Here is a 115,343-nt window from a genome sequence, read left to right as displayed (position 1 = left end):
TCTTCGGAACCCACGATCCGCGAACGATCGAGCTACGTCGCCAGATCGGCCTATTGCAGCTGGGCGCCGGCCAGCGAGAGGCTGCACAGGGCACGCTGCGCGAGCTGCTCGACGAATTGCTGGAACAGCACGGCGAGGACCATCCCGCCGTGCCGAAAGTGCGGGACCTGCTCGCCGGGATCGGCGGCGAATCGTAGGGAGGAAGCGAGGCCGTGCCACATCTGGCCATCGACAGGGATTTCCTCCGCGAGTACGCCAAGCTGGAAAGTCCGTGCAGCAGCGCGTGGACGAGGCATTCGGCCGGAAGTAGCGACGTCGCGGCGCTCCAGTGACACGCCGCCGAACAGCAGCTGCATCGGCTCGATGAGCTTCTCGCCGAGTACGGCGAGCAGCACCCCGCGCTCGCCCAGTTCCGTGACCTGCTATCGGAGCGCCCCGACGGTTCGACCTGACGCACCGAGCTGCTGAACCGCGCTGCCGGTCGCGGCGTGCGCACGACGTGGCGGGACACCACGAAGCCCGGTGAGCCCTCCTCGTGTACCTCTCTGCCCTGTATTTGTATGTTGACTACGTTCACAGTATCTGTTTAACTAGCGGTTGTTCACGCGTTGCACGAGTTATCCATCGCCGCAGAAGGTCCCCATGTCGCTGACCGTCGACGCCGACCGCATCACCGCAGGCCGCCGCGCCGATACCTATCTCGCTGTGCGCAGCGTGCAGGGTGGCCGCACCGTGTACAGCGCCCGCGTCCCGCTGCTCGACCTGGACAAGATCCTCCCGGTGCCCGACCCCGCCCAGACCGACCCGGACAACCGCCGGGTGGACGCCCGGCACGCGAAGTCGTTCGGCGAGTACCTCACCGCGCACGAGGCGTGGGTCGCCCCCACGCTGCTGGCCCGCGACAACGGCGGATGCGTGTTCCACCCGCTCGACGGCAGCGACGGCACGGTCGGATACCTGGACATCCCCTGGTCGGCAGGAACGGTAGGCGCGCTGTCCACGATCGACGGCCAGCACAGGGTTCTCGGCGTGCGCATGGAAATGCACCGGATCACCGAGGAGATCGACAAGACCGAACGCGACCTCGGCCGGGCCCGTGCCGAGCACCGCGTCCGCGCGCTCGGCGAGAAGCGCGACGCGCTGAAGGTGGCTCTGCAGCGCATCCAGCGGGAAGCGATCGGGCTGGACATCTACGTCGAGCCCGACCCGGTGCGCGCCCGGCAGATGTTCGTCGACGTCGCCGACAACGCCAAGGGCATCTCCACGGCCCTGCGCGCCCGCTTCGACGGTTCGAAGATCGCCAACCGTACGCTCGACCGGGTCATCGACCACGCGCTGCTGCGCGACAAGGTCGATCTCGAGCAGGACCGCATGAGCCGCACCAACGCGCACTTCATCGGCGCCAAGCACGTCGCCGACCTCACCCGCGCCGTCGCCGTCGGCGTCAGCGGCCGCATCAGTCGCAAGCGTGAGGCCTCCCTGTCGGACGAGGCGGTGGTCGAGGCGATGCACTGCTTCCTCGACTGCATCACCACGGCCTTCGACGAGCTCGGGGCACTGGCCGACGGCTCACTGCGCCCCGGCGAGCTACGCGGGCGGTCGCTGCTCGCCGCCGTCGGGATGTTGCGCGTGCTGGCCGGCACGTACCACGAGCTGCGCGCCAAGGACATCGCCGACGGCGACATCACCGCGTACTTCGCCACGCTCGCGCCGCACATGGCCGCCCCGGTCTCCGACGAGGCGATCTGGCGCCGCACGGAAGCCGGCCGCGACTTCGAACCCGACGCGTCCGCTCCGGTGATGCGCACGCAGAACCTGCAGCACCTGGTGTCCGTGATCACCGCCTGGTACCCGGCGGCCCCGCAATGACCGCCGCGACGAGTACCGCACCTGCCACCCCTGTGGCCGCCCCGTCCCGCCGAAAGGTCACCGGTATGTCCGACACCGCGCCGGAGCCCGCATCACCGGACCCGCTCGACGAGCTCGCCGATGCCGCCGCGTCCGGCGATCCCGACGCGTTGGGTGAGCTTCTGGCACGGCTGCGCCCCGTCATCGTGCGTTACTGCCGGGCACGACTCGGTACGGTCTCCCACCGCCACGCCTCCGCCGACGATGTCGCCCAGGAGGTGATGCTCGCCGTACTCGGCTCGCTGAGCCGCTACCGCGCCACCGGGGCAGGCTTTCTCGCCTTCGCCTACGGCATCGCCGCGAACAAGGTCGCCGACGCCCACCGCAGGCGAGCGAGCGACCGCAGCCACCCGGTGGCCGAGCTTCCGGACGTTCCCGGCCGGCACGGCCCCGACCCCGAGCAGCACGCCGAGCGCGTGGAGCTGCATCACCAGATGCGCCGGATGCTGGGCCTGCTCACCGCACAGCAGCGGGACGTGCTGGTGCTGCGCGTGGCGACGGGCCTGAGCGTGGCGGAGACCGCCACCGCCCTGTCCACCACTCCCGGCGCGGTGCGGATCGCGCAGCACCGGGGGTTGAACCGGCTACGTGCCGAACTGTCCAGCGGATCCGGCACGAACTCCTTCCCAGCTGCGCGACTCGACTGACCGAGCACCACGGAGGACACCATGATCGACAACGACCCTGGCAGCACGGGCAGCACCGGTGAAGCCGCACAGCCCGACGAGCCCGAACCTCCGCCCCGGCGACGCCGCCGGACCTGGATCCTCGCCGTACCGGTTACCGCCGCTGTCGCCTTCGGTGCGGGAGTCGGTGCCGCAGCCACCACGAGCATCTTGGATCTCGACGCCACACCTGCCGTGCAACAGCGACTGTCCGAGCTCGACGAGCGCGAGGAAAGCCTCGCCGACCGCGAGTCCCGCCTCGACGACCGGGGAAACGACCTGACGCGCCGGGAGGACAAGCTCGACCGGCGCGACACCGATCTGGACGAGCAAGCCGACCGGCTCGATGCTCGCGAGGCGGAGCTGGACGAACGTGAGGAAGCCGTCGCCGCCGACGAACGCGAGATCGAGGACGGCACGATCCCCGGCGACGGCGTCTGGGTGGTCGGGGACGAGGTCGACCCAGGAACCTACCGCGCCACCGGGGAGGGCAGCGGCTGCTACTGGGCGCGGCTGTCCGACCTCAGCGGCACCGGTCTCCTGGCCAACCACTACGGCTCGGCCAGCGTCACCGTCACCATCCGGGCCGGCGACGCGGCATTCGAGACCACCGGCTGCGGGAAGTGGCGCCGCCAGTAGCCACGACCCGGCCGAGGGGGAGCACCGGGTCGCAGCCTCCTCAGTCGTCCACCCGGTGCTCGGTGCGCCCCACGAGCAACCGCACGTTCTCCACCCGCCCGCAGTTCGTCTCCAGCTGGGCGTCTCGTGCCGTACGGAAGGCCACACCCAATCGGTCCCGCTCCTCCTGGGCCAGTTCGGTCCGCGCGTCGTTGAGCAGGGTCAGCTCTTCCTCGTTGGTGTGGTGATTGACCGTCTCGACCAGCTCTTCGAGCGTGTCGGCGTAGCGGTCACCGTCCAGGTCCTCCAGTTCCAGGAATGCCAGGAGCGCCTTGTTGATCTCGGCGTGTTCCTCCTCGCCGTGCTCGATCTCGTCGTCGCTCGCGGCGCGCCGCTTGCGGAGCTTCGGGTAGACCTCCTGCTCCTCGGCGACAGCGTGCGCGACCAGCAGCGCCGACAGTTCGGCACGCCGTTCCGCCCGGTCCGCCCCTGCGTCACGCAGCCCGCGCATCAGCTCCTCGAACTTGCGGTGATCGGCGAGGATCAGCTCAACGACATCCGACACGGCGACCTCCTCACAGGACCTGACTACGCACCTCAGGCTATCCGTGTCAGGACCCCGGCGCCCACTGCCACGCAGCGAGCGGGTCCGGTACCACCCGGCCGGCCGCCTCCCCTACCCTCCGCCGCGGGTACCGGGCGGGCACACGCGGTCCGGCTCCGGCCAGACCGGGAAGCAGCGCCCGATACGACGTGTCGCAACGCTCAACATCGAATGCCGGAGGGGCCGACACGGTGTGTCGCAATGCCCGACACACTGGGTTGCAGGGGCCGACACGACGTGCTGGAGGCCCCGCCACGGGGTGTCGGGGCCTCCGTTCGTCCAGTCTGTCCTCGGAATCGAGGGGTCAGAAGGTCGAGGCTCGTTCGTAGACCTCCTGGGCCTCGTCCCCGAAGTACGGACCGAACATGGTGCCGGGCAGGAACGCGTAGCCGAAGCTGTTCACCGAGCTCTGCAGGCCGGTGCCGGACTGCTCGTCGAAGTCGAGGAACCACGGACCGCCGCTGGAACCGCCGGTCATATCGCAGTCCATCCCCATGGCGTCGGAGAACAACGGGTCGTCGAACGTGTCGCCGCTGCAGTGGATCAGCTCGCTGCCGTCGTACGGGGAGGCCGCAGGATAGCCGAACGAGTACATGGGCTGACCGCGCTCCTGGTTGAACGCGATGCCCTGACCACCGACGACCTCGGTGAGGCTCTGGCCGTCCTGCTCGTGCACCACGGCAGCGCCGACGTCGTAGTTGATGTCCTCGGACTCGACCCATTCCTGTGTGGCCATGGTCGTCTCGGCAGGCCACTCACCGTACGGGGCGTCGCCGTTGTCGTACCCGGGCACGAAGACCCAGTCGTCGTGCCACTCGCCGCCCATCCGCACGCAGTGTCCCGCCGTGATGACGGTGCTGTTGTTCTCGCTGGTCACCGCGTTGCCACTGCAGGAGGCGTCCTGCCCGTCGACGGTGAAGAACACGCGGCCAGCGGTGCTGGCGACCTCGCCGCCACCTGTCCACGGCTCGCCCGAGGCGGAGCCGAGAACGCCACCGAGACCGGAACCCAGGTCGAGCCGCTTTGTGGCGGGAATCGACACCGGGTCGCCGCCGGTGAGCGAGCCGACGACCTCTCCGAGGCTGATCACATCCCCGCTCTCGGAGACCAGCTGTTCCATGGGTACGGCCTGGCGCATCCTCTCCGCGCTCCAGGACCCGGTGACCTCCTGCGCGGCCGAAACCGTGTCCGCCACGATGTTGATGGCCGCGCCGCCCGCATCGTCGGCTCCGTAGCCGGACGCCGATGCCGGTGCCGCGAACGCGAACGTCGCCAGCGCACCGGATGCGAGCACGGCGACGACCCTCCGGGAAACAAGCCTCATCGCTCACCTCGTCACTGGCCTGCGGCGAAGCCGCGGGCCACATTGCAGGGTATTCGTTAACGGGACCTTATGTACGGTGAACCCGACGGCCCTATGCTCGTGAACCAACTTGCCCCGAATGGAGCAGCGCGTTACTCCACCCGGTCTAGCACTAACGAGGGTAGCCAGCGCGATGTTACGGTTCGCACGCACAACGCTGCCCTCGACCGTAGCTAGACCACCGACAGTGGTAGGGCGGTGGGGTGTACCGGATCCGGCAGCCGCGACTCCCCCGTCAGGTAGCGATCCACCCAGTGCGCGGCCGACCGGCCCTCCGCGATGGCCCACACGATGAGTGAGGCACCACGGTGCGCGTCGCCGCAGACGAACACGCCTTCCGCATCGGTGTGCCAGTCGATCCCGCAGTGCACCGTCCCGCGCGGGGTCCGCTCCATGCCGAGGTCGTCCAGCAGCCGCATCGGCTCCACCCCGGTGAACCCGATCGCCAGCAGCACCAGGTCGGCCGGTAGCCGGATCACCTCGTCGGTGGCCGGGAGCACCTCGCGGTGCCCGGTGTCGGGGTCACGGCGTACCTCCACCTCGCGCAGCTCGATCTCGCGCACGTGCCCGTGCTCGTCCCCGTGGAAGCGGCTGATCCCGACACCGAACCTGCGCTCGCCCCCTTCCTGGTGTGCGGGGTAGGTGCGCAGTATGTACGGCGACGTCGGCCACGGCGACAGTTCTTCGTTCCGCTCGTCGGGCGGGCGCGGGTACTGGTCGAGCTGCGTGACCGAACGCGCGCCCTGCCGTGTGGCCGTGCCGTAGCAGTCCGCTCCCGTGTCGCCGCCACCCACGATCACCACGTGCCTGTCCCGCGCGGTGATCGGGCTCGGGCCGTCGCCCTCACACTCGTGGTTGGCAGGCACGAGGTGCTCCATGGCGAGGTGGATGCCGTCCAGCCCGCGCCCCGGGATGGTCGGGTCGTCCCGCCCGTCGAGCGCTCCCACGGCGAGCACGACGGCGTCGAACCGCGCGCGCAGCTCGGGCACGTCGACGTCGACGCCGACCTCGCAGCCGGTGACGAACTCCGTGCCTTCCGCGCGCAGCTGCTCGAGCCTGCGGTCGATGCGGTGCTTCTCCATCTTGAACTCGGGGATGCCGTAGCGCAGCAGGCCGCCGATCCGGTCGTCGCGCTCGAACACGGTGACGGCATGCCCGGCGCGGGTCAGCTGCTGCGCAGCGGCCAGGCCGGCAGGCCCCGAACCCGCAACGGCGACCCGCTTACCCGTGTGCGTGCCCGGCCGCAGCGGCCGGATGTACCCGCGCTCCCACGCGGTATCCACAATGGTCTGTTCGATCCGCTTGATCGTGACGGGGCCACCGACCTCCGTGGGGATCGCCAGCACGCACCCCGACTCGCACGGCGCGGGGCACAGCATGCCGGTGAACTCGGGAAAGTTGTTGGTCGCGTGCAGCCGCTGGCTTGCCTGCTCCCACTCGCCGCGACGGACGAGGTCGTTCCACTCCGGGATGAGGTTGCCCAGCGGGCACCCCGCGCTGTCCGAGTGGCAGAACGGGATGCCGCAGTCCATGCACCGGGTCGCCTGGGTGGAGACCTCGGCGTTGCGCGTGGCGGGTTCGGGCTCGGCATAGACCTCGCGCCAGTCACGGACCCGCTCGGCGACGTCCCGCTTCGGCGCGTCGGCGCGCGCGTAGCGCAGGAAGCCGGTCGCGTCAGCCACGAGCCGCCTCCATGATCGCCTCATCGACGTCGCGGCCCTGCTCGCGCGCGCGGCGCGCCGCCTCGAGCACCCGCTGGTAGTCACGCGGCATCACCTTGGTGACGGCCGCCGAGCGGCGGGTCCAGTCGGCGAGCACCGCGGCGGCGACCGGGGAGCCCGTCAGGTCCCTGTGCCGCGTGATGATCTCCCGCAGCCACGTGAGGTCCTCCGGTCCCGGCCGCTGCAGGTCGACCATCGCGGTGTTGACCTGCTCCGGGTCGAGGTCGAGCACGTACCCCGCTCCCCCGGACATCCCTGCGGCGAGGTTGCGCCCGCACGGGCCGAGCACCACCGCTCGCCCGCCGGTCATGTACTCGAAGGCGTGGTCCCCGGCTCCCTCGGCGACCACGCTCGCACCGGAGTTGCGCACGCAGAACCGCTCCCCGACCTGGCCCCGCAGGAACACCTCACCCGCGGTGGCGCCGTAGGCGATCACGTTGCCCGCGACCACGTGGTCCTGCGCGCCCGCGCCGGTGAACCGGGTCCCCTCCGGTGGGCGAACGATGATCCTGCCGCCGGACAGTCCCTTGGCGACGTAGTCGTTGGCGTCACCGACGAGGTCAAGCGTGACCCCGGTCGGCAGGAACGCGCCCAGCGACTGACCTGCCGAGCCGGTGAGCGTCACGTGGACGGTCCCCTCCGGCAGTCCGGCCGCCCCGTACCGTCGTGTGATCTCGGCGCCGAGCAGCGTGCCGACCGTGCGGTTGACGTTGCGTACCGGCACGTCGAGCCGGACCGGGTGAGCGTCCTCCAGCGCTGCCTCGCAGAGCTGGATCAGCGTGCGGTCCAGCGCGTGGTCCAGGCCGTGGTCCTGCTCGCGGGTCTTGCGCCGCGATCCGCCGTACGGCCCACGGGCGGGGATCTGGAAGATCGGTGTCAGGTCCAGGCCGTCTGCCTTCCAGTGCGACACCGCATCGTCGGTGTCGAGCATCTCGGCGCGCCCGATCGCCTCGTCCAGGCTGCGCAGGCCGAGCCCGGCCAGCGTCTCGCGCACCTCCTGGGCGACGAATCGGAAGAAGTTCACCACGTGCTCGGCCTGTCCCCGGTACCGGGCGCGCAGGTCAGGGTTCTGCGTAGCCACCCCGACCGGGCAGGTGTCCAGATGGCAGACCCGCATCATCACGCAGCCTTCCACCACAAGCGGAGCCGTCGCGAAGCCGTACTCCTCGGCACCGAGCAGGGCGGCCACCACGACGTCGCGCCCGGTCTTGAGTCCCCCGTCGACCTGCACGGTGATGCGGTCCCGCAGCCCGTTGAGCAGCAACGTCTGCTGGGTCTCAGCGAGCCCGATCTCCCACGGAGTGCCCGCGTGCTTCAACGAGGTCAGCGGCGCCGCACCGGTCCCCCCGTCGTGCCCGGAGATCAGCACGACATCGGCGTGCGCCTTGGACACCCCGGCTGCGACGGTGCCGACACCGACGGAGCTGACCAGCTTCACGTGCACGCGAGCGAGCTCGTTCGCGTTCTTCAGGTCGTGGATCAGCTGGGCCAGGTCCTCGATGGAGTAGATGTCGTGGTGCGGCGGCGGGGAGATCAACCCCACCCCCGGTGTCGAGTGCCGCGTGCGGGCGATCCACGGGTACACCTTGTTCGGCGGGAGCTGCCCCCCTTCGCCCGGTTTGGCCCCCTGCGCCATCTTGATCTGGATGTCGCTGCCGTTGACCAGGTACTCGCTTGTCACGCCGAAGCGCCCGCTGGCCACCTGCTTGATCGCGCTGCGCCGCTCCGGGTCGTACAGGCGGTCGGCGTCCTCACCACCCTCACCGCAGTTGGAGCGCCCCCCGATGCGGTTCATCGCGATGGCCAGCGTCTCGTGCGACTCCGCCGAGATCGCGCCGTAGGACATCCCTCCGGTGCCGAACCGCCGGCAGATCGACTCGACCGGCTCCACCTCCTCGACAGGGATGGGCTCGCGGTCGCTGCGCAGGCTGAACAGCCCGCGGAGCGTGCCGCCCTGCCGCTCGAGCCTGCGCACTTCCTCGGTGTAGGCGCGGTAGGCGCGTTCCCGTCCCGTGCTGCTCGCGTGCTGCAGCAGGAAGACCGTCTCCGGGGTGAACAGGTGCAGCTCCCCGTCCCGCCGGAGGGTGTACTCCCCGCCGCTGTCGAGACCGCGGTGCGCCTGCGTGGCGGGGTCGTCGTGATGGGCGCGCCGGTGACGCGCGGCCACCTCGGCGGCGAGGACGTCGAACCCGACACCGCCCAGTGTGGACCGGGTCCCTGTGAAGTGCTCGTCGAGCACGCCCTGATCCAGCCCGAAGGACTCGAAGACCTGGGCGGCGGTGTAGGCGCCCACCGTGGAGATCCCCATCTTGGACATCACCTTGCGCACGCCCTTGACCAGCGCCTCCATGTAGTTGGCGAGCGCGGTGGCCGTATCCACCTCGGTGATCGCGCCCGAGGCCGCGAGGTCCTCGATCGACTCCAGCGCGAGGTAGGGGTTCACCGCGGCGGCGCCGTAACCGAGCAGCAGCGCGACATGATGCACCTCGCGGGCGTCGCCTGACTCGGCCACCAGCGCCACGCGCAGCCGCTCCTTGGTGCGGATCAGGTGATGGTGCACGGCCGAGACGAGCAGCAGCGACGGGATCGGGGCCTGCGTGCCGGTCGACCCGCGGTCCGAGAGCACGAGGGTCCTGGCCCCGCCTGCGATGGCCTCGGAGGCCTCGGCACAGACCCCGGCCAGCGCCTCCTCCAGCGCCGCTCCCCCGCCGTCGGGATCGTAGTGTCCGTACAGCACGCGGCAGGCGACTCCCGGCAGGTCACCGTCGTCGTTGATGTGCACGAGCTTGGCGAGCTCGTCGTTGTCGATCACCGGGTAGGGCAGCCGGATGTGCCTGCACGACACGGGGCCGGGGGCGAGCAGGTTCTGCTCCGGGCCCATGATGCGGGCCATCGACGTGACGAGCTCCTCCCGGATTGCGTCCAGCGGCGGGTTGGTGACCTGCGCGAAGTGCTGCACGAAGTAGTCGTAGAGCAACCTCGGCCGCTGCGAGAGCACGGCCTGCGGGGTGTCCGTGCCCATCGACCCCACCGGTTCCGCCCCGCTGCTTGCCATGGGGGCGACCAGCATCTTCAGCTCCTCTGTGGTGTAGCCGAAGGTGAGCTGGCGCCGCAGCACCGACTCGTGGCTCGGTACCGCGTGCGGGCGCTGCGGAAGGTCGGCCAGGTGGAGCAGGCCCGCGTGTACCCACTCGCCGTAGGGATGCTGCGCGGCGAGCTCGCCCTTGACCTCGTCGTCGTCGATCAACCGGCCCGCACCGGTGTCGACGAGGAACATCCGGCCAGGGCGCACCCGCCCCTTGGCCACGACGTTCTCCGGGGCGATGTCGAGCACCCCGGACTCGCTGGCCAGCACCACCCGGTCGTCGGCGGTGCGCCACCAGCGCACCGGCCGCAGGCCGTTGCGGTCCAGCACCGACCCGACGACGGTGCCGTCGGTGAACGTCACGCATGCCGGCCCGTCCCACGGCTCGGTGAGGCTGGAATGGAACTGGTAGAACGACCGGCGAGCGGGGTCCATGCCGTCGTCGTTCTCCCACGCCTCGGGGATCATCATCAGCACCGCGTGCGGCAGGCTCCTGCCACCGAGGTGCAGCAGCTCGAGCACCTCGTCGAAGGATGCCGAGTCGGAGCCCTCCTCCGAGCAGATCGGGTAGAGCCGGGAGAGGTCCCCGGGGATGAGGTCCGACTCCAGCAGCGCCTCCCTCGCGCGCATCCGGTTGCGGTTGCCACGGATCGTGTTGATCTCTCCGTTGTGCGCCACGTACCGGAACGGGTGCGCCAGCGGCCAGGAGGGAAAGGTGTTGGTGGAGAACCGGCTGTGCACCAGGGCGATCGCCGAGGCGAACCGAGGGTCGGTGAGGTCGCCGAAGAAGACCGGGAGCTGCTCGGTCGTGAGCATCCCCTTGTAGACCAGGGTCCGCGCGGACAGGGAGGCGAAGTACGTGCCACAGCCGGCGGCCACGCTGTCGTGCTCGACGCGCTTGCGCAGGCAGAACGCCATCCTGTCCAGCTCGATCCCGCTCGCGGGCCGAGCATCGCGCGCAGGGTCGGCAGGGTCGGCAGTCACGAACAGCATCGCGAGGTGCGGCATCACCGAGCGCGCCGTCGGCCCGATGCCCGCGCGGTCCGGCGCCACCGGCACGTCCCGCCAGCCGAGCACCGTGAGCCCCTCGTCGGCCGCCAGGTGCTCGACGAGGGCGACAGCCTCGGCACGCCGCCCGGGATCGGTGGGCAGGAACGCGATACCGGCGGCGTAGCGGTGTGCGCCCCGCCCATCCGGTTCCGGCAGCGCGAAGCCGGCCGTGGCCCGCAAGAACGCGTCCGGGAGCTGGACCAGGATGCCCGCGCCGTCCCCGCTGGCGGGCTCGGCCCCCGCCGCTCCGCGGTGGTCGAGGTTTCTCAGCGCGGTCAACCCGTCGACGACGATCCCGTGATCGGCACGACCGGCGATGTCGGCGACCATCGCCACGCCGCACGAGTCCTGCTCGGCCGCCGGGTCGTAGAGCGCCTGGCGGTCGGGCAGCGCGGAGAAGATCATCTGCCGACCTCCCTCGGCGAGGGTGCCATCGATGTACGAACAGCATGCGGTGACCAGCACGGCCGCGCAAGGCCGCCGGTCGATGTACCCGCACCCACCAGGGCGTCGTGTCAGCCGTCCCGCCCTGCGGGATTGCCCGCACCGTCACCGTCCAGCGGCGCCCCGGAACGGGACACGGCGAACAACCATCCGGCGAGCACGAGCAGCAACACCAGCTCACCGGCGAACAGCAGGCGCTGCAACAGCCCGCCGAGGGCGAGGTTACCGATGGCCGAGACGAGCGACCAGTCCGGCGCGATGTCCGGCAGCCGGGCTGTCAGGTAGGCGAGCGCGAACGCCAGCGTGGTGATCGCTGCCCAGCGCAGTGTGGTCGCCACGCGACGCGGCTGCGGCCCGCCGGACGGCTCGCGCAGGGTCAGCAGCACCGCGAAGGGCAGTGTCACGAACAGCGACGCTCCGGCGACCTGGTGAATCACCCCGGACGCCGACAGGATGCGCGGATCGTCGTCGGTGGGGAACAGCGCAACCAGCACCACCCCGGCGCACCAGGTGTTCATCAGCACCAGCGCCGAGGTGCGGCGCAGCGCGCCCGCTTTGAGCAGGGCCAGCGTCAGTGCCGCGCCTGCGAGCGCCATCTCCAGCAACGCGACCGTGAAACGCACCCGAGCGCCGTCGACGTATGCGTAGTAGCTGATGGCCTCGGCAACGGGATCGAGCTCGGCGGGGAACCGGAACGCGAGATACAGGATCGTCCCGGCGCCGTGCACCGAAGCGAAGATCACCAGCGAGGTCAGCAGCACCATCCCGGTCGAACCGCTGAGTACCCAGCCGCGATCCGGGACGGCGCGCTCCTGCCCGCTCGTGCCCCGATCCTGCCTACTCATCGCTCTGTCGCTCCCCCGAGTGTCGGGCACACGCCCACCAGGGACGTGCACGACAACCCCTCCAGTACCGAAACCCCTCCAGTACCGGCCACCAGCCGCAGCGGCGCTGCGCAGCCCGGCGACGTCCGGGTCACGCACGCCATACGCGAGTACCCGCCCGGCTGTCCGGGCAAGATTACCGCGAACCCCTGACAGGACGCGCGCGAATAAACCGGCCCCAGTCGTTCCGGCGACACGTGAACTAGAACATGTTACAGTCCCTCGGTATGATGATCGATCGCTTCCGCGTCCAGGACCGTGCCGCCGTCGTCACGGGTGCCGGTAGGGGTATCGGCGCCGCGACCGCGGTCGCCCTCGCCGAGGCAGGCGCCGACGTCCTGATCGCCTCCCGCACCGAGTCCGACCTCTCCACGGTGGCCGAGCGCGTCGAGCAGGCAGGCCGCAAGGCACACGTGGTACCCACCGACCTGTCCGACCCCGAGGCAGCAGGAGCGCTCGCCGACGCCGCGCACGAGCGGTTCGGCAGGCTCGACATCGTGGTCAACAACGTCGGCGGCACCTACCCCAAACCACTGCTGGAGACCAGCACCGACTTCCTCGAGGAGGCGTTCCGGTTCAACGTCTCCACCGCGCACGCGCTCACCCGCGCCGCCGTACCGGCCATGCTCGAGACCGGAGGCGGCACGATCGTGAACATCTCCTCGGTCATGGGCCGCGTCAGCGGGCGCGGCTTCCTCGCCTACGGAACCGCGAAAGCCGCGCTGTCCCACTTCACCAGGATGGCCGCCTATGACCTGGCGCCCCGCATCCGGGTGAACGGTCTCGCGGTCGGCTCGGTAGCGACCTCGGCGCTCGATGTCGTGGCGCAGGACGACAACCTCCGCCAGCAGCTGGAGAGCAACACCCCACTGGAACGGATCGGCGAGCCGGAGGAGGTGGCCGCCTCCGCGCTGTTCCTCGCCTCGGACGCGGGCAGCTACATCACGGGCAAGGTGCTCGAGGTCGACGGCGGGCTGCAACGTCCCAACCTCGAGCTCGGGCTGCCCGACCTCTGAGGCGCACACCCACCGGTCCCACGACACCAAGGAGGCAGCATGAGCTATCGCGTCGTGCAGTGGAGCACGGGAAACGTCGGACGGAACACCATCGCGGGGATCGACGCTCATCCCGAGCTCGAGCTCGCAGGCGTGTGGGTCTCCGACCCGGCCAAGGACGGCAAGGACGCAGGCGACCTCGCGGGTCTGCCCCACTCGCTCGGGGTGCCTGCCAGCACGGACGCCGAGACCGTACTCGGCACCGCGCCCGACTGCGTCGTCTACACCGCCATGGCCGACGACCGCATCTCGGAGGCCATCGAGGACCTCACCGGGTTCCTGCGCGCCGGCATCAACGTGGTCTCCAGCTGCCCGGTGTTCCTGCAGTACCCGGACGGTGTCGTCCCGGACGAGATGTCCGGCCCGGTCCGTGAGGCGGCGGCCGAAGGCGGCGCGTCGCTGTGGGTCAACGGGATCGACCCCGGCTTCGCCAACGACTGGCTTCCCCTGGCACTGACGGGCGTGAGCGAGCGGATCCAGCAGGTACGGTGCGCGGAGATCCTCGACTACAGCACCTACGACAACGGCACCGTGCTGTTCGACATCATGGGCTTCGGCAAGCCGCTCGACGACACGCCCATGCTGCTGCAACCGGGCGTGCTGTCGATGGCATGGGGCAGCGTGGTGCGCCAGCTCGCTGCCGGGCTCGACGTCCGGCTCGACAGCGTCGACGAGACCTACGAGCGCCTACCGGCGCCGGAGACATTCACCGTCGACTCGGGAACGATCGAGAAGGGCACCGCTGCCGCGCTCCGTTTCGAGGTGCGCGGCTGGAGTGGCGGCGCACCCGTCTGCGTGCTCGAACACGTCACGCGCCTGCGCTCCGACCTCGGTCCGGACTGGCCCCAGCCCGCAGGCGCAGGCTGCTACCGCGTGGAGGTCACCGGCGAGCCGAACTACACGCTCGACCTCCAGCTGCTCGGCTCGGACGGGGACCACAACACGGCAGGCCTGAAGGCCACCGCCATGCGCCTGGTCAACGCCATCCCCGCCGTGGTGGGGGCGCAGCCCGGCCTGCTGAGTGCGCTGGACCTACCGCTGGTCCCCGGGCGCGGGCTCGTCCGGACCTGACGCCGACTCCGGCTCCCCGGCAGGCTCACCCCGCGCGGAGCCGTCCTGCTCCTCGCCACCAGCGGCGCCGGCGCCCGTGCCCGTCTCCGCGGCCGCGGCGTCCTGCGCCGCGGTGTCTGCCGGGGCAGCTGCCGGGATCCCGGCCGGCGCGAGTAGCGCCGGGTCCTCCCGCGGGCCACGACCGCGGGCCAGGATCATGTACAGCACCGCGCCGAGGAAGACCGCCGTCGCCGTCCACACGTTGATCCGCACATCCAGCACCGGCCGCCACGCCTCGTCCACACGCAACAGCTCGATCCAGAACCGGCCTGCCGTGTAGCCCGCGACGTAGAGAGCGAACGCCCGCCCGTGCCCGAGGCGGAACCGCCGGTCCGCCCAGACCACAAGCACCGCGACACCGAGGCACCACAGCAGCTCGTACAGGAACGTCGGGTGGACAACGGCCAGCGGCGTGGTGTCCACGGCTACACCGTCCACACCGGCCGGTCGCGACGGGTTGTCCGGGTCGACACGCTGGTAGATCTCCAGCCCCCACGGCAGCGAGGTCTCCTTGCCGTAGAGCTCCTGGTTGAAGTAGTTACCGAGCCTGCCGATGCCCTGCGCGACGACGATGCCGGGAGCGACGGCATCCGCCACGGCCGGCAGCGGGATCCCGCGGCGTCGGCAGGCGATCCACGCGCCGACCGCACCGAGCGTGATCGCGCCCCAGATGCCGAGCCCACCATCCCAGATACGCACGATGTCCAGCGGGTCGTTCCCCGCGCCGAAGTAGCGCTGCCAGTCGGTCATCACGTGGTACAGGCGGCCACCGACCAGCCCGAACGGCACGGCGAACACCGCGATGTCGGTGATCAGCCCGCGCTCGCCACCGCGAGCGGCCCACCGCCGCTCACCCCACAGGATGGCGATGACGATCCCGGCGATGATGCACAGCGCGTACGCGCGGATGGGGACCGGACCGATCTCCCATACGCCGCGAACAGGGCTGGGGATGTTCGTATGGAACAGCTGGGCGGCGTACGTCACGGCGTCACCGTAACCCGGAAGGCCGGGCCTCCCCAGCTGAGGGGGCACGTACCCCGTCCGCCAACTCGGCGGCCAGGTCGCGCACCGCGCGCGTGCCGCTGTCGGCCCGGCTCACGAAGGCGGAACCGACGATGACCGCGTCGGCGAACGACGCGACCTCGGCGGCCTGCCCGGCCGACCGGACGCCCAGCCCCACACCGACCGGCAGGTCGGTCACCTCGCGCGCCCTGCCGACCAGCTCGGCCGCACCGGCCCCGACCTGGTCCCGCGCCCCGGTCACGCCCATCACGGCCGTGGCGTAGAGGAAGCCGGTACTGGCCCCTGCCGCACGCTCGATCCGCGCCCGCGACGAGGACGGCGAGATCAGGAATGTCCGGCTGAGCTCGTGCGCGGCCGAGGCGGCGAGCCACTCCTCGGCTTCATCGGGTATCAGGTCCGGGGTGATCAACCCGTGGCCGCCCGCGGCAGCCAGGTCCCTGGCGAACGCGTCGACGCCGTAGCGGTGCACGGGGTTCCAGTAGGTCATGACCACCGCGTGCCCGCCGCGCGCGGCGACGGACTCCACGACCGTGAACACGTCACGGAGCCGGAAGCCGTTACGCAGCGCGGTGCCCGCGGCCGCCTGGATGGTCGGGCCGTCCATCACCGGGTCCGAGTAGGGCACACCGACCTCGACGAGGTCCACACCGCCGTCGATCATCGCGCCGATCAGCTCGATCGAGCCCTCCAGCGTCGGGTAACCCGCGGGAAGGTAGCCGATCAGGCTTCCCCTCTGCTCGGAACGCGCCGCGGCGAACACCGCATCGAGGCCGCTCACGATCGCCCTCCCGTGCCGTGGTCATCGACGTAGCCGAAGTACTTGGCCGCGGTGTCCATGTCCTTGTCGCCCCGGCCGGAGAGGTTGACCACGATCAGCGACCCGGCACCGAGCTCCTGCCCGAGCCGCAGCGCCCCGGCAAGGGCGTGCGCCGACTCGATGGCCGGGATGATGCCCTCGGTACGCGACAGAAGCTGGAACGCGTCCATGGCCTCGGCGTCGGTGGCGTAACGGTACTCGGCTCGACCGGTGTCCTTGAGCCAGGCGTGCTCGGGGCCGACCCCCGGGTAGTCGAGCCCGGCCGAGATCGAGTAGGCCTCGATCGTCTGCCCGTCGTCGTCCTGCAGCAGGTAGGACCGCGCGCCGTGCAGCATGCCGGGTGAACCGCTCGTCAGCGTGGCGCCGTGCGCGCCGGAGTCGATGCCGTGACCACCCGCCTCGACACCGACCAGCCGCACACCGGGGTCGTCCCGGAACCCCTGGAAGATCCCGATCGCGTTGGAGCCACCTCCCACGCACGCGGCCACGGCGTCCGGCAGCCTGCCGGTCGCGTCCAGGATCTGCCGCCGCGCCTCCTCGCCGATCACGGCATGGAAGTTGCGCACCATGACCGGGAACGGGTGCCCCCCGGCCACCGTGCCGAGCAGGTAGTGCGTGGTGTCCACGTTGGTGACCCAGTCGCGCAACGCCTCGTTGATCGCGTCTTTGAGGGTTCGCGACCCCGTGTTCACCGGTACGACCTCGGCGCCGAGCAGCCGCATCCGCGCGACGTTGAGCGCCTGCCGCTCGGTGTCCACCTCCCCCATGTAGATCACGCAGTCGAGGTCCAGCAGCGCGCAGGCGGTGGCGGTCGCGACACCGTGCTGGCCGGCCCCGGTCTCGGCGATCACCCGCGTCTTGCCCATCCGCTTGGTCAGCAGCGCCTGGCCGAGCACGTTATTGATCTTGTGCGAGCCGGTGTGGTTGAGGTCCTCGCGCTTGAGGAAGATCCGCGCCCCGCCCGCGTGCTCGGCGAACCTCGGAGCCTCGGTCAGCAGCGAGGGGCGGCCGGCGTAGTTGGCCAGCAGGTCGTCGAACCGCTCGCCGAACTCCGGGTCCTGGCGCGCCTTGTCGTACTCCGCGGCCAGCTCGTCGAGCGCGCCGATCAACGCTTCCGGCAGGAAACGCCCACCGTACGGGCCGAAATGCCCCCGGTCCGTCGGATCGTGCTGCTGGCCGGTGCCCTCGCCGGAGGGCGCGCTCGCTCTCCCGGTGCCGCCGTCCCGCTCGGTCACCGGCTCGGCCTCGGGCATGCCGGATGGGATCCGGCTGTCACCAGCTGCACCAACGCGCCCTTCGGATCCTCTGCGGTGACCAGCCCTTCCCCCACGAGCACGGCATCCGCGCCGTGCCCTGCGTAGGTCATCAGGTCGCGCGGGCCGCGCACACCGGACTCGGCGATCTTGAGGACCTCGGCGGGCAGGCCGGGAGCCAACCTGCTGAACGCGTCCCGGTCCACTTCGAGCGTGTGCAGGTTACGCGCGTTGATGCCGATCACCTTGGCGCCTGCCTCCAGCGCCCTGTCGGCCTCCTCGGCGTTGTGCACCTCGACGAGCGCGGTCATACCGAGCGACTCCACCCGGTCCAGCAATGCCGCCAGCGCGTTCTGCTCCAGTGCGGCCACGATCAGTAGCACCATGTCCGCACCGTGCAGGCGCGCCTCGTGCACCTGGTACGGGCTGACGATGAAGTCCTTGCGCAGCAGCGGGACATCCACCGCGTCGCGCACGGCTGCCAGGTCCGACAGCGACCCGCCGAACCGGCGCTGCTCGGTGAGAACGCTGATCACTCGCGCGCCCGCGTCCGCGTAGTCCGCGGCGAGCGCGGCGGGATCGGTGATCGCGGCGAGCTCACCCTTCGACGGGCTGTTGCGCTTGACCTCGGCGATGACGCCGATACCTGGCTCGCGCAGCGCGACCATCGCGTCGCGAGGCTCGGCAACGTTGGCCGCCTTCTGCTTGAGCTCGTCGAACGGCAGCGCGGCCTCTCGCTCGGCGAGGTCCTGCCGCACGCCGGCGACGATGTCATCGAGAACGCTCACGGCACCTCATCCACGGAAAGTTGCACACGGCCCGGCCGTGCTGGCAACGCGACCTTCGTATCAGCGTCACTGCCGCCTGCACCACTGCTGATAGCTCACAAAAACTGTCCTTCCCGCCCACAAGATGCTAACCCGCGCGCCCACACCGGCAGAGTGCGGGGTCGGGCGGCGTCACCGCGTGTCCGTGGTCGGATCGTCACCTGCGGACAGGGCATCCCACAGCTCGGCGTCGGGGTCGGAAGCGGCGGCGCGCTCGGGCGCACGGGAGTACCGGGTCCCCATCGCAGGCATCCGGTCGGCGGCGACGGCACCGGCGACGCCTGCCGTGGTGACCAGCAGCCCTCCCGCCAGTGCCAGGCCGTGCCCGAGCAGCACGGTGGATATGTCCAGTGCCCCTGCCACACCGAGCGCGCAGGTGGCCAGCCCCGCCAGCACGAGCACGCCGCTGAGCACCCGGCGCGCCCAGCCGGACGTCGCGAGCACGCCCGCGACGCCGGCGAGCGCGAGGACCGCCAGCGGCAGCAGCGCCGGTACCGCATCGGCCCCCGTCTCGGTCTGCTCGACCATCGCCGCGGGACCGTGGCCTGCTCGCTCCTCGCCCCACCGCTGCCGCGTGGACAGCCAGATCGCGCCCGACCCGACGACGAGCCCGAGCACGACCAGCCAGAGCGCACGTGCCGACCGTGCCGGACGCCCCCGGGGGTCGTTGCCTCGCTCAGGCACGGCTGCCTCCGCGCGCCGTGTCGGCCACGGCAGGCTCGGCAGGCGCGGCCGCATCTGCCGGCTCGCCGTGTCCGCCCTGCCCGTACGGCCGGGGCGGGGACATCGTCTCCGCGGCAGCGACCGCGGCCAGCACGGTGCGGGCCTTGTTCAGCGACTCGTTGTCCTCGTACTCCGGGCTGGAGTCGGCGACGACCCCTCCCCCTGCCTGCACGTACGCGACCCCGTCCCGCATCAGCGCGGTACGGATCGCGATCGCCGTGTCGGCGTCACCGGCGAAATCCAGGTAGCCGACCACGCCGCCGTACAGGCCCCTGCGCGTCGGTTCCAGCTCATCGATCAGCTCCATGGCCCGCACCTTCGGGGCTCCGGTCAGCGTGCCTGCCGGGAAGCACGCGGCCACCGCGTCGACGGCGGTCGCACCGGCATCCAGCTCCCCGGTGACCGTGGAGACGATGTGCATCACGTGGCTGTAGCGCTCGATGGAGAAGGAGTCGACCACGTGCACCGTGCCCGGCTTGCACACCCGGCCGAGATCGTTACGGCCGAGGTCGACCAGCATGAGGTGCTCCGCACGCTCCTTGTCGTCGGCGAGCAGGTCCTTGGCCAGCATCGCGTCCTCGTCCGGGTCCTCGGCCCGCCAGCGGGTACCCGCGATCGGATGCGTCGTGGCGCGCCCGTCCCGGACGGTCACGAGGGATTCCGGGCTCGAACCGACGATGTCGAAGGCGATCTGGTCGCCGTTGGAGTCGAAACCGTCCAGCCGGAGCAGGTACATGTACGGGCTGGGGTTCGACGTGCGCAGCACCCGGTACACGTCCAGCGCGTCGGCCCCGGTGGCCATCTCGAAGCGCTGGGACGGCACGATCTGGAAGGCCTCACCCGCGTGCACGGCCTCCACCGCCCTGCGGATGGCGTCGTGGTAGTCCTCGGGCGTGCGGCGGCGGTGGAACTGCGGCGCGGGCCGGTCGAAGGTGGCCGCTGTGGGCGGGGTCGGCTGGGCCAACGCCGCGCTCATCTCGTCGAGCCGTGCGACCGAGTCGTCGTAGGCCGCGTCCACCCGCTCGGGCGAGGCATCCCAGTTCACCGCGTTCGCGATCAGGGTGACCGTACCCTCGTGATGGTCGTACGCGGCCAGATCGGTGGCGAGCAGCATGATCAGCTCGGGGATGCGCAGGTCGTCGCGGGCGTGCTCGGGCAACCGTTCCAGCCACCGCACCGCGTCGTAGCCGATGTAGCCCACCATTCCCCCGGTCAGCGGCGGCATGTCCGGAAGCGGTTCGCTGTGCAGCTCCTCCACCGCCTCGCGCAACGCGCTCAGCGGGTTGCCACCCGACGGCAGGCCGACAGGGGGGTGGCCCAGCCATGTGGCCTCGCCGTCGTGCACCGTCAGCGCCGCGGGACTGCGCACCCCGACGAACGACCACCTGGACCAGGACTCGCCGTGCTCGGCGGACTCGAACAGGAACGTACCCGGCCGGTCGGCCGCGAGCTTGCGGTAGAGCCCGATCGGCGTCTCGGCGTCGGCAAGCACCGTGCGCACCACGGGGATGACCCTGCGCTCGCGCGCCAGCGCGCGGAACTCCTCCCTGCTCGGCCTGACCGAACCCAGGCCTGCCCTGCCGGAATGCACCATGCGCGCAATTGTGCCCGGCAGCGCGCGGTACGTGACGGCCGGGATCGGCCCGACGCGACGGCCCGGCGCGGCGGATACCGCGGTGTGCCCGGGCGGGTCACGGCCCGTCGTCGGCGAGCAGCAGGCGGTCGGCACCGTCGAAGCAGGTGCGCTCGCCGGTGTGGCACGCCGGCCCGGTCTGCTCGACACGTACCAGGACCGTGTCGCCGTCGCAGTCGACACGCACCTCGCGGACGGTCTGGGTGTGCCCCGAGGTCTCTCCCTTGACCCACAGCTCACCCCTGCTGCGCGAGTAGTACGTGGCCCGCCGGGTCACCAGGGTCCGGTGCAGCGCCTCGTCATCCATCCAGGCCATCATGAGCACGTCCGAGGTGTGGTGGTCGACGGTGACGGCGGCGACCAGACCGTCGGCGTTGCGTTTGAGCCGGGAGCCGATCTCGGGGTCGAGTCCGGACGTAGTCACCTGACCTCGATTCGTTGTTCGCGCATGGCCTCTTTGACGTCACGCAGCGTCAGTTCCTTGAAGTGGAACACGCTCGCGGCCAGCACCGCGTCCGCGCCCGCGTGCACCGCGGGGGCGAAGTGCTCGGCCGCACCCGCCCCGCCACTGGCGATGACCGGTACACCCACCGCGGCGCGCACCGCGCGGATCAGCTCGACGTCGAACCCGTTCTTGGTGCCGTCGGCATCCATCGAGTTCAGCAGGATCTCTCCCACGCCGAGCGCCTCGCCGCGCTCGGCCCACTCGACGGCGTCGATGCCGGTCCCACGCCTGCCGCCGTGTGTGGTGACCTCGAACCCCGACGCGGTGGGTTCGGATCCCTCCGGGACCCGTCGCGCGTCGACGGACAGCACGACGCACTGCGCGCCGAACCGTTCGGAGGCCTCGCGCAGCAGCTCCGGTCTGGCGATCGCCGCCGTGTTGATGCTGACCTTGTCCGCCCCGGCACGCAGCAGCCGATCGACGTCGGAGCTGCTGCGCACGCCGCCGCCCACGGTCAACGGGATGAAGACCTGCTCGGCGGTCCGACGTACCACCTCGTAGGTCGTCTCCCTGTCACCCGAGGACGCGGTCACGTCCAGGAACGTGAGCTCGTCGGCACCTTCGGCGTCGTACACGCGAGCCAGCTCCACCGGATCACCGGCGTCGCGCAGGTCGGTGAAGTTGACTCCTTTGACGACGCGACCGGCGTCGACGTCGAGACACGGGATGACCCTGACCGCCACGGACATGCCCCCAGCCTACGGGGTGGGTGATCGCGGGCCGTGCTTGTGTCGGCCCCTCCTTGTGTCTGCCCTGCCGAGCCAGGATAGTTCAACGCATGATGAATTATTCCGTTGCAGTGGACCGGCTGCACGTCGAACGCGGCGGGCGCGAGGTCGTGCGGGGCGTCAGCTTCGGGGTCGAGCCCGGCACGGTCACCGGGCTGCTCGGCCCGAGCGGGTGCGGCAAGAGCACCCTGATGCGATCCGTGGTCGGTGTGCAGATCATCCGGGCAGGCCGGGTCACGGTGCTCGGTCACGATGCAGGGACCAGGGCCGTGCGCGGCAGGGTCGGCTACGCCACGCAGGACCCTGCGATCTACCCGGACCTGACGGTGGCCGAGGCGCTGCGGTACTTCGCAGACATCGTGCGCGCCCCGGCGTCCGACGTGTCCAGGGTCATCGGTGAGGTCGGGCTGCGCGATCACGCGGATGCGCTCATCGGCAGGCTGTCCGGCGGCCAGCACAGCAGGGCCAACCTCGCCGTGGCGCTGCTCGGCGACCCCGAGGTCCTCGTCCTCGACGAACCGACGGTCGGCCTCGACCCCGTGCTGCGGGACGAGCTGTGGGAGCTGTTCACCCGGCTGGCCGCAGCCGGCACGACACTGCTCGTGTCCAGCCACGTGATGGACGAAGCCGCGCGGTGTCACCGCCTGCTGCTGATGCGTGACGGCGCCCTGCTCGCGTCCGACACCCCGCAACGCCTGCGCGAACGTACCGGGGAGTCCGATCTCGAGCGAGCGTTCCTCCGGCTCATCCAGGAGGTCACGACATGAATCCCGTGCTCGCCCTCTCCACCGCGCGGCGCATCCTCACGCAGCTACGCCACGACCGGCGCACCGTGGCGATGCTGCTTCTCATGCCGTCGATCCTCATGGTGCTGCTGCGGTACGTCTTCAACAGCGAGGCGGCCTTCGACCGGTTCGGGCCTGCGCTGCTCGGCATCTTCCCGTTCGTGATGATGTTCCTGGTCACCTCGATCACGACGCTGCGGGAGCGCACCACGGCGACCCTCGAGCGGCTGATGGCGCTGCCCATGGGCAAGCTCGACCTGCTGGCCGGCTACGCCGTGGCGTTCGGCGCGCTCGCGCTCGTCCAGGTATCGATCGTGACGGCGGTCTCGCTCACCTGGTTGGGACTGGACCTCGCGGGGTCGGTGTGGATGCTGTTTCTGATCGCCGTGCTCGACGCGGTGCTCGGCATGGCGCTCGGCCTGTTCGTCAGCGCGTTCGCCAGGACGGAGTTCCAGGCGATCCAGTTCATGCCGGTCGTCGTGATGCCGCAGCTCCTGCTGTGCGGGCTGTTCGTACCCCGCGACGAGATGGCTGTGCTGCTGACGTGGCTGTCGAACGTGCTGCCGCTGTCCTACGCCGTCGACGCGATCACCGCGGTCACCGGGACCGCGACCGTGCAGGCCGGCCTGCTGCGCGACATCGGTGTCGTCGCCGGGTTCGTCCTGCTCGCGCTCGCGCTCGGCGCCGCGACGCTGCGCAGGAGGACACCGTGAGTTCCAGTAGGGTGGGCACATGCCGACCGACCAGGAACGACTCGGTAACGAGAAGTACGTGCAGCTGACCACCTACCGCAGGTCCGGCCGGGCCGTTGCCACGCCGGTGTGGGTCGCACGGCACGGTACCGAGCTCGTCGTCTGGGCCGAGCGCACCAGCGGGAAGGTCAAACGTATCCGTGCGGGCAGCAGGGTCGAGCTCACCGCGTGCGACGCGACAGGGCGTAAGGTGCGCGGCCCCACGGTGCCGGGGCGCGCACGGCTGCTCGACCAGGACGAGACCGACACGGTCCGGGGCCTGATCCGCGCCAAGTACGGCATCCTCGGCGCGCTCGGGATCTACGGCAGCATGCTGCGCGGCGGCAAGCAACGCACCATCGGTATCGCGATCACACTCGACGGCCAGGACCCCGGCGGCGACGATCCCGACCGCGACGACCCCGGCGCCCCGGGCAACTCCCGGGAACCCGGGAGCAACTAGCGGCCCAGCGGAGGCGAGCCGAAGGACTCCTCAGGTACCTGATATGTACCGAAGAAGGCAGTGAGGATGATGTGTGCGGGCGATCAGCGGACGGCGGCGAGCGCCTCGCGTAGCGTGAACGCGCCGGCGTACAGCGCCTTGCCCACGATCGCGCCTTCCACACCGTCACCTTCGAGCCGCGCGAGGTTCGCCAGGTCCTGTACGGTCGAGACCCCGCCCGAGGCGATCACCGCGGCGTCGGTGCGCGCGGTGATCTCCCGGAGCAGATCGAGGTTCGGGCCCCGCAGGGTGCCGTCCTTGCTCACGTCGGTGACCACGTACCGCTCGGCGCCATCGGCATCCAGCCGCTCGAGGGCCTCCCACAGGTCGCCGCCGTCGGTGGTCCACCCACGCGCGGACAACCGATGCCCGGACTCGGTGATGCGCACGTCCAGACCGATCGCGACCCGGTCGCCGTGCCTGGCGATCACCTTGGTCGTCCAGTCGGGGTCCTCCAGTGCCGCGGTACCCAGGTTCACCCGCCGCGCGCCCGTGGCGAGCGCCGCTTCGAGCGAGGCATCGTCGCGGATGCCCCCGGACAGCTCGACCTGTACGTCCAGCTTGCCGACGACCTCGGCGAGCAGCTCCCGGTTCGACCCGCGCCCGAAGGCGGCGTCGAGGTCGACCAGGTGGATCCATTCTGCGCCGTCGCGCTGCCAAGAGAGCGCGGCCTCGAGCGGGCTGCCGTACCGCGTCTCGGTACCGGCCTCGCCCTGGACGAGCCGCACGGCCTGCCCGTCGGCGACATCGACTGCGGGAAGCAAGGTGAACGTCACGCCTCAACTCTATAGAGCGCGCTCCGAACCCCCGGCAAGGTGGTCACCCTCGTGGTCACCCTCGTCACCGCAGGTGTGAGCTGAATGACGCTTTCACTCCATCTGGTGCGCTGAAAGCGTCATTCAGCCACCCGTATGGACTGAAAGCGTCATTCAGCGTTCCGTCACAGCGTGGACAGCCAGTTGCGCAGCACGTGGGCGCCGGCGTCGCCGGACTTCTCCGGGTGGAACTGGGTCGCGCACAGCGGCCCGTTCTCCACCGCGGCCACGAAGTCCTCGCCGTGATGCGCCCAGGTGACCTTCGCGCCTGCAGACGGCAGCCCGGAGTCGAGCTGCCAGCTCCGCGCGGCGTAGGAGTGTACGAAGTAGAACCGGGTGTCGGCGTCGAGCCCGGCGAACAGCACCGAGTCCTCCGGCGCGCGCACCGTGTTCCATCCCATGTGCGGCAGCACGTCCGCACGCAGCCTGTCCACCGTGCCCGGCCACTCGGCGAGCCCCTCGGCCTCGATGCCGTGCTCGATCCCGCGCTCGAACAGGATCTGCATGCCGACACAGATGCCGAGCACAGGGCGCGCGCCCGCCAGCCGCTTACCGACCAGCTTGTCCCCGCCGACGCGCCGAACACCCTCGGCGCAGGCGGCGAACGCGCCGACCCCCGGTACGACGAGCCCGTCCGCGGCCAGCGCGGCCTGCGGGTCGGCGGTGACCTCCACCTCCGCCCCGGCCCGTTGCACGGCGCGCTCGGCCGAGCGCAGGTTCCCTGAGCCGTAGTCCAGAATCACAACACGAGGCACCGCTTCAGCGTACTGCGTACCGCGCGCGCGGCCACGCGACGGGCACGAGCACGATGGCGAGCGCCGCGAGCATCGCGAACGCCACGGGGAACCCCGACAGGGTCACCACGGCGCCGACCACGGCGGCACCGGCCCCCTGCCCCGCGTCGAACGCGATGTTCCAGGCCACGCTGGCGCGTGCTGCGGACACCCGCGCGAACATCACCACAAGGGCGTCGTTCTGGATCACACCGAAGCCGGCGCCGTAGACCGCCACGCAGCTCACCCCGAGCACCAGCGCCGCTGTTCCGCTCACACCGGCGCCCACCGCGAGCCCCAGCAGCCCGGTCGACGTCGCAGCCAGGCCTGCCACCAGCAGTTTCCCGGTCGGCCGGGCGCTGTCACCCCAGATCCCGGCGAGCCACCTGCCGACCAGCGCAGTCGCCGACATCAGCAGCAGCGCCAGCGACCCCGCCAGCGGCGACTCGACGAACACCAGCGGCAGGAACGTCACCAGCGCGCCGAAGGCGACGGAGCCGGAGAGCATGACCAGCCACGGGCGCCACACCGCCCGTGCGGCCCGCACCGTGCCACGGCCGTCCTCCTCCGGCTGTGCCGTCGTCCTCGGCAGCAGCGCCAGCGGCACGATGCCCAGCATCGGCAGCGCGGCCCCGGTGAGGAACACGACAGCGAACCCGGCGTTCTGCGCGAGCCAGGCACCCGCGGGCAGCCCCACCAGCAGCGGCAGCCCCACCGCGAGCCCGAACACCCCGGACCCCTTGGCGAGCATGCCGCGCGGCAGCAGCTCCGCGATGAGCGCGCTGCCGCACACGGTGACGATGCCGAACCCGACTCCTCGCACGAACGACACCGCCAGTACCGGCTGCCAGTCGGTGAACAGCATCAGCAGCGACGCCGGTGCACCGAGCAGGGCCGCTCCGGTGATCGCCATGGCGCGGTATCCGAACCTGCGCACCAGCGTGGACATCATCAGCTGAGCCAGCACGGTGCTGGTCATGAACACGGCGGTGACAGCGCCCGCGCTGAACTCGCCGGAGCCGTGCTCGACGACCCACAGCGGCACCACCGACACGAGCAATGCGAAGCCGAAGAACATGCCGCCTGCCGCGAGCAGCAGCAGTACGAACGGCCTGCTGCGCAGCGGCGAGCGGACGACGTCACGATCGCTCGGCTCGGGCGTGCACACCTCACCGTTTGTACCCTCTCCGCCGCGCCCCAGGACCCCGCAGGGGTGAGAGCCCAATGTGACCTTGGGCGCCTTCTAAGGAACCGGTGTCACCTTGGGCGCCTTCCGGCCCGGCGGGAGGTGGTGGGAGCCCAAGGTGACATTCGGTTCTTCTAAGGAGCCGGACGTGACATTCGGCTCCCACCCGGGGGTTGGTGCCGGCACGCCGTGGCGCGGCAACTTCGACTAAGCTCGAAGTCAGCGATAGTGTGGATGCGTGTCGACACTCGCCAACACACTCACCATCGGGCAGGTAGCGGAGCGAAGTGGTGTCCCCACCACCGCGTTGCGGTTCTACGAGGACCGCGGCCTGATCACCTCGCAGCGCACCGCGGGCAACCAGCGGCGTTTCGCGCGATCGATACTGCGCCGGATCGCGTTCATCCGCTCGGCTCAGCGGATCGGGCTGAGCCTGGAGGAGATCAGCCAGGCACTGGCCACGCTGCCACACGACCACGCACCCACCAAGGCGGACTGGGCGCGACTGTCCAGCCAGTGGCGTCAGGAGCTGGACGCGCGCATCGACGCGCTGCAGCGCCTGCGGGACAACCTGACCGGGTGTATCGGCTGCGGCTGCCTGTCACTGAAGTCGTGCGCGCTGCAGAACCAGGACGACGACATGGCGCGCTTCGGCCCAGGGGCACCCGGGCTGAAACCCGCGACCGAAGGCGGGCGTTGACCGGGCGACGAACTCGTCCGCGGCCGCGGAGTTCACTCGCTCAGAGGGAACTCCACCACACGATCGCACCACCCGCCGCCAGCAGCGCGCCCACCCCGAGCAACATCGCCATGGCCTTGGCGGTCTTCCACGTGCTGTACACGCCCCCGACGAGGAACCCGGCGACTGCCAGCAGGACAACGATGAACAGCTCCTGGGACAGGGTTCGTCACTCCTTCGACGTCAGACGACCGGCACCGTCGCGGTGCCGACGGGTACTGGCTGGTGCGGACCCGCTACAGCGTGCCCTTGGTGGACGGGATGCCACCCATGCGGGGGTCGGCCTCCGTCGCGTCGCGCAACGCGCGCGCGACCGCCTTGTACTGTGCCTCCGCCATGTGGTGCGGGTCCCGGCCGTGCAGGATCCGGACGTGCAGCGCGATCTCGGCGTGAAAGGCCAGCGACTCGAACACGTGCCTGGTTAACACGAACGGGTAGTTGCCACCGATGGTGAAGTTCTCGAACCGCTCCGGCTCGCCGAGCTGCACGCAGTACGGCCGCCCCGACACGTCCACGGCGGCGTGCGCGAGCGTCTCGTCCATCGGGACCCAGGCATCGCCGAAACGCCGGATGCCGCTCTTGTCGCCCAGTGCCTCGCGGACCGCCTTGCCGAGCACGATCGCGGTGTCCTCCACCGTGTGGTGCGCATCCACCTCCACGTCGCCCTCGGCGCGCACCCGCAGGTCGAGTGCGCCGTGCACGCCGAACGCGGTGAGCATGTGGTCGTAGAACGCCACGCCGGTGTCGACCTCGACGCTGCCCGTTCCGTCGAGGTCCACCTCGACGGCGATACGCGACTCCTTGGTGTCGCGTTCCACCTTACCGATCCGGCCCACTGGCGACCTCCTTGCTCGCTGCCAGGAACGCGTCGTTCTCCTCGGGCGTGCCGATGGTCACCCGCAGGTACCCCTCGATACCGACGTCCCTGATCAAGACACCGTTGTCCAAATAGGATGTCCACACTCGATGCGCGTCGGCGAACTGTCCGAACAGGATAAAGTTCGCGTCGCTCGGTACGACGTGGAAGCCCATCTCCGCGAGGGCGGCGCTCACCCGTTTGCGTTCGCCGATGATGGTCGCCACCGACGCCAGCGTCCGCTGCCCGTGCGCCAGCGCCGCCTGCGCGGCAGCCTGCGTCAGCACCGAGAGGTGGTAGGGCAGGCGCACCAGCTGCAGCGCGTCCACCATCGCGGGCGCCGCCGCGAGGTACCCGAGCCTGCCGCCTGCGAACGCGAACGCCTTGCTCATCGTCCTCGACACGATCAGCTTACCGGGGTACTCGTCGAGCAGCCCGATACTGCTCGGCTGCTCGGAGAACTCCGCGTAGGCCTCGTCGACGACCACGATCGCAGGCGCGGCGTCGAGCAGGGCACGCAGCTCGTCCAGCGAGGCCGACCCGCCTGTCGGGTTGTTCGGGCTGGTCACGAACACCACATCGGGCCGGAGTCGCCGCACGGCGGCCACGGCGGCGTCGATGTCCAGGGAGAAGTCCGAGCGGCGTTGCTCGGCGTGCCACTCCGTCCTGGTGCCCGCGGCGATGATCGGGTGCATCGAGTACGACGGGACGAAACCCAGCGCGCTGCGCCCCGGACCCCCGAACGCCTGCAGCACCTGCTGTAGGACCTCGTTGGAGCCGTTGGCGGCCCACACGTGCCGGGCGGTCAACGCCGAGGACGTTACCGCGTTCAGGTACTCCGCGAGCTGCTCACGCAGCGCCGTGGCATCCCGGTCCGGGTAGCGGTGCAGCCGACCCGCAGTGCGTTCCACCGCGGCGGCGACGTCCGCGCTGAGCTCGACCGGCGGCGGGTACGGGTTCTCGTTGGTGTTCAGCCGGACGGCGACATCCAGCTGCGGCGCGCCGTACGGCGTGCGGCCGCGCAGGTCCTCCCGCAGCGGGAGGTCGTCCAGCGTCACATCGTCAGTGGTCATCTCGGTCCTTGGCTGCGCAGGGTCGTGCCCCACCAGCGTACGGCGTGGCGGGGCACTCAGCTGCGCGGGGACGCGCCTGCCATCCGCGCCAGGTCGGCGACCAGCGCGACGCACGCGTCGAGCTCCCCGGCGGTGACGAAGTAGTGCGGGGACGCCCGGACCACCGCGTCGAGCCCGCGTCTGGGCAGGTCCATCCGGCTGGAGGCCGCGGTGCTCACGGTGACCGTGACGTCACGTTCGGCCAGCCGGTCCCGCACACGTCCCGGATCGACCCCGGCCACGGTGAACGTCACGATCCCGCACGTGCGCTCACCCAGGTCGTGGACCCGCACGCCGGGTATCCCGGCCAGCGCCTCCCGCAGGTAGGCCGCTCGCCACGCAACGGAAGTGGCGACCTCCGCCACACCGAGCTCGAGCAGGTACTCGGCGGCACGGATCAGCCCGAGGCGCTCGGCGATACCGGTCTCCCACAGCTGCAACACCCGCGCGTCCGCCCGCAGCCGGTACGCGCGCTCGGCCACCCAGCTCGCCCCGGAGTGGTCGATCAGGCGTGGCGCGAGGTGTTCGAGCACGGAGCGGCGTACCGCGAGGAACCCGGTGCCGCGCGGGCCGCGCAGCCACTTGCGCCCGGTTCCGGTGAGCATGTCCACGCCGAGCTCGTCCATACGCACCGGCAGCTGGCCGACGGACTGGCAGGCATCAAGCAGGACGAGCGCGCCCGCCTCGTGCGCTGCTCGGGTGATCTCGCGAACCGGGTTGACCAGCCCACCCTGGGTGGGTACGTGCACCGCGGACACCAGCCGGACCCGCTCGTCGAGCCGGTCGCGCAGTGCAGCGACGTCGAGCTGGCCGCTGCCGTCCGACGGCACCACCTCCAGCCGCGTACCGAACCGCTCGGCGTGGCGCAGCAGCGCGACGGCGTTGGCCGCGTACTCGGACTCGCCGACCAGCACGCGGTCGCCTTCCCGGAACGGGACCGCATCCAGCAGGTTCAGCCAGGAGCGGGTGGCGCTGTCGGTGAACGCCACCTCGTCCGGTGCGCAGCCGAGCAGCTCGGCGAACGTGCCGTACCCGCCTTCGAGTACCTCCTGCTGTTCGGCTGCGGCCCGGTACCCGCCGACCTCGGACTCCCTGCGCAGGTGCTCGATCACGGTCGTCAGTACCGGCGCGGGCGGAAGCGACGAACCCGCGCTGTCCAGGAACACCTGGTCGCGGCATCCCGGGGTGTCGGAACGCACCGCGGCGAGATCGGCGATGCCCGGCCCACCCGGGGCAGGCACCTCGTGCGACGCGGTCACGACCCGGCGATCTCCCCGGACCGGCCGTGCACGGAGCCCACCCGCGCCAGCACGGCCTCACCGTGCGCGGGCAGGTCCTCCACGTCGGCGAGCGTGACCACGTGCCCGGCGACCTCCCGCAGCGCGTCGGCGCTGTAGTCGACCACGTGGATGCCACGCAGGAACGTCTGCACGGACAGGCCCGCGGAGTGCCGCGCCGATCCGCCTGTCGGCAGGACGTGGTTGGAGCCCGCGCAGTAGTCCCCGAGCGACACGGGTGCGTACGGGCCGACGAAGATCGCTCCCGCGTTGCGTACCCGCGCGGCGACCTCCCGCGCGTCCGCCGTGTGGATCTCGAGGTGCTCGGCGGCGTAGGCGTCGACCACCCGCACGCCGTCGTCGAGGCCGGACACCAGCACGGTGCCCGACTGCCTGCCGCGCAGTGCCTCGGCGACGCGCTCGTGGTGTTTCGTCACGGGCACCCGGCGCGCCAGTTCGGCGTCGACGGCATCGGCGAGCTGTACCGAGGGGGTCACGAGCACGCTCGCGGCCGCGGGGTCGTGCTCGGCCTGGCTGATCAGGTCGCTGGCGACGTAGCCGGGATCGGCCGTGTCGTCGGCGAGGATCGCGATCTCGGTGGTACCCGCCTCGGAGTCGATGCCGATCACCCCGCGCAGCATGCGCTTGGCCGCCGTCAGGTACACGTTGCCGGGACCGGTGACCATGTCCACCGGGTCCAGCTCCGTGCCGTCGGTGTCGGTGCCGCCGTAGGCGAGCAGGGCCACCGCCTGAGCGCCCCCCACTGCCCACACCTCGTCCACCCCGAGCAGCGCGGCGGCGGCGAGGGTGGTCGGGTGTGGCAGCCCGCCGAACTCGGCCTGCGGTGGTGTGCACAGCACGACGGAGCCGACCCCGGCTTCCTGCGCGGGAACGACGTTCATGACCACGCTCGAGGGGTAGGCGGCCAGCCCGCCCGGCGCGTACAGGCCCACCCGGGCAACCGGAACCCACCGCTCGGTGACCGTGCCGCCCTCGGCCACCCTCGTCGTCACGTCGGTGCGCCGCTGGTCGGCGTGTACCGCCCTGGCGCGGGTGACGGACTCCTCGAGGGCGGCACGGACCGCCGGGGCGAGCTCGGTCAGCGCGCGGTCCAGCTCGCTCCGCGGCACCCGCACGGCGCCGGGCCGGACGGCGTCGAAACGCGCGGTGTAGTCCAGGGCGGCAGGCACGCCGCGCTCGGCGACGTCGTCGACGAGGGGGCGCACGGCCCGAAGCGCGTCGTCGACGTTCACCTCCGCGCGCGGCAGGCATGCTCGTAGGGCGGCGCCGGAGGGGATGTCAGCACGCCAGTCGGTGCGTTCGAGCATGCCCCTACCCTAATCAGGGTTGGAGCCCGATGTGACGTTTGGTTCCCTAGAAGAACCGAACGTCACATCGGGCTCCAACCCCAGGGGCCAGACCAGCGAGCAGGAGGCGCGCATGCCACGCATCGCCCTGTGCCAGTTCACCGCGAGCAGTGATCCGGCGACCAACCTCGAGCACGTGCGGACCGGTGTGGCCACGGCACGGTCCGAGGGCGCCTCGATCGTGGTCTTCCCGGAGGCCACCATGGCGCGATTCGGCACGCCGCTGGCGCCGCTGGCCGAACCTCTCGACGGGCCGTGGGCACGCGAGGTGGCCGCTGCGGCCGAGGACGCGGGCGTCCTCGTCGTGGCAGGCATGTTCACCCCGGCCGACGAGGACCGGGTGCGCAACACCCTGCTGGTCACCGGGCGCGGGCACCACCTCGGTTACCACAAGATCCACCTCTACGACGCGTTCGGCTTCTCCGAGTCCCGTACCGTGGCGCCGGGCGACGCGCTGGTCACCGTGGATACCACCGACCTCAGGCTCGGCCTGGCGACCTGCTACGACGTGCGTTTCCCCGCGTTGTTCCACGCGCTGGCCGGCAACGACGCCACCGCCGTGGTCGTACCGGCCTCCTGGGGAGCTGGTGACGGCAAGCGCGAACAGTGGGACGTGCTGCTGCGCGCGCGGGCCCTGGACGCGGGCTGCTGGGTACTCGGTTGCGGTCAGGCCGACCCGGCGGCAAGCGGCGTGGAGGTCTCGAGCAAGGCACCGACCGGCATCGGGTACTCCGCGGTCGCCGACCCGTTCGGCAGGCTGCACGCCCAGGCAGGCACGGGCCCCGAGACCCTCGTCGTCGACATCGACCCGGAACTGGCACACGCCTCGCGACGCGCCACAGGCGCGCTCGTCAACCGCGTCGCCCTCGACTCACTCGAGGTCCAGACCAATGTCCAGCGCGGGTGAGGAGTGCGTCAGCGCCCCGACGGCCAGGTAGTCCACCCCGGTCTCGGCGTACGAGCGAGCCGCGTCCAGCCGCAGCCCTCCCGATGCCTCGAGCAGCGTCCGGGCAGCGACGGCGTCCCTGCGCCGCACGGCTTCGGCGCACTGCGCCGTGTCGAAGTTGTCCAGCAGGATCTCGTCGGCACCCGCCGCGAGCGCCTCGTCGAGCTGGTCGAGATCATCGACCTCGACCTCGCAGGACAGCTCCGGGGCATGCCTGCGCACTGCCGCCAGAGCCGCGGTGACCGACCCGGCGGCGACGATGTGGTTGTCCTTGATCAGCACTGCGTCGCCGAGCCCCATCCGGTGGTTGACCCCGCCGCCTGCGCGCACGGCGTACTTCTCCAGCTCGCGCAGCCCGGGTAGCGTCTTGCGCGAGTCGCGCACCGCGCACCCGCGCTCACGCACCTCGGCCACCCATGCGGCCGTGGCCGTCGCGACCCCGGACAGGTGGCACAGCAGGTTCAGAGCTGTGCGTTCCGCGGTGAGCAGCCCGTGCACCGGTCCGCGTACGGCCAGCACCTGACTGCCCGCACGCAGTGCCGTGCCGTCCTCGGTCCCCTCGACCAGCTCGTAGTCCGCGCCGAGCACCGCATCGAACACCGCGAGAGCGGCGGCCCCTCCGGCGAGCACGCCGTCGGAGCGAACCCGCAGCCGGGCGGTGGCTCGACTGCCCGCAGGCACCGTCGCCGCCGTCGTCGCATCCGGACCGAGTCGCAGGTCCTCGTCCAGTGCGGTGCGTACCACGCGCCGCACCGTCTCTTGATCGAGCGAGCAGTCGCGCAACAGCCGCGCCGTCGCCTCGCTGATCCACGCGGTCATGCCGCGTCCCGCAACGGCAGCGGCAACGGCTCGGTCAGCACGGGCTCACCCGAGGGGTCGAGCCGGATGCGCTGGCTGTGCTGCCACCGCGCGTCGTCCCGCTCGCCGAAGTCCACGCGGACGTGGCAGCCGCGCGACTCTGTCCGGTTGGCTGCCGCGACGAGCAGGGCTTTGGCGATCAGGGTCAGCGCGGCGTCCTCCACGTCCCTGTGGCCGTGCACGGCGCTCACGGCGGACGCCGAGGCCACGGTCTCCCGCAGGACGGCGAGCCCGGCTGCGTCGCGGCCGATGGACGCGTACCGGCTCATCGCGCGTTGCAGCACGTCCCGCTCGACACGGCAGGCAGGCTCATCCCGGTCAGCCGTGGAGTGCCGTGCCCGCGCCAGCAGGCCGGCGGCGAGGTCGGCGGCGACGGCCTCGGCCGCCCGCTCCCCCACGACCAGCCCTTCGAGCAGGCTGTTGGACGCCAGCCGGTTCGCCCCGTGCAGGCCCGTACGGGCGACCTCACCTGCCGCGTACAGGCCCCGCACCTCGGTACGCCCCTCGGGTGTGGCGAGGACACCGCCGCAGGCGAAGTGGGCCGCCGGTGCGACAGGGATCGGGGCACGCACCGGATCGACCCCCGCACGCAGGCACGCCGCGTGAACCGTGGGGAACCTGGTTGCGAAGTCCGGTACCGCCGTGGCGTCCAGGTACACGTGGTCGTCGACGCCGTTCGGCGCCTGCGCCATCCGCCTGGTGACCGCGGCCGAGACGACATCACGCGGGGCGAGGTCGGCCTGCGGATGCACCCCCTCCATCACGCGGTGGCCCGCGGCGTCGATCAGCACGGCCCCCTCGCCCCGTACGGCCTCGGTGACGAGCGGGCACCGCCCGCGCGCGCCCGGAACGTAGAGCACGGTGGGGTGGAACTGCACGAATTCCAGGTCCGCAGCCGTTGCGCCCGCCCGCAGCGCGAGCGCGAGCCCGTCGCCGGTCGCGATGTCCGGGTTGGAGGTGGCTTGGTAGAGCTGGCCGAACCCACCGGTGGCCAGCAGCACGGCCGGTGCTCGCAGCACTCCCGGGGTGCCGTGCGGGTCGAGCACCCGCAGTCCGCCGACCCCGCCGTGCGGGGCGGGCACGTCACCCATCGCGATGTGGTGTTCGAGCACGGGGATCTGTTGGCGCGTGACCTCCCCGGCCAGGGCACGCTCCACCTCGGCACCGGTGGCGTCGCCACCCGCGTGAATAACCCGGAAGGCCGAGTGACCGCCCTCGCGGGTGCGCGCGAGCGTGCCCCCGTGACCGGTGCCGGGGCCGGTGCCGCCGGCAGCGGAGTCGAAGGTGGCGCCACGTGCCATCAGGCGCCGCACGGCGGCCGAGCCACCGTCGATCACGCTCCGTGCGGCCACCGGGTCGCACAGCCCTCCCCCTGCCGCCACCGTGTCCGCGACGTGACGCTCCGGGGAGTCCCCACCGGCGCCGGGTCCCCCGTCGAACACAACAGCGAGCCCGCCCTGGGCCCAGCGCGTGTTGCTTTCGGTGACCGTTCCCTTGGTGACCACCAGCGTGCGCAGCCCCAGCTCCCGCGCCCGCAGCGCCGCCGTCAGCCCGGCGATTCCGCTACCGACCACGATCAGGTCGGCGCTCGCGGACCATTCCGGGAATGCACTGGTTTTCGACTGTTGGTCGTCAACAAGTTGGTTCTCCGCGTTCATTCTCCGCCACCCGGCTGCCCGATCGAGACCATGCGGCGCACCGACTCGCGCGCGCGCTCCGCGACCTCGGCGTCCACGTGCACCTCGTCGGCCCCCTCCCGCAGGGCGCGCAGCAACGCCGCCGGCGTGATCATCTTCATGTAGCGGCAGGAAGCCCTGTCGTTGACAGCCTGGAAGTCGATCTCGGGCGCGGCCTTGCGCAGCTGATGCAGCATACCGACCTCCGTGGCCACAAGGACCTCCCCTGCAGAGGACTGCCGCGCCTGCTTGACCATGTCCCCTGTCGAGAGGATCTTGACCTGCTCGCTCGGCACCGCCCCGTCCCCTGCCAGGTACAGCGCCGAGGTCGCGCAGCCGCACTCCGGGTGGATGTACAGGTCGGCTTCGGGGTTCGCTGCCGCCCGCTGCGCAAGCTCCTGACCGTTGATGCCCGCGTGCACGTGGCACTCGCCTGCCCAGACATAGAGGTTCTCCCTGCCCGTCTCCCGCTTGACGTGCGCACCGAGGAACTGGTCCGGGCAGAACAGCACGTCGGTCTCCGCCGGGATGGAACGGACCACCTCGACCGCGTTCGACGATGTGCAGCAGATGTCCGTCTCGGCCTTGACCTCCGCGGTCGTGTTCACGTACGAGACGACGACCGCACCGGGATGCTCGGCCTTCCACGCCCGCAGCTGCTCGGCGGTGATGGACTCGGCCAGCGAGCAGCCTGCGCGGGCATCCGGGATGAGCACCCTCTTGCCGGGGCTGAGAATCTTGGCCGTCTCGGCCATGAAATGCACGCCGCAGAACACGATGGTGCTCGCGGCCGACTCGGCGGCGATCCTGGACAACGCGAGCGAGTCGCCCACGTGGTCGGCGACCTCCTGGATCTCCGGAACCTGGTAGTTGTGCGCGAGCAGCACGGCATCGCCCTCCGAGGCGAGGCGTCGCACCTCGTCGAACCATGCGGCGTCGGCCTCGACTCCGCCGTACGGAACGAGCTCCGCCGGGTTGTGCGCCAGCGTCTCCGTCATCTGTCTTCCTCCTCGCATCGCCGCGCACGACAGTCGATCCGCGCGTCCGGGTGCGCTCGCTTTACGCATCCAGGTTTTCGCTCTACGATCGAAAACGTGCGTAGCCATCTTAACACCGAAACCCGGGTGACTCACGAGGTTCTGTGTGTAGTCCTACAGGTGCGGTCCGGCACGCTGCAGGCACTCCTCTGGCGGCGCGCGCTCGAGCCGCATCTCGGCCGCTGGTCGCTGCCCGGCGGCAGGCTACGCCACGACGAGGACGTCGAGACATCGATCCGGCGCCAGCTCACCGAGAAGGTCGACCTGCGCAAGCTCAAGCACGTCGAGCAGCTCGCCGTGTTCAGCGCCCCCGACCGGGTCCCCGGTCCGCGGGTGGTCGCCACGGCGTTCCTCGGCCTCGTCCCGAGCGATGTCGAGCCGACCGTTCCCGAGGACACCTCCTGGCACACGGTGGACCAGCTACCCCGCACCGCGTTCGACCACGGTTCCATCACACTGCGCGCCCGGGAGCGGCTGCGCTCGAAGCTCAGCTACACCAACATCGGGTTCGCGCTGGCGCCCGACCTGTTCACCATCTCGGCCCTGCGGGACCTGTACTCCGCCGCACTCGGTTACCGCGTGTCGGCGACGAACCTGCAGCGCGTACTGACCAGGCGGGGAGCGCTCGCGACCACGGGAGAGACGGTTCCGCCCGGCCGCTCCGGCGGCCGCCCCGCCGCGCTGTTCACATTCGCCGAGCACGGCATGCAGGTCACCGACCCCTTCGCAGTGTTTCGCCCGCCGAGCACGCGCTGACTCCCGTTACCGGGTGCGCCTGCCTGCGCGGGCCGGCACGGGCGCGGGGTGCCTACCCGGTATCGCCCCCGCGGGCCTGCTCGTCGTCCTCGGCGCCCTCGTCGGGTTCGCTACCGCGGGGACCCAGCTTGTGCCACACCTTGCCCGCGACGTCGGTGACGGCCTCGCCGACACCGGTCAACGCCTTCGACAGCGGGTCGGCCGACGTGGTCACGGCATCCTTGTAGGAGCGTGCCGCCGAGGCGACGTCCTCGCTCCAGGCCGTGTGTGGCCGTTCGGCGTCCCGGCGCGGGTAGTCGCCCGCCAGGAGGGCCCGGTACTCCGCCGACGCCGCCCACTTCTGCAGCTGATCGGCGCGTACCACGGCGAGCGGGTGCGAGAGGTACTCGATGCCGCGCAGCTTGTGAATGCTGTCCCGCAGGTCCTCCACGCCCTCGTACTCGGCGGCCTGCTCCAGAAAGGCGGGGACGTCGACCTGCTCGATATCGACCCCGCCCGCCAGCATGACGTGTACGCGCAGCGCAGCGGGCGGGTCCTGCCCGCACAGCAACCCCGACCGATCGCAGGAGAGCTCGGCCTTGCGATACCACTCCGACAGCGCGGCGATGACCGCGCGCAGCGCGAGCGCGCTCACCGGCATCCATCCCAGGGCGCTCTGCATTCCGAGCAGGCGGTACAGCATGGTGCGGTATACCGCGTGACCGGAAAGCACGTGGCCCATCTCGTGACCGACGACGAAGCGCAGCCCCGGTACGTCCAGCCGCTCGACGAGGTCCGTGGTGAGCACGATGAAGGGCTCGTCCATGCCGAGGGTGTAGGCAGCCGCGTCACTGGACCGCGCCACGAACATCCTCGGCGCGGGGTCGATGTCGAGCGTGTCCGCGCACTCGCGGCGTATCCGGTCGAGCTCGGGGTACTGCGTGGGTCCCACCCGGATCATCGACGACAGCGCCATCATGCGCTCGCCACGCTCGGCGAAGAGCCCCGAGATCGTCTTGACCACCTCGGCGAATCCGGGCACCGAGCGCAGCACGCCGAGCGCTCCCCTGTCGACGGGGTGCTCGTAGGCTCGCGGGCTGATCCCCGGGAAACGCACTCGGCCTGCCGGCCCGTCCGCCTCCTCGTTGGACACAGGCGCTCCTCCATTCGGGTCCGCATCCAGGCTACGCCGGGACACCGCCCCGTACGAACCGGTGAACGGTCAGCCCAGCCGCCTGCCCAGATCGTCGGTACCGTTCCATGCGGCCAGCAGCCCGTAGGTCAACGCGGTGGCGAACGGCTGGGCAACAAGCACCCACGGGGTACCCGGCTGGGGCGCCTCGGTCACCACGTCGCCGACCTCCGGAGCGCCGGTCACCTCGTACATGCCCGCAACGAACATCTCGCCCATCAGGCCGGCCAGCCATGCCGCGAGCAGCGAGCCGCACACCGCGGCGATCATCGCCACCGGACCGCGCCGTTCCCGCAGCATCCACACCAGCGCCCCGACGATCACGCCCGCGGCCATGCACAGCAGCGCGAAGATCACCAGCGCGTCGAACTGGTGCCAGCTCTCCAGCTCCGGGGCGACGAGGCTGCCGTCGGAGAGCACCCGCACCCGCTGCGGGGGTGCCAGCTGGGCCCAGATCCACCCCACCGGAATGCCGATCAGGCCGGCGGTGGACAGCACGGACACCGCGGGCAGCAGGTCCGCCTTGACGACGACCTTCGGCTGTCGCCTGCGCAGTACCTCGCGCACACCGGACCGCCCGGCATCGCGGGATTCGGTACGGGCCGAGTCCTTGTCGTCGACCTGCGAACTAGGCACTCACGACCTCCCGCGTACAGCTGACGAACCCCTGGCACGGGACACTACCGGTCGCCTCACACCTGGTGGGAACGGCTGGCTGTTTCCCCGTGCCTGCTGCACCGCGCGGTCCAGCCGTTCGGCGTGACCTGCACGATCATCCGCCGCGCGCACTGCGCGCAGAACCGGGGAGGTTCCAGTGAGGTCCGGGCGTTGCGGCATGCGGCCGCGTCGCACTGCTCCACGGTTCTGCCGCAGTGCACGCAGTAGAGCTCGTCCACATCACGCTCCTGCCGTGTTGTCGTGTTCACCGATCGCACCTGCCCCGGCCCCGCCAGTGCAGAAGAACCGGTCACAGGGTGTCGGACAGCGCCTTGATGGGCATCCTGAGGTCCTCCAGCATCGAGAGGTCCCGCTCGGCAGGCCGCCCCAGGTTGGTGAGGTAGTTGCCCACGATGATCGCGTTGATCCCCCCGAGCATGCCCTGCTCGGCACCGAGGTCGCCGAGCGTGAGCTCGCGGCCGCCCGCGAACCGCAGCATCGTTCGCGGCATGGCCAGCCGGTACGCCGCGACGATGCGCAACGCGTCCGGGCCCTCGATCGTCTCGTAGTGCTCGTACGGGGTTCCTGCCTGCGGGATGAGGAAGTTCATCGGCACCTCGTGCGGGTCCAGCTCGGCCAGCTGGACGGCGAACTCCGCACGCTGCTCGTCGGTCTCGCCCATCCCGACGATCCCGCCGCAGCACACCTCCATACCGGCCTCATGCACCATGCGCAGCGTCTCCCAGCGCTCCTCCCAGGTGTGCGTGGTGACCACCTCGGGGAAGTGCGAGCGGGCCGTCTCGAGGTTGTGGTTGTAGCGGTGGACCCCCATCTCCACGAGCTCGTCGACCTGCTCCTGCGTGAGCATGCCCAGTGAGCAGGCGATGTTGATGTCGTTACCGGACTCGCGGATCGCGTTGATGCCGTCCCGCACCTGCGACATCAGGCGCTTGTCCGGGCCACGGACGGCGGCGACGATGCAGAACTCCGTCGCTCCGGTCTCCGCGGTCTCCTTGGCCGCCTGGACCATCCCCGGGATGTCCAGCCACGCGGCGCGCACCGGGGTTGGGAACAGCCCGGACTGGGAGCAGAAGTGGCAGTCCTCGGGGCACCCACCGGTCTTCACGCTGACGATGCCCTCGACCTCGACCTCCGGGCCGCACCACCGCATACGGACGTCGTGTGCCAGCGCGAGCAGATCCTGCAGCCGGTCCCCAGGAAGCCGCAGCACCTGCAGCACCTGGTCCTGGGTCAACCCCACACCCCGCTCGAGCACCTGCTCTCGAGCGACGGCGAGCACATCCTGCTCACCAACGGTCGATTCGGACTGTTGCGTTGCTGCGGTCACACGTTCTCCTAACCTCGGCTGCGTGCACGCCCGCGGGAATCGTACTCCGGCAGCGCACTCCGTCCGAACGTCGCCACCGGCCGCATCGATACGCTACTGCCCCACGGCCCGGTACACAGCGAGCAATGTCACGTTCGGCCGGTCGAGTTCGCGGTGAACTGCTCGGGATCGAACTTCCCGCCCAACCACGGCGACAGCCCCCTGCGGGCTCCCTCGACGAACGAGGACGGTTCCGCATCGCCGAGCCCGTCCTCGAGCGCCCCGAGCAGCGGGGCGGCAGCCGCGACCGGCAGGTCGTGCAGGTTGCACAGCTCGGCCGTTCCGGGCTCACGCGGCCAGGTACCGATGATCACACCGGCGACGTGCAAGCCGCGCCGGCCGGCGACCTCGGCGGTCAACGCCGTCGCGTTCAGCGTGCCGAGGCCGGCACGTGCCACCACGACGACGGGAGCCCCGAGTGCCCACGCCACGTCCGCGAGCGTGCCGCCCGCCGGGTCGAACCGCACGAGCAGGCCGCCTGCCCCCTCGACGAGAACGTAGTCGTGTGTCTCGTCGAGCCGCGCCGCGGCCTCGGCCGCCTCGCCGGGCGTGACCGGCGGCAGGCCGCTACGCAGCGCCGCAGTCTCCGGGGCGAGCGGTTCCGGGAAGCGCCGGATCTCGTGTGTTGTCACCGCACCGGCGTACCGGCGTACGACGTCGAGATCGGCGTCCTCGTGCGCACCGACCCCGGTCTGTGCGGCCTTGACGACCGCGACGCGATGACCGTTCGCGCGTAGCAGCGCGGCGGCGGCCGCGGTGACCACCGTCTTGCCGACACCGGTATCCGTCCCGGTCATGACCAGCACGCTCACGAACCAATACCTTAGTGCCTCGCCACTCGACACCGATCACGAGGCGTCGCTCGGCACGGCCGGTCGCCGCGCGGCCGGTCACGCCTCGCGCGCGACGGCCACCATGGCGTCGGTGATCACGGCGAGCTCGGCATCGGTGGTGATGTACGGCGGCATCGCGTACACCATGTTCCGGAACGGGCGTAGCCACACGCCGCGCTCGGTGGCGACCCGGGTGGCAACCGCCATGTCCACCTGCCTGTCCAGCTCGATCACGCCGATCGCGCCGAGCGAGCGCACGTCGCGCACGCCAGGGACGTCCCGCGCCTGCCACAGGCCCGACCGCAGGCCCGCCCCGATCCGCGCGACGGCGGAGCTGAAGTCCGTGTCGTGCAGCAGCTGGATCGAGGCGTTCGCCACGGCCGAGGCAAGCGGGTTGCCCATGAACGTCGGACCGTGCGCGAGTACCGGAAGCTCTCCTCTGGAGATCCCGTCGGCCACCCGCGGGGTGCACAGCGTCGCGGCCATCGTGAGGTACCCGGCGGTGAGCGCCTTACCCAGGCACAGCACGTCGGGGCTGACCCCGGCGTGGTCGGCGGCGAACAGCGTGCCGGTACGGCCGAAGCCGGTGGCGATCTCGTCGAAGACCAGCAGGACGTCGTTGGCTCGGGTGGCCTCCCGCAGGACGCGCAGGTACTCCGGGTGATGGAAGCGCATCCCTCCTGCGCCCTGCACGATCGGTTCCACGACCACGGCCGCGAGCTCGTCGGCGTGCTCGGCGATGGACTCGGCGAGCACGCGCGAGTAGGACTCGTCCGGGCCGGACTCGAAATCGGCAGGCGGAGCGGGTACGAAGACCTGCTCGGGTAGCACCCCGCGCCACAACGAGTGCATCCCCCCTTCCGGGTCGCACACGCTCATCGGGTGGAACGTGTCGCCGTGGTAGCCGCTGCGCCAGGTCAGCATCTTCTGCTTGCCGGGCCGGCCGACCGACCGCCAGTACTGCAAGCACATCTTGAGCGCGACCTCCACCGACACCGATCCCGAGTCGCACAGGAACACGTGCTGCAGCTCCTCCGGCGTGAGATCCACGAGGTTCGAGGCCAGCGTGATCGCCGGTTCGTGGGTGAGCCCCCCGAACATGACGTGGCTCATCCGGCCCACCTGATCGTGCACCGCCTGGTCCAGCACCGGGTGGCGGTAGCCGTGGATCGCCGCCCACCAGGACGACATGCCGTCGATGAGCGCGCGCCCGTCGTCGAGGTGCAGCCGCACTCCCTCGGCCGAGGACACGAGCAGCGGCTCGACCGTGCCCGGCATCGGGCCGTAGGGATGCCACACGTGCTGGGCGTCCAGCGCAAGCAACGTCTCGCTGTTCATGGTGTGTAGCCTATGAGGCGCCGGGAGCGGCGCGTGCGCGCCGGGCACGCCGTGTCGCGTGCCGTGCCCGGCGACCAGCCGGAACGGCCCTGCGACTGCCGCGTGGAGGGATCGCGTCGTGCCCGAGTACCTACCCACAGCCCTGATCCTCGCGGCACTGGTCGCCGCGGGGTGGACGCTGATCGGCCTGCTGCGCGATCGCGGGCCGGACAGGGTGCTGCTCGGCGCTCTGGCACTGATCGAGGTGGGCCTGCTCGCCCAGGCCGTGCTCGGCATAGCAGGCCTCGCGGGCACCGAACGGGAGGTGGCGGGCGTGACCTTCGTCGGCTACCTGCTCGGCATCCTGCTTGTCCTGCCGGTTGCCGCTGCATGGGCGCTGGCCGAGCGAAGCAGGTGGGGCAACGCGGTGCTGCTGGTCGGCTGCCTGGCGATCCCGGTCATGATCGTGCGCCTGCAGCAGGTCTGGGGCGGTCAGGGTGTCTGACGGTGCCGGAGGGGCCGGCCGGGGTGCACCGGCCGGAGCGCTGCGGCACGGCCCGGGACGCGCGCTCATCGCCGTCTACGCCCTGTTCGCCCTCTCCGCCACCGCACGATCGGGCGTGCAGCTCGCAACACGGTTCGACGAGGCCCCGGTGCCCTACCTGCTGTCCGCGTTCGCGGCGCTGCTGTACGCGCTGGCGACCGTGGCCCTGGCGCGCGGCAGCGAGTCCTCCCGCGCGCTTGCCACCGTCATCTGCCTCGTCGAGCTCGTCGGGGTCGTCGTGGTGGGCACGATCAGCATGCTGGCACCGGAGGCGTTCCCGGAAGCCACCGTGTGGTCCGGGTTCGGCAGCGGATACGGTTACGTCCCGCTGCTGCTACCCGTTCTGGGGCTGGCGTGGCTGCGCATCGCCGGTCGCGGGGCGCGCGCCGCGCGGGACCGGCGGGCGCGGTGACGGCTCCGGTCGCCGTGCAGGCGACCGGCTGTCACGTTCGCTGCCCCGCCGGAGCCTGGCCGAGCAGCTCGGACAGCCTGCCCGCGATCCGGTCCCACCGCCAGTGCTGGTGCACCCACTGCCTGCCCGTCCGGCCCATCGTCGTCGCCCGCAACGGGTCGCCGAGCACGCTCGCCAGCGTGTCGACCAGCTGGTGCCTGTCGTCTCCCGCCACGACGTGCCCGGTCACCTCGTCCTGCACGGTCTCCGGTGCGCCCCCGGAACGGCCGGCTACCACCGGAAGGCCGCTCGCCGAGGCCTCCAGGTAGACGATCCCGAGACCCTCCACATCGAGCCCGCCCGCGCGCGTACGGGCGGGCATGGCGAAGACGTCACCGGCCGCGTAGTACGCCGGTAGCTCACCCCACGACACACCACCTGCCAGCACCACGTGCTCGGCGACCCCGAGCTGCTCGGCGAGCGCTCGGATGCGGCCGCGGTAGCGGCCGTCCCCGACCAGCAGCAGGGCCGCGCCCGGCACGCGCTCGCGCAGCTCCGGCAGCACGCGCACCAGCGTGTCCTGGCCCTTGCGCGGGACGAGCCGGGACACGCAGAGCACCGTCGGCCGGTCGTCGAGGCCGTGCCGCCTGCGGACGGCCTCGCGGGCCGCGGGGTCCGGCCGGAACCGTTCGGTGTCCACCCCCGACGGGAGATGCTCGAGCCCGGCGAGCGGCCCGAACGCGCTCGCGACCCGCCTGCGGGTGTAAGCGCTGACATAGGTGACGACGTCGGTCGTATCGCCGATCCGGCGCAGCGCCGACCTGGCGGCAGGCACCATCGACCAGCCCACCTCGTGACCGTGCGTACTGGCAAGGATCCGTTGGGCGCCCGCGCGCCGCATCGCGGGTGCCAGCAGGGCCAGTGGAGCCGCCGCACCGAACCACACCGTCTCGGCTCCGTGTGCGCGTACCAGCTCGGCGGCCCTGCGCCGTACGTCGGCCGTGGGCAGCATCAGCGTCCCCGGGTGCCGGACCACCTCGAAGGGCTGCCGCGCATCGAACGCGCTGTGCGAGCCGGTCCGCTCCGCGTCCGGACCGTCCCAGGACGGTGCGTACACCACCAGGTTCTCGGCCGGCAGGTGACCGGCCAGGCTGTGCAGGTAAGCCTGAATCCCACCGGGACGCGGCGGGAAATCGTTGGTGACAAGCAGGGTTGGTCGCACGCGCCGAGGCTACCGTGACACGCCGTCCCGCGTCGCGTCGTGCGGGCGTGGGGCGAGCCGAACGGGTCCGTCGGTACACATCCTGTACCCGAGGAGTCCTTCGGCTCGCCCCATCCGGCCGCTACGAGACGCGGCGGGCACCGCTGTAGTCGCCCTCCATCATCTTCTGCACCTTGACGACGTCGCCCTCCTGGGGGGCATGCACCATCTTGCCGTCGCCGATGTAGATGCCCACGTGCGAGACCGGTTTGTAGAAGAACACCAGATCGCCCGGCTCCAGCTGGTCCCGCGGGACCGGCTGGCCGTACTCCGACTGCGCGCGGCTGGAGCGCGGAATGCTCACGCCTGCCTGGTTGTAGGCCCAGGAGGTCAGGCCGGAGCAGTCGAAGGAGTCCGGGCCCTGCGCACCCCATGCGTACGGGCTGCCACGCTTGGACATGGCCGCGTCCACCGCGTGCTGCGCCGCCTGGCCCGGCGCGACGATGTCCGACGGTGCCTCGGCGCCGTCGGTGGCATGCATGTCCTGGTCGGCATCGGACAGCAGGCCCGCTGCCTCCTCGACGCTCGCGATCTTCTCCTCGAGCGCCTCCTGGCGAGCCTCGATGTCGCGGACGAGCTGCTGGGCGGCCTCCTTCGCCTGCTCGGCCCGCGTCTGGGCGTCGTCGGCGTCCCGCTGGGCCTCGCTGGCCTCCTCGACCGCAGCGGAGAGTTTCTCCACCGCCGCGTTCTGGTCGGCGGCGAGCACGTCGAGCGCCGCGGACCGGTCGAGGTAGTCGCGGGTGGAGTCGCCCGTCAGCAGCGCCGACATCTGGGAGAGTTCGGCACCGCCGGTGTAGGAGGCGCTGGCGAACTTGTCGACGATCTCCCGGTGCTCACGCTGCTCGGCGAGCGCCGCCTGCCTGGCGTCCTCGGCCTCGGCCAGGTCGGCCTCGGCCTGTTCCAACTCTCGTTCGGCCTCGGCCAGCTCGTCCTGCGCCTGGAGGTGCTCCTCGTTGAGCTTCTCGGCCTCGGCGACGAGCTCGCGGTACTCCCGGAGCTCCTCCGATGCGTTCGGGGGAAGTGGGTCGGGGTCTGCGGCGGCGGGCGCGTGGACTCCGAACACAGCGATCACTGCTGTAGCGGCTATCGCGCCGGACACCACTCGCTTCACATGTTGCGACTTCACGCCGCGCACATCTCCTTTGCCTTCGGTCGCCTGCCCGGGGCCGGACAGCGGAGAGGTCGGGGGCCCTCTCCTCGCACCGCGCACGATGCGGAGGTACCGCATCGTCACCGCACGGCGCGTCGTACCGCGACACGGTCGGCAACACGTATGCCACTCGGTGTCTGAACCTGCGTACTGCGGTCGTCCAAGCAGCCTCGCGGCAGCCCCGGAAACAGCTCCCCGACCAGCTGCCTCAGCGACACCCCACAGCGCCGCCTCCTGTCGTATGGCGACTGCCTTCCGTGAGGTCTCGGCTAGGTTACGAAACCACACGAGCCACGTCCAGCCCGACTCGGCCATTCAGCGCAGTCCGATCGGCGAGCCACCATCAGAGCAGCAGTTCATCGCGGGTTGTGATTACGGCAACACCTGAGGATGACGCGACACGCCGCCGCCCACCGAACGGATCAACCGTTCATCGCATTCCACTACGGATCGTCACCTCATGTGACAACCGACATACTGACCGGAACAACCAGGGCGTATCCCCTGCCCCTTCGTAATACGGCGCCGTGCCGGTCCGCGCGCACCGCGCAACCAGCTACACGGGCCCGCGCGACGCGGCCTACCCGCGCCCCACGTACTCCCAGTGCCACGGCTCTTCGCGGCCGCCGCCCTGCCGCGCCCAGTTCGGGTGGATCCACCCGAACTCCGGCGCGTTCTCGGCCATCCAGCGGAACTGGGGGGTACCGAATGACTGCACCCCGCCGCACATATCCAGCGCGAGACCCCAACCGTGGTTGCTCGTGCCGGGAACAGCGGCCAGCGCAGGCTTGCGGTGATACAGGTCCACCTGGGCATCGAAGGTGCGGTACGAGTCGGTCACGCACAACCTTTCGCCGAACTCGCCGGCGTAGGCCTGCGACATCGCCACGAAGGCCTGCGCGGCGTCACAACGCAACGTGTGGCTGGAGACACCGATAGCGCACAATGCCGAGGACGGGATCATGCCGTTGGGATAGCCACCCCAGGCGCCCGCCCCGTCGTGCTCGGTACCACCACCGGTCGTCATCGGCAGCTCGACGCCGCCGCAGCGCCATGTCAACTCCCCGTCGTCGCGCCGCGGCACATCACGGGCCTCGTCGCGCAGACCGAGCGCGGGCCGTACCACCGCAAGCGAAGAGTCACTCGCGGGGAGATCGGTCACCGCTACGCTCGCGATCCTGCCGTCGGCCGCCAGCATGGTGCGGTCGTCGAGCACGATACCGACATGCTGCACGCCGTACTTCTCCGGCCCGATGAACACCAGGTCGCCGGGTTGCGCATCCGCATGTGGCACACGCACGCCCCGCGCGAGCTGCTCAGGCGCGCGCTCGGGCAGCTCGAGACCGCCCGCATCGAACGCCGCGCGGACCAGCCCGTCACAGGAGTACGCGACCGGCCCCTCGCCCTCGTCCCGCGGCACGTACGGCTTGCCCAACGCGTCCACGGCACTGCTGACCGCCTCAACCGTCTCCTCGGGCAGGACGAGCAGGCGCTCGCCGTTCACACTCGTCTGGGCAACACCCGCCTGCACGGTACCGTCGATAGCCTCCACCGTACGCAACCCGGACGGCAACGAGTCCAGATCGCGCAACGCCGCCGCGCTCGGTGGGTCGATGCCGGCCTCGTCGAGCCGGTCGAGGTAGGATTCCCAGTTCGCCGCGGTCTTCGCGTTGCGCTTCTCCTGCGCTCGTTGCTGGGCGACCACCGCATCGTTGGCCTCCCCGATCGGCCCACGAAGCTCCGAGGAGATCGCGTCGGCGCGGTTCGACGCGTCGTTACTGCGGCGTTCCAGCTCCTCGGCACGCTCCTCGGCAGCCTCGTGCGCGGCCTCCGCCTCCCGCTCCGCATCGACGGCAGCACGATGCCGGTCGAGCGCGTCGAACAGCCGCTCGTCCTGCTCGGAACGCAGCATCCGGATCATGGAGGAACCGGCGAGCACATCCTCGGTGCTCTGCGCGGTCAGCAGCATCCGCATGTCATCCGGCCGCCCCATACCCGTATACATCGCCCTGGAGAAGTCGTCGACCTCGTCCTGCTTCTCCCGCAGGGCAGCCTCCGCATCCTCCCGCTTGCTCGCGGCCTCCTCGCGCTGCGCTTCGGCCTCGTCGAGCGCACGCTGCGCATCGGCGACACGGCTGGTCAGGTCGTCGAGCTCCTCCTGAACCTCGGTAGCCGACTCCTGCAACTCCGCGATCTTCGGATCGGCGAAGGCCTCACCGGGGCGGGAGTCAGGCACCCCGACACCCGGCGCCACACCCGCTTCGACCGGTGCCTCGCCGGGCTCACCCGGGGAGTGTTCATCGGCCGAGGCGAACGGGACCACCACCAGCCCGACAGCCAACGCGAGGACCGCCAGCAACGATGCGGAAGCCCGCATGCATACCTCCCCGTACTCACCGGCGTACCCGCCGCCCGTCGCGCCGTGCGCGAGTTACTGACCAGCCTCCACCGAACTCTCCCGAGTCATCCAGCAGTGCCAGCCACCGGCCTCTCCCGAGTCGTCTAACAGTGCCAGCCACCGGCCTCTCCCGAGTCGTCTAACAGTATTAACTACCGAACTCAGCTTACGTGACGGTTCCCACCCGAGAACGGTGATCTACCTACTCAAACGTGATGGGAGCCGCAACTGTTACGGGTCACGTGGTATCCGTCGGTCGCGGCACCGGTGCACCCCGCGCCGTGCCGGGCCCGTGATGTCGGCCGAGTGGCTTATCGTGCCCCCATGGCCGCGCAGCTGACCTTCGACGAGCTCGGGACACCGCTACGCGACACCACGTTCGTTGTCGTCGACCTGGAGACCACGGGCGGCCGTGCCGGACAGGACGGCATCACCGAGATCGGTGCGGTCAAGGTGCGCGGCGGCGCGGTGCTCGGCGAGTTCGGCACGCTCGTCGACCCCGGCCGCGCGATCCCCCCACAGATCGTCTCGCTCACCGGTATCACCGAGGCCATGGTCGCCGACGCGCCCACGATCGACACGGTGCTGCCCGCCTTTCTCGAGTTCGCCACGGACGCGGTTCTCGTCGCGCACAACGCGCAGTTCGACACGGGATTCCTCCGCGCGGCCGCCGCCGAGCACGGATACCGGTGGCCACGCCCACCTGTGGTATGCACCCTACGGCTCGCGCGGCGGGTGCTCTCCCGCGTCGACGCGCCGAGCTGCAAGCTCTCCGCGCTCGCCGCGCTGTTCGGCACCGACGTCCCCGCGCACCGCGCCCTCGACGACGCGCGCGCCACCGTCGGCGTGCTGCACGGCCTGCTGGAGCGAGTCGGACCGCTCGGTGTGCAGTCCCTCGAAGAGCTACTGGGCTTCCTCCCGAACGTCACCACCGAGCAACGTCGCAAGCGCGGGATGGCCGCCCACCTCCCGGAGCGTCCCGGCGTCTACCTGTTCCGCGGTCCCCGTGACGAGGTCCTGTACGTGGGTACCGCGAGCAACCTGCGCCGCCGGGTCCGGCAGTACTTCACCGGATCCGAGGGGCGCGGGAAGATGCGCGAGATGGTCGCGCTGGCCGAACGCGTGGACCACGTGGAGTGCGCGCACGCCCTGGAAGCCGGTGTCCGCGAGCTACGCCTGCTCTCGGCGCACCGCCCCTCCTACAACCGCCGCGCCAAGAACGCGCGTGGCCAGTGGTGGCTGGCGTTGACCAAGGAACCCTTCCCGCGCCTGTCCGTCGTGCGCACCGAACGCGAGGGGGCGCTGGGGCCGTTCCGGTCACGTGCCGCGGCCCAGCGCGTGGCGGAGACGTTGACCGCGGCCACCGGCCTGCGGTCCTGCACCCAACGCATCCCCGCCCGCTCCCCGCAGGGCAGTCCGTGCGCGCAGTTCGACCTCGGGCGCTGCGGAGCACCGTGCGCCGGCAAGCAGAGCGTCTCCGGCTACGCACCCGCCGCGCACTCGGTCACCGGCCTGGTGGCCGGATCCGGCGCGGAGCCGCTGCGCGCCGCCGGGGCGGAGATCGACGCACTCGCCCACGCGGAACACTTCGAGCTCGCCGCGCAACGCAGGGACGACCTCGCGGCCGTCGTACGGTCCGTGGGCACCGCACACCGCATGGCCTCGCTTGCCTCGATCGCCGAGCTGGTCGCGGCGGCGCCCGACGGGTCGGGAGGGTGGGAGATCGCCGTCGTGCGTCACGGGCGGCTGGCGGCCGCGGGCACCGCCCGCCGGGGATTCGCCCCGATGCCGGTGGTCGAGCAGCTACTCGCCGGCGCCGAGACGGTGGTCCCGGCGCCGGGCCCGCTGCGCGGCGCCCCGCCCGAAGAGGTGCGCGTACTGCTGCGCTGGTTGACCCGCGCCGAGGTGCGGCTCGTCCGCTCCAGCCAGGGATGGGCCGAGCCGGCATGGGCAGCGGGCCCGTGGTACGGGTGGCTGGACACGGTCGCCGAGGCCGCCACCGCCGAGCGCGCAGGGTGACGCGGGACTTCCCGCCCCGCGTCACCCGCGCACGGTAACGGCTCCCTGCCGGCTTCTCGACTTGCTGCCGGCCTCTCTACTGGCTCTCTGCCGGCTCAGACTCAGAGGCAGGCTCAGTGCTCGCCGGAACGGGTGGTGGCGACATCGCCCTCGCCGGAGGGTTCCTCCCCGTCGTGCTGGCCGTTGGTGTGCCCGTGCTGGGACGCGCGAGCAGCCTCGAGCGCCCTCGTCTCCTCACCGGGATCCGGCGTCAGCACACCGGGCACCGGCTTGCCTGCCGTGCCCAGCTCGTTCATCTTCTTCGGCACCGGCGCGCCCTGGTACTCCAGCGGGATGGCGTGGCCGTGCTCGTCCACCCCGCCGAGCGGCTGGTGCACCTCGATGAACTCACCGTGCGGCAGCCTCTTGATGATGCCCGTCTCGATCCCGTGCTCGAGCACCTCGCGGTCGGACCGCTGCAGGCCGAGACAGATCCGGTATGTGATCAGGTAGGCCAGCGGCGGCAGCACCAGCAGGCCGATGCGGCCCGCCCACACCATCGCGTTCAGCGAGATGAAGAACTTGTCCGCGATGACGTCGTTGCCGGTCGAGACCAGCGTGACCATGAAGTACGTGATCGCCATCGCGCCGAGGCCGGTCCGTACCGGCACGTCCCTCGGCCGCTGCAGCAAGTTGTGGTGCGCGTAGTCCTTGGTGAACTTGCGTTCGATCCACGGGTACAGTGCCGCCGCCGTCACCAGCAGTGGGAGCCCCGCCATGAACGGCAGGAAGGTCGCGGGCAGGGTGTACGGGCCGATATAGGCCTCCCACGCAGGCCAGAGCCGCAACAACCCGTCCGTCCAGGCGATGTACCAGTCCGGCACCGTGGCCGCCGAGACCTGCGAGGCGTTGTAGGGGCCGAGGTTCCAGATCCCGTTGATCTGGAACACGCCTCCCATGATCGCCGTGACACCGGTGACGATGGCAAAGAAGCCGCCACCCTTGAGCGCGAACACCGGCATGATGCGCACGCCGACGACATTGCTCTCCTTGCGCCGCACCCCGGGCATCTGGGTGTGCTTCTGGTACCAGACCAGCGCCAGGTGTACCGCGATGAGCGCGGCGAGGATCGCAGGCAGCAGGAAGATATGCACCGTGTACAGCCGGGGAATGATCTCCATTCCCGGGTACTCCCCGCCGAAGGCCAGCCAGTGAGTCCACGTGCCGATCACCGGGATCGACATGATCAGCCCGGACATGATCCGCAGTCCCGAGCCGGAGAGCACGTCGTCCGGCAGCGAGTACCCCGTGAAACCCTCCATGATGCCGAGGGCGAGGATCGTGATCCCGATGAGCCAGTTGGCCTCGCGCGGCTTGCGGAACGCCCCGGAGAAGAACACGCGCAACATGTGCGCGACGATCGCGGCCATGAACAGCAACGCCGCCCAGTGGTGTACCTGGCGCGCGAACAGCCCGCCGCGCACGTCGAAGGAGATCTCCAGGGTCGACTCGTAGGCGCGGGACATCTCCAGGCCGCGCAGGTTCGTGAACGCCCCCTGGTAGGTGACCTCCTCCATCGACGGGTCGAAGAACAAGGCGAGGTAGGTGCCCGACAGCAGTAGGATGATGAAGCTGTAGAGCGCGATCTCCCCGAGCAGGAACGACCAGTGCGTGGGGAAGACCTTGTTCATCTGGTGGCGCATGCCACCGGACAGGCGGAACCGGTCGTCCAGCGAGTTCGCCGTGCCCGCGGCCGCACGCTCGGCCGGATGCGTCCCCTTGGTGGGTGTGGTCAGCTCACTCATGACTCGCGCTCCCAGTACGCAGGACCGATCGGTTCAATGAAATCGCCTGTCGCGATGAAGTAGCCCGTTTCCGGGTCCACGGTGATCGGCAGTTGGGCCAGTGCACGCGCGGCGGGCCCGAAGACCGGCTTCGCGTACTGCAGGGCGTCGAACTGCGACTGGTGGCACGGACACAGGATTCGGTTCGTACGCTGCTCGAACAGCGACGTCGGACAACCCAGGTGACTGCAGATCTTAGTGTAGGCGTAGTAGTCGCCGTAGTTGAAGTCTTCCTGGCCTTCCCGCTTGACCACGTGCGCGGCGTCATCGGGACGCAGCCGGATCAACATGACGGACGCGTCCCCGGCCTTGATCGCGTGCACCAGGGCCTCGTGGTCGTGGCGATCCTCCTCGCGGAACGGGTACACCGTCTCCATCCCGCCCGCGGCAAGGTCCTCGGGCCGGACAAGGGAGATCTCCCCGAAATTGCCGGTGTGCCTGCGCAGGAACACCTTCTCACCGGGCTGCCGGTGCTGCCACGGTGTCGTACTCAGCGCCTTCTCGCCCTCCGGGCCGCCCCAGGGGTCACGTACCAGGCCACCGAGGGCATAGACACCGACGGCGAGACCGAACGTACCGGCACCGAAGCCTGCCGTCCGCTTGATCAGCTTGCGCCGGCCGATCGTGCTGCGCGAACCGGCATCGGCGAGGTGCGCCGCCGCCGTCTTCCTGTCCACCTCGGCAGACGGACCGTCGTGGCGCTGCTGGACGGCGACCTCGTGCGGGATGAACCGCTTCGTGTAGAGGATGACACCGATGCCGACGGCCAGGATCGACAGTCCGAGCGTGCCACCGATCAACGGGGTGTAGAGGCTGTACAGGAAGTGGTCCTGACCGTCGCGAGGGGTTGGCGGCGTATACTGCCACGGCCACCAGATGAAAGCGGCCAGGAACGCCAGTGCCGACAGGCCTGCCAGGCCGAACCACATCGCGACGAGGCGTTCCGAACGCTTCTCCGCGCGCGTTCCCTTCACCGGCCACGGATCGTCGTATTCGACGATCTCGACGCCGTCCAGCCTCCCGCCCAGCTGGACGAGCTCCTCCCGGCTCATTTCCGAGAGTTCGGCCTCGCTGGGGACCGGGCGCTCGTCCCCTGCGCCGTGCGTCTCCTGATCTCTCGGCTCGCTGCTCACCGCTTCGCTCCGATCCACATGGTCACACCAACCAGCCCGGCCAGACCGACGATCCAGGCAATCAGCCCTTCAGGCATCGGGCCGTACCCTCCGAGCGGGTGCCCACCCGGATTGTTGTTACCGTCCGTGACCGACTGAACATACGCGATGATGTCCTTCTTCTCGTCCTCCGTGAGCTGGCGGTGAGAGAACTTCGGCATGTTCCCCGGCCCGCTCGTCATGGCCGTGTAGATGATGTCCTCGTCAACACCGTCGAGCGCGGGCGCGTCCTTACCGGCGGACAACGCACCGCCCCTGCCGGTGAAGTGATGGCAGGAGGTGCAGTTCGTCCGGAACAGCTCCCCACCGCGCGCGGGGTTGTCCCCCTGCAGGTCGACGCCGCTCTCCTCGGGGCGCTCGGGACCGCCTCCGTGGGCGTGGATATAGGCACTCACCGCGTCGATCTCGCTCGGCTCCAGCCGAGGCTCCTTCGCGTAAGCTTCAGCCCCCTGACGCGCCAGCGGCATGCGCCCGGTCGAGGTCTGGAAGTACACAGCGGCCTCCCCGACCCCGATCAGGCTCGGACCGCGATCCTCGACACCCTCGAGGTTGGCACCGTGACACGTGATGCAGGTGTTGTTGTAGACCTGCTCGCCTTCGCGCAGCAGTGTCGGATCCGCGTCCGCCCGGGCCTCCTGGGCTTCGGGGGCGAATACGGCGTACAGCGCACCAGCGGCAACGAGCGCCATGGCCAGCGCCAGTGCACCGGCAAGCTTGCGCTGGAGCCTGCTCTGCGGGCGAAAGCGACGCTTGCCTGCCTTCGCCGGATCGGGACGGGTGGTCATTTCTGCGGCAACCTTACTGTCAGTTCGGGCTGTCTGGCTGTCGGTGCTGGCTCTGCTCGCTGGGACGTCATGGCACGAAGTAGATGACCGAGAACAGGCCGATCCACACGACATCGACGAAGTGCCAGTAGTAGGAGACCACGATCGCCGACGTCGCCTGCTGGGGCGTGAACTTGGCCAGGTGGGTCCTGATGATCAGGAAGACGAACGCCGCTAGCCCGCCGATCACGTGCAGCATGTGGAACCCGGTGGTCATGTAGAAGACCGTGCCGTAAGGGACCGAGGAGAGCGTCACATGATGCTCGGCCAGTTCGATGTACTCCGTGATCCCGCCGAAGACGAAGATCGCCCCCATCAGCAGGGTGAGCAGGTACCAGCGCCGCAGGCCGAACACGTCGCCCCGCTCGGCCGCGAACACCCCGAGCTGGCAGGTGAACGACGACGCGACCAGGATGATCGTGTACGGGAGCGCCTGCGCCAGGTTCAGCTCGATCTGCTCGCCCGTCTCGGGGTGGATCGGCGGCCATACGCCGGTGTCGTTCTGGGCCTTCACGGTGAAGAACATCGCGAAGAGCCCGGCGAAGAACATCAACTCGCTTGAGAGCCAGACGATGGTGCCGACGCTGACCATGTTGGGCCGATTCAGCGAGTGCACGCGATGGCTCATCGTGGGCGCTGCCGTAGTCACGCCTGGCATTATGTCCTCCCTTGACCCCGGAGGTACCTCCGGGTCCGTCATCCAGCCCGCCATCCCGCCTACCGCGGGTGGTCGAGTTGATCATCAACCCGCCCGGCCGTGCAGGGTGCGCTACACGACCGGACCATGCCGCCCGGCCGTCCACCGGGCCGTCCACCCTGCCGGGCGGACCACCCGGTGACTCCCTGGCCCTTACGGGCACAACCGGAGTTCCGGCTACGATCGCCATGCCGGTCGGTGCTCCCGTAAGTACCCCGACAAGTACCCCAGCAAGGACCAACGTCGAAGGCGGTCGTAATGAGCAGTGAACCGCACACGATCCTGGTGTTCTCGCACCGGGATGACGTACGTGAGTCGATCATCACAGCGATCGGCCGCCGCCCGGCGGCCGACATCGGCCGAGTGAACTACATCGAGGCCGCTCAGGTCTCCGACGTGCTCGCCGAGATGGACGCCGGCACCGTCGACCTGGCGATCCTGGACGGCGAGGCACAGCCGACCGGCGGGATGGGCGTGAGCAGGCAGCTCAACAGCGAGCTCGCACAGTGCCCGCCGATCGTGGTCACCGTGCTCCGCAAGGACGACCGCTGGCTGGCGACGTGGTCGAAGGCCGACGCGGTGCTCGTGCACCCGCTCGACCCCGTAACGGCCGCGGAGACCGTCGCCGACCTCCTGCGCGCGCGCAAGCTGCCCACGGCCACCGGTGCCGGCGGGCGCGGAGCCGCGACATGAGCCAGTACACCTGGCCGACCGTGCTCGACCAGCTCATCCGGGGCACAGATATCGACGAGGAAGGCGCCGCGTGGGCGATGGCCGAGATCATGTCCGGCGACGCCACCCCCGCCCAGATCGCTGGCTTCGCCGTCGCGCTGCGCGCCAAGGGCGAGACGCCGCACGAGATCGCCGGGCTGGCCGGGGAGATGCTCGCGCACGCGCACCGTGTCGATGTCACCGTTCCCGCCGTCGACGTGGTGGGGACCGGCGGTGACCGCGCGGGGTCTGTGAACATCTCCACAATGTCGGCCCTCGTCGTGGCAGCCGCGGGGGCTGCCGTCGTCAAGCACGGCAACCGCGCGGCGTCCTCGCAGGCCGGAACCGCCGACGTGCTCGAGGAGCTGGGCGTGGTCATCAACCTCTCCCCCGGCGGCGTCCAGCACTGCGTGGCGGAGGTCGGGATCGGGTTCTGCTTCGCCCCTGTCTTCCACCCGGCCTTGCGGCACGCCGCCGCCCCGCGCAAGGAGCTCGGCGTTCCCACGACGTTCAACCTGCTCGGGCCGTTGACGAACCCGGCACGACCCGGCGCGAGCCTGATCGGCTGCGCCTACAAGGACAAGGTACGGCTGCTCGCGGAGGTGTTCGCGCAGCGAGGCACGAGCGCGCTCGTGGTGCGCGGCGACGACGGGCTCGACGAGCTCACCACCACGACGACGAGTACCGCGTGGGTGGTGCGTGACGGAGGGATCCGCCGCGAGTCGATCGACCCACGCGCGCTCGGCTTCACCATCGCCGATCCGGCCGATCTCCGTGGCGGGGACGCGGCATTCAACGCGCGCGTGGTGCGCGACCTGCTGGCGGGCGAGCCGGGACCGGTACGGGAGGCCGTCGTGCTCAATGCCGCGGGTGCGCTGGCGGCGCACACCGGGTTCTCGGACTCGCTGGAGTCGGACCTGGCCTCGGCGGCCGCGCAGGCCGCGGCCGCGATCGACTCCGGCAAGGCGGCCAACCTGCTCACCGACTGGGCCGCCCTGTCCCACACCCTCCAGTAGTTCGCTGAATGACGCTTTCAGTCCGTCTCGTGAGCTGAAAGCGTCATTCAGCACAACATGCTAGGTCTGGGGGGAGCGGGTGTGGTACTCGAAGACGAGCCCACCGACAGTGATCAGGATGCCGACCACCGCGACGACGACCAGCCACCACTGCATGACGGCCAGGGCGATGCCGGCCAGCGCCGCCCCGGCGGCGATGGCGACCGGCCAGTAGCTTCCGGGGCTGAAGAAGCCCAGCTCGCCTGCACCCTCGTGGATCTCGGCGTCGTCGCGGTCTTCCGGCCGCGGGGTGAGGCGGCGCTCGACGAAACGGAAGTAGCTACCGATCATCAACGACAGCCCAGCGGTCAGGATCAAGGCGATCAACCCGATCGGCTCGACCCCGTACGGCATCCACAGGTGCGTGCCGACGCCGTAGAGCACAGCCACGACGGCGGCGAAGACGGTCACCATGTCGAATATCCGGGCTTCGACCTTCATCGGAAGTCCTCACTCTCAACTCGTCACCGGACGCACTGCCGGATGTGTCCACCCCGCTCCCGGAGCCGGACCGCTGTGGCTAGCCGGAGGGCTCGCGGGCGGTGCGGTCCGGGTCGAACGGCGCGGTCGTCTCGGCCTGGGACGGCAGGCCCATCGCCTCGAGAGCCTGCGGCGTGGTGTACGGCCGGCCGGTCTCCTCGTTCACCCGGGACATCAGGCCCAGGTACTCGTCGTACTGCTCGGGGGAGACCGCACGCACCTCGAAGTTCATCATCGAGTGGTAGGTGCCACACAGCTCGGCGCACCGCCCGACGAACGAGCCTTCCCGCTCGATGGTGTTCTGGAACGTGTTGTCCTGGTTGTTGCGCTCCGGCTCGGGGAAGACGTCCCGCTTGAACAGGAACTCGGGGACCCAGAAGGAGTGGATCACGTCCGTCGAGCGCAGCTCGTAGCCGATGGAGCGGTCGGTCGGCAGGACCAGGATCGGGATGTCGTCGGTGCTGCCCACGGTGCTGACCGGCTCACCGTCCGGCGTCTCGGCATCGAGGTGGCGGAACTCCCAGTTCCACTGGAACGCCACGACCTCGATGGCCACGTCCGGGTCCTCGTCCTCGTCGAGAACCGAGAACTCGGTGGTCACGGTGAAGAAGAACAGCACGCAGACCATCACGACCGGGATGACCACGCAGAACAGCTCCAGCGGAACGTTGTACTGGAACTGCCGGGGCAGCTCGCCCGAGTCGCCCTTCTTCTTCCGGTGGAACGCCACCGACCACAGGATCAGGCCCCACACGATCACACCGACGACCAACGCGGCCACGGTCGCCCAGGTCCACAGCTGGCGCATCTCCTCGGCCTGCGGGGTGACGCCTTCCGGCCACCCGAATCGCAGAACCTCCTCGGCCGAGCAGCCCGTCACCGTGAGTGCGACGATGCCGGCAAGGACACTCGCCTTGCCGGCCCGGGACCACCGCGACACCGGGCTGCGCTCCTTCAGAGTCACTGCGCCACGCCTCCTCAGAGAGTTTTTCCGAACGCTCGGGCAGAGCCTAGCCGAAACACCCTGCCCCCCGACGCAAGGGGGAGAGGTGCCCACACCCCTGGCCAGACCCGGTCGGACGGCGGCTGTCGCGCCCCTGGAGCACCGAATCGACCCCGCGCACACGCCCGAGGCGGGGCCGCCGGACCGGGGCTTGATCAGGCACGGGTGACACGACCGGCATACTTGACTCTCACCTGCCAGGACCGGTGAGCGACGACGAGTGCGAAGGAAGTGTGAGGACCCGTGTGCGGCCTGCTCGGACTGATCTGCGGCACCACCCACGACACCCAGCAGGCGCGGTCGGCGGTGGCGGCCGCGTTGCACTGCCAGCGGCACCGCGGCCCCGACGAGAGCGACACGTGGGTCGACGACGAGGTCGTCTACGGGTTCAACCGCCTGTCGATCATCGACATCGAGCACTCCCATCAGCCGCTGACCTGGGGACCTCCGGAAGCCGAGCAGCGATACACCCTGCTGTTCAACGGCGAGATCTACAACTATCTCGAGCTGCGTGAGGAACTGATCACACAGCACGGCGCTGTGTTCCATACCTCAGGCGACGGCGAAGTGATCATCGCCGCATACCACTACCTCGGGCCGTCCGCCGTCGGGCGGCTGCGCGGCATGTTCGCGTTCCTGATCTGGGACGCCGAGCGCCGCGTCGTCTTCGGAGCGCGCGACCCGTTCGGCATCAAGCCGCTCTTCTACGCCACGGGCCCGGCCGGAACCGCGTTCTCCAGCGAGAAGAAGAGCCTCCTCGAGCTCACCGGCACGCTCGGGCTGGCAGCCGAGCTCGACCGCACGGCACTGCAGCACTACCTGACGTTGCAGTACGTGCCCGAGCCGGAGTCACTGCACGGCGCCGTCCGGCGGGTCGAGTCGGGATGCTCGTTCACCGTCTCCCCCGGCGAGTCCCCTGTTTTCGAGCGGTACTTCGCCCCCGAGTTCACCGCGCGCAAGGTGACAGGGCACGCGGAGGCCTCCGAACTGCACCAGCGGATCGCCTCGGTGCTACGGGACTCCGTGGCCAAACACATGCGTGCCGACGTGACCGTCGGCGCATTCCTGTCCGGCGGCATCGACTCGACCGCGATCGCGGCACTGGCCCGCGAGCACAACCCGGACCTGGTCACGTTCACCACCGGATTCGAGCGCGAGGGCTACTCGGAGGTCGATGTAGCGGCGGAGTCGACCGAGGCCATCGGTGTCAAGCATGTCGTGCGCACGGTCTCGGCGCAGGAGATGATGGACGTGCTGCCGCTGATCGTGTGGTACCTGGACGACCCGGTGGCCGACCCCGCCCTCGTCCCGCTGTGGTTCATCGCGCGCGAGGCCCGCAAGCACGTCAAGGTCGTGCTGTCCGGGGAAGGCGCGGACGAGCTCTTCGGCGGGTACACGATCTACCGTGAACCACTCTCGCTCGCACCCTTCGAGAAGGTTCCCGGCCGGGTACGCACGCTCCTCGGTGCGGTGTCGGCACGGATCCCGGAGGGCACGCGTGGCAAGGACCTGCTGCGCCGCGGCTCGATCCCGCTCGAGGAACGCTACTACGGCAACGCGCGGCTGTTCCGCGACGACCAGCTACGCCGCGTCCTGCGCACGTTCGACGAGGGCGTCGGACATCAGGACGTCACGGCGGAGCCGTACCGCATCTCGGCGGGATGGGACCCGGTCGCGCGCATGCAGCACGTCGACCTGTTCACCTGGTTGCGGGGAGACATCCTGGTCAAGGCGGACAAGATGACCATGGCGAACTCGCTCGAGCTCCGTGTCCCGTTCCTCGACTCCGCGGTGTTCGACGTCGCGTCCGGGATCCCGCTCGACGAGAAGATCACCAAGGCCACCACGAAACATGCCTTGCGGCGCGCACTCGCCATGATCGTCCCGGAGCACGTACTCAACCGCCGCAAGCTCGGCTTCCCGGTACCGATCCGGTACTGGCTGCGGACCGACATGTACGAGTGGGCCAGGGCGATCATCGATGACTCGGCCACCGACGATGTGCTCGACAAGCCGGCGGTGCGCAGGCTGCTCGAGGACCACAAGGCCGGGAACGTGGATCACAGCCGCCGGATCTGGGCGCTGCTGGTGTTCATGATCTGGCACGGGATCTTCGTGGAGGGCCGCATCAAGCCCGCTGTTCCCGAGCCGCACTACCCGGTGAAGCTGTAGGGCACGCCTGCCGCGCCGCCCGCGGCGACAGCCCGGACGGCGCGGCAGGTCTTGTCGACCGGTCGAGCTATGTCGAGCGGGGCGAGGAGATTACTTGCGAGTAGGGGTGTTGTGCTCGGGAACGAGTCTCTACCGTCAGCAGATGTGACGAAGGTAACCGAACCGGAGACCATGCACGAGCTCATCGCTGACTGCGCCGAGCTCCCGAACGCGCTGACGCCTACGAGCGCGGTGCCCCCGCCACCGAGGGCACCGACCTGGGATGTCGACGATCGGTGTTGCGCACAGATCGCGGACCTCGACGAGTACGTCTAGGGTCCGCACTCCCCCAAGCCAACTCCAGATACAGCGGGGCCGTGAGCACATGTGCTCGCGGCCCCGTTCGTCGTTCGGAGAACGCTGGCTGGCAGCCATCCAACCGGCTGCCAGCCGGACGCTCGCCTGATCAGTTGAACGAGTCCCCGCAGGCGCAGGAACCCGTAGCCTGCGGGTTCTCGATCGTGAAGCCCTGCTTCTCGATGGTGTCCACGAAGTCGATCACGGCCTCCTGGACGTACGGGGCGCTCATCCGGTCGACCGCAACCTGCAACCCGTTGAAGTCGCGGACCAAGTCCCCGTCCAGGGCGCGCTCGTCGAAGAAGAGCTGGTAGCGGAGGCCAGCACACCCACCGGGCTGCACAGCCAGACGCAGGTGCATGTCGTCACGGCCCTCCTGCTCGAGCAGGGCCTTCGCCTTGGCCGCGGCCGCATCGGACAGGATCACGCCGTGCGTGGCTTCAGCCGTCCCGGTCTGGGGGCCGCTCTGCTCAGCAGTCGTCATGGCACTCCTCAAGATGTCGCTGTCATGCGTTCGTCGCGTTCACCGGTGCGAACGTCGGCGCAACACGGTGTATTCCGTGCCCTTTCATGGTGGCACATGCTGCGACCGGCTGAACATCATCGTGACGCCTACAATACTCTGGGCCGGTGAGCTTCTTCCGTCGTAACAGCACGTCAGCAGCAGAGTCCGGGGCCGAGGGCGACCCGGCCGCCGGAAGCACGGCAGGCGCCGGCGACACTCAGGCCGGTCAGGAGGCCGTCAAGGGGGGCACGCCGAAGAAGGGCAGGCCCACACCGCGCCGCCGCGAGGCCGAGAGCAAGCGCAGGGGGCCGGTGGCTCCGCCGCCGAAGAACACCCGGGAAGCCATCAAGCGCAGCAGGCAGCAGCGCAAACAGAACCCGGGCACGAAGATGAGCAAGGAGGAACGCCGGGCCGCGACCAGGGAGCGCAGGGAACGCATGATGGCCGGAGACGAGCGCTACCTGCTGCCTCGCGACCGCGGCCCGGTCAAGGCGTTCGTCCGCGACGTGGTCGACTCGCGCCGCAACCTGCTCGGGCTGTTCATGCCGCTGGCGATCGTCGTCTTCCTGTCCCTGCTCGTACCCGACCCGGCCATCCAGCAGGCTGCCACGCTGGCAACCACGGTGATGCTCTTCGGCATGGTGGTCGAGGGCGTGGCGAACGGGCGCAGGATCACCAAACTGGCACGGGAACACTTCCCGAACGAGGTGATCAAGGGACGGTCCATCGGCTGGTACGCCTTCGTGCGGGCCACCCAGCTGCGCAGGTTGCGGGTGCCGAAACCGCGGGTCAAGCCCGGCGACTCCGTTCGCGTGCACTGACGGGATTGTGCTATGACATCGGACCAGGACAGCGCACGGAACGACACTCCAGAGTTCGGCCCTGTCGACTCACCTGACGACGCGGCACGGGCCAAGGTCCTTGCGCAGGCGGGCGCGCCCCTGTTGAGCACCCCCGTGCCGCCCCGGCGACGGACCGGCGAGCGCAGCACGGCGCAGGCGCGCGCAGGCGGGCTGGGCCCCCTCGACGAGCTCGCCGCCTGGATCGCGGCATGCCAGGGGCGATTCCCGCCCCGGCCGCTGCGCGCACCCCGCCCCGTGGTGTTCGCCGCCGACCACGGCATCGCGGCCAGGCGCGTGTCGGCCCGCGAGACGAACTCGACGGCCGACCTGATCACGGCCCCGACCTCCGGCGCAGACGTTGCCATGCGCCTGTTCGCCGAGCTCGCGGGGGTCAGCCCCCGGATCATCGACATCGGGCTGTCCGGCGATGTCGACGAGTCGCTCGCCGAGTCACGCTTCAAGATCCGCCGTTCCTCCGGCGCGATCGATGTCGAGAACGCCCTTGACGAGCGCGACACCGTCTCCGCCGTCCGGGCAGGCATGACCATCGCGGACGCGGAGGTCGACGCCGGGGCCGACCTGCTGCTGGCCACCGGCATCGGGGTCGCCGCGTCGACACCGGCGGCGACCGTCGTCGCGGCGCTGGCAGGTGCCGAGCCGGTGGCTGTGGCCGGGCGCGGCTCCGGCATCGACGACCGCGCATGGATGCGCAAGACGGTGGCCATCCGCGACGCGCTGCGCCGCGCACGCCGGGGGCAGCACGCTCCGCTGGCATACCTGCGCACCGTCGGCGGGACGGATATCGCGGCCATCGCGGGTTTCCTGGCGCAAGCCGCCCTCCGGCGGACCCCGGTACTGCTCGACGGGATGACGGCGGCGGCGGCCGCGCTCGCGGCCAACGAGCTCGCGCCTGGGGCCTGCCTCTGGTGGCGCGCGACCCATCTCGAGCCGGAACCGGCGCACGCCGTCGCACTCGAGCATCTGGGGCTCGACCCCGTGCTGGAGTTCGACATGGGTGCGGGCGCGGGTGCGGCACTGCTCCCGATGCTCAGCACCGCGACCAGCGTGCACGCCGGGACCGGCTCGGCCGCCGAGTAGCCTGCGAATCCGCAACCCGCGCCCTGCGCCTCACGTCAGCGGGTGCATCCACCCGTGCGGGTCGGGATGGGTGCCGGTCTGGATGCCGATGAGCTCACCACGCAGCCGCATGGTGACCTCGCCGGGGTCACCTCCGCCGACGTCGAACTCTCCCCCGGCGTGCCGCACCCGGCCGACCGGCGTGATGACCGCGGCGGTGCCGCAGGCGAAGACCTCCGTCAGCTCTCCCGAGGTCGCGGCCTTCTCCCATTCCTCGGTGGAGATCTTGCGTTCCGTCACCGGGTAGCCGAAGTCCCGGCACAGCGTGATCAGCGAGTCGCGCGTGACGCCGGGCAGCAGGGTGCCGGTCAGCTCGGGCGTGACGATGTGCGCGTTCTCCCCGGACCCGAACACGAAGAACAGGTTCATGCCGCCCATCTCCTCGACCCACCTGTGCTCGTTCGCGTCGAGCCACACCACCTGGTCGCAGCCCTGCTCGACCGCCTGTGCCTGCGCGACGAAGGAAGCAGCGTAGTTGCCGGCGCACTTGACGAAGCCGGTCCCGCCAGGAGCCGCGCGCGTGTAGTCGGTCGACAGCCACACGCTGACCGGCTTGACACCACCGGCGAAGTACGAGCCGGCAGGCGAGGCGATCAGCGAGTACAGGTACCTGTTCGCCGGGCGGTTCACACCGAGACTCGCCTCGGTGGCGATGGTGAACGGGCGCAGGTACAGCGACTCACCTTCCTGCGCGGGCACCCAGCGACCATCGACCGCGATCAGCTCCTCGATCGACCGGAGGAAGACCTCCTCGTCGAGCTCGGGGATCGCCAGGCGCCGTGCCGAGCGCCGGAAGCGGGCCGCGTTCTGCTGCGGCCGGAACGAGGCCACCGAGCCGTCCGGCTGGCGATAGGCCTTGAGGCCCTCGAAGATCGCCTGGCCGTAGTGCAGGACCGACGTCGCGGGCTCCAGGGTCACCGGACCGTACGGCTCGACGGTGGCGTCGTGCCATCCGCGCCCGGAGTCCCACCGCACGGTCACCATGTGGTCGGTGAAGTGGGTACCGAATCCGGGATTCGCCAGTACCTCAGCGACGCGTTCCGGGGTCGCCGGGTTGGAGCTGAGGCTGTGGGTGAAAGGTAGTGAGGTCGTCATGGGTGAACCGTATCTCGTGTGGCAGCGGAGAGGGAGATCTGTGTCAACTTTGCCCTGCGGTCGACAGGTCCGGGGCCCGTACCGCGCCCCCAGCCGGCGAGCACCGATGGGGAGCTCAACCGCCGGACCGGCAGGCAGGCCGGGCGGCACCGCGAGGCCGGACACACCCCAGCACGGCCGCGATCAGCGCCACGGACGAGGCCAGCAGCAGCGCGGTACGCGGGGTCGGCAGGACGGCGAGCGCGGCGGCGAGTAACGCCGGTGGCGCGGTGAGCACCATTCCCCGCGCCCGCGGGGACATGGAGTTCGTGTGGCGCGCGGCAGGCGCGGTCCTGCCGAGATCGTCGCGCGCCGCGGCGAGCACCACGACCATCCCCGTCACGGTCGCCAGTGCCACGACGGCATGCGCGACCCCGACGAGCGCCCCTGCGTCGGCCGCGACCAGCACGTCCCGCACCGGCGCCGGGGACAGGCCGAGCCGCGCGGGGCCCAGCTGGTACAACGCGGCACCCGCGACGGCCACGGCCACCCCGATAGCTCCGGCCGGCCGCAGCACGACCAGCCCGCGCCGCTGTCCCCTGTCGAACTCCCTGTCGAGCCCCCCGTCGAGTCCCCTGTCGAGGCCGGCGAACAGCGCGAACAGCACCACCCCCGAGGCGATCACGTCCCCGCCAACACCGAGCACCGTCGGGGCGGGTACGCCCGCCGTACCGGTGCCGACGGGCCTGATGGCCAGGCAGACCGCGACGAACGCGACGGCCGCGGCCAGCAGCAGCGCCGTCACCAGGCGCCGGAAGTGCCGGTCCGGGGTCCACCCGAGCCCGACCGCCGCGGCGGTAACGGCCACGAGGACCACGGCTGTGCCTGCGGCATGGCCGGGAACGAGGTAGGTGGCGAACGTCAGCGACAGCATGGTCGCGTATACGGCTGCCGCCGTTGCCCGCAGCTCCGGCCAGGCCGGGCGCCGGGTCCGCTCCGTGGCGGCTGCCGCCAGCCCGGCGAGTACGAGCCCGCCCGGCATCCACCAGCCACCGGCCGCGGCACCGGCGGCGATGCCCACCAGCAGTCCGGCGCCCAACAACACCGGCGATCACCGACCTCTCGTTCGGTCCCCGTCGGCGTCGCCAATAGCATGGCATTCGAGCCCGCCCAGCAGGCAGGTGCAATTACCCGCGATCGACACGCAAGGAGTCACCGTGACCGTGCCCCAGTTCGCGCTCGTAGACAGCCGTGACGACGCTGTGACCGCAAGCGACAGCGAAGCGATCATCATCGCGACCATACAGGGCGAGGACGGGGTCGAGATCGCGAGCGGCTCCCAGGCGGTCGACGGCGCGTTCGACGGCACGCTCGCCGAGGTGCTCGCCACCCTCGGAGCCAAGGGCAAGGCGGATGAGGTCGTCAAGGTACCGACCCTCGGCAGGCTCGGCCCCCCTCTCGTCCTCGCAGCCGGGCTCGGCAAGGTGGACGGCGGCATCACGCCCGAGCAGGTCCGGCGCGCATCCGGCGCAGCGGCGCGGGCGCTGCCGAGCGGCACCACGCATGTGCTGTCCACCCTCTCCGCGCTCGACCCGCAGGCCACGGTGGAAGGTACCGCCCTCGGTGCCTACGCGTTCACCGACTACAAGTCCGAGTCCGCCGGCGAGCCCCTTGCCACGATCGATCTGCTCAGCCCGGCGGAGGGGTCGTCCCGGGACCACCAGGCCACCGTCACGGCCGCCACGAGCATCGCCGAGGCGGTCATCCTGGCGCGCGACCTCGTCAACACGCCGCCGAACGACCTCTACCCCGAGGTGTTCGCCGATCGGGTACGCGAGCTCGCCGAGTCCGTCGACCTCTCCGTCGACGTCCTCGACGAGCAGGATCTCGAGCGCAACGGCTTCGGGGGGATCCTCGGGGTCGGCGGGGGCTCGGTCCGTAAACCGCGTCTGGTGCGGCTGCGGTACAAGGGCAGCAAGCCGGTCCGGAAGGTCGCGCTCGTCGGTAAGGGCATCACGTTCGACACTGGCGGCATCTCGATCAAGCCTGCCGCCGGCATGGAGAACATGACCTCGGACATGGCCGGTGCGGCGGCCGTGCTCGCCACGATCGTGCTCGCCGCGAAGCTGCGGTACCCCCTCGAGATCACCGCCGACATCCCGCTCGCGGAGAACATGCCGTCGGCGACGGCGTACCGCCCGGGGGATGTGCTGGAGACCTACGGCGGCACGACGGTGGAGGTGCTCAACACCGACGCGGAGGGACGGTTGATCCTCGCGGACGCGATCGCGCGGGCGGCCGAGGACGACCCCGACTACCTGATCGAGACCTCGACGCTGACCGGCGCGCAGACCGTCGCGCTCGGCAACAGGACCCCGGGCGTGATGGGCTCGGACGAGTTTCGCGACCGGGTCGCCGACATCGCGCGGCGCACCGGCGAGGGCGGCTGGGCGATGCCGCTTCCGGAGGAGCTGCGCGGCGAGCTGGACTCCCGGATCGCCGACATCGCCAACGTGACCGGCAACCGCTGGGGCGGCATGCTCGTGGCAGGGGTCTTCCTGCGCGAGTTCGTCGCCGACGACCTGCCCTGGGTGCACATCGATGTGGCCGGACCCGCGTTCAACACCACGGGCACGTGGGGCTACACGGGTAAGGGTGGAACCGGGGTCCCGGTTCGCACCATGGCTGCCGTGCTCGCCGACCTCGCCGAGCGCGACTAGCGGAACCGGCGATGTACCCGCCGCGCGGCCCGATCGTGGCGCCCCCGGTCACTGCCTGGGACCCGGACTCCTACGTCGAGCTGGCGACCTCGACCGCGCTGACCGCACCGCCCGCCCGGCTGGCGGCCACGGTCGGCCACGCCGCGGTCCTGCTCGCAGGTTGCGGGTTCGCAGGCGAGTCGGACCGGTTGATCACCACGTGGCGGCGCGCGGCGGGGTCGGCCGTCGAGGAGCTGTTCACCGACGCGGTGATGCGGCGGGCGGTCGCGGTACTGCTCGCCCACCGGCCCGCGCAGCCCGGATGGGCGGCCGAACTCGTGCCGCCCGACCTCGATGCCGAGCAGCGGGCGCATCGCGCGTACTTGGGCAGGCGGCAGCACTCCCCGAGCGACCTGCTCGGCAGGCTCGTGGGAGATGTCGGCGCGGAGGCGGCCACCCAGCTGGCCGACGACCTCGCCGGCAGCTCCGCGCCGTCCGGGCACGGCGCGGAGCCGGAGCCTGTCGACCCGCTGCGCCCGATCGCGCGGGAAGCCGATGACGCCGCGCTCGCCGGGCACACCGAGCACGCGCGTGCTGCGCTGCACCGCTGGGCCTGCACGGCGCGCGGCAGGCCGTGGCCACCGGTGGCGATGCTGGCGGGATGCCGCAACCTCGCGGGGCTACTGCTTGAGGGCGCGCTCGCAGAGCCCCTCGGTGTCGGTGGCTCGTGGGCACGGCGGTGCGCCGGCGAGCTGCAGGCCGTGCTGCGCGGCAGGCACCCGAGGGAACACCGCGACAGGTCGGGTGAGCGCACCATGGGCGAGCTCGTCTCCGCGATCCTGACAGCCAGGCACCATCCCGACGTCGAGCCTCCGCAGGCGCCCTCCCCCGCGCCCGCGCAGCGGGTGGGTGAGGCGGAGCGCAGGCTCGGCGTGGCGCTACCGGCGGACTACCGGCAGTTCCTGCGGACCTGTGACGGCCTACCGGCCGATGTGGTCTTCCCCCGGCTGCTCGGCGCCACGGAGCTGTACGCCAGCGCCGAACGCGGCGTCGTGATCAGCTCCCCTGGCCCGACCGGGGTGCTCGTACTGCTGGTGCGAGCCCGCGCCGACAGCGCGGCGGGCAGTGCGGCGACGACCTGGTACGCGGCCGAGTGGGATCCGCAGCTGGGTACGAGCGTGCACGTCGGCTTCCGCCCACTACTGGAACGGCATCTGCACCTGCTGGAGCAATGCCGGTGAACCGGGGCACACGGACGGGCCGGTCACGCCTCTCCCCGTTCCCGCCGCCGCCTGTCCAGGATCTTCTGGCGCTCGGTGTAGTCGCGCATGCGTTGCGGGTAGCCGACCTTGGACACTTCGTAGACCGGCATCGAACGCTTGTGCCCGAACTCCTGGGCGGCATCCAGGCTGCCGATCCTGCGGCGGGTCCATTCCCCGTCGTGCGCGATGAGCACGACGGTCGTCTCCGTGATCCGGGTGGGGGGTTCGACGAACGCCTCGACTCCCCGCCGCTGGGCGGCCCACTCATCGAGGTGCGCAATGTCGTTCGAGGTCGACTTGCGCACGCCTCCTCGCGCCCCACCCGACTTGCGACGCTTGCGGAACGAGTCGAAAAGACCCACCGAGTACCACCTCAGCTCCTGTCGGGCCACGCTCGCGCGCGCGGCGCTCGGTCACCGGCTCCACCGGCACGACAAGTACGACCGCGCGTATTCCACCGCCCACGGCCGTGCTGTTGTCTCCATTATCACCACGATCACGTGCCTGTTGCTCACGCGCACTCGCGGGTAACTCGCTACCGTGGCAACCGTAGTGACAAGATGACATGTGCCACCGGCGGGACCGTACCGCCGGCAGCGTACGACCACGACCCATTGTCGTCGCCTTCGCAAGGAGAGTTCGAAGTGTCTGATACATCCGCTGACCTGGTGATCCTTGGTGGCGGATCGGGCGGCTATGCCGCGGCGTTCCGTGCGGCCGAGTTGGGCCTTTCCGTAACCCTGATCGAAAAGGACAAGCTGGGAGGGACGTGCCTGCACCGTGGTTGCATCCCGACCAAGGCCCTGCTGCACGCGGCCGAGATCGCGGACGCGGCACGCGACAGTGACCAGTTCGGGGTGAAGGCCACCTTCGACGGCGTCGACATCGCAGGGGTCAACAAGTACAAGGACGGCATCGTCAACCGCCTGTACAAGGGGCTGCAGGGGCTGACGAAGGCCCACGGCGTGACCTTCGTCGAGGGCAGCGGAACGCTGGTCGACCAGCACACCGTCGAGGTCGACGGGACGAGGTACACCGGCCGGAACGTGCTGCTGGCCACCGGGTCGTACTCCAAGACCCTGCCGGGACTGGAGCTCGGCGGGCGCATCGTGGCCAGTGAGCAGGCACTCACGATGGACTACGTACCCGACAAGGTCGTCGTGCTGGGCGGGGGCGTGATCGGAGTCGAGTTCGCCAGCGTCTGGGCCTCCTTCGGTGCCGACGTGACGATCGTCGAGGCACTGCCCCGGCTGGTCCCCGCCGAGGACGAGTTCGCGTCCAAGCAGCTGGAACGCGCCTTCCGCCGCCGCAAGATCGGGTTCAAGACGGGGGTGAAGTTCACCGACGCGGCCCAGACCGACAACGGCGTGTCCGTCTCGCTGGAGTCCGGCGAGACACTGGACGCCGATCTGTTGCTCGTGGCCGTTGGCAGGGGACCCAACACGGCAGGCCACGGCTACTCCGAGGTGGGCGTCGCCATGGACCGCGGCTTCGTCACCACGGACGAGCGCATGCGCACCAACCTTCCCGGCGTCTACGCTGTCGGGGACATCGTCGACGGGCTGCAGCTCGCCCACCGCGGGTTCGCACAAGGGATCTTCGTGGCCGAGGACATCGCGGGCCTGAACCCGGAGCCGATCGACGAGGCCGGTATTCCCCGCGTGACCTACTGCCATCCCGAGGTGGCCTCTGTGGGGCTGTCGGAGGACGAGGCTCGCCAGCGCTACGGATCCGACGTCACCACCTTCACCTACGACCTCGGCGGTAACGGCAAGAGCCAGATCCTGAAGACATCCGGAGCGGTGAAGTTGATCCAGGCACCGGACGGTCCGGTCGTCGGCCTGCACCTGGTTGGCGACCGCGTCGGTGAGCTCATCGGGGAAGCGCAACTGATCTACAACTGGGAGGCGTTCCCCGCCGACGTCGCCCCCCTGATCCACGCCCACCCCACGCAGACCGAAGCGCTCGGCGAGGCGCATCTCGCGCTCGCCGGCAAGCCCTTGCACGTGCACGGCTGATCACGGCCGAGAGCTCGACTACCGTGAACAACCGGCTTCGACACAGACACTGAGGAGTCAGCAAGAGATGGCCTTCTCCCTCACATTGCCGGAACTCGGCGAGAGCGTCACCGAAGGCACCGTTACCCGGTGGCTCAAGCAGGAGGGCGACCGCGTCGAGGTGGACGAACCCCTGCTGGAGATCTCCACCGACAAGGTCGACACCGAGGTACCCTCCCCCGTCGCCGGCACCGTGACCCGGATCGTCGCAACCCAGGACACGACCGTCGAGGTGGGCGCCGAACTCGCCGTCATCGATGACGGCTCGGGGGGCGACGCCGCCCCGGCCGAGCAGGGGCAGCAGTCGGCACCCCAGCAGCAAGCCCAGCAGCCGGTCGAGCAGCCTGCCCAGCAGCCTGCGGCCGAGCAGGATGCCACCCAACAAGCGCCCCAACAGCCTGCGGAGCCCGCGCCGGCGACGTCCGGGGGCGGTGGCACCCCCGTGACCCTGCCCGAGCTCGGGGAGAGCGTCACCGAAGGCACCGTTACCCGGTGGCTCAAGCAGGAGGGCGACCGCGTCGAGGTGGACGAACCCCTGCTGGAGATCTCCACCGACAAGGTCGACACCGAGGTACCCTCCCCCGTCGCCGGCACGCTCCTGGAGATCACGGCGCAGGCGGACGAGACCGTGGAGGTCGGCGGCCGCCTCGCGGTGATCGGAGACGCCCCGGCAGCGCCTGCCGCGGGCCAGCAGCCCCAGCATGAGCAGGCACAGCAGGAGCAGGCACAACAGGAGCAGGCCCAGCAGGAGCGGCCCCAGCCGCAGCAGGCACAGCCGCAGCAGGCACAGCCGCAGCAGGCGCAGGAACCCGCGGCAGCCGCGAGCTCCGGCCGGCACGCCACTCCCGAGCCGGCAGCGCCGTCCGCGGGGCAGTCCGGTGGGCCGTCCGGGGACGGGGCGGCACCCGCCGACGGCACCGCATCGACTCCCTACGTCACACCGCTGGTGCGCAAGCTCGCGTCCGAGCACGGCATCGACCTGAACTCGTTGCAGGGAAGCGGGGTCGGAGGCCGGATCCGCAAGCAGGACGTCACGGCCGCGATCGAAGCCAAGCAGCAGCAGGCGCCCGCAGCGGAACCGGCCGCGCAGGGCCCGCAAGGGGGTCCGTCGGCGGGCTCGACGGCGCCTGCCCCGCCTGCCGAGGACACCTCGGGGATGCGCGGCACGACGCAGAAGGCGAACCGGGTCCGGCTGACCATCGCGAAGCGGACCAAGGAGTCGCTGCAGAACTCGGCCCAGCTCACGCAGGTGCACGAGGTCGACGTCACCAAGATCGCGCGACTGCGTGAAAAGGCAAAAGCAGCGTTCCTCGAACGCGAGGGCGTCAAGCTCACGTTTCTGCCGTTCTTCGCCAAGGCAACGGTGGAAGCGCTCAAGCAGCACCCGAACGTCAACGCCTATCTCGACGAGGAAGCCCAGCAGATCACCTACTTCGACGCCGAACACCTGGCCGTCGCGGTGGACACCGACCGTGGGCTGATCTCGCCGGTGCTGCACAACGCGGGGGACCTCAACCTCGCGGGGCTTGCCACCCGGATCGACGACCTCGCCAAGCGCACCCGGACCAACAAGATCGTCCCGGAGGAGCTCTCGGGCGGCACCTTCACGGTCACCAACCTCGGCAGCAACGGCGCGCTGTTCGACACCCCGATCATCAACCAGCCGCAGTCCGGGATCCTCGGCGTGGGTGCCGTTGTCAAGCGACCTGTGGTGATCAGCGATATGGACGGCAACGACACCATCGCCATCAGGTCCATGGCCTACCTCGCGCTGACCTACGACCACCGGCTGGTCGACGGCGCGGACGCGGGCCGCTTCCTGACGACGATCAAGCACCGGCTCGAGGAGGCCGCGTTCGAAAGCGAGCTCGGCCTGTAGCCGGCACGCTCCCGTTCCGCTGTGCGGGGGCCTGAGCGCGGCCCGCACAGCGGAACGTGCACACAGGACCCTGCACAGGCGATAGGGTCTCGACATGCGGATTCTCATCGCGGGGTCGAGCGGGTTCATCGGCAGCGCACTCGTCGACGAGTTGCGTCGCGCGGGGCATGAGGTCCTCAGGCTGGTGCGCGGGGAACCGGTAGCCGAGGACGAGCGCAACTGGGATCCTCCCAGGGGCACGGTCGCGGACGGGGCCTTCGACGGTGTCGAGGCCGTGGTGAACCTGTGCGGGTCGTCCCTGCTCGGCCGGTGGAGCGCGGCGCGCAAGCAGATGATCCGCAACAGCAGGATCGAGCCCACCGAGGTGCTGGCCGAGGCTGTCGCAGAGCACCGGGTGCCCGTCCTGGTCAATGCCTCCGGGATCGCCTACTACGGCGACACCGCCGACGTCGCGGTGGACGAGTCGCACGGCCCCGGCGAGGGCTTCATGGCACAGCTGTGCGTGGAGTGGGAGCGCGCGACCGGGCCGGCACGCGGGGCGGGTACCCGGGTGGTCTCGGTGCGCACGGGCCTGGTCCTTGCCGGCCACGGTGGGCTGCTCCGGCTCCTCGAGCCGGTGTTCCTGCTCGCGCTCGGCGGCCGCCTGGGGTCCGGCGCGCAGTACATGTCCTGGATCAGCCTGTCCGACGAGGTCGCCGCGATCCGGTTCGCCATCGAGCACGGCTCGGTCTCCGGGCCGGTGAACCTGTGCGCGCCGGGCCCGGTCACCAACCGCGAGTTCACCAGGGCACTCGCCAGGCAGGTGAACCGGCCGGCGCCGTGGACGGTGCCCGCGCCGGTCCTGCGCGTCGCTCTCGGCGAGGCAGCTGAGGAGACCGCCCTGATCAGCCAGCGCGTCCTACCGGCCGCGTTGAGCTCGGCAGGATTCGAGTTCGCCCATACGGATCTCGACACCGCCCTCGCCGACCTGCTGTGACGCCGATACCCGTGCGATCCACTCCCGGACGGGGCCACGCACGCGGTACGCTCACGTCGTGACGAACTCGTACCCCAGCTGCCGCGAATCCAGTGAGCCGGTCGTCGTTCGCGAGGTCGGCACCATCGAGTACTCCCGAGCGTGGGACATGCAGCGCGACCTCGTCACCGCACGCGCGGAGCAGGAGCAGCCCGATACGCTGCTGCTGCTGCAGCACCCGTCGGTGTACACGGCAGGTAAGCGCACGGAGGACGCCGAGCGCCCCACGGACGGCACCCCGGTCATCGACGTGGACCGCGGCGGGAAGATCACCTGGCACGGTCCCGGTCAGCTGGTCGGTTACCCGATCATCAAGCTCGCCGATCCGATCGACGTGCTGCACTACGTGCGCCGCCTCGAGCAAGCGCTGATCGACGTGTGTGACCGGCTCGGGGTGCACACCGGCCGGGTGGACGGCAGGAGCGGCGTCTGGTTACCCGCGGACCGGAACGGGCCGGTACGCAAGATCGCGGCCCTGGGTATCCGCGTCCAGCAGGGCGTCACCATGCACGGGTTCGAGATCAACTGCAACCCGGACATGACGGCGTTCGACCGCATCGTGCCGTGCGGCATCAGCGACGCGGGCGTGACCTCGCTGTCGGCCGAGCTCGGCCGCGATGTGACCGTGGACGAGGTGCTGCCGCTCGCGCGCACGGCCGTGCTCGCCGCACTGGACGGCGAGCTCGCCGTCGACGACGAGCGTAGCCTCGATCGCGCCGCGGGAGGCGAGGCACACGCACCCGGCGTGACGTTCGCCTTCCAGGACTGATCGTGCCTGCCGCGAGGCCGCGCCACGCGTGACGGTGTGCCTGTGGCGTGCCTGTGGCGTGCCAGTTCGGGGAGGTGGGTTACCGCTCCCCCGCACCGGACGGATCGCCCGCGACCTTGGTCCTGATCTTGTCCGCGATGTGCGCGGCGGAGCGCTTGCCCCGTGCCGGTCCCGCATCCGTATCCGGCGTACCGGCCGCGGCGCTCGCCCGGACCGAACGCAGGACCTGCACGATGACCTCCTCGGTCCGGGCACTGACGTCCTTGGGGTCGGCGGAGCCCGCGATCATGGATGCCGCTGCCGACAGGGCCCCGAACAGCAGGTTCGCGGTGACCTCGAGCGGGATCGCCCCGAGGTGGCCGGACTCGACCAGGTCATTGAGGATGGAGCGGATCACGCCGTAGCTGTAGTGGCTCTCGGCCTCGCGCCACCGTTCGGCACCCATCACGACAGGCGCCTCGTGGATCACGATGCGCTGGTACTCCGGCTCGAGGCAGATCGTGAGGAATGTGCGCAGCCCTTCGACGGCGCGGTCCCACGGCGCACCGTCGCCCTCGGTCACCTCGGTGAGCTCGGCGTGCACCCGCCGCTCGACCGCGTCGAAAGCAGCCTCGAAGAGCGCTTGCTTACCGCTGAAATGGTGGTACAGCGCGCCCTTCGTCACCCGTGCGCGCTTGGCGATCTCGTCGAGAGAGGTGCCTGCGTAGCCATGTTTGGTGAACAGGGTGACCGCGCTCTCCACGAGCGCGCTCCGTGTCGACTCCGAGTACTCCAGCCGTCTCGACCGCATTGTCACCACCCTCACAAGCCTACAAGCCCTGCTCGCGCGTCCGCGCATGGTAACTTCGAGCTGCCGCGCCGTACTGTCAGTATGCCGCACACTCACGGTATGACGCAGGTCACGAACCTCGGCGCCACGCCCGAGTCAGCACGCTGCGCCGGCGTGCGTCCGCGTGTGTCCCGCGTGCGCACAGCGGGGGGCACAGGGCATCAGCGGGGAAGGAGACAGGCCATGAGCTGGGAGGACTTCTACAGGCGTCGCGACACCATCGCAGCCGTCCTGCACGCGGCGGAACGTTCCCCGGACGGTTCGCTGCCGTTCACCGAGGTCGGCGCGGGGCAGGTGTTCCGCGACGAGCGAGAGCTGCTGCTGGCCATGCACTATCACTGGATGCAGGTGATGACCGGGCAACTCCGCGCGGAGCTCGGCAGACCGGACGACGGGGACCGTCCCGCCGGCGAGGACGGCTACGATCCCGCCGACGGTGTCGCCCGCGCCTGGCGACGGGCCGCGGAGGAACACGCCGCCCTGCGCGCCGTGCTGGACGCCAACCTCGAACGCTACCCCGATGTGGGCACCGCCGCGCTCCAGCGGGAACAGCGGGTACTCGCGGTCACCGCGGGCCTGGCCGAGCCGGACGAGGCCCCGGCCGAAGCCGCAAGGGTCGGTGCGGCGTTCCTCGCGCTGACCCGGCACGGTGCCACGCACGGTGCCGCGCGCAGCGAGCGCTCCAAGGGGCAGGTGCTGCGCATGTTCGCGCGGAGCGCATGACGGCACCCGGCAGTGCCTGCCATACGGGATCGTTCGGTCCACGCAAGACCAGTAGGGTGATGCCATGACAGATCAATCCCCTCGAACCGGCAGCTGGGACGAGTCGCGCATCCCCGACCAGTCGGGAAGGACTGTTCTGGTCACGGGGGCGAACTCGGGGCTGGGACTCCGGACGGCGAGCGTGCTGGCAGGCAAGGGTGCGCACGTGCTGCTCGCCTGCCGCTCACCGGAACGCGGTCAGAGCGCCCTCGATGCGGTGACCCGGCAGGCCACTGGTAGCAAGCCCCGGCTCGTGCAGCTCGATCTCGGTGATCTGACCGCCGTACGGGACAGCGCCGGCGAGATCCGGGAGATCACCGGAGACCGGCTGGACGTGCTGGTGAACAACGCCGGCATCATGGCGGTACCCAAGAGCGCCACCAAGGACGGGTTCGAGCTGCAGTTCGGTACCAACCATCTCGGGCATGCCGCACTCACCTGGCTGCTCATGCCCGCACTGCGCGGGTCGGAGACCGGCGCCCGTGTCGTCTCGGTGTCCAGCATCGCCGCGACGCAGGCCAGGATCGACCTCGACGATCCCAACTACGAGCGCCGCACCTACAACCCGTGGGGTGCCTACGGCCAGTCCAAACTCGCCAACCAGGTGTTCGCCCTCGAGCTGCACCGCAGGCTGCACGCGGCCGGTGAGCGCGTCAGCAGCGTCGCGGCACACCCCGGCCTCACGGCAACAGGCCTGGCAGGCTCGATGGCAGGCAGTTACCGCAACCCGCTGGTATCCGGGGTACTCCGCGCGGGCTCCTGGTTCAGCGACGCCGTCCTGGCCCAGAGCGTCGACCGTGGCGCCCTCCCCCAGCTGCACGCGGCGACGGCACCGGAGGTCGAGAGTGGCCAGTACTTCGGTCCGGACGGGTTCCGCCAGATGCGGGGTGCGCCCACCGCTGTCAAGCCGCTGCGACCGGCACGCGACACCGAGCTCGGCGACCGTTTCTGGGAGCTCACCGCGCGGCTGACCGGGGTAACGCCTGACCCGCACGGGCGTCGGTGAGGTAGCGGGCGTGAGCGCACGCGGTACCCGCGCGCCGGGTGACAACCGGTGAGGTGGATCACAGCGCATCGCACGGCCTGATGCGCGCGTAACGCCACCGGGTGCGCCCGCGTATGGTGACGGGAGGAGTTCCGGGCTCGCAGGGCGGAGTCGAGGGCCGATCGATGTGCGGCGCAGCACGCTCCGGGCACGGTGGCACACCACTCGGGCGCGGGACCGCAGGATGTAACCGATCGTCGCGCGGCCTCGTGCCGGCGTCACGCCACGACTAGGACCCTCTGTGATCACGGAGCTTCTCGCATGGCTGGCCAGCCTGCCGCCTGAACTGTTGATGCTGGCCGCGGGCCTGCTCGTCGCGGCGGAGACCACGCTCGGCTTCGGGATGGTCGCGCCCGGTGAGGCCGGCCTCCTGGTCGTGGGGACCACCGCGACCACGACGGGCACGTTCCTGACCATCTGGGCAGTCACCTCGGTCTGCGCGATCCTCGGCTACTGCATCGGTTACGGCCTGGGGAGATTCTTCGGGCCACGCATTCGCCAGACACGGCCCGTCCGCAGGTACGGGGGCCAGAGCTGGGACTCCGCCACCCGGTTCCTGCGCCGCAGGGGCACGATCGCGGTGATGATCGCCATCTACCTCCCGGTGATGCGCACGCTCGTGCCCGCGGCGGCCGGTGCGGCGGGCCTGCCCTTCCGGAAGTTCCTGCCTGCCTCCGCGGTCGCCGGGATGACGTGGTGCGGGCTGCACATTCTCGTCGGAGCCGCCGCCGGTAAGGCGGCGCGCCAGATCGAGGAGGCCATCGGGTACGGCAGCTGGATCCTGCTCGCGCTGGTCGCGGCCGCTCTCGCGCTCGTGGTACGCCGGAAACGGCGCAAGAAGGCGCTCGCCGGCCAGGAGGACCCGGACCAGGACCGTGCGGGCTCGGCGCCGATTCCGGACCTGTCCGGGCACCGCACACCGGCACCGTGGGACGGCGACGGCAGCGCGCAGACCGACGCGGGACGCATGGCGCGTGATGACCAGCAGCACCGCCGCACGCACTCGCAGGCTTCGGGGGACTGATCCCGGCCTCGCCGCGACCTCGCGCGCCCCGACCCTCGAGGCGTCGGCGTCCTACGTCAGGTCTGGACCGGCTCACCGAGCTCGACGCCGTCCAGCTCGGCGGCGAAGCGCGCACCGAACGCGGTGGACGGGGTGTGCGCACCCGGCGGAACCGCTCCGGCTGCCAGCCGCTCCGCGCTCCGGACCACGCTGTCCGCTGTGAGGGGTAGCGCGTTCGGGCCGCGCAGCGTCATCGCGACGCGGTCGCCCGACGGGTCACGGGCCTCCCCCCACACCTGCGACCCGCCCCGCGAGTCCAGCTCGGCCCCGCGCCGCACGACACGGTCGGCCACGGAACAGGCCGCGCGCTGCACGGTGGCCCGACGCAGCAGCGGGGCGCCGATCCGCTGGAACGCCGGGAGCACGGTTCCGCCCGGCACCACCGTGTAGGTCGTGATGTTCGGAATCCCGGTGGAGCGGTACGCGGAACTGACATCACCCCACGGGATCGCCGTCACGACCCGCTCTCCTGCCGGGAACGCTGCCGTGACCCGCTTGTGCCCGAGCGCGACGTGACGGAGCGTGCCGTCGACGCGCGCGCGGCCACCATCGCCGGCACCCTCGATGACGGTCTTCACCGTCCCCGGCCCGAGCGCGACGTGCGCGCTGAACGCCAGGTCGAGATAGTTCGCCTGCGGCAGCCGCCCAGCGAGGACCGCTGCGACGCAGTCGGTCGGGACGACATCGAAGCCTGCGCCGGGTAACAGCACGACCCCCGCGCGTTCGGCCTCGGCATGGCGCGCGTACACGTCCTCGAAGACATCGATCTCGCCGGTGATGTCGAGGTAATGGGCCCCGGCGGCAAGGCACGCGTCGACCATCGGGCGCGCGGTCGCCGAGAACGGGCCCGCGCAGTGCGCCACGGCGTCGATCCCGCGCAGCCCTGCACGTATCGCGGCAGGAGCGGCCAGGTCGAACACCCTGTACTCGAGGCCGAACCGGTCGGCGATCGGCCGCAGCCGCTGTGCGCTGCGCCCGGCGAGGACCGGGCGCAGCCCGCGCGCGGCAGCCAGCTCCGTCACCAGATGACCGGTGTGTCCACTCGCTCCATAGATCATCCACGCCATGTGTCACCAGCCTGCCCGACTCGAATTACCGTTACCAATGAGTAACACTAACGCCGCACGACTTCCACGTCTACGCGCACGTCCGGGCGTGCCGTTTCGTCATGATTGGCACCGGGTATCCGGTTGGCGCCATCGAGTCAGTCACTGCGAAGGCAGGTGGTAGCCGTGGCACCGAACGAACAGCCGTACAACCCGGCACTGATTCGCTGGGGCGCCGTGATCGCCGGCCTCGTCGCCGGCCGGCTCTCCGGTGTCCGCGGCGTGTCCGGCGGCCTGCTGCACGGCTTGACGGTCTGGGGGCTCGTACTGGTCGGGAGCCTGGCGTTTCCCGCTCCGCAGGGACCACACGGAGCGGGAAACGCGCGACCGGGGACCGGCCGCGTCACGAACGGGCGAGCAACGGGATCATCCCACCCGCGAGCACGCTGTCGACCTGGCGCTGCGACAGGCGGTGCCGCAGCGGGTAGCTCTCCGATCGGGACACGTTGTGCATCGTCAGCTCGTCGCCCGCGCGCAGCGCCTCGCGGGCCGACTCGAGCACCAGCTTGTCCCCTGACCCGATGCGCTCGTAGTCGGCGGCATCGAGGAACTCGAGAGCGAGGATCCCGAAGTTGGCGAGGTTCTGCCAGTGAATCCGCGCGAACGACTTCGCGATGACCACGCGCAGCCCCAGGTGACGCGGTGTGATGGCGGCGTGCTCCCTCGAGGAGCCCTGCCCGTAGTTCTCGCCGCCGATCACGATGTGCCCGCTGCCGCCTGCGAGCTGGGCAGCCCGCTCGGGGTAGGTCTCGTCGACAGGGACGAACGTGAACTCGGCGAGCTTGGGGATATTGGAACGGTACGGTAAGGCGCGCGCTCCCGCTGGCGAGATCTCGTCGGTGGAGATGTTGTCCCCGACCTTGAGCAGGACCGGCGCCTCGATCCGGTCGGGCAACGGCGGGAAGTCGGGCAACGCCGAGATGTTCGGTCCCTTGACCAGCTCGACGCGGGCGGCCTCCTCGGCGGGAAGGGGCGGCACGAGCATGTCGGTGTTGACCGACGCCCGCGCAGGCAGTTCGAGCCGCGGCCAGTCCATGTCGAGCTTCTCGGCGAGCTCACGCGGATCGGTGATGACACCGGTCAGCGCGGCGGCGGCGGCTGTCTCCGGGGAGCACAGCCACACCGAATCCTCCTTGGTGCCCGAACGGCCCGGGAAGTTCCGCGGGAAGGTACGCAGCGAGTTCTGCCCCACCGCGGGTGCCTGCCCCATGCCGATACACCCCATGCAGCCCGCCTGGTGGATACGAGCTCCGGCGGAGATCAGGTCGAACGTCGCCCCCATCTTGGTGAGGTCGGCGAAGATCTCCCGCGAGCTCGGGTTGACGTCGAAGCTGATCGCGTCGTGGGTCTGCCGCCCCCGCACCATCGCCGCGGCGACGGCGAAGTCGCGCAGCCCCGGGTTGGCCGACGAGCCGATCACCACCTGGCTGACCTCGGTGCCCTGCACCTCTGAGACCTCCACGATGTTGTCCGGGGCGGAGGGCTTGGCGATCAGCGGCACCAGCGAGGACAGGTCGATCTCCTCGGTGACGTCGTACGTCGCGCCCTCGTCGGCCGCGATCGGCACGAAGTCGCTCGCGCGGTCCTCGGCATCGAGGAACTCGCGTACGGCTTCGTCCGCGGGGAAGATCGTGGTGGTTGCCCCCAGCTCGGCACCCATGTTGGCGATCACGTGCCGGTCCATCGCCGACAGGCCCTCCAGCCCGGGGCCGTGGTACTCGATGATCCGGTTGACGCCGCCCGCGACCGTGTGCCGCCGCAGCATCTCCAGGATCACGTCCTTGGCGGAGACCCACGGGGGAAGCGATCCGGTCAGGCGCACCCCCCAGATCTCGGGCATGCGCAGGTAGAGGGGCCGCCCGGCGATGGCCATGGCCACCTCGAGGCCGCCGACGCCCATGGCGAGCATGCCGAGTGAGCCGGCGGCAGGCGTGTGCGAGTCGGACCCGACCATGGTCTTCCCCGGCACACCGAAGCGCTGCATGTGCGTAGGATGCGATACCCCGTTGCCCGGCTTGGAGAACCACAGCCCGTACCGCGAGCACGCCGAGTGCAGGAAGGTGTGGTCCTCGGCGTTGCGCTCGTCGGTCTGCAGCAGGTTGTGGTCGACGTACTGCACGCTGACCTCGGTCCGCGCCCTGTCCAGCCCCAGCGCTTCGAGCTCCTGCATCACCAGGGTCCCCGTCGCGTCCTGGGTGAGGGTGTGATCGATGGCCAGCGCGATCTCCTCGCCCGGCTCCATGCTGCCGCTGATCAGGTGCGCGGCAATGACCTTCTGCGCGACGTTGCGTGCCATGTCCTCTGTATACCCCCGGTGCGGTGGCTTCAACCATTCCACGGCCAGTATCCGCGCATCACACCGGCCGAGGCACACCGGCCACTCGCCCGATCGGGTCCCGCGAGGTGGTACGGGCCTGCCCCGCCGCGGGTCACCGGCTCACGCGCTGCTACCGACACCGCCTGCGGGCCGGTGGCGTGCCACGGCGTGGTACAGAGGGTTGGCCACGGTGCCGTGCACCGCCGCGTGCGGGCGCTCCGGCCGGTCACGGTAGCCGTCGAGCAGCAACCTGTTCCGGTTGAGGCACAGCCGGTCGATCTCGGGAGTGAACAGGTCGAACAGCGCGAAGCGATCCGCGAGCTCCGGGAAGCGCTTCTGGTAGGCGAGCACCTCGTCGGCGACCAGTTCCCAGAACCGGTCCTCGCCGACCCCGAGGCACCGCTCGACGATCGGAGCCAGGTAGCGGAAGTGACCGACGAACAGGCCACTCTGGATGAACTGCCGCAGGAACTCGGGCGGCTCGCGCAGCAACACGGAATCCACATCGGCAGGCATGCTCGCCAGCTCGTCGACGCCGGTCGCGCTGACGTTGACGTCGTCGACGAAGTCCTTCACGGCAAGGCGCTCCGGGACCTCGCCGGAGAACACCACGATGGTGTTCTCCCCGTGCGGCGAGAACACAACGCCGTACCGGTACAGGAAGTGCAGCAACGGCGGGAGCAGCGCCGCGAACAGGCGGGACAACCACTCCTGTGCGCCCAGCCCGGACCGGCGCACCAGCTCGGCCACGAACGCGTCGCCGTTGCCGTCGACGTACAGCAGCGAGGCCAGCGTCCGGGCGCGCTCGCCCGCGCGCAGCCGCTCGTCCAGCGGCCGGCGCCAGATCGCGCCGAGCAGCTCGCGGTACTGGTACGGCACCCCGGGAATGTCCTCGAGGTCCCGGTGCCGCACCGCGACCGAGGCCACCTCGCCGAGCAGGATCGCGTCGGCCTCGTCCCGCAGGAACGGATCGGACTCGGCGAGCCCGAGTACCCATGAGGTCACCGCGGGGGCGGCGACCGTGCGTTCGGTCGGCAGGCCACGCCACACGAGCGTGTTGAGAATCGACAGCGGGACCTTCACGTGGTGCCGCCGCGGGTGATCGGTGTTGCTCAGCGTGCGGATCGACTGCTGCGGCCGGTAGCGGTCCGGCGCCTCGCCGAGCGGCACGATCCGCTTGTGCGCGACATCGGCCGCGAACACCGGCAGGACCACCTCGTCCCACTGCCACGGGTGCACCGGCAGCCACTCGTACTCTTCCGGCGGCACACCGTGGCCTGCCAGCGCCGCCGTGAACCGGTGCCGCGTGTCCTCGTCGAGCTCGCCCGCGAGCAAAGCTTCCCGCTCCAGGCCCGCGACGGCGCGGTAGTCGGCGAGCGAGCGGTGCACGGCGATCCACGGCAGGCGGACGGGCTGCCGTGACTCCGGCGCGTACCGCTCGGTGTCGCCTGCGGAGAAGCCGATCCGCCCCTTGTTCGGTACCAGCCACGGATGCCCCGTCTGGTACCCCTCGAGCTCGGCGTACGGCAGCTCTGCCAGCTCGCTCGCCGCGGGTACCCCCGAGTCGCGCAGCCGCGCGTCGGCCGCGAGCGTGGCGGTGAGCTCGCAGGCCAGGTGGCCCGCCGTGTTCCCGCTGATCCCCAGCACGTCATGGGCTTCCCGCAGGAACAGGAGCGGGTCGCTCGCCGCCTCGCTGCCCTCGCCTGCTACCCGCTCGATCCGGTCCGGGTCCACGCGCCAGTCGCCGAACGCACCGCGGCGCGCGGCGAACCGGTACGAGACCCCGCCGGGCAAGTCGAGCCGGTAGGTGTCCCCTGCCACCGGCTCAGGGCTGAGCAAGCACTCGTAGGAGAGCTCGCCGAGCGTCTTGGCCAGCAACTCCTTACCGGCCAGGTGCCAGGTGTGCTCGTTGAGCGAACGGGGGACGGTCACGGACATCGGTCTCCTTCTGCGTCGGTGAGGGGCTGAGCGTTCCGGTTCATCCCGCGAACGCGTTGGGGATGTCGCAGTACACCGACTGCGTCTCCAATGGGCCGACGAGCTCATCCAGCCCGTCCACCCGGGTCAGCAGGTTGGCCTTGCAGCGCAGGCTGGCCGCGTCCGCCAGCGCGGTGGCCACGGGGAGGTCGCCGAACGAGCGCAAGCGGTCGCGCAGCAGCTCGAGCAGCGGCCGCTCCCGGCACCCGACGAGCGAGCCGAACGCGCCGACGAGACCGAGCAGGTTGTTGATACCGACGTAGTAGCCGAGCCGCTCGTCGATCACCTCGTCGGCGCAGCGGTTGTCGCCCGCGGTCCCGGCTCCGGCCAGCAGTCGCTCCAGCTCTCCCGCCCGCCACTGCGAGATGTAGTAGCCCTGGTTGTCGCGGTACCAACCGCCGCACGGCCAGCCGTCGTCGTCCAGCGCGACGAGGGTGTTCTGCTGGTGGGCCTCGAGACCGAGCCCGTAGTGCCGGTACAGCCACAGCACCGGGGCGATGACGGCGTCGAAGTACCGCGCGCACCACTCCTCGGCGACGTCCTGCGTGCCCGTGCCGGTGCGCGCGGCCAGTGCGTCGATCACGCGTGTGATCTCGGCACGACCGAGATCTGGACGTTCGGCCAGCAACCCGGCCACGCACCACACCCGGTCGGCAGGGCCGAACGGGTTGGAGCGCACCACGACCTCCAGCCCGCTCTCCGGACGGCCTGCGCCGTCAGGCGGGTCCACGGCCAGCCAGGCGGGGTCGCGGACGATGCCGAAGGTGGGATGGTGCCGCGCCAGCTCGGCATCGAGCCCCGCGTCGAGCAGCCGGTCGATCTCCGCCCCGCGCCGCAGCTCGACACGCAGGTTCTCCCGCTTGGAGTTGGTGATGGGCAGCCCGAGGGAGAGCTTGAGCATCACCCGCTCCCCTGGCGAGTACACGGTGCGCAGCGAGGCGGTCGGGTGCCACCTCGGCCCGTACGGGCCGAGGTCGCGCAGCGCGCCACCGGCGAACAGCCCCGCCACACCGGGTCGGCTCATCAGCTCGCGTGCCTGCCAGGGATGGGCGGGCACCGGCACATACCCTTCCGGGGTCTCGGGCGCGAAGGGGGCCAGCCATCCGTGCGCGTCGCCCTCAGCGGCCACGACGGACCGCTCGGCGGCGAACCAGTGCAGCGGGAACCGGCCCCGCAGCTCCGGGGAGATCCGGCAGGCCTCCGACTCGGACAGCCCGAGCCTGCTCTTGGGAGCCGGGTGCAGCGGGTGCCCGAGTACCAGCGCCTGCTCGCCCTCGAGGAACGGCGTGCGGCCCGGATCGCCTGCCGTGGCGGCGCGGGAGGCGAGAAAGCTCGCGATGCGTTGCGTGGAGTCGGATACCCGTGCGACGAGCTCGGTCACCGCGGCCGGGCCTCCCCCGCGTGCCGCCACCGACTCGGTGACGAGTAACGCGGCGAGCGTCGCGGCACCGACCGGCTGCCCCGATGGGAAGCGCACGGCCTCGAACCGGTGGAAACCCGCATGCGAGCGGTACACGACGCCTGCCTCCAGCCGCGTGCCGCTGGCAGGCAAATCGATCGTGACCGGACCGGCGTCCGGGAGCGGCAGCCCGGTTTCGCGCACCCAGCAGCGCAGCAGCGCGTTGCATGCTGCCGACTCGGCCTGCCCGGTCCAGTCCCCTTCCGGTGCGGCGTCGGCGTGCGTGGACGGCGGCACGGTCACGGTGTTCCTCCTTGTCGTGCGACCGGGATGCCGGAGGCGGTGCTACCGGGCTCGCCTGCGCCTGCGGCTCCTGCCGCGTCGGCGGGTATCCCGAAGGTGGTGAACGCCGCCCGTTCCGGCAACGAGTACACGGGGCGGCCCGCGACGTCGTTCAGGATCCTGGCCGCGCGCCACGCGCCGAGGGTCAGGTCGGGCGCGCCGACACCGTGACTGTGCATCTCCGCGTTCTGCACGTACAGCCCGCCGGTCACCTGCGCGTCCAGCGCCACCCGGTAGTCACCGTCGACCCGGTACCTGCCGTGCTCGTCCCAGTCGACCAGGTCTCGTACCGGTCGCAGGAACTCTGCGCCGCGCGGTTCGTACCCGGTGGCCAGCACGACACGGTCGGTGTTGAGCGTGAAGTCCCGCTGCTGCTCCCGCTGGCGGCACACCAGCTGGTAACCGGATGACCCGGCCGCTGTCGCCGCGAGGACCTCCACGTTCGGTGCCAGTGTCACGTCCGGCCACTGGCCGCCGATCCCGCGCTCGTAGAGCAGGTTGTAGATGTCGCTGATCGTCTCGTCGCTGATCGCCTTGTAGAGCTGCCACTGCTCGGGAACCAAGCGCGCACGGGTCTCCGCGGGCAGGTTCCGGAAGTATTCGGTGTAGTCCGGGGTGAAGTGCTCGAGGCCGAGCTCGGAGTACTCCATCGGCGCGAACGCAGGCGTCCGTGCCAGCCACCGCAGCCGCCACCCGTGTGCTGGTTGCTCGCGCAGCAGGTCGAGAAAGATCTCCGCGCCGGACTGGCCGGAGCCGACCAGCGTGATGTCTCGCGCGCCCCGCAGCCGGGACCTGCTGTCCAGGTAGCGGCTCGAGTGGAAGATGTCCTCGCCGGCCAGCCCGTGGAAGGCGGACGGAGTCGCCGGTGCTGTGCCGACCCCGATCACCACGTTGCCGGCGGCAACCGTGCTGCGCTGCCCCGAGGGGAGATCGTGGTAGCCCACCAGGAACCGCTCGGTCTCCGCGTCCCAGCTCACCTGCTCGACGCGGGAGCCGAACCGGCAGCTGGGCAGGGACTCGGCCACCCACCGGCAGTAGTGGTCGTACTCCTGGCGCGGGACGTGGAACCGTTCCGCGAAGTAGAACGGGAACAACCTGGAGTGTTCCCGCAGGTAGTTCAGGAACGACCACCGGCTGGTGGGGTCGACGAGGCTGACGAGATCCGCAAGGAACGGGACCTGCAACACGGTGCCTTCCAGCAGCATCCCGGGATGCCAGGAGAACCGCTCGCTCTGCTCGAGGAACAGCGTCCGCGTGCTCCCCGCGCCGTCCGCGAGCGCCGCCAGCGCGAGGTTGAACGGGCCGATGCCGATACCGACGAGGTCGTACTCGGTTGCCGGTCGCATGCCTACCCGTCCTCCTCGGTTCCTGCGATCACGATCTCGTTGAGGAGGGCGTCGGCATCGGAACGCGCGGCACCCGGGTGCAGCAGCGTGAGCTTGAGCCACACCTCGCCGGACAGCTCGGTGCGTCCCACCACGGCACGGCCGCGCCGCAGCAGGCGGCGCCGCAGCGCGGCGTTGACCCTGTCCGAGTTGCCGAACGCCCGGTAGCGGAACACCACTGTGGTCAGTGCGGGGTCCGCGGCCAGCTCCAGCGCCGGGTGGCTCGCGATCTGCGTGGCGATATACCGTGCCAGCGCGTGACACCGGTCGACGAGCTCGCCGAGCCCGCGCCTGCCCAGCGCACGCATGGTCACAGCGATCTTGAAGGCGTCGGCGCGCCGGGTGGTGCGCAGCGACCGCCCGAGCAGCCCGTCGTAGCCTGCGAGCTCGTCGTCGGTGGGGTTGAGGTAGGCCACGCGCCGGGCAAGCGGCTCCATCGCGTAGCCCTCGCCTGCGAGGAACACCCCGGCCGCGATCGGCTGCCAGCCCAGTTTGTGCAGGTCGAGGGCGATCGAGTCGCTCAGGGCGATGCCGTCGAGCAGGGGGGCGAGCCCCTCGGACAGCAGTGCACCACCGCCGTAGGCGGCATCGGTGTGCAGCCAGGCTCCGTGCTCGTTCGCCAACTCGGCAACCTCGGGCAGCGGGTCGATCGCGCCGAGGTCGGTCGTGCCCGCGGTTGCGACGATGACCGCGGGAGCGTCCTCGCACCGTCGTAGCGCACGGCAGAGCGCGGCGGTGTCCATGCGGTGCCGGTCGTCGACAGGCACCGCGGTCACCGACGCCTCGCCCAGTCCGAGCAGCGCGGCGTTGCGCTGCACGGAGAAGTGCGCCGCCGCGGAGCAGAACACCCGCATCCGGCAGGAGGGACCGCTGACGCCCTCGTACGCCGGTCCCACACCGGCACGCTCGCGCAACGCGGCGTCCCTGGCCAGCCCAAGGCCCATGAGGTTGGACTCGGTGCCGCCCCCGGTCAGCACCCCGGCTGCGCGCTCGGGCCGGTAGCCTGCCAGCTCCGCGAGCGCGGCGACGACCTCAGTCTCCACTGTGGTGGCCGCGGGCGCCTGGTCCCACGAGTCGAGCGAGGGGTTGAGCGTGGCACTGACGAGATCCGCGGCGACGGCCACCGCCAGTGGCGGGCAGTGCAGGTGGGCGGCACACGCCGGGTCGGAGGGGTCGACGGAGCCCGCGGCCAGCATCCGCGTGAGACAGCTGAGCGCCTCCTCGGCGCCGGTGCCGAGCTCCGGTAAGGCCTCTCCCATCGTGTCGCGTACCTGCTCGGCCAGCGCGCACGGTTCGCGGGCGGGAGCGGGTCCACCGCGCTCGGCGGTGCCCGTAGCGATGGCCTGGACAGCGGTGTCGACCAGCGCGGACAACCGTGCCGGTCCCGCATGCCCGCCTGCCGGCTCGGAACCGGCGACCGGCGGGGGTGGCTCGGTAACCCCGGCCTCGCCGGGCGATCCCGCGTTCACATCGACCGACATACCTTCGCTCCCACGACGAGAAGATCATTTTAAGTTAGGCTAACCTAGTATAGGCAAGGTTAGCCTTCAACTCGTGGCAGGCACTCGTTCAGGCGACGATGACCGTCACGGGCCCGGGTCAGGGAAACGACCACGGCCACTGCAGGGCCCCGCACTCGGCGGACCTGCGACGCCGGGTGCCGCTCAGCCGCGCAGCAGCCCGCGATCGACCAGCTGGCCGCGCAACGTCGCGGCATCGATGAACTGCTCGGCGTCGATACCCCACGCCCGTGCGGCCTCGACATTGCCGGGCAGGTCATCGGTGAAGAACGTACGTTCCGGCTCGAGCCCGTACCGCTCGAGCAGCGTGCGGTAGATCGACGGGTCCGGCTTGACGACCCCTTCCTGCCCGGAGACCACGGCTCCCCGCAGCCGGCCGAGGAAGCCCCAGCGCGCCACAGCGTCCCGCCACTTCGCCGCGGAGATGTTGCTGAGCACGTACAGCGGCACGCCCGCCAACCGCAGCTCGTCGAGCACCTCGACCATTCCGGGGATCGGACCGGCGATCATCTCGTCCCAACGCCGGTGATAGGCGGCGATCAACTCGGCGTAGTCGGGGAACCGCTCGGACCGCTCGGCGATCGCCTCCTCCCAGTCGCGACCGGCGTCCAGCTCGGCGTTCCATTCCCGCGGGCACACCTCCGTCAGGAAGTACCGGCACTCGGCCGCGTCCGGGATGAGGGAGCTGTACAGGTACTCCGGATTCCAGTCGAGGAGTACTCCTCCGAGGTCGAAGACGGTAGCGTGCACGTAGGGAAGGGTAACGTGGTCGCTGTCGCCGGTAGGGCCTACCGTTGACGGTGACATCGAGGATTAGGAGAGCCCATGGACACGCCGACCGGCACCAGTGGCGCCACCCAGCCGTCCGACCAACTGGGTCGCGGGCTGCGGGATCTGCGCATCTCAGTCACGGATCGCTGCAACTTCCGCTGTCGCTACTGCATGCCTCGTGAGATCTTCGGGCCGCAGCATGCCTTCCTGCCGCGCGAGGAGCTGCTCAGCTTCGAGGAGATCACCAGACTGGTGCGGGCGTTCGCAGGCATCGGGGTGAAGAAGATCCGCCTGACCGGCGGTGAACCACTCCTGCGTGCCGAGCTGGAACGCCTCGTGGAGATGGTGGCCGGCGTCGACGGCATCACCGACATCGCCCTGACCACCAACGCCTCGCTGCTGCGGTCCAAGGCCCGCTCGCTGCGCGATGCCGGCCTGTCACGTGTCACGGTCAGCCTGGACTCGCTCGACCCCGAACGGTTCGCCAGTATCAGCGACACCCCGGTGCCCCTGGAACGCGTGCTCGACGGGATGGCAGCTGCCGAGGAGGCCGGCCTGTCCCCCATCAAGATCAACGCCGTGGTCAAGCGCGAGCTCAACGACGGCGACGACATTCTGGGACTCGCCGCGCACGGCAGGGAGACCGGCAGGGTCGTACGCTTCATCGAGTACATGGATGTCGGCACCACCAACGGCTGGCGGCTGGACGAGGTCGTGCCCGCCCGCGAGATCGTCGACCGCATTCACGCCTCGTGGCCGCTCGAACCCGTGGACGCTGCCTACTCCGGCGAGGTGGCGCAGCGGTACCGCTACGCCGACGGTGCGGGTGAGGTCGGTGTGATCAGCTCGGTGACCCAGCCGTTCTGCGGTACCTGCACGCGGGCGCGGCTTTCCGCGCAGGGTGAGCTGTTCACCTGCCTGTTCGGCACCAAGGGTCATGACCTGCGTGCACTGGTGCGCGACGGCGCCAGCGACGCCGACCTGGATGAGCGGCTCCGGTCGATCTGGCGGATACGCGCGGACCGCTACTCCGAGCTTCGTACCGCGGAGACCGCGCAACGCCCCAAGGTCGAGATGTCCTACATCGGGGGGTGACCCGCCGCGGCGACGCTGCCGGGTCCGTGCGACACAAGGTGCGTGATAACCGCCGGAACGTCTCACAGTTACTCGGAAGCGACCGTTACCCCGTTGATCTGTCCGTCCCGGTGGGCGCAGCTGGGTTCGAACCAGCGACCCCTTGCTTGTAAGGCAAGTGCTCTTCCGCTGAGCTATGCGCCCGGGCGGTGCCCCGTTCCCGGAGCACCGTAACCGACTACGCGGCCAGGTCCGCGATCGCCTTCTTCCACGCCTGCTGATCACGCGCCTGGCCGGGCTCGTTGACCTCCGCATAGCGTACGACACCGTCGGTGTCGATCAGGAAGGTACCTCGCACGGCCAGGCCTGCCTTCTCGTTGAACACGCCGTACTCCTTGGCGACCTCGCCGTGCGGCCAGAAGTCCGACAGCAGCGGGAACTGGTAGCCCTGCTGCTCCGCCCAGGCCTTCAGGGAGAACGGCGTATCCACCGACACGCCGATGACCTGCACGCCCTTGCCGTCGTAGTCGGCGAACTCGTCACGGAGCTGGCACAGCTCGCCCTGGCAGATGCCGCTGAAGGCGAACGGGTAGAACACCAGCAACACCGGTTTATCGCCACGGAAGTCCGACAACGTCACGGGCTGCTTGTTGTAGTCGTTGAGTGTGAAGTCCGGGGCATTCGAGCCAACCTCGACGGCCATTCGAGTATCCTCTCGCGCTGGGTTCGATTCATCTGCCGAGCCGGCTGCCCGCCGAGAGCGCCACCAGCACGCCGTGGAACCCGTGCCGCCACGGGCCCGCCGGACCCGGCTCGGGACCTCCGCCTGCCGGGCCAGCCTATCGATGTGCACTCGCCCGTAGGGCAGCAGCCCACGGGAACTCTACCGGCGCGACTGTCGCGGGGGGACCAGCCGCGACCCCGTCCATTCCTGGCCCAGACTGACATTGGATGTCTGTGACAGCCCGACCGTGGGGACCGCCTCTGCGATCTCTGCTGGTTCGACGTGCCCTGGCTGCCCCGTCTTGGGCGTCAACACCCAGATCACACCGTTCTCGTCGAGTGGCCCACGAGCGTCGACCAGGGCGTCGCCCAGGTCGCCGTCCCCGTCACGCCACCACAGCAGCACCACGTCGATGACGTCATCGGCGTGCTCGTCGAGAAGCTCACCGCCGATGCGTTCCTCGACGGCGGCGCGCACGGCGTCGTTGACGTCCTCGTCCCATCCGAGCTCCTGGACCACCATGTCCGGTTCGATACCGAGCCTGTCGGCGACGTTGTTCTTGTCAACGTCTCCCGCGGCGACCACGACTGCTAATCCTCCATCTGTCGGTGCGGCACCCACGTACCGCGAAGCGAACTCCGTCCAAGTTCAGCGAACACCGACGAGGCCGGATGCGCAACCACCAACACTGCGTGCACGGAAAATCCCCACCCGGAGGGCTCATTCCGCACCGCCGCGGCAGGGCCGTACACGCTGCGCCGAGGAGATCCTGCGGCATCCCGCTCGCCGGTGACCGGATGGCGCACGAGCCGTGGGCACACTGGACGGGAACGCGGCACGAGGGGTTCACAAGCAAGTCTGTGCGCTGCGGAAAAGGCGGCGCGATCAATGACCTGAGATTACTCCTGAGTAGGCGCCCATTCCGGGCGCCACGGGACCGGACGGCATGTAACGATGGCGGAGTAGCGCGTGCGCGACCGCCGAACACGGCGATGTTGTGCGCGAGACAATGAGAACGACCACACCCGCACAATCCAGGCTAGGAGATCCCTTGCCCCAGCACAGTTCGAACGGTCGAGGCGTCAGCGGCCAGGAGGCAACCCCCCAGCGGGCCCCGGAACGCGTCCGTGTCATCCGCGACGGCATGGCGGCGCACCTGCCCGACATCGATCCGGACGAGACCTCGGAATGGCTGGACTCCTTCGATGCCGCCCTCGCGCACGGAGGCCAGCAGCGTGCCCGGTTCCTCATGCTGCGCCTGCTCGAACGCGCGCGGGAACGCAACGTCGGAGTTCCTCCGCTGACCGCTACCGACTACGTCAACACCATCCCGACCGAGAACGAGCCGTGGTTCCCCGGCGACGAGGAGGTCGAACGCCGGTACCGCGCGTTCATCCGGTGGAACGCCGCAGTGATGGTGCATCGTGCCCAACGTCCCGGTGTCGAGGTCGGCGGGCACATCTCCACCTACGCTTCCTCGGCGGCACTCTACGAGGTCGGGTTCAACCATTTCTTCCGTGGCAAGGATCACACCGGCGGTGGCGACCAGATCTTCATCCAGGGGCACGCCTCCCCCGGCATCTACGCGCGCGCGTACCTCGAAGGCAGGCTCACCGCCGACCAGCTGGACGGGTTCCGGCAGGAGCACTCGCACGCCGGCCAAGGGGGCGGCCTGCCCTCCTACCCCCATCCCAGGTTGATGCCCGACTTCTGGGAGTACCCGACGGTCTCCATGGGTCTCGGGCCGATGAACGCGATCTACCAGGCCCGGTTCAACCGGTACCTCAAGGCGCACGGCATCAAGGACACCGACGACCAGCACGTGTGGTGCTTCCTCGGGGACGGCGAGATGGACGAGCCGGAGTCGCGCGGCCTGATCCACGTCGCCTCCGGCGAAGGGCTGGACAACCTCACCTTCGTCATCAACTGCAACCTGCAGCGCCTCGACGGCCCCGTCCGTGGCAACGGAAAGATCGTCCAGGAGCTGGAGGCGTACTTCCGCGGTGCGGGCTGGAACGTCATCAAGGTGGTCTGGGGCCGCGAGTGGGACGCGCTGCTGCACGCCGACCGGGACGGCGCGCTGGTCAACCTGATGAACACGACGCCGGACGGCGACTTCCAGACGTACAAGGCCAATGACGGCGCCTACGTCCGTGAGCACTTCTTCGGGCGCGACCCGCGCACCAAGGACCTCGTCAAGGAGTACTCCGACGCGGACATCTGGAACCTCAAACGCGGCGGCCACGACTACCGCAAGGTCTACGCCGCCTACAAGGCGGCACTGGAGCATCACGGGCAGCCGACCGTGATCCTCGCGCACACGATCAAGGGCTACGGCCTCGGTGCCTCCTTCGAGGGGCGTAACGCCGCGCACCAGATGAAAAAGCTGACCACCGACGACCTCAAGCTCTTCCGCGACGCCCAGCGCATCCCGATCAGTGACGAGCAGCTCGATCGTGATCCGAAGCTGCCCCCGTACTACCACCCTGGCGAGCAGTCACCGGAGATCGAGTACATGATCGGCAGGCGCCGCACCCTCGGCGGTTTCCTCCCCGAGCGGCGTTCCACGGCGAAGCCGCTCGTCCTTCCCGGCGATGCGGTCTACGACAGTATCCGTAAGGGTTCCGGCAAGCAGGAGGTCGCCACCACGATGGCGTTCGTGCGGCTGGTCCGCGAGCTGGCCAAGGACGCCGAGATCGGCGAGCGAATCGTGCCGATCATCCCGGACGAGGCCCGCACCTTCGGGCTCGACTCGATGTTTCCCACCGCCAAGATCTACAACCCGCAGGGTCAGATCTACACCTCGGTGGACGCCCAGCTCATGCTGGCCTACAAGGAAAGCGAGACGGGCCAGCTACTCCACGAGGGCATCAACGAGGCCGGGTCGGTTGCCTCCTTCACCGCGATCGGCACCTCGTACGCCACGCACGGCGAGCCGATGATCCCGATCTACATCTTCTACTCGATGTTCGGGTTCCAGCGCACCGGCGACAGTTTCTACGCCGCGGCCGACCAGATGGCCCGAGGGTTCGTCCTCGGCGCGACCGCCGGGCGCACCACGCTCACCGGCGAAGGGCTCCAGCACGCTGACGGGCACTCGCAGCTGCTGGCCACGACCAACCCGGCCGTGGTCGCCTACGACCCGGCGTGGTCGTTCGAGATCGCCCACATCGTGCGAGACGGTCTGCGCCGCATGTACGGCGAGGGCGGGCCGGACGGCAACGGTGAGAACGTCTTCTACTACCTGACCGTGTACAACCAGCCCTACCAGCAGCCGGCCGAGCCGGAGGACCTCGACGTGGACGGCCTGCTGCGCGGCCTGTACCGCTACACCCAGGCCGACATCGAGGGTCCGCGAGCTCAGATCCTCGTCTCCGGCGTCACCATGCCGGACGCGCTGCGAGCCAAGGAGATGCTGGCTTCCGAATGGGGCGTCGCCGCCGACGTGTGGTCGGCGACCTCGTGGTCGGAGCTACGCAGGGAGGCTGTGGAGATCGACAGGGACAACCTGCTGCACCCCGATGACGAGCCGCGGGTGCCGTACGTGACCCGGGCGCTGACCGGCACGAGCGGGCCGATCGTCGCGGTGTCCGACTGGATGCGGTCGGTACCGGACCTGATCCGGCCATGGGTGCCGAACGAGATGTACACCCTCGGCACGGACGGTTTCGGGTTCTCCGACACCCGCCCGGCCGCACGGCGGCACTTCCTCGTCGACGCGGAGTCGATCGTGGTCGCCACGCTCTCCTCGCTCGCACGACGTGGCGACATCCCGCACGAAACGCTGTCCGAGGCGGCAGGCCGGTACCGGATCGACGACGTGTTCGCCGCCGGCACTCCGGAGGCCGCCTCCGACGAAGCCTGAGGAGGCTGAGAACGCTGAATGACGCTTTCCCTCCGTCATGTGGAGGGAAAGCGTCATTCAGCTCATTCTTCAGCGCGGAGTGGTGCCCTGCGGTGGGGTCGGGGGTTCCTGACCCGACTGTTCCTGACCCGACTGGGCGCCCGAACGCTGGCCTGCCTGGGCCTGCCCACCAGAGCTGAGGTTGCTCTGCATGTTGTCCAGCCAGGCGGCCCAACGCTCCTGCGCCGGCTTGATGAGACCGCCGCCGAAGCCGACGACGATCACGCCGCCTACCGTGGCCAGCACGGCGATCAGCACCGGCGTCGTCACCGTTGTCGCGATCTGCACCTGGTTGAGCGCGGCGATGATGCCCAGCGCGATGATGAACCAGTAGGCCACCATGCCGAGCAGCCAACCGGCCGGGCGGCCGGCCAGCGCCGAGTTCACCAGGTCACGCACCATCTTCGCGATGGCGGCAGCGACGATCACCAGCACGATCGCCACGAGCACGCGTGGCAAGAACGCGATGACATCGTTGAGAAGCTCGCTCACCGGATTGGTCGGCCCGAACACGCCGAAGGCCAACTGCAGCGCGATAAGCAGGATGAAGAAGTACGCCAGCTTCGCGATCAGCGACGCGGCGTCGATATTGGCTTGGCTGAGCGTCCCGGACAGCCCCGTCTTCTCGACGAGACTCGAGAAGCCCAGCTTGCCGAGTACGAGGGTCAGCGCCTTGGCGACAGCCTTCGCAATCAACCACCCGATCAGTAGGATGATCAAGAAGAAGACGAGCTTGGGAACGAACGTGGTCACCACACTCCACGCGTCACCCAACCCATCTCTGAGCTGGTCCATCACAGTCTCCTCCCTTGTCCTGGCACTATGCCTGTAGTCCGACGATCATTCGCCAGGGCGCGGGGGGCCGGCAACTCGACACGGTGCCACGGGTGAGTGATATCGGCAGGCGGAGCACCGTCAGCCGGGCCGGATCGGGGCGTGGGATTGTGGTAGCCATGAGCGGAAATCGCGCCGACCAGTCCGGGCGCTCGCAGCTCAGCCTCTCGGCGAGCACCGTGCACAACCTCGAACGAGCCTCCGGCGACCTCGCCGCCAAGAGCGTTGCCGCCATGGAAGAGCATCTCCCGTGGTTCTCCCGCATGCCTGCCGACCAGCGAGCCAGCGTCCTGTTCATCACCCAGACCGGGGTGGCCGGGTTCATCGGCTGGCTCAGGGACCCGGCCGATGCGCTCAAACTGACCACCGAAGCGTTCCGGGAAGCACCACCGGAGCTGTCCCGGTGGATCAACCTGCGGCACACCGTGCACCTCATCCGGATCGCCACGGAGGTCCTCGAAGAGCACCTGCCGACGTTCGCCGCCGACGAGTGCGAGCGTCGCGTCCTGACCGAGGGCATCCTGCGTTACGGCAGGGAGATCGCCTTCACGGCCGCGACCACCTACGCTGCGGCCGCGGAGAGTCGTGGCGCCTGGGACGCGCGGCTGGAGGCCCTCGTCGTCGACGGGATCGTCCGGGGGGACGCCGAGGAGTCCCTTCTGTCGCGCGCCTCGGCGCTCGGCTGGGACCCGGACGCGGCCGCGACGGTGATCGTCGGCCACGCACCCGCCGAGGACCCGCCGACCATCGTGTCCACCGTCCGCGGCAAGGCATCCCGTATGGACCGGCCCGTGCTGGTCGGCGTGCAGGGCTCCCGCCTCGTCGTGATCATCGGCGGCGGCACCGTGCGCTCCGGCCGCGACCGCGAGGTCCTGCCGCGGATCGCGGAGGCGTTCGGCGACGGACCCGCCGTGGCAGGACCGACGATGCCCAGCCTTGCCGAGGCGTACATCAGCGCGTCCGAGGCGCTGTCCGGGCTTCGAGCGGTCTCCGGCTGGCCGTCGGCACCGTCCCCGGTCCGCGCGGGCGACCTGCTCCCGGAACGTGCCCTCGCAGGCGACGCGGAGGCCGAGCGGCAGCTCATCGACACCGTCGTCGACCCCCTGGAACGTTCGGGTACGGCCCTGATCGAGACCCTCACCACCTACCTGGAGGTCGGGGGCGTTCTGGAGGTCTGTGCGCGCACGCTGTTCGTCCACCCGAACACCGTGCGCTACCGGCTCAAGAGGGCGGCCGAGCTGACCGGCAGGGACGCGTCCAACCCGCGCGACGCGCTCGTGCTGCGGATCGCACTGATCCTCGGCAGGCTGCCGCACACCAGGGGCCCCGTATAGCTACCCCCTCGGTTGCACACCGCCTAATGGACGAATCCGACAAGTGACCTGCACCACGATCCCCGAGCCGGCCACCCGCCTTTGGAGAGACCCTCCAAAAATGGCCCGATGACTTCGTACATGACAGCATCCCCCGGAACCTCGCTCAGCATGTTTTCTGAAGGAGTGACAGTGACCGCCGTGCTTGCGCCCGGACAGGGCTCCCAGACACCCGGAATGCTCACCCCCTGGCTCGACGACGAGGACGCGCGTGCGCGCCTGCGGCACTGGTCCGAGCGAGCGGGACTGGATCTGGTCCGGCTGGGAACCGAGGCCGATGCCGACGAGATCCAGGACACGGCCGTCACCCAGCCATTGATCGTCGCCGCTTCCCTGCTGTGCGCCACCGAGCTCGACCGTCGCGGTGCGCTGCCCTCCGGCTCCCCCGTCGCGGGCCACTCGGTCGGCGAGCTCGCTGCCGCAGCTGTCGCGGGCGTACTCGCCCATGACGACGCCGTCGCGCTGGCCGCGGTCCGCGGCGCCGAGATGGCCAAGGCGTGCGCGCTCGAGCCGACCAGTATGGCCGCGGTCATGCTCGGCGACCCGGACGACGTCGCCGACTGGCTGGAACGGAACGGGCTCGTCGCGGCCAACCGCAACGGTGCAGGCCAGATCGTGGCCTCCGGCTCGGCCGCCGCGATCGAGCGGATCGTGGCCGAGCCGCTCGAGGGGACCAAGGTTCGCAGGCTTCCGGTCGCGGGCGCGTTCCACACCCGGTACATGCAACCCGCGCAGCAGGCCCTCGCTCAGCACGCGGCGAGCGTGCCCACCTCGGACCCGGTGCGGCCACTGCTGTCCAACGCCGACGGCGCGGTGGTCGGCAGCGGGGCCGAGTACCTCGACCGGCTCGTCGAGCAGGTCACCCGGCCGGTGCGCTGGGACCTGACCATGGACACGTTGGCCACGCTCGGCACGACCAGTACCGTTGAGCTCGTCCCCGGCGGAACGTTGACGGGACTGGTCAAGCGTCAGCTCAAGGGCACCGTGACCGGCACGGTCGCGGTGAAGACGCCTGCCGACATCGACTCCGTGTCCTCCCTGCTCTCCGAGGTGGCGACCTGATGGCCCTGACTCAGCTCACCGGCGCTGCGGCCACCCGCATCCTCGGGGTGGCGAGCATGCAGCCGGACACGATCGTCAGCAACGACGATCTCGCCAAGTATCTCGACACGGACGACCAGTGGATCCAGGAACGGGTCGGGATCGTCGAGCGCCGGTTCGCCGGCCCGGACATCTCCCTTGTCGACATGGCCGTGCAGGCCGGTTCGCTTGCCCTCGAGGACGCCGGGCTCGAGCCGGGCGAGATCGACACGGTCATCGTGCCGAACTGCACGATGCCGTCCCCGATCCCCAACGCCGCCGCGCAGGTCGCCGACCGCATCGGCATCCCAGCCGCGGGTGCGTTCGATGTCAACGCCGCCTGTGCCGGGTTCTGCTATGCGCTCGGGCTCGCCTCCGACCTGATCCGGACAGGCTCGGCGGGCAAGGTGCTCGTGATCGGCGCGGAGAAGCTCACCGACGTCGTCGACCCCTACGACCGCGCGAACGTCATCATCTTCGCCGACGGTGCCGGGGCGATGGTGGTCGGCCCGTCGGAGGAGGCCGAGATCGGCCCGGTCAGCTGGGGAAGCGCAGGTGACCTCGTGGACACCATCTACATGCGCGACCACCGGTACATCTACCAGGAGGGTCAGTCCGTGTTCCGGTGGGCGACCACCAAGATCGCCCCGGTTGCGCTGCGCGCCGTGGAGGCTGCCGGCCTGTCCGCGTCCGACATCGACGTACTCATCCCCCACCAGGCGAACCTACGCATCGTCGAGGCCATCGCGAAGCGGATGCGCGTCCAGGGCGCGCGGGAGGACATGGTGGTCGCCGACGACATCGCCTACTCGGGCAACACTTCCTCGGCGTCCATCCCGATGGCGCTCGACCATATGCGGGTCAAGGGCCAGGTGCGGCGCGGGGATGTGGTACTGACTGTCGGGTTCGGCGCGGGACTTTCCTACGCTGGGCAGGTCATCATCGCGCCCTAGCGCGTGTAAGGAAGAAGAAACCGAAAGGATCAACAAGTGGCTGACAACCAGGAGATCACTGCGGGGCTCGCGGAGATCATCGAAGAGGTCGCCGGCGTCGCCAAGGACGAGGTCACCTCGGACAAGTCGTTCGTGGACGACCTCGACATCGACTCGCTGTCCATGGTCGAGATCGCGGTACAGGCGGAGGACAAGTTCGGGGTGAAGATCCCGGACGACGAGCTGGCCAACCTGAAGACTGTCAGCGACGCCGTGAACTACGTCCAGGCCAACTCCAAGTAGCGGGTGGTCCCGGCTGAGACCTCCGCCCCGCCGGGGACGGGACATCAGCCGCGCACTCCGGCCCGGTAGCCCGTGGACCGGCGACGGTCGAGACAGGTTCCCGGGTCGACGACGACCAGCCAGATCCCGGTGACCCCGGGGCACAACCATTCGTGCGGGAAGGACGAGCATGAGTTCAAGCGACGTCGTAGTGACCGGACTCGGCGCTACCACGCCGCTCGGCGGGGACGTCGAGTCGACGTGGGAGGGCCTGCTGTCCGGGCGCAGCGGTGTATCGACGCTCGAGGCGGACTGGGTCGAGCGGTTCGACCTGCCCGTCAAGATCGCCGCTCAGCTCGCCGTCGACCCGACCGAGGTGCTGTCCCGGGTGGAAGCGCGCCGTCTGGATCGCAGCGAGCAGGTCGCGCTGATCGCGGCCCGGCAGGCCTGGCAGGACGCGAGCTTCGGCGATGACGGCGTCGAGCCCGAACGGCTCGGCGTCGTCATCGGCACCGGTATCGGGGGCGCGACGACCCTGCTGCACCAGGATGACCTCCTGGAGGAGCACGGGTTGCGCAAGGTGTCCCCGCTGACCGTTCCCATGCTCATGCCGAACGGGCCGGCCGCACACGTGGGCCTCGAGTTCACCGCCCGTGCCGGCGTGCACGCGCCGGTATCGGCCTGCGCCTCGGGGGCCGAGGGGCTGGCGTGGGCGTGGCGGATGCTGCGCAACGGCGATGCCGATGTGGTGCTGGCAGGCGGCGCCGAGGCATGTATCGCCGCGATCACCATGGCCGGGTTCGCCCAGTCCCGCACCATGAGTACCCGCAACGACGACCCGGAGCACGCCTCTCGGCCGTGGGACGTCGAGCGGGACGGGTTCGTTCTCGGCGAGGGTTGCGGTGTGGTCGTGCTGGAGCGCGAGGAGTTCGCGAAGGCGCGCGGCGCGCGGGTCTACGCCCGCCTCGCCGGGGCGGGAACCAACGCGGACGCGCACCACATCACCGCTCCCGACCCGGAAGGGACCTGGCAGGCCAAGGCGATGGAGGCCGCGCTGCGCAACGGCGGTATCGCCGCCTCGGACGTGCAGCACGTCAACGCGCACGCCACATCGACCCAGGTCGGCGACGTCACCGAGACGGTGGCGGTACGCAAGGCTGTCGGGGACCAGCCGGTGCTGACCGCCCCCAAGAGCATGCTCGGCCACCTGCTCGGCGCGGCCGGTGCCGTGGAGTCGATCGCCACGATCCTGTCGATCCACCACGGGCTCATCCCCCCGACGACGAACCTCAAGGAGCTCGATCCGGGCGTCAGCCTGGATGTGGTCGCAGGTGAGCCGCGCAAGATGGACCTCGACATCGCGATCAACGACTCCTTCGGGTTCGGCGGGCACAACGTCGCCCTCGCCTTCACCTCCCCTTGATGTGCTGAATGACGCTTTCAGTCCACGCAGTGGACTGAAAGCGTCATTCAGCACGCCTCGTACAGGGGTGGGGTGCCGGGTGAAACGGCGTCGATCCGCCAGCCGTCCCCGTCCCCGCCCGCAGCCAGCGGCAACGCCAGCCACCAGTGAATGCACGGCTCGGGCAGCGTGGCAGGAGCGTCCTCGACATCCTGCGTGCTGGTGAAGCTGACAAGGACACGGAGCCGGTCATCGCGCGCGGGCGCGATCCGGTGCACGTACATGTCACCGTCCCTCGTCGACCGGAAGTCCTCGATCCACTGGTCCTCCTCGGTCGTGCCCAACCGTTCGGACGTGACCGCGGACCGCCAGAGGTCGAAATCCCGCTCGTTGATCGCGTCGAAGTACGTCTGCAGCACGCGACGCACGGCGTCCCGCTCGGGGTGCCGTGCCGCGTCGCCGCTCAACCTGACCTCGCCACTGCCCGGCCGGTCCTCGGGATCCCGCTCGACAGGGACGGGAGGTGGGTCGGGCGCGGCCGCCGAGCCGTCGGCCGCGGAGTACATATCGTGCAGGAGGACGCCGCCGCCGACGGCGAGCACGATCATGACCGCGAAGACCGCGACGACCGAGCGGAACGACATCGGGTGATCCACACTGCCTGGCACGGGGACGAGGCTACGATGCCGTCACGCCATCGGCACGGCGGATGCCCTCACCCGACACGATGGAGCCAGGCCACCGGCGCACCGTCCCCTGCGTAGCGGAACGGCTCCAGTGCCTCGTCCCACGCGCCGCCGAGGACCTCGTCCACCTTGTGTGCCACGGCCTCGCTGGACCCGCTTGCCGCCACGAGCGCGCGCAGCTGGTCCTCACCGACCACGGTGTCACCGTTCGCGCTGGTGCGCCCGTGCCACAGGCCAAGGCCGGGCACGTAACACAGCCGCTCACCGTCGACACCCCGACTCGGCTCCTCGGTGACCTCGAAACGCAGCATAGGCCACGCCTTGAGCGCAGCCGCGAGCCTGCCGCCGGTACCCGGAGCTGCCTCCCAGGCACATTCGGCGCGCAGCTGCCCCGGTGCCGCCGGTTGCTCCGTCCAACGAAGGTTGACGCGGTATCCGACGACACCGGAAAGTGCCCACTCGACGTGCGGGCACACCGCAGACGGCGACGAGTGGACGTACACCACACCACGGGTACTTCCACGAGTGCTCACTGCTGACCTCCGCTGCTCGAACCTGCTGACTGACGAGGAGCATCTTCCCCTACGTCCTCGACCGCCTGCGTGGAATCGAGCGGAGGCGCACTCGGCGCGTCTCGTGTGGTGCTCGGTCTGAAATTGTGGCTCTAGTATGCCATGAAATCACATCAGCAACAGGCACAACAGGGAAACGCTCCCGCGCGGGTGGCCTGCCACGTGCGGCACCCACGCGGGAGCGCCCTTCGCATCAGCCCGTGAGGTACTCCACGGCGGCGACCGTGTCGACCAGGCCGGTGCCCTTGTCGAAGCTCGAGGTGTAGCCGTCCACCTTCTCGTACGACGCGCCGTCGGTGTACTTGTACGCCGTGGCCTTCAGCGCGTCCTCGATCTCGGCGGGCGTGGCATCCGGCTTCGCCTGGGACAGCTGCGCGATGATGCCGGTGACCTGTGGCGCAGCCATCGACGTCCCGCTGATCACGTTGTACGTGGCCAGGTCGAGCGCACCCGGGCCGTTCCGGAAGTCGAAGCCGGTCGAGCAGATCGGCATCGTGGGCCTGCAGGCCGACAGCACCTCCTCACCGGGGGCCGAGATGTCCGGCCAGCTCTGCGTGTCGTCCTGACCACCACGCGAGGAGAAGTCGGACACCGAGCCGTCGCGGGTCCCCGTCCCCTCGTCGAAGTAGGAGGCGACGGACACCACACCCGGGGTGGGGTCCTGCCCCGGCGGGTTGGACAGGTTCTGCGACCCGTCCCCGCCGTCGTTGCCGTTCGCCCACACGGTCATGACGCCTTCCTCAGCGAGCTCGCGCTGCAGCTTGACGGTCAGGGAGTTCTCGTCGAACTCGCCGCCGCCCGCAGGACCCCAGGAGTTGTTGATCACCTTCACCGGCGCGCACTCCTCGGCGGGGACGTCCGCGCCGCACGGTGCGTCATGGTTCTCGAGAACCCAGTTCATCGCGGAGTTCGCACCGAGGATCGCGACCGCTGCTCCGGTGGCCACCGAGACGATGTCGGCTCCCGGTGCCGAGCCACCCACCTGCGAGCCGTCGTTCAGTTCGTAGTTCTGCCCTGTCGCGATACCGGTGACGTGCGTGCCGTGACCACCCAGCGACGTGGAGTCGGTGTCCAGCGGGCCGGCGTCGACGATGCAGCTGGTGTCGCCGCTGTCGTCGAGGCAGAGGCTCCGCATGTTCGCCACGACCCTGCTGTCGCCGTTCTCGTCTGCGAACGCCGGGTGGTTCGGGTCGACTCCGGTGTCGATGACGGCGACGGAGGTGCCGCTACCGTCGATCGGTTCGCCGTCGGCGTCGGTCAGTGTCTCCTGCGCTTCCTTGGCCCGCGTGGCTTCGGTACCCGACGTAGCGAAGAACTCCACCGGGTTGTTGTTCTCCACATAGGTGATGCCGTCGGCGTCGCGCACCTCGTCGACCTGGCCGGCGGTACCGCTGGCCGCGACGACGCCGACCCTGTCGAAGGCGGTCAGCCGGTCCATCCCGGCGTCGGCGATCGCCTGGTCGGCGGCTGCGACGTCAGTGCCGTGTACGAAGACGGATACCGGCTCCGAGTCGGAGTGGCCCGACAGCACCTCGCCGAGCGAGTCCCCGATCGGCGCCAGCGGATCGGTCGTTTCCTGAGCGACCACAGGCGTGGCCCCGATCGTCGACACAGCGAGTGCCGATGTGGCCGCGACCACTACCGCACGTCGCCAGGGTCTTCCAAGCACTGATGACTCCTCCCTATTCGCCCGCTCCGTTCAGCGGCTACTTCACACGATGGAATGACACACAACTAGGGACATATCGTTCCTGTCAATAACTGAACGTGAACCTATGTGAACCTTTCTCGACTCTCGGTCCCTGTATGCCTAACGCAGGGTGTACGCGCTTGGATACGCACACGGGACTAGTCTTGTCCCTGACCGGGCTCGCTTCCGAGCCATGTTCCGCGACCGGGTTTCGCCGATGGGGAGGATTGCGACGGTGCGAGTCATTCGCGCTGGCGAGCGCGTTTCAGGCATCAGCGACGACATACGCGCCGCGCTGACGGCTTTCGGGCGAGGACAGGCCGACACCGGCGGGGTGGCTCTTCTGGGCGTAACCTTCCCGGGTGAGACGTCCCTCTTCGAAGCCGTCGTGTTACGACCGCACGCCGTGCACGTCGTCGTCGGGGTGCACCTGCAGAGCCCCGCCATGCGGCTCATCGCTCCGCTGCACGGTCAGTGGCTGGCCGACGGCCGGGCCGTCGCGGGCACCGACGACCCGGAGGACAGCCCGGTGGTGACCGCGTTGCGCGACGCCCACGCCGCCCTGTCTACGCTGTCGGCGGCGACACACGCCACGCTGCCGAGCGGCATCGTCGTCGCGGTCGGCCCGTACGCGCACGCCATCACCGTGCCGGACGCCGGTGAGGACGGCTCCGTACACGTGCTCCACCCCTCACCGGCGAGCGTGCGCGCCGCTCTCGGCGGTGGGCGCGCCTCCCCCGACGGGGCCGCCCGCCCGTGCACCATCGAACACGCCAGGGCGGTCATGCGGCTGCTGGTGCCAGACGCACAGGTCCTGAGCGCCGAGCAGCTCGCCGAGGAGGGCTTCCCTGCGGGCGATGCGACCTCGGCGACCTCAGCGACCTCGGCGCACCAGGCAGCCCGGCCAACCCCCGAGGCACAAGACGAGCAGGCACGGCCCGGCCGGGTGGGTGCGCAACGGCTGCCCCCGCGGCGCCGACGGACCCGTCACGTCACGTGGTGGGCACTGGCAGGCCTCGCGCTCCTGCTGCTCGTCGTGCTCTCTGCCATCGGCGTAGCGGTGGCCACCGGTGACGCGGAAACACGTCCGGAGCCACACGCCACAGGCGACTCCGCCGAACGGAACGTACGGGATGTCACCTTCGTCCCGGTGACCACCAGCAGGGAGCCGGACTGCATCGCGCACACCTTCGGAGACGCGCAGATGGCCGTGGAGCAACTCACCTGCGCCGGTATCCTCCTCGGCAGCTTCACGGCCCGCCACGACGGGCGCGAGGCGGCCGTGAGCATCGCGGAGTTCGAGTTCGCCACACCGGATGACGCGCATACGTTCCGCGACATCGTGGACACGCCGGGACGCGGGGGTGCGCACGACCTGGCGACGCGGACCGGGCGGTGGCCGGGAGAACCGCCCGGCTTCGACGGGGCCGTCCAGCACAGTGACACGCGCGGCTCGACCGTGCGCGTCGTCCTCCTCGCCCCGCCCGAGCACGGCGTCGACGGCGACCTCGGCAGGGACCGAGTTCTCGAGGCGGCGGCCGACGTCCCACTCGGCCGCTAGGCACGGCCGGGCACGTCCAGTGCGCTGGGTGTGGGTTCAGAGTTGTTTGAGTTCTTCGACGATGTCGGTGGTGGCGGTTTTGGCGTCGTTGAACAGCATGGTGGTTTTGGGGTTGTAGTAGAGGTCGTTGTCGATGCCGGCGAAGCCGGGGCTCATGCTGCGTTTGATGACGATGACCGATTGGCTGTGGTGGACGGTGAGGATGGGCATGCCGTAGATGGGGGAGGCTGGGTCGGTTTCGGCGGCGGGGTTGATGACGTCGTTGGCGCCGATGACCAGGGTGACGTCGGTTTGGGGGAAGGCGGAGTTGCTTTCGTCGAGTTCGGTGAGTTGGTCGTAGGCGACGTCGGCTTCGGCGAGCAGGACGTTCATGTGGCCGGGCATGCGGCCGGCGACGGGGTGGATGGCGAAGGAGACGTCGATGTTCTTGGCTTCCAGGAGGGTGGCGATTTCCTTGACGGCGTGTTGGGCCTGGGCCACGGCCATGCCGTAGCCGGGCACGACCACGACTTTGCTGGCGTAGGCGAGTTGGATGGCGGTGTCGGCCGCGCTGGTGCTGCGGATGGGCCGGTCGCTGCCGCCGCTGCTGCTGGGTGTGGTGGTGCCGCCGCCGAAGCCGCCGGCGATGATGGCGGGGATGGAGCGGTTCATGGCCTGGGCCATGAGGCTGGTCAGGATGGAGCCGGAGGCGCCGACGATCATGCCGGCCACGATCAGGGCGGTGTTGTCCAGCGCGATGCCCTTGGCGGCGGCGGACAGGCCGGTCAGCGCGTTGAGCAGCGAGATCACCACGGGCATGTCGGCCCCGCCGATGGGCAGGACCACGATCAGCCCGACGACCGCGGCGGCGGCCAGCAGCGCGATCATCCACCAGCCGGAGGCGCCGCCGGTGGTGATCACGATCGCCGCGGCCACGGCGGCGACGATCATGGCCAGATTGACCGGCTGTTGCGCCCGCCCCAGGGTCATTGGCCGGCCGGGCAGGAGCTCTTGGAGTTTGGCGTAGGCCACCAGCGAGCCCCAGAACGAGATGGAGCCCACCAGCGCGGCGAACAGTGAGGCGATGACGGCGTGGACGGGTTCGTGGGCGTAGCCGGCGGTGTCGCGGAACTGGGCCCACGAGATCAGCGCGATCGCCCCGCCGCCGAGCCCGTTGAACAGCGCGACCATCTGCGGCATCGCCGTCATCTTGACCCGGTAGGCCGCCGGGATACTGATCACCGTGCCGATGGCGATGCCCAGCCCGATCAGCAGCCAGTTGCCCATCCCCTCGATCAGCAACGTCGCGGCCACCGCCAGCCCCATCCCCGCAGCGGCGACCCAGTTACCGGCCACCGCCGTGCGCGGGCCCCGCATCTGCATCAGGCCGTAGATGAACAGCGCGAACGCGACGATGTAGAGGCTATTGATCAACGCCATGTCATGCAGCCAGCTCACCGGTCGGCCTCCTTGTCTGCTCCGCCCGCGGGCTTGTGCTTGAACATCGCCAGCATCCGATCAGTCACCAAGAACCCACCCACGACGTTGATCGTGCCGAAAATGATCGCCACCACCAGCAGGACCTTGTTGAACACCCCCTCAACACCCAGCCCCAACACCACCAGCGCGGCCAGCACCACCACCCCGTGAATGGCGTTCGTGCCCGACATCAACGGGGTATGCAGCGTATTCGGCACCTTCGAAATCACCACAAACCCCAGAAACCCCGCCAGCACCAGCACAGCCAGGTTCTGCACCAACCCCGGATCCATCACCACACCTCCTTACCCGCCGCACCGGACTCACCGGCAGCGGCCTCTGTCGGCCAGGTGAGGCGGTCCCGCCCGGACACGCAGGCCTCGGCGATGATCGGATCGCCCGCATCCAGGGTGAGCCCACCCTCCCCGATGACCAACTCCAAAAACTCCACGATGTTGCGGGCATACAACTCGCTGGCATGCCCCGGCATCTCGCCCGGCAGATTCGCCGGCGCGGCGATCGTGACCCCGTGCGCGGTGACCACCTCGCCCGGTTGGGTCAGCTCGCAGTTCCCGCCGGCCTCCCCGGCCAGATCCACCACCACGCTGCCCGGCGCCATCCCGGCCACCGCCTCGGCCGAGACCAACCGCGGCGCCGCCCTGCCCGGCACCAGCGCCGTGGTGATCACCACATCGAACCCGGTGATCGCCTCACCCAACCGCCGCTGCTGCTCGGCCCGCTCATCCTCGGACAACTCCCGGGCATAACCACCCTCACCCACGGCCTCGATCCCCAGATCCAGCCACCGCGCCCCCACCGACCGCACCTGATCAGCCACCTCCGGACGCACGTCATACCCACTCGCCCGCGCCCCCAACCGCTTCGCCGTCGCCAATGCCTGCAACCCGGCCACCCCGGCCCCCAGCACCAACACGCTCGCCGGCTTCACCGTCCCGGCCGCCGTGGTCAACATCGGAAAGAACCGCGGCAAATGCCACGCCCCCACCAACACCGCCCGATAGCCGGCCACATTCGCCTGCGACGACAACGCATCCATCGCCTGCGCCCGCGAGATCCGCGGCACCGACTCCAACGCGAACCCGACCACACCCAGCCGGTCCCACCGCTCGAACCGCTCACTACCGGCATACGGATCCACAAACCCCACCACCACCGCGCCCGGCCGCGCCCGCGCCACATCCGCCTCACCCGGCGCATGCACACACACCACGATGTCCGCCTCCCACGGATCCCCCACACGCGCACCCGCCGCCACAAACGCCTCATCCGACACGAACGCCCCCACACCCGCACCCGAGGCCACAACCACCCCCACACCCCGCTGGGTCAACCGCTGCACCATCCCCGGCACCAAAGCCACCCGAGCCTCACCAGCCACCTGCTCAGCAACCACCCCCACCGACACAACACTCTCCACACCCGAACCGGCACCAGCCACCACACAACCTCCTCCGCCGAGGTACTTGAGAAGGGCAGTTCCAGGACCGCCCTGGTGTCCACGTTGTCTATCACGCCGCACCCGGTTCAGCGATCTTCGTGAGGGGTGTCACTCGGCATGTGCCGCTCATGCCTCGCTTCGCCAGCCGGCCACCCCGATGACAATCAGCCGGAGCCTCTTACGGGCCTGCCTGATGATCTCCATATCCGCTTCCCGGTCGGCCGTATCGACGTCCACGAGCTCCATAACCGTGCCAAGCATCGCCGTGACGATCAAGTCGGCCATCATACGAAGATCCTCCGCGCTCCAGGCGCGCATTTCGTCGAATCGGCCGAGATCGACGGCGAGCTCGCTGGCGAACAGGCGTAGCTCGGTCGCTATCGCCGCGCGCACCCGGCCGGTACCCGCGTAGCGCTCGCGCATGAGGAAGCGGAAATGGTCCTCGTTGGTACGGACCTGGGAGTAAAGCGTCTGCACCGAGCTTCTGATCACGTCCTCGCTGCTACTCCGGTTCTTGCGCGCCTCCCGGACCATCCTGCGCAACGTGCGCATCGACTCGTCCACCAGCGCAATACCGAGGTCGTCCATGGACGCGAAGTGCCGGTAGAACGCGGTCGGCACGATTCCCGCTTCCTTGGTGACCTCGCGCAGGCTCAGGCTCGCGAGGTTGCGGTCGGTGAGCAGGCGCAACGCCGCGTCCACAAGTGCCTGTCGCGTGCGCTGCTTGCGCTCCTGCCTCGTCGTCTGCTCCGCAGTCACAACGTTAAGAGTACGCACGTCCACTTTCCCGCGCGACACAGGTACTCCGGAATGCTCCTGCTGGCCGGTGCGGTCCCGCGTGCGCCGCACGTGCCTGGCCAGCGGACCAGGCCTGGCCGTATCGCACGCGTCACAACGTGATGACGGGGAGGGCCGCCGGGCGATAACGTATCCACATCAGTGCACACTTGTTCACTATCAAGTTCGACCACGGCGTCACTCGGAACCGAAGGGGGCTATCGTGACCAGCCTGATCCCACGTCGCAGCCGGTCGCTCGGCGCGATGACGGCATCCCTGGTGGACACGCTGCTCACCCCGCACGGCATCGACCGCTATCTCGAGCTCGTCGACCCGATGAAGGTGCGCAACGAGATCCGGGGAAAGGTCACGGCCGTGCGCAGGCAGACCGCGGACACGGTCACCCTGACGGTGCACACGAGCAAGCGGTGGCGAGGCTTTCGCGCCGGGCAGTACGTCCGCGTCTCCGTGGACATCGACGGGGTGCGCCGCACGCGCTGCTACTCCCCCGCCAACTCGGAGCTCGATCCCGCAGGCTCGCTCGAGCTGACCGTCAAGGTCGATCCGCACGGGCTCGTGTCCGGGCACCTGTACCGCAACGCCGCGCCGGGCATGATCCTGGGACTCTCCCAGCCGGACGGCGAGTTCACCCTGCCCGAGCCGCGTCCCGAGCAGCTGTTGCTGGTCAGCGGTGGCAGCGGGATCACGCCGGCGCTGTCGATGCTGCGCACCCTGCACGATCGAGGTGACACCGACGGTGTGGTGTTCGTGCACTACGCCAACACCGAGCAGGACGTGCTCTACCGCGACGAGCTCGCCGAGCTCGACCGCGCCAACCCGGGCCTGCGCGTGGCACTCGGCTTCACGCACGCCGAGCACGGCGGTGACCTGCACGGGTTCTTCACACCCGCGCACCTGGAGGAGGTCGCGCCGAACTGGCGGCAGGCGCAGACGTACCTGTGCGGACCCGACGGGCTGATGGACTCCGTGCGCGCGCTGTTCTACGCCGAAGGGCTGGGTGAACAGCTGCACACCGAGGTGTTCACCCCGCCGGAGCTGGAGATCGACACCGAGAACGCCACCGGTCAGGTGCGGTTCGAGCACAGTGGCCGGGAGATCGCCAACTCGGGTCGCCCCCTGTTGGAGCAGGCCGAGGAGGCCGGACTACGCCCGGAGCACGGCTGCCGGATGGGGATCTGCTTCTCCTGCACCAAGGTCAAGTCGCGCGGCTGCGTGCAGAACGCACTGACCGGGGAGCTGTCCACCGAACCCGAGGAAGAGATCCAGATGTGCATCTCCGTGCCCGTCGGGGACGTGGACATCTACTGCTGAGGGCACCGACACCACAGACAACAGACCATGGGAGGAGCGTCATGACCGACCTACGAGATCGACTGACACCGGAGCAGGTCGAGGAGTTCGGCCGCGAGCTCGATGAGATCCGCCAGCAGCTCGTCGCCGACCTGGGGCAGGAGGACGTCGACTACATCAACAGGGTCATCCGCACCCAGCGCGGCCTGGAGGTCGCCGGGCGCGGCCTGATGTACCTCGGCTTCCTGCCGCCGGCCTGGCTCGCCGCGGTCGGCTGCCTGTCGGTGTCGAAGATCCTGGACAACATGGAGATCGGCCATAACGTGATGCACGGTCAGTACGACTGGACGCGCATCCCGGAGCTGAACTCCAAGACCTTCGAGTGGGACACCGCTGCGTCGGGGGACAACTGGCGCCACTCACACAACTACATGCACCACACGCACACCAACATCATCGACAAGGACCGCGACGTCGGGTACGGGATCCTGCGGATCGATCCGGACCAGGAATGGCACCCCTACTACCTGGGCAACCCCGTCTACGCCGTCCTGCTGGCGATCTTCTTCGAGTGGGGCGTGTCGCTGCACGACCTCGAGGTCGACCGGATGCTCAAGGGCGAGATCAGCTGGAAGGACAAGGCCGAGGTGCGCAGGAAGATGCGCGCCAAGGCAGGCAGGCAGATCGGCAAGGACTACGTGCTGTTCCCCCTGCTGACCGGACCGCTCGCGCCGCTGACCCTGCTGGGCAACGCCTCCGCCAACGTGGTCCGCAACCTGTGGGCATTCGCCATCATCTTCTGCGGGCACTTCCCGGAGGACGTGGAGAGCTTCTCCGAGTCCGAGACCGAGGGTGAGACGCGCGGCCAGTGGTACCTGCGCCAGATCCTGGGGTCGGCGAACATCTCCGGTGGCAAGCTCTTCCACATCATGAGCGGGAACCTCTCCCACCAGATCGAGCACCACCTGTTCCCGGACATTCCCGCGCGGCGCTACCCGCAGATCGCCCCGCAGGTCCGTGCGATCTGCGAGAAGTACGGCCTGTCGTACAACACCGGGCCGCTGCACAAGCAGTTGCTGTCGGTGGCCAAGAAGATCCTGACATTCGCGCTGCCACCTCGCGAGAAGGAGAAGCAGGCTCCGACTACGCTGAACGAGGAGAAGGAACTCGCAGCAGCGTAGGAACAGGGGTTGCCGTGGTGGGACAGTTCGAGCGGAACAAGGACACGGTGCAGGAGATCACCGAGTCGGCGGCGACGCACGTCGGCAATATCGCCAGCATCATCACCAGCGCGGTCCGCGACATCACCCGCGAGATCGGCGACGGGATCTCCGAGGCGGTGGAGATGTACGAGGCATCCCAGCGCGCCAAGGAGGACGGCGGGGACGAGTCCCCCGGGCAGCGTCTCCGGGGCGACCACGAGGTCACGCCGAAGCCGGTGATCGACCCGGACACCGAACAGCGCTGAATGACGCTTTCAGTCCACGAGAAGGACTGAAAGCGTCATTCAGCCACCGGGCAGGTTCATCCGGAACGGTGCAGCACGGCCCCGTGCCCGGTCAGTCCAGCAGCGCGTCGAGGTCCGGTTTCTCCTCGAGGAGGCCATCCTGCACGGCGAGGTCGGCGAGGGTCTCCAGGGCCCCGCGGTTGGGCTCGGTGGTAAACGTCTCGAGGGCGACCTTCTCGGCGAGCGCGGCGTCCATGTCGAGGAACTCGGTAAGCGTGGTACGAACCTCGTCCGGGTGCGCCCCGGCGTAGGTGAGGGTGTCCTCCATGGCATCGGCAACATCGGACACCGACTGGCTCAGGCTGGTACGCGCCGACCCTCATCTGCCGGCCGAACACCTACCACCGGACTGGCCTGCGATTCGCGCCGAGGAGGTCTTTCACGGCCTCGCTCGCGCGTACGCCGAGCCGGCACGCGCCATCGCGGAACAGCTCCTCGAGACGATCCCCGTGCCACTCGAGCCCGAGCAGCGGTAAGGCTCGAGTGACGCGGAGAGGCAAGGGGAACATGCCGTGCGCGCGGCATACACCGGCTGACCGTCGCTGGAACGGCCCCTTACCGGGGTGCCCGAGTGCCCGACACGCGCGTCGCGGCCCGGCCGGATCACGGCACGTGCGCGAACGCCCGCACCGGGAAGGTCGCCATGCCGTCGATGGACGGGGGCACGGCGGTGAAGTGGGCACCGGTGTGCGGCAGCAGGTGCAGCCCCGTGAGGTGTTCGACGACGGGGATTCCCGCGGCCAGCAGGGTGGTGTGCGCGGGCCGCTGCCCGGTGGTGGTGTCGTCGATGTTCACCGAGTCGATCCCGGCCAGCGTGGCGCCGCGCTCGACGAGGACCTGCGCACCTGCCTCGGTGAGGTACGGGTGGTCGGGATCGCCGTAGTGCGCGGTGCCCCAACGCCGGTCCCAGCCCGTGCGCAGCAGCACCGCCATCCCGTCGAGCCGCCCGCCGGGCAGCACATCCGGACCGATCGCCCCGTCCGCGTCCACGACGACGGCCGGAAGCATGGCACAGCGTTCCAGCGACAGGCCGGCCAGGTCGTGACCGTCACGGAACCGGTGCGCGGGTGTGTCCAGGTAGGTACCGGTGTTGGCGATCATGCTGATCCGGCCGATGGCGAACTCCGTACCCGGATCGTAGTGTTCCGCCGACCCCTCGAAGCTGAGATGCACGCCGATCTCCGGCCCCGGCAGCCCCGGGTACGTGGTCATCTGGTGCTCGATGGCGTGGCTGAGGTCGATCAGTCCCATGAGCACGATCATGCCAGCATCCCGCGCCGCACACGTGCTCACCGCTCGATCTCCTGCCAAGGATCCGTGTCCGCACGCGGAGAAGTCGGGTACCGCCTCACGGACCGCGTCCACCCTGCCCTTGGGCTCTTCCCGGCCCTCCTGCCTGCCCAACGCGGTGAGGTCGAGGAAGGCGTGCCGGCTCTCGGCGGGCACGGCCAGCGTTCCCGCCGCGCTCGCCGAGGCCCTGACCGCCAGGACCGAGGAGAGCGACGGGGCACGCGCGACCACTCGCCCACGGTCGTCGACGGTTCCCGACCCGTCGCACCGGCGCACGATCGCGAGATAGCACACCCTCGCTACCTACTCACGCGTAAATTAGGATTGGCTGGACGCCAACACGAGAGGTCAGCATCCATGAGCGCGTACCCGAACCTGACCAGCCCACTCGACCTCGGCTTCACCAGCCTGCGCAACCGGGTCGTGATGGGCTCGATGCACACCGGGTTGGAGGACCGCAGCCGCAACTTCGGTCGCCTCGCCGAGTACTACGCCGAGCGCGCTCGGGGCGGCGTCGGCCTCATCGTCACCGGCGGGTTCGCGCCCAACAGGGAAGGGTGGCTGTTCCCCCTGGCCTCCTCGCTGACGAACGGCAGGCAGGCGCGTGCGCACCGCACGCTCACCGAACCGGTGCACGAGGCGGGCGGCAAGATCCTGCTGCAGGTCCTGCATGCGGGCCGGTACGCCTACCACCCGTTCAGCGTGTCCGCCTCGGCGGTAAAGTCCCCGATCACCCCGTTCCGCCCCCGAGCGTTGAGCGACCGCGGCGTGCGCGGAACGATCGACGACTTCGCCCGCTGCGCCACGCTCGCGCGGGAGGCGGGCTACGACGGCGTCGAGATCATGGGCTCCGAGGGATACTTCATCAACCAGTTCCTCACCCCGCGCACCAACCGGCGCGGCGACCGCTGGGGCGGCTCATGGACGAACCGGATGCGGCTCGCCGTCGAGATCGTCCGCCGCACCCGCGAGGCCGCGGGCCCGGACTTCATCATCAGCTACCGGCTGTCCCTGCTCGACCTGGTGCCGGACGGCCAGTCCTGGGACGAGGTCGTCGAGCTGGCCCAGGCCGTCGAGCACGCGGGCGCAACGCTGATCAACAGCGGCATCGGCTGGCACGAGGCGCGGGTGCCCACGATCGTGACCTCGGTACCCCGCGCGGCTTTCACCGAGCTCACCGGCAGGCTTCGGCCGCGGGTGACCGTACCGGTCGTGGCGTCCAACCGCATCAACATGCCGGACGTCGCCGAGGGCGTCCTGGAACGCGGCGAGGCCGACATGGTCTCGATGGCCCGGCCGTTCCTCGCCGACCCCGAGTGGGTCGCCAAGAGCGAGCAGGGCCGCGACGACGAGATCAACACCTGCATCGCCTGCAACCAGGCCTGCCTCGACCACACCTTCCAGCTCAAGACCGCCACCTGCCTGGTCAACCCGCGCGCGGGCAACGAGACCGAACTGGCCGTCCGCATGGTCGGCACGCCCAAGCGCGTCGCCGTCGTCGGCGCCGGTCCGGCGGGCCTCGCCGCGTCCACCACCCTCGCGCAGCGCGGTCATCACGTCACCGTGTACGAGGCCGCCGACGAGATCGGCGGCCAGTTCAACCTCGCCAAGCAGGTCCCCGGCAAGGAGGAGTTCCACGAGACATTGCGCTACTACCGCAGGCAGCTCGAGCTGCACGGCGTGGACGTGCGGCTGAGCACCCGGGCCCGCGCGGCCGACCTCGCCGACGAAGGATTCGACGAGGTCGTCGTCGCCACCGGTGTCTCGCCCCGCACACCGGCGATCGACGGCATCGACCACCCCAAGGTGCTGTCCTATGTAGATGTCCTGCGCGGCGCGCCGGTCGGGAAGTCCGTCGCGGTGGTCGGCGCGGGCGGGATCGGGTTCGACGTCTCCGAGTACCTCACCCACGGCTCGCGGCCCGCGCTCGACGTCGAGCAGTGGCGCGCCGAGTGGGGCGTGGACGAGCCCGAGCGGGCCCGCGGCGGCGTCGACGGGGTGGGCAAGGAGATCGAACCCTCCCCGCGCTCGGTCTACCTGCTGCAGCGCAAGACGTCCAAGATGGGCAAGGACCTCGGCAAGACCTCGGGCTGGGTGCACCGCACCACTCTGCGCGACAAGCGCGTCGAGATGGTTCCTGGCGTGACCTACCGCCGGATCGACGACGCGGGCCTGCACGTCACGGTCGGCAAGTCCGATGAACGGGTGCTCGACGTGGATTCGGTGGTGATCTGCGCGGGCCAGGAACCGTTACGGGAGATCACCGAAGGGCTGGCCGCTGCGGGCGTGACCGCGCACCTGGTCGGTGGCGCCGACGTCGCCGCCGAGCTGGACGCCAAGCGCGCGATCGACCAGGCGACCCGTCTGGCTGTCGCGATCTGACCGGCGCGCGCGACGGTACGGTGGGGGTGTGTACACCAAGGAGTTCGAGATCCACACGGGCAACCGCGCTGTGGTGCACGACCTGACCAAACAAGCGACGGCGTACCTCGCCGAGTGCGACGTGGACAACGGGCTGCTGCACGGCTGGGTCCCGCACGCCACCGCGGGTCTCGCCGTGCTGGAGACCGGCGCGGGAAGCGATCACGACCTGCTGGCAGCGATCGACGACCTGCTCCCCCGCGACAACCGCTGGCGCCACCAGCACGGCACGGGCGGGCACGGCAGGGACCACGTGCTGCCCGCGTTCCTCCCGCCGTACGCGACGGTGCCGGTCCTCGACGGGGCGCTCGCGCTCGGCACGTGGCAGTCCCTGTGCCTGGTCGACACCAACGTCGACAACCCCGTCCGCCGCGTGCGGCTGAGCGTGCTGGCCGGGTAGCCGGGCGGAACTTC

Annotated in this window: 105 protein-coding genes, 1 tRNA gene and 1 pseudogene (1 of these 107 running past the window's edge); 44 read left to right on the top strand and 63 right to left on the bottom strand. The window is 70.0% G+C overall.

Annotated features, from left to right (window positions below):
- The 4 genes from CHB84_RS07660 to CHB84_RS07645 all read left to right on the top strand — a co-directional run.
- Positions 1-197, top strand: partial view of a serine/threonine-protein kinase gene (locus CHB84_RS07660; RefSeq protein WP_245818613.1) — the 3' end only. The gene continues 1,435 nt to the left of window position 1, outside the view; the window shows 197 of its 1,632 coding nt (coding positions 1,436-1,632); its start codon lies beyond the left edge, outside the window; its stop codon occupies positions 195-197.
- Positions 198-642: 445 nt separating this feature from the next.
- On the top strand, positions 643-1,869 hold the full coding sequence (locus CHB84_RS07655; protein WP_089300796.1) for a DNA sulfur modification protein DndB: 1,227 nt from the start codon (positions 643-645) through the stop codon (positions 1,867-1,869).
- Between the two features lie 65 nt (positions 1,870-1,934).
- The gene (shbA, locus tag CHB84_RS07650; RefSeq protein ID WP_089300795.1) at positions 1,935-2,555 is read left to right on the top strand and encodes an RNA polymerase sigma factor ShbA; all 621 of its coding nucleotides are present in this window, start codon (positions 1,935-1,937) and stop codon (positions 2,553-2,555) included.
- 21 nt (positions 2,556-2,576) lie between these two features.
- Complete coding sequence (locus CHB84_RS07645) at positions 2,577-3,212, top strand: Rv1352/Rv1906c domain-containing protein (protein ID WP_089300794.1); 636 nt, start codon at positions 2,577-2,579, stop codon at positions 3,210-3,212.
- Between the two features lie 40 nt (positions 3,213-3,252).
- On the opposite strand, the gene CHB84_RS07640 is transcribed toward CHB84_RS07645, so the two are convergent.
- The 5 genes from CHB84_RS07640 to CHB84_RS07620 all read right to left on the bottom strand — a co-directional run bounded on the left by CHB84_RS07640 (position 3,253) and on the right by CHB84_RS07620 (position 12,303).
- A complete protein-coding gene (locus CHB84_RS07640) occupies positions 3,253-3,756 on the bottom strand; it encodes a hemerythrin domain-containing protein (RefSeq protein ID WP_245818612.1) in 504 nt (167 codons plus the stop codon).
- Positions 3,757-4,099: 343 nt separating this feature from the next.
- On the bottom strand, positions 4,100-5,119 hold the full coding sequence (locus tag CHB84_RS07635) for a trypsin-like serine peptidase (protein WP_089300793.1): 1,020 nt from the start codon (positions 5,117-5,119) through the stop codon (positions 4,100-4,102).
- A 212-nt stretch (positions 5,120-5,331) separates the two neighbouring features.
- A complete protein-coding gene (locus CHB84_RS07630) occupies positions 5,332-6,840 on the bottom strand; it encodes a glutamate synthase subunit beta (RefSeq protein ID WP_089300792.1) in 1,509 nt (502 codons plus the stop codon).
- Positions 6,833-11,419, bottom strand: coding sequence for a glutamate synthase large subunit (gltB, locus tag CHB84_RS07625; RefSeq protein WP_089300845.1), 4,587 nt, complete (start codon positions 11,417-11,419; stop codon positions 6,833-6,835). The genes CHB84_RS07630 and gltB overlap by 8 nt, the downstream gene beginning before the upstream one ends.
- A 110-nt stretch (positions 11,420-11,529) precedes the next feature.
- Positions 11,530-12,303, bottom strand: coding sequence for a DUF998 domain-containing protein (locus CHB84_RS07620; RefSeq protein WP_089300791.1), 774 nt, complete (start codon positions 12,301-12,303; stop codon positions 11,530-11,532).
- A 266-nt stretch (positions 12,304-12,569) separates the two neighbouring features.
- Between CHB84_RS07620 and CHB84_RS07615 the strand changes: the two genes are divergently transcribed.
- Both CHB84_RS07615 and CHB84_RS07610 read left to right on the top strand, forming a co-directional pair.
- Entirely contained in the window at positions 12,570-13,358 is a 789-nt protein-coding gene (locus CHB84_RS07615) for an SDR family oxidoreductase (RefSeq protein WP_089300844.1), read from the top strand.
- 39 nt (positions 13,359-13,397) lie between these two features.
- Positions 13,398-14,468, top strand: coding sequence for an NAD(P)H-dependent amine dehydrogenase family protein (locus tag CHB84_RS07610; protein ID WP_089300790.1), 1,071 nt, complete (start codon positions 13,398-13,400; stop codon positions 14,466-14,468).
- Here CHB84_RS07610 and lgt read toward each other — a convergent pair.
- From lgt to hisF, 8 genes are all read right to left on the bottom strand, one after another.
- Complete coding sequence (gene lgt / locus CHB84_RS07605) at positions 14,430-15,494, bottom strand: prolipoprotein diacylglyceryl transferase (protein WP_089300789.1); 1,065 nt, start codon at positions 15,492-15,494, stop codon at positions 14,430-14,432. The genes CHB84_RS07610 and lgt overlap by 39 nt on opposite strands.
- Before the next feature lie 4 nt (positions 15,495-15,498).
- Positions 15,499-16,311, bottom strand: coding sequence for a tryptophan synthase subunit alpha (gene trpA / locus CHB84_RS07600; RefSeq protein ID WP_089300788.1), 813 nt, complete (start codon positions 16,309-16,311; stop codon positions 15,499-15,501).
- Positions 16,308-17,603, bottom strand: coding sequence for a tryptophan synthase subunit beta (gene trpB / locus CHB84_RS07595; RefSeq protein ID WP_089300787.1), 1,296 nt, complete (start codon positions 17,601-17,603; stop codon positions 16,308-16,310). Before trpB ends, trpA begins: the two co-directional genes overlap by 4 nt.
- Complete coding sequence (gene trpC / locus CHB84_RS07590) at positions 17,582-18,391, bottom strand: indole-3-glycerol phosphate synthase TrpC (protein ID WP_089300786.1); 810 nt, start codon at positions 18,389-18,391, stop codon at positions 17,582-17,584. The genes trpB and trpC overlap by 22 nt, the downstream gene beginning before the upstream one ends.
- Before the next feature lie 171 nt (positions 18,392-18,562).
- Positions 18,563-19,114, bottom strand: coding sequence for a Trp biosynthesis-associated membrane protein (locus CHB84_RS07585; RefSeq protein ID WP_245818611.1), 552 nt, complete (start codon positions 19,112-19,114; stop codon positions 18,563-18,565).
- Complete coding sequence (locus CHB84_RS07580) at positions 19,107-20,747, bottom strand: anthranilate synthase component I (protein ID WP_089300784.1); 1,641 nt, start codon at positions 20,745-20,747, stop codon at positions 19,107-19,109. Before CHB84_RS07580 ends, CHB84_RS07585 begins: the two co-directional genes overlap by 8 nt.
- 97 nt (positions 20,748-20,844) lie before the next feature.
- Complete coding sequence (gene hisI, locus CHB84_RS07575; protein WP_089300783.1) at positions 20,845-21,210, bottom strand: phosphoribosyl-AMP cyclohydrolase; 366 nt, start codon at positions 21,208-21,210, stop codon at positions 20,845-20,847.
- Positions 21,207-21,980: an imidazole glycerol phosphate synthase subunit HisF gene (gene hisF, locus CHB84_RS07570; protein WP_089300782.1), complete on the bottom strand. Its 774-nt coding sequence runs from the start codon at positions 21,978-21,980 to the stop codon at positions 21,207-21,209. The genes hisI and hisF overlap by 4 nt, the downstream gene beginning before the upstream one ends.
- Positions 21,981-22,069: 89 nt before the next feature.
- Between hisF and CHB84_RS07565 the strand changes: the two genes are divergently transcribed.
- From CHB84_RS07565 to CHB84_RS07555, 3 genes are read left to right on the top strand one after another with little or no spacing between them, the layout of a single operon-like run.
- On the top strand, positions 22,070-22,786 hold the full coding sequence (locus CHB84_RS07565) for an ABC transporter ATP-binding protein (RefSeq protein WP_089300781.1): 717 nt from the start codon (positions 22,070-22,072) through the stop codon (positions 22,784-22,786).
- Positions 22,783-23,517: an ABC transporter permease gene (locus tag CHB84_RS07560; RefSeq protein ID WP_089300780.1), complete on the top strand. Its 735-nt coding sequence runs from the start codon at positions 22,783-22,785 to the stop codon at positions 23,515-23,517. Before CHB84_RS07565 ends, CHB84_RS07560 begins: the two co-directional genes overlap by 4 nt.
- Positions 23,518-23,536: 19 nt before the next feature.
- On the top strand, positions 23,537-23,998 hold the full coding sequence (locus tag CHB84_RS07555) for a PPOX class F420-dependent oxidoreductase (RefSeq protein WP_089300779.1): 462 nt from the start codon (positions 23,537-23,539) through the stop codon (positions 23,996-23,998).
- An 83-nt stretch (positions 23,999-24,081) separates the two neighbouring features.
- Here CHB84_RS07555 and priA read toward each other — a convergent pair whose 3' ends face one another.
- From priA to CHB84_RS07540, 3 genes are all read right to left on the bottom strand, one after another.
- Positions 24,082-24,813, bottom strand: coding sequence for a bifunctional 1-(5-phosphoribosyl)-5-((5-phosphoribosylamino)methylideneamino)imidazole-4-carboxamide isomerase/phosphoribosylanthranilate isomerase PriA (gene priA / locus CHB84_RS07550; RefSeq protein WP_089300778.1), 732 nt, complete (start codon positions 24,811-24,813; stop codon positions 24,082-24,084).
- Between the two features lie 164 nt (positions 24,814-24,977).
- Positions 24,978-25,607 carry an imidazole glycerol phosphate synthase subunit HisH gene (gene hisH, locus CHB84_RS07545; protein WP_089300777.1) on the bottom strand — a complete coding sequence of 210 codons (630 nt, stop codon included), beginning with the start codon at positions 25,605-25,607 and terminating at the stop codon, positions 24,978-24,980.
- A 4-nt stretch (positions 25,608-25,611) separates the two neighbouring features.
- Complete coding sequence (locus CHB84_RS07540; protein ID WP_141134606.1) at positions 25,612-26,793, bottom strand: MFS transporter; 1,182 nt, start codon at positions 26,791-26,793, stop codon at positions 25,612-25,614.
- 256 nt (positions 26,794-27,049) lie between these two features.
- Between CHB84_RS07540 and soxR the strand changes: the two genes are divergently transcribed.
- Positions 27,050-27,511: a redox-sensitive transcriptional activator SoxR gene (gene soxR / locus CHB84_RS07535; RefSeq protein ID WP_089300776.1), complete on the top strand. Its 462-nt coding sequence runs from the start codon at positions 27,050-27,052 to the stop codon at positions 27,509-27,511.
- 275 nt (positions 27,512-27,786) lie between these two features.
- On the opposite strand, the gene hisB is transcribed toward soxR, so the two are convergent.
- From hisB to hisD, 4 genes are read right to left on the bottom strand one after another with little or no spacing between them, the layout of a single operon-like run.
- Positions 27,787-28,386, bottom strand: coding sequence for an imidazoleglycerol-phosphate dehydratase HisB (hisB, locus tag CHB84_RS07530; protein WP_089300775.1), 600 nt, complete (start codon positions 28,384-28,386; stop codon positions 27,787-27,789).
- A complete protein-coding gene (locus tag CHB84_RS07525) occupies positions 28,370-29,479 on the bottom strand; it encodes a histidinol-phosphate transaminase (RefSeq protein ID WP_089300774.1) in 1,110 nt (369 codons plus the stop codon). Before CHB84_RS07525 ends, hisB begins: the two co-directional genes overlap by 17 nt.
- Positions 29,480-29,535: 56 nt before the next feature.
- Positions 29,536-30,777, bottom strand: a complete 1,242-nt coding sequence (locus tag CHB84_RS07520; protein ID WP_245818610.1) for an aminotransferase class V-fold PLP-dependent enzyme — start codon at positions 30,775-30,777, stop codon at positions 29,536-29,538.
- Entirely contained in the window at positions 30,774-32,123 is a 1,350-nt protein-coding gene (gene hisD, locus CHB84_RS07515; protein ID WP_089300773.1) for a histidinol dehydrogenase, read from the bottom strand. The genes CHB84_RS07520 and hisD overlap by 4 nt, the downstream gene beginning before the upstream one ends.
- A gap of 112 nt (positions 32,124-32,235) precedes the next feature.
- Here hisD and CHB84_RS07510 point away from each other — a divergent pair, with 112 nt between their 5' ends.
- Positions 32,236-33,069, top strand: a complete 834-nt coding sequence (locus tag CHB84_RS07510) for a carbon-nitrogen hydrolase family protein (RefSeq protein ID WP_089300772.1) — start codon at positions 32,236-32,238, stop codon at positions 33,067-33,069.
- On the opposite strand, the gene nadC is transcribed toward CHB84_RS07510, so the two are convergent.
- The 3 genes from nadC to nadA are packed head-to-tail and all read right to left on the bottom strand — an operon-like array spanning position 33,034 to position 36,640.
- A complete protein-coding gene (gene nadC, locus CHB84_RS07505) occupies positions 33,034-33,927 on the bottom strand; it encodes a carboxylating nicotinate-nucleotide diphosphorylase (protein ID WP_089300771.1) in 894 nt (297 codons plus the stop codon). The two genes, CHB84_RS07510 and nadC, sit on opposite strands and share 36 nt — an antisense overlap.
- Positions 33,924-35,624 (bottom strand): L-aspartate oxidase, encoded by a 1,701-nt coding sequence (locus tag CHB84_RS07500; RefSeq protein WP_089300770.1) that lies wholly within the window; start codon positions 35,622-35,624, stop codon positions 33,924-33,926. Before CHB84_RS07500 ends, nadC begins: the two co-directional genes overlap by 4 nt.
- Entirely contained in the window at positions 35,621-36,640 is a 1,020-nt protein-coding gene (nadA, locus tag CHB84_RS07495) for a quinolinate synthase NadA (RefSeq protein WP_089300769.1), read from the bottom strand. The genes CHB84_RS07500 and nadA overlap by 4 nt, the downstream gene beginning before the upstream one ends.
- 159 nt (positions 36,641-36,799) lie before the next feature.
- On the opposite strand from nadA, the gene CHB84_RS07490 reads away from it, so the two are divergent.
- Complete coding sequence (locus CHB84_RS07490) at positions 36,800-37,435, top strand: NUDIX hydrolase (protein WP_089300768.1); 636 nt, start codon at positions 36,800-36,802, stop codon at positions 37,433-37,435.
- 52 nt (positions 37,436-37,487) lie between these two features.
- On the opposite strand, the gene CHB84_RS07485 is transcribed toward CHB84_RS07490, so the two are convergent.
- From CHB84_RS07485 to CHB84_RS07460, 6 genes are all read right to left on the bottom strand, one after another.
- Positions 37,488-38,567 (bottom strand): M48 family metallopeptidase, encoded by a 1,080-nt coding sequence (locus CHB84_RS07485; protein ID WP_089300767.1) that lies wholly within the window; start codon positions 38,565-38,567, stop codon positions 37,488-37,490.
- Between the two features lie 69 nt (positions 38,568-38,636).
- The gene (locus tag CHB84_RS07480; protein WP_089300841.1) at positions 38,637-39,173 is read right to left on the bottom strand and encodes a DUF2567 domain-containing protein; all 537 of its coding nucleotides are present in this window, start codon (positions 39,171-39,173) and stop codon (positions 38,637-38,639) included.
- A gap of 125 nt (positions 39,174-39,298) precedes the next feature.
- Positions 39,299-39,502, bottom strand: a complete 204-nt coding sequence (gene bsaP / locus CHB84_RS07475; protein ID WP_089300766.1) for a biotin synthase auxiliary protein BsaP — start codon at positions 39,500-39,502, stop codon at positions 39,299-39,301.
- A 71-nt stretch (positions 39,503-39,573) separates the two neighbouring features.
- On the bottom strand, positions 39,574-40,611 hold the full coding sequence (bioB, locus tag CHB84_RS07470) for a biotin synthase BioB (RefSeq protein ID WP_141134605.1): 1,038 nt from the start codon (positions 40,609-40,611) through the stop codon (positions 39,574-39,576).
- 128 nt (positions 40,612-40,739) lie between these two features.
- A complete protein-coding gene (gene bioD, locus CHB84_RS07465; protein WP_176439826.1) occupies positions 40,740-41,462 on the bottom strand; it encodes a dethiobiotin synthase in 723 nt (240 codons plus the stop codon).
- 78 nt (positions 41,463-41,540) lie between these two features.
- Complete coding sequence (locus CHB84_RS07460) at positions 41,541-42,821, bottom strand: adenosylmethionine--8-amino-7-oxononanoate transaminase (RefSeq protein ID WP_089300765.1); 1,281 nt, start codon at positions 42,819-42,821, stop codon at positions 41,541-41,543.
- A 118-nt stretch (positions 42,822-42,939) separates the two neighbouring features.
- On the opposite strand from CHB84_RS07460, the gene CHB84_RS07455 reads away from it, so the two are divergent.
- Both CHB84_RS07455 and CHB84_RS07450 read left to right on the top strand, forming a co-directional pair.
- Positions 42,940-43,305, top strand: coding sequence for a hypothetical protein (locus tag CHB84_RS07455; protein WP_089300764.1), 366 nt, complete (start codon positions 42,940-42,942; stop codon positions 43,303-43,305).
- Complete coding sequence (locus tag CHB84_RS07450) at positions 43,298-43,756, top strand: hypothetical protein (RefSeq protein ID WP_089300763.1); 459 nt, start codon at positions 43,298-43,300, stop codon at positions 43,754-43,756. Before CHB84_RS07455 ends, CHB84_RS07450 begins: the two co-directional genes overlap by 8 nt.
- A gap of 31 nt (positions 43,757-43,787) precedes the next feature.
- Here CHB84_RS07450 and CHB84_RS07445 read toward each other — a convergent pair whose 3' ends face one another.
- The 3 genes from CHB84_RS07445 to CHB84_RS07435 all read right to left on the bottom strand — a co-directional run bounded on the left by CHB84_RS07445 (position 43,788) and on the right by CHB84_RS07435 (position 48,523).
- Positions 43,788-44,957: a glycosyltransferase family 4 protein gene (locus CHB84_RS07445; protein ID WP_089300762.1), complete on the bottom strand. Its 1,170-nt coding sequence runs from the start codon at positions 44,955-44,957 to the stop codon at positions 43,788-43,790.
- Between the two features lie 121 nt (positions 44,958-45,078).
- Positions 45,079-46,122 carry a C40 family peptidase gene (locus CHB84_RS07440; RefSeq protein WP_176439825.1) on the bottom strand — a complete coding sequence of 348 codons (1,044 nt, stop codon included), beginning with the start codon at positions 46,120-46,122 and terminating at the stop codon, positions 45,079-45,081.
- A 604-nt stretch (positions 46,123-46,726) separates the two neighbouring features.
- Positions 46,727-48,523, bottom strand: coding sequence for a D-alanyl-D-alanine carboxypeptidase family protein (locus CHB84_RS07435; protein WP_089300760.1), 1,797 nt, complete (start codon positions 48,521-48,523; stop codon positions 46,727-46,729).
- A gap of 345 nt (positions 48,524-48,868) precedes the next feature.
- On the opposite strand from CHB84_RS07435, the gene CHB84_RS07430 reads away from it, so the two are divergent.
- Positions 48,869-50,563: a DEDD exonuclease domain-containing protein gene (locus tag CHB84_RS07430; RefSeq protein WP_089300759.1), complete on the top strand. Its 1,695-nt coding sequence runs from the start codon at positions 48,869-48,871 to the stop codon at positions 50,561-50,563.
- 113 nt (positions 50,564-50,676) lie between these two features.
- On the opposite strand, the gene qcrB is transcribed toward CHB84_RS07430, so the two are convergent.
- From qcrB to ctaE, 4 genes are all read right to left on the bottom strand, one after another.
- Entirely contained in the window at positions 50,677-52,347 is a 1,671-nt protein-coding gene (gene qcrB / locus CHB84_RS07425) for a cytochrome bc1 complex cytochrome b subunit (protein ID WP_089300758.1), read from the bottom strand.
- On the bottom strand, positions 52,344-53,519 hold the full coding sequence (gene qcrA, locus CHB84_RS07420) for a cytochrome bc1 complex Rieske iron-sulfur subunit (protein ID WP_281251736.1): 1,176 nt from the start codon (positions 53,517-53,519) through the stop codon (positions 52,344-52,346). The genes qcrB and qcrA overlap by 4 nt, the downstream gene beginning before the upstream one ends.
- Positions 53,516-54,343 (bottom strand): cytochrome bc1 complex diheme cytochrome c subunit, encoded by an 828-nt coding sequence (qcrC, locus tag CHB84_RS07415; protein ID WP_089300757.1) that lies wholly within the window; start codon positions 54,341-54,343, stop codon positions 53,516-53,518. The genes qcrA and qcrC overlap by 4 nt, the downstream gene beginning before the upstream one ends.
- A 67-nt stretch (positions 54,344-54,410) precedes the next feature.
- Entirely contained in the window at positions 54,411-55,040 is a 630-nt protein-coding gene (gene ctaE / locus CHB84_RS07410; RefSeq protein ID WP_089300756.1) for an aa3-type cytochrome oxidase subunit III, read from the bottom strand.
- Positions 55,041-55,337: 297 nt separating this feature from the next.
- On the opposite strand from ctaE, the gene CHB84_RS07405 reads away from it, so the two are divergent.
- Together CHB84_RS07405 and trpD are read left to right on the top strand one after the other, a co-directional pair.
- Positions 55,338-55,772, top strand: a complete 435-nt coding sequence (locus CHB84_RS07405) for a hypothetical protein (protein WP_089300755.1) — start codon at positions 55,338-55,340, stop codon at positions 55,770-55,772.
- Complete coding sequence (trpD, locus tag CHB84_RS07400) at positions 55,769-56,806, top strand: anthranilate phosphoribosyltransferase (RefSeq protein ID WP_089300754.1); 1,038 nt, start codon at positions 55,769-55,771, stop codon at positions 56,804-56,806. The genes CHB84_RS07405 and trpD overlap by 4 nt, the downstream gene beginning before the upstream one ends.
- Before the next feature lie 60 nt (positions 56,807-56,866).
- Here the strand turns inward: trpD and CHB84_RS07395 are convergent, their stop codons facing one another.
- Both CHB84_RS07395 and ctaC read right to left on the bottom strand, forming a co-directional pair.
- Positions 56,867-57,286 (bottom strand): cytochrome c oxidase subunit 4, encoded by a 420-nt coding sequence (locus CHB84_RS07395; RefSeq protein ID WP_089300753.1) that lies wholly within the window; start codon positions 57,284-57,286, stop codon positions 56,867-56,869.
- Positions 57,287-57,365: 79 nt separating this feature from the next.
- On the bottom strand, positions 57,366-58,289 hold the full coding sequence (gene ctaC, locus CHB84_RS07390) for an aa3-type cytochrome oxidase subunit II (RefSeq protein ID WP_089300752.1): 924 nt from the start codon (positions 58,287-58,289) through the stop codon (positions 57,366-57,368).
- Positions 58,290-58,571: 282 nt separating this feature from the next.
- Here ctaC and asnB point away from each other — a divergent pair, with 282 nt between their 5' ends.
- Both asnB and CHB84_RS22795 read left to right on the top strand, forming a co-directional pair.
- The gene (gene asnB / locus CHB84_RS07385) at positions 58,572-60,500 is read left to right on the top strand and encodes an asparagine synthase (glutamine-hydrolyzing) (RefSeq protein WP_089300751.1); all 1,929 of its coding nucleotides are present in this window, start codon (positions 58,572-58,574) and stop codon (positions 60,498-60,500) included.
- A gap of 144 nt (positions 60,501-60,644) precedes the next feature.
- Positions 60,645-60,815, top strand: coding sequence for a hypothetical protein (locus tag CHB84_RS22795; protein WP_176439824.1), 171 nt, complete (start codon positions 60,645-60,647; stop codon positions 60,813-60,815).
- A 130-nt stretch (positions 60,816-60,945) separates the two neighbouring features.
- Here the strand turns inward: CHB84_RS22795 and CHB84_RS07380 are convergent, their stop codons facing one another.
- On the bottom strand, positions 60,946-61,320 hold the full coding sequence (locus tag CHB84_RS07380) for a HesB/IscA family protein (RefSeq protein WP_089300750.1): 375 nt from the start codon (positions 61,318-61,320) through the stop codon (positions 60,946-60,948).
- A gap of 146 nt (positions 61,321-61,466) precedes the next feature.
- On the opposite strand from CHB84_RS07380, the gene CHB84_RS07375 reads away from it, so the two are divergent.
- Positions 61,467-62,162: a DUF3043 domain-containing protein gene (locus CHB84_RS07375; RefSeq protein WP_089300749.1), complete on the top strand. Its 696-nt coding sequence runs from the start codon at positions 61,467-61,469 to the stop codon at positions 62,160-62,162.
- Between the two features lie 12 nt (positions 62,163-62,174).
- The gene (locus CHB84_RS07370; protein ID WP_089300748.1) at positions 62,175-63,281 is read left to right on the top strand and encodes a nicotinate-nucleotide--dimethylbenzimidazole phosphoribosyltransferase; all 1,107 of its coding nucleotides are present in this window, start codon (positions 62,175-62,177) and stop codon (positions 63,279-63,281) included.
- A gap of 30 nt (positions 63,282-63,311) precedes the next feature.
- Here CHB84_RS07370 and CHB84_RS07365 read toward each other — a convergent pair whose 3' ends face one another.
- Together CHB84_RS07365 and CHB84_RS07360 are read right to left on the bottom strand one after the other, a co-directional pair.
- Entirely contained in the window at positions 63,312-64,415 is a 1,104-nt protein-coding gene (locus tag CHB84_RS07365) for a branched-chain amino acid aminotransferase (RefSeq protein ID WP_089300747.1), read from the bottom strand.
- Positions 64,416-64,530: 115 nt separating this feature from the next.
- Entirely contained in the window at positions 64,531-65,499 is a 969-nt protein-coding gene (locus CHB84_RS07360) for a hypothetical protein (protein WP_089300746.1), read from the bottom strand.
- A gap of 112 nt (positions 65,500-65,611) precedes the next feature.
- On the opposite strand from CHB84_RS07360, the gene CHB84_RS07355 reads away from it, so the two are divergent.
- The gene (locus CHB84_RS07355; RefSeq protein WP_089300745.1) at positions 65,612-67,114 is read left to right on the top strand and encodes a leucyl aminopeptidase; all 1,503 of its coding nucleotides are present in this window, start codon (positions 65,612-65,614) and stop codon (positions 67,112-67,114) included.
- Positions 67,115-67,125: 11 nt separating this feature from the next.
- A complete protein-coding gene (locus CHB84_RS07350; RefSeq protein ID WP_245818608.1) occupies positions 67,126-68,334 on the top strand; it encodes an SMI1/KNR4 family protein in 1,209 nt (402 codons plus the stop codon).
- A gap of 23 nt (positions 68,335-68,357) precedes the next feature.
- Here CHB84_RS07350 and CHB84_RS07345 read toward each other — a convergent pair whose 3' ends face one another.
- Positions 68,358-68,717, bottom strand: a complete 360-nt coding sequence (locus tag CHB84_RS07345) for an oxidoreductase (RefSeq protein WP_089300836.1) — start codon at positions 68,715-68,717, stop codon at positions 68,358-68,360.
- 282 nt (positions 68,718-68,999) lie between these two features.
- On the opposite strand from CHB84_RS07345, the gene lpdA reads away from it, so the two are divergent.
- From lpdA to lipB, 4 genes are all read left to right on the top strand, one after another.
- The gene (gene lpdA, locus CHB84_RS07340; RefSeq protein ID WP_089300744.1) at positions 69,000-70,373 is read left to right on the top strand and encodes a dihydrolipoyl dehydrogenase; all 1,374 of its coding nucleotides are present in this window, start codon (positions 69,000-69,002) and stop codon (positions 70,371-70,373) included.
- A gap of 67 nt (positions 70,374-70,440) precedes the next feature.
- Positions 70,441-72,291 (top strand): 2-oxoglutarate dehydrogenase, E2 component, dihydrolipoamide succinyltransferase, encoded by a 1,851-nt coding sequence (sucB, locus tag CHB84_RS07335; RefSeq protein ID WP_089300743.1) that lies wholly within the window; start codon positions 70,441-70,443, stop codon positions 72,289-72,291.
- Between the two features lie 94 nt (positions 72,292-72,385).
- Complete coding sequence (locus tag CHB84_RS07330; protein ID WP_089300742.1) at positions 72,386-73,267, top strand: TIGR01777 family oxidoreductase; 882 nt, start codon at positions 72,386-72,388, stop codon at positions 73,265-73,267.
- Between the two features lie 58 nt (positions 73,268-73,325).
- Positions 73,326-74,075 carry a lipoyl(octanoyl) transferase LipB gene (lipB, locus tag CHB84_RS07325; RefSeq protein ID WP_089300741.1) on the top strand — a complete coding sequence of 250 codons (750 nt, stop codon included), beginning with the start codon at positions 73,326-73,328 and terminating at the stop codon, positions 74,073-74,075.
- A gap of 79 nt (positions 74,076-74,154) precedes the next feature.
- On the opposite strand, the gene CHB84_RS07320 is transcribed toward lipB, so the two are convergent.
- A complete protein-coding gene (locus tag CHB84_RS07320; RefSeq protein ID WP_089300740.1) occupies positions 74,155-74,865 on the bottom strand; it encodes a TetR/AcrR family transcriptional regulator in 711 nt (236 codons plus the stop codon).
- 222 nt (positions 74,866-75,087) lie between these two features.
- On the opposite strand from CHB84_RS07320, the gene CHB84_RS07315 reads away from it, so the two are divergent.
- From CHB84_RS07315 to CHB84_RS07305, 3 genes are all read left to right on the top strand, one after another.
- Entirely contained in the window at positions 75,088-75,627 is a 540-nt protein-coding gene (locus CHB84_RS07315) for a hypothetical protein (protein WP_089300739.1), read from the top strand.
- Positions 75,628-75,691: 64 nt separating this feature from the next.
- The gene (locus CHB84_RS07310) at positions 75,692-76,672 is read left to right on the top strand and encodes an oxidoreductase (protein ID WP_089300738.1); all 981 of its coding nucleotides are present in this window, start codon (positions 75,692-75,694) and stop codon (positions 76,670-76,672) included.
- Between the two features lie 280 nt (positions 76,673-76,952).
- A complete protein-coding gene (locus tag CHB84_RS07305; protein WP_342743942.1) occupies positions 76,953-77,735 on the top strand; it encodes a DedA family protein in 783 nt (260 codons plus the stop codon).
- A gap of 56 nt (positions 77,736-77,791) precedes the next feature.
- On the opposite strand, the gene CHB84_RS07300 is transcribed toward CHB84_RS07305, so the two are convergent.
- The 7 genes from CHB84_RS07300 to CHB84_RS07270 form a co-directional block, all read right to left on the bottom strand.
- Entirely contained in the window at positions 77,792-78,841 is a 1,050-nt protein-coding gene (locus CHB84_RS07300) for a saccharopine dehydrogenase family protein (RefSeq protein ID WP_089300737.1), read from the bottom strand.
- Between the two features lie 382 nt (positions 78,842-79,223).
- Positions 79,224-81,176, bottom strand: a complete 1,953-nt coding sequence (locus tag CHB84_RS07295; protein WP_089300736.1) for an aconitate hydratase — start codon at positions 81,174-81,176, stop codon at positions 79,224-79,226.
- Positions 81,177-81,317: 141 nt separating this feature from the next.
- A complete protein-coding gene (locus tag CHB84_RS07290) occupies positions 81,318-83,135 on the bottom strand; it encodes an IucA/IucC family protein (RefSeq protein ID WP_089300735.1) in 1,818 nt (605 codons plus the stop codon).
- Positions 83,136-83,175: 40 nt separating this feature from the next.
- Positions 83,176-84,876, bottom strand: a complete 1,701-nt coding sequence (locus tag CHB84_RS07285; RefSeq protein ID WP_245818607.1) for an IucA/IucC family protein — start codon at positions 84,874-84,876, stop codon at positions 83,176-83,178.
- Positions 84,873-86,261 carry a lysine N(6)-hydroxylase/L-ornithine N(5)-oxygenase family protein gene (locus CHB84_RS07280; protein ID WP_089300734.1) on the bottom strand — a complete coding sequence of 463 codons (1,389 nt, stop codon included), beginning with the start codon at positions 86,259-86,261 and terminating at the stop codon, positions 84,873-84,875. Before CHB84_RS07280 ends, CHB84_RS07285 begins: the two co-directional genes overlap by 4 nt.
- Before the next feature lie 2 nt (positions 86,262-86,263).
- A complete protein-coding gene (locus CHB84_RS07275; RefSeq protein ID WP_089300733.1) occupies positions 86,264-87,781 on the bottom strand; it encodes a pyridoxal phosphate-dependent decarboxylase family protein in 1,518 nt (505 codons plus the stop codon).
- Positions 87,782-87,964: 183 nt separating this feature from the next.
- A complete protein-coding gene (locus tag CHB84_RS07270; protein WP_217898484.1) occupies positions 87,965-88,570 on the bottom strand; it encodes an HAD family hydrolase in 606 nt (201 codons plus the stop codon).
- 75 nt (positions 88,571-88,645) lie between these two features.
- Here CHB84_RS07270 and moaA point away from each other — a divergent pair, with 75 nt between their 5' ends.
- On the top strand, positions 88,646-89,686 hold the full coding sequence (moaA, locus tag CHB84_RS07265) for a GTP 3',8-cyclase MoaA (protein ID WP_089300731.1): 1,041 nt from the start codon (positions 88,646-88,648) through the stop codon (positions 89,684-89,686).
- A gap of 111 nt (positions 89,687-89,797) precedes the next feature.
- On the opposite strand, the gene CHB84_RS07260 is transcribed toward moaA, so the two are convergent.
- From CHB84_RS07260 to CHB84_RS07250, 3 genes are all read right to left on the bottom strand, one after another.
- Positions 89,798-89,869, bottom strand: a tRNA-Val gene (locus CHB84_RS07260).
- 34 nt (positions 89,870-89,903) lie between these two features.
- Positions 89,904-90,368, bottom strand: a complete 465-nt coding sequence (locus CHB84_RS07255; RefSeq protein ID WP_089300730.1) for a peroxiredoxin — start codon at positions 90,366-90,368, stop codon at positions 89,904-89,906.
- A 180-nt stretch (positions 90,369-90,548) separates the two neighbouring features.
- Positions 90,549-90,974, bottom strand: coding sequence for a DUF3052 domain-containing protein (locus CHB84_RS07250; RefSeq protein WP_089300729.1), 426 nt, complete (start codon positions 90,972-90,974; stop codon positions 90,549-90,551).
- Between the two features lie 466 nt (positions 90,975-91,440).
- Between CHB84_RS07250 and aceE the strand changes: the two genes are divergently transcribed.
- A complete protein-coding gene (gene aceE, locus CHB84_RS07245) occupies positions 91,441-94,254 on the top strand; it encodes a pyruvate dehydrogenase (acetyl-transferring), homodimeric type (protein ID WP_425432284.1) in 2,814 nt (937 codons plus the stop codon).
- A 69-nt stretch (positions 94,255-94,323) separates the two neighbouring features.
- Here the strand turns inward: aceE and CHB84_RS07240 are convergent, their stop codons facing one another.
- A complete protein-coding gene (locus CHB84_RS07240; protein ID WP_089300727.1) occupies positions 94,324-95,091 on the bottom strand; it encodes a mechanosensitive ion channel family protein in 768 nt (255 codons plus the stop codon).
- 155 nt (positions 95,092-95,246) lie between these two features.
- On the opposite strand from CHB84_RS07240, the gene CHB84_RS07235 reads away from it, so the two are divergent.
- The 5 genes from CHB84_RS07235 (at position 95,247) to CHB84_RS07215 (ending at position 100,217) form a co-directional block, all read left to right on the top strand.
- Positions 95,247-96,461 (top strand): PucR family transcriptional regulator, encoded by a 1,215-nt coding sequence (locus CHB84_RS07235; protein ID WP_089300726.1) that lies wholly within the window; start codon positions 95,247-95,249, stop codon positions 96,459-96,461.
- A gap of 150 nt (positions 96,462-96,611) precedes the next feature.
- Positions 96,612-97,562 carry an ACP S-malonyltransferase gene (locus CHB84_RS07230; RefSeq protein WP_089300833.1) on the top strand — a complete coding sequence of 317 codons (951 nt, stop codon included), beginning with the start codon at positions 96,612-96,614 and terminating at the stop codon, positions 97,560-97,562.
- On the top strand, positions 97,562-98,533 hold the full coding sequence (locus tag CHB84_RS07225) for a beta-ketoacyl-ACP synthase III (RefSeq protein ID WP_089300725.1): 972 nt from the start codon (positions 97,562-97,564) through the stop codon (positions 98,531-98,533). The genes CHB84_RS07230 and CHB84_RS07225 overlap by 1 nt, the downstream gene beginning before the upstream one ends.
- A gap of 36 nt (positions 98,534-98,569) precedes the next feature.
- On the top strand, positions 98,570-98,815 hold the full coding sequence (locus CHB84_RS07220; protein WP_089300724.1) for an acyl carrier protein: 246 nt from the start codon (positions 98,570-98,572) through the stop codon (positions 98,813-98,815).
- A 169-nt stretch (positions 98,816-98,984) separates the two neighbouring features.
- A complete protein-coding gene (locus CHB84_RS07215) occupies positions 98,985-100,217 on the top strand; it encodes a beta-ketoacyl-[acyl-carrier-protein] synthase family protein (protein WP_089300723.1) in 1,233 nt (410 codons plus the stop codon).
- A gap of 47 nt (positions 100,218-100,264) precedes the next feature.
- Here the strand turns inward: CHB84_RS07215 and CHB84_RS07210 are convergent, their stop codons facing one another.
- The 3 genes from CHB84_RS07210 to CHB84_RS07200 form a co-directional block, all read right to left on the bottom strand.
- The gene (locus CHB84_RS07210; protein ID WP_141134604.1) at positions 100,265-100,864 is read right to left on the bottom strand and encodes a hypothetical protein; all 600 of its coding nucleotides are present in this window, start codon (positions 100,862-100,864) and stop codon (positions 100,265-100,267) included.
- 47 nt (positions 100,865-100,911) lie between these two features.
- Positions 100,912-101,415: a DUF3145 domain-containing protein gene (locus tag CHB84_RS07205; protein ID WP_089300721.1), complete on the bottom strand. Its 504-nt coding sequence runs from the start codon at positions 101,413-101,415 to the stop codon at positions 100,912-100,914.
- 232 nt (positions 101,416-101,647) lie between these two features.
- Positions 101,648-103,123, bottom strand: coding sequence for a S8 family peptidase (locus tag CHB84_RS07200; RefSeq protein ID WP_089300720.1), 1,476 nt, complete (start codon positions 103,121-103,123; stop codon positions 101,648-101,650).
- 256 nt (positions 103,124-103,379) lie between these two features.
- Here CHB84_RS07200 and CHB84_RS07195 point away from each other — a divergent pair, with 256 nt between their 5' ends.
- Entirely contained in the window at positions 103,380-104,705 is a 1,326-nt protein-coding gene (locus CHB84_RS07195) for a hypothetical protein (protein ID WP_089300719.1), read from the top strand.
- Positions 104,706-104,741: 36 nt separating this feature from the next.
- Here CHB84_RS07195 and CHB84_RS07190 read toward each other — a convergent pair whose 3' ends face one another.
- The 4 genes from CHB84_RS07190 to fabR all read right to left on the bottom strand — a co-directional run bounded on the left by CHB84_RS07190 (position 104,742) and on the right by fabR (position 108,381).
- Positions 104,742-106,124, bottom strand: a complete 1,383-nt coding sequence (locus tag CHB84_RS07190; protein ID WP_089300832.1) for an NAD(P)(+) transhydrogenase (Re/Si-specific) subunit beta — start codon at positions 106,122-106,124, stop codon at positions 104,742-104,744.
- 14 nt (positions 106,125-106,138) lie between these two features.
- Positions 106,139-106,456, bottom strand: a complete 318-nt coding sequence (locus CHB84_RS07185; protein ID WP_176439831.1) for an NAD(P) transhydrogenase subunit alpha part 2 — start codon at positions 106,454-106,456, stop codon at positions 106,139-106,141.
- Positions 106,456-107,622 (bottom strand): NAD(P) transhydrogenase subunit alpha, encoded by a 1,167-nt coding sequence (locus tag CHB84_RS07180; RefSeq protein ID WP_245818606.1) that lies wholly within the window; start codon positions 107,620-107,622, stop codon positions 106,456-106,458. The genes CHB84_RS07185 and CHB84_RS07180 overlap by 1 nt, the downstream gene beginning before the upstream one ends.
- A 126-nt stretch (positions 107,623-107,748) precedes the next feature.
- Positions 107,749-108,381: an HTH-type transcriptional repressor FabR gene (fabR, locus tag CHB84_RS07175; protein WP_089300830.1), complete on the bottom strand. Its 633-nt coding sequence runs from the start codon at positions 108,379-108,381 to the stop codon at positions 107,749-107,751.
- A 241-nt stretch (positions 108,382-108,622) separates the two neighbouring features.
- Between fabR and CHB84_RS07170 the strand changes: the two genes are divergently transcribed.
- The 3 genes and pseudogenes from CHB84_RS07170 to CHB84_RS22320 all read left to right on the top strand — a co-directional run.
- Positions 108,623-109,732 (top strand): ferredoxin reductase, encoded by a 1,110-nt coding sequence (locus tag CHB84_RS07170; protein ID WP_089300718.1) that lies wholly within the window; start codon positions 108,623-108,625, stop codon positions 109,730-109,732.
- Positions 109,733-109,773: 41 nt separating this feature from the next.
- Complete coding sequence (locus CHB84_RS07165; RefSeq protein WP_089300717.1) at positions 109,774-110,892, top strand: fatty acid desaturase family protein; 1,119 nt, start codon at positions 109,774-109,776, stop codon at positions 110,890-110,892.
- A gap of 14 nt (positions 110,893-110,906) precedes the next feature.
- Positions 110,907-111,098: pseudogene (locus CHB84_RS22320) on the top strand (hypothetical protein); the annotation flags it as partial.
- Between the two features lie 172 nt (positions 111,099-111,270).
- On the opposite strand, the gene CHB84_RS07155 reads toward CHB84_RS22320, so the two are convergent.
- Positions 111,271-111,486, bottom strand: coding sequence for an aliphatic sulfonate ABC transporter substrate-binding protein (locus CHB84_RS07155; protein ID WP_089300716.1), 216 nt, complete (start codon positions 111,484-111,486; stop codon positions 111,271-111,273).
- Between CHB84_RS07155 and CHB84_RS07150 the strand changes: the two genes are divergently transcribed.
- Complete coding sequence (locus CHB84_RS07150; protein ID WP_217898483.1) at positions 111,485-111,694, top strand: PaaX family transcriptional regulator C-terminal domain-containing protein; 210 nt, start codon at positions 111,485-111,487, stop codon at positions 111,692-111,694. The genes CHB84_RS07155 and CHB84_RS07150 overlap by 2 nt on opposite strands.
- Positions 111,695-111,821: 127 nt before the next feature.
- Here the strand turns inward: CHB84_RS07150 and CHB84_RS07145 are convergent, their stop codons facing one another.
- The gene (locus CHB84_RS07145) at positions 111,822-112,739 is read right to left on the bottom strand and encodes a cyclase family protein (RefSeq protein WP_245818605.1); all 918 of its coding nucleotides are present in this window, start codon (positions 112,737-112,739) and stop codon (positions 111,822-111,824) included.
- Between the two features lie 126 nt (positions 112,740-112,865).
- On the opposite strand from CHB84_RS07145, the gene CHB84_RS07140 reads away from it, so the two are divergent.
- Complete coding sequence (locus CHB84_RS07140) at positions 112,866-114,890, top strand: NADPH-dependent 2,4-dienoyl-CoA reductase (RefSeq protein ID WP_089300715.1); 2,025 nt, start codon at positions 112,866-112,868, stop codon at positions 114,888-114,890.
- A gap of 28 nt (positions 114,891-114,918) precedes the next feature.
- Complete coding sequence (locus CHB84_RS07135) at positions 114,919-115,329, top strand: secondary thiamine-phosphate synthase enzyme YjbQ (protein WP_089300714.1); 411 nt, start codon at positions 114,919-114,921, stop codon at positions 115,327-115,329.
- The last annotated feature ends 14 nt before the right edge of the window (positions 115,330-115,343 follow it).

This window comes from Haloechinothrix alba (assembly GCF_900188115.1).
Classification (GTDB): Bacteria; Actinomycetota; Actinomycetes; order Mycobacteriales; family Pseudonocardiaceae; genus Haloechinothrix; species Haloechinothrix alba.
This window is presented reverse-complemented; position numbering and strand designations above follow the sequence as displayed.

What these genes read in the sequence shown, in the direction of transcription:
- CHB84_RS07280 (WP_089300734.1), bottom strand. Translation starts at nt 86,261, where the DNA reads ATGCGACCGGCAACCGAGTACGACCTCGTCGGTATCGGCATCGGCCCG.
- CHB84_RS07300 (WP_089300737.1), bottom strand. Translation starts at nt 78,841, where the DNA reads ATGGCGTGGATGATCTATGGAGCGAGTGGACACACCGGTCATCTGGTG.
- trpB (WP_089300787.1), bottom strand. Translation starts at nt 17,603, where the DNA reads ATGCCCGAGGCCGAGCCGGTGACCGAGCGGGACGGCGGCACCGGGAGA.
- CHB84_RS07500 (WP_089300770.1), bottom strand. Translation starts at nt 35,624, where the DNA reads ATGAACGCGGAGAACCAACTTGTTGACGACCAACAGTCGAAAACCAGT.
- CHB84_RS07255 (WP_089300730.1), bottom strand. Translation starts at nt 90,368, where the DNA reads ATGGCCGTCGAGGTTGGCTCGAATGCCCCGGACTTCACACTCAACGAC.
- CHB84_RS07310 (WP_089300738.1), top strand. Translation starts at nt 75,692, where the DNA reads ATGACAGATCAATCCCCTCGAACCGGCAGCTGGGACGAGTCGCGCATC.
- CHB84_RS07460 (WP_089300765.1), bottom strand. Translation starts at nt 42,821, where the DNA reads ATGAACAGCGAGACGTTGCTTGCGCTGGACGCCCAGCACGTGTGGCAT.
- CHB84_RS07370 (WP_089300748.1), top strand. Translation starts at nt 62,175, where the DNA reads ATGACATCGGACCAGGACAGCGCACGGAACGACACTCCAGAGTTCGGC.
- gltB (WP_089300845.1), bottom strand. Translation starts at nt 11,419, where the DNA reads ATGATCTTCTCCGCGCTGCCCGACCGCCAGGCGCTCTACGACCCGGCG.
- CHB84_RS07290 (WP_089300735.1), bottom strand. Translation starts at nt 83,135, where the DNA reads ATGTCCGTGACCGTCCCCCGTTCGCTCAACGAGCACACCTGGCACCTG.
- CHB84_RS07565 (WP_089300781.1), top strand. Translation starts at nt 22,070, where the DNA reads ATGATGAATTATTCCGTTGCAGTGGACCGGCTGCACGTCGAACGCGGC.
- CHB84_RS07510 (WP_089300772.1), top strand. Translation starts at nt 32,236, where the DNA reads ATGCCACGCATCGCCCTGTGCCAGTTCACCGCGAGCAGTGATCCGGCG.
- CHB84_RS07235 (WP_089300726.1), top strand. Translation starts at nt 95,247, where the DNA reads ATGAGCGGAAATCGCGCCGACCAGTCCGGGCGCTCGCAGCTCAGCCTC.
- CHB84_RS07560 (WP_089300780.1), top strand. Translation starts at nt 22,783, where the DNA reads ATGAATCCCGTGCTCGCCCTCTCCACCGCGCGGCGCATCCTCACGCAG.
- nadC (WP_089300771.1), bottom strand. Translation starts at nt 33,927, where the DNA reads ATGACCGCGTGGATCAGCGAGGCGACGGCGCGGCTGTTGCGCGACTGC.
- CHB84_RS07165 (WP_089300717.1), top strand. Translation starts at nt 109,774, where the DNA reads ATGACCGACCTACGAGATCGACTGACACCGGAGCAGGTCGAGGAGTTC.
- CHB84_RS07610 (WP_089300790.1), top strand. Translation starts at nt 13,398, where the DNA reads ATGAGCTATCGCGTCGTGCAGTGGAGCACGGGAAACGTCGGACGGAAC.
- CHB84_RS07645 (WP_089300794.1), top strand. Translation starts at nt 2,577, where the DNA reads ATGATCGACAACGACCCTGGCAGCACGGGCAGCACCGGTGAAGCCGCA.
- CHB84_RS07405 (WP_089300755.1), top strand. Translation starts at nt 55,338, where the DNA reads ATGAGCAGTGAACCGCACACGATCCTGGTGTTCTCGCACCGGGATGAC.
- CHB84_RS07380 (WP_089300750.1), bottom strand. Translation starts at nt 61,320, where the DNA reads ATGACGACTGCTGAGCAGAGCGGCCCCCAGACCGGGACGGCTGAAGCC.
- CHB84_RS07155 (WP_089300716.1), bottom strand. Translation starts at nt 111,486, where the DNA reads ATGGAGGACACCCTCACCTACGCCGGGGCGCACCCGGACGAGGTTCGT.
- qcrC (WP_089300757.1), bottom strand. Translation starts at nt 54,343, where the DNA reads ATGACCACCCGTCCCGATCCGGCGAAGGCAGGCAAGCGTCGCTTTCGC.
- CHB84_RS07190 (WP_089300832.1), bottom strand. Translation starts at nt 106,124, where the DNA reads ATGGCGTTGATCAATAGCCTCTACATCGTCGCGTTCGCGCTGTTCATC.
- CHB84_RS07525 (WP_089300774.1), bottom strand. Translation starts at nt 29,479, where the DNA reads ATGACCACTGACGATGTGACGCTGGACGACCTCCCGCTGCGGGAGGAC.
- ctaE (WP_089300756.1), bottom strand. Translation starts at nt 55,040, where the DNA reads ATGCCAGGCGTGACTACGGCAGCGCCCACGATGAGCCATCGCGTGCAC.
- CHB84_RS07150 (WP_217898483.1), top strand. Translation starts at nt 111,485, where the DNA reads ATGGCATCGGCAACATCGGACACCGACTGGCTCAGGCTGGTACGCGCC.
- CHB84_RS07435 (WP_089300760.1), bottom strand. Translation starts at nt 48,523, where the DNA reads ATGCGGGCTTCCGCATCGTTGCTGGCGGTCCTCGCGTTGGCTGTCGGG.
- CHB84_RS07215 (WP_089300723.1), top strand. Translation starts at nt 98,985, where the DNA reads ATGAGTTCAAGCGACGTCGTAGTGACCGGACTCGGCGCTACCACGCCG.
- trpD (WP_089300754.1), top strand. Translation starts at nt 55,769, where the DNA reads ATGAGCCAGTACACCTGGCCGACCGTGCTCGACCAGCTCATCCGGGGC.
- CHB84_RS07275 (WP_089300733.1), bottom strand. Translation starts at nt 87,781, where the DNA reads ATGTCGGTCGATGTGAACGCGGGATCGCCCGGCGAGGCCGGGGTTACC.
- CHB84_RS07330 (WP_089300742.1), top strand. Translation starts at nt 72,386, where the DNA reads ATGCGGATTCTCATCGCGGGGTCGAGCGGGTTCATCGGCAGCGCACTC.
- CHB84_RS07655 (WP_089300796.1), top strand. Translation starts at nt 643, where the DNA reads ATGTCGCTGACCGTCGACGCCGACCGCATCACCGCAGGCCGCCGCGCC.
- shbA (WP_089300795.1), top strand. Translation starts at nt 1,935, where the DNA reads ATGTCCGACACCGCGCCGGAGCCCGCATCACCGGACCCGCTCGACGAG.
- sucB (WP_089300743.1), top strand. Translation starts at nt 70,441, where the DNA reads ATGGCCTTCTCCCTCACATTGCCGGAACTCGGCGAGAGCGTCACCGAA.
- CHB84_RS07185 (WP_176439831.1), bottom strand. Translation starts at nt 106,456, where the DNA reads ATGGATCCGGGGTTGGTGCAGAACCTGGCTGTGCTGGTGCTGGCGGGG.
- CHB84_RS07295 (WP_089300736.1), bottom strand. Translation starts at nt 81,176, where the DNA reads ATGGCACGCAACGTCGCGCAGAAGGTCATTGCCGCGCACCTGATCAGC.
- qcrB (WP_089300758.1), bottom strand. Translation starts at nt 52,347, where the DNA reads ATGAGTGAGCTGACCACACCCACCAAGGGGACGCATCCGGCCGAGCGT.
- CHB84_RS07620 (WP_089300791.1), bottom strand. Translation starts at nt 12,303, where the DNA reads ATGAGTAGGCAGGATCGGGGCACGAGCGGGCAGGAGCGCGCCGTCCCG.
- CHB84_RS07225 (WP_089300725.1), top strand. Translation starts at nt 97,562, where the DNA reads ATGGCCCTGACTCAGCTCACCGGCGCTGCGGCCACCCGCATCCTCGGG.
- CHB84_RS07315 (WP_089300739.1), top strand. Translation starts at nt 75,088, where the DNA reads ATGAGCTGGGAGGACTTCTACAGGCGTCGCGACACCATCGCAGCCGTC.
- CHB84_RS07350 (WP_245818608.1), top strand. Translation starts at nt 67,126, where the DNA reads ATGTACCCGCCGCGCGGCCCGATCGTGGCGCCCCCGGTCACTGCCTGG.
- CHB84_RS07555 (WP_089300779.1), top strand. Translation starts at nt 23,537, where the DNA reads ATGCCGACCGACCAGGAACGACTCGGTAACGAGAAGTACGTGCAGCTG.
- CHB84_RS07230 (WP_089300833.1), top strand. Translation starts at nt 96,612, where the DNA reads ATGTTTTCTGAAGGAGTGACAGTGACCGCCGTGCTTGCGCCCGGACAG.
- moaA (WP_089300731.1), top strand. Translation starts at nt 88,646, where the DNA reads ATGGACACGCCGACCGGCACCAGTGGCGCCACCCAGCCGTCCGACCAA.
- CHB84_RS07365 (WP_089300747.1), bottom strand. Translation starts at nt 64,415, where the DNA reads ATGACGACCTCACTACCTTTCACCCACAGCCTCAGCTCCAACCCGGCG.
- CHB84_RS07395 (WP_089300753.1), bottom strand. Translation starts at nt 57,286, where the DNA reads ATGAAGGTCGAAGCCCGGATATTCGACATGGTGACCGTCTTCGCCGCC.
- CHB84_RS07635 (WP_089300793.1), bottom strand. Translation starts at nt 5,119, where the DNA reads ATGAGGCTTGTTTCCCGGAGGGTCGTCGCCGTGCTCGCATCCGGTGCG.
- hisF (WP_089300782.1), bottom strand. Translation starts at nt 21,980, where the DNA reads ATGTCCGTGGCGGTCAGGGTCATCCCGTGTCTCGACGTCGACGCCGGT.
- nadA (WP_089300769.1), bottom strand. Translation starts at nt 36,640, where the DNA reads ATGACGGAGACGCTGGCGCACAACCCGGCGGAGCTCGTTCCGTACGGC.
- CHB84_RS07140 (WP_089300715.1), top strand. Translation starts at nt 112,866, where the DNA reads ATGAGCGCGTACCCGAACCTGACCAGCCCACTCGACCTCGGCTTCACC.
- CHB84_RS07430 (WP_089300759.1), top strand. Translation starts at nt 48,869, where the DNA reads ATGGCCGCGCAGCTGACCTTCGACGAGCTCGGGACACCGCTACGCGAC.
- hisD (WP_089300773.1), bottom strand. Translation starts at nt 32,123, where the DNA reads ATGCTCGAACGCACCGACTGGCGTGCTGACATCCCCTCCGGCGCCGCC.
- CHB84_RS07580 (WP_089300784.1), bottom strand. Translation starts at nt 20,747, where the DNA reads ATGGTGCATTCCGGCAGGGCAGGCCTGGGTTCGGTCAGGCCGAGCAGG.
- CHB84_RS07320 (WP_089300740.1), bottom strand. Translation starts at nt 74,865, where the DNA reads ATGCGGTCGAGACGGCTGGAGTACTCGGAGTCGACACGGAGCGCGCTC.
- CHB84_RS07615 (WP_089300844.1), top strand. Translation starts at nt 12,570, where the DNA reads ATGATGATCGATCGCTTCCGCGTCCAGGACCGTGCCGCCGTCGTCACG.